This is a genomic window from Sorangium sp. So ce321 (assembly GCF_051530195.1).
Classification (GTDB): Bacteria; Myxococcota_A; Polyangia; order Polyangiales; family Polyangiaceae; genus Sorangium.
In genome coordinates this window covers 8,298,944-8,414,286 of record NZ_CP150329.1, presented here as the reverse complement: position 1 = coordinate 8,414,286, position 115,343 = coordinate 8,298,944, and the positions used below count along the sequence as shown (strand labels likewise).

The window sequence follows — 115,343 nt, the reverse complement described above, 5'->3', positions numbered from 1 at the left end:
GCGTCGTCCAGCGAGAACACCCGGATGTCGCGCGGTGAGCGCCCGTCGGGCGACATCGACAGCGCGATGTGCCGGCCGTCGGGAGACCAGTCGATCGCGAGGGCGAAGTTGCCCAGGGCGTCGCCGAGCCGCCGCTCCTCGCCCGTGGCGAGCGACTTCACCCACGCGCCGAAGCGCCCCTCCCGCATGCCGCTGAACGCGAGCCAGGCGCCGTCGGGCGAGATCGCGGCGGACTCGACCTCGTTGTCGAACACGACGCGATCGAAGATGCCGCGCCCCTCCTCGCGCACATAGGCGGTGTAGGTGTCCTCCTTGAGCACCACCGAGAGCTTCTTGCCGTCCGCGGAGAAGCGCGGCTCGGCGAAGGGGAGGCGGTCGTCGATGAAGGGGGCTGTCCCGCCGCCGTCGGCGAGCCACGCGAGCTGGCTCTCCTCGTGGAAGACGGGGCCGGGCACCCAGACGAGCGTGCCCTCGTCGGAGACGTCGAAGAACGAGGCGTAGTCGGTCCCGTCGGTGAGCACGCCGTCGACGATGGCGTGCTCCGGGCCGGTGATCCGCCGGGCGCCGACGTCGAACCGGGCCGCGTAGATGGTGCCCTTGCGCTCCCAGAGCAGGTGGTCGCCGCGCGGCGTGCTGGCGAAGCGCGGGGTGGAGCCGCTCTGGACCACGGTGGCGCGCGCGCCGGTCGAGAGGTCGAGCGCCTCGATCCGGGTGTCCTTCTTGCCGCCCCAGGAGGTGAACAGGACCGCCTTGTTGTCGGGCAGCACGCACGGGAGCACCTGCGCGTAGTCGCCGAGGTCCGGGCGAACCTCGGAGACGAACTGGACCTCGCCCCCCTGCGCGGGGATGCGCGCCAGCCCCCGGCCCCACTCGGGGAAGAACCACACGAACCCGTCCGTCCCCCACCCGACGCCGGCGGACCACGCGGCGCTGGAGAGCCGCTCGCTGTTGCCGCCGAGCACCCGGCGCTTCCAGAGCTCGCCGCCGCGATAGAAGGCGACCCACTCGCCGTCGGGCGAGAGGGTGGGGTCCCATCCATCCTCGGTGCCCCGGAGCAGGGCGGCGCTGCCGTCCTCCAGGCTCCGGTACCAGAGCCCGAAGACGCCGTCCGCGCCCGCCGCGCCGAAGACGACGCGGCGGCCGTCGTCGGCGAGCGCGAGGCGCAGCCGCGTGAGCGGCGCCTGGGGGGCCGGGAACAGGAGGTCGAACTGCCGCGCCGGCGGCGCGGGCGCGGGGGCCTCGAGCGAGCGCAGGACGCCCGCGGAGGCCGCGGCGCCGGCGAGGGCGGCGAAGGCCGCGGCGAGCGCGAGGCGCCTGCGGCCGGCGGCAGACGCGGCGCGCGGGGAGGCGGGCTGCGGCGGGACGGCCGAGGAGCGGCCGGCGGGCGCGAGGGCGGCGGCGGCGCGGCCGGCGAGGGCGGCGGCGGCGCGGCTGGGCGGGGGAGGCGTGGAGGAGAGACGGCCGGCGGGTGGGGGAGGCGCGGCGGAGGGGCGGCCGGCGGGCGGGGGAGGCGCGGCGGAGGGGCGGCCGGCGGGCGGGGGAGGCGCGGCGGAGGGGCGGCCGGACGGCGCGCGGGCGGCAGCAGCGGCGGCGGCGGGCGCGGCAGCGGCGGCGGGCGCGGCGGCGGGCGCGGGCGCGGCAGCGGCGGATCCGGGCGCGGCGGGGGCGCCGGCGGGCGTGGCGAGGGCGGATCCACGCAGCTCGAGCAGCGCGTCCTCCAGCTCCAGGCAGGCGCCGCCGATGTCCGGCAGCCGCCTGGCCGGATCCTTCGCGAGGCAGCGCCGCAGCAGGTCGACGATGCGCGGGGGCACCTCGGGCGGCACGGCGGCCATGTCGGGCTCGCGCTCGAGCGTGGTGGCGAGCCGATCCGCCACGGTCTCGCCCGGGAAGGCGATCTCGCCGCTCAGGCACTCGTACAGCAGCACCCCGAACGCGAAGATGTCGGCGCGCCGGTCGACGCCGCGGCCCCGGATCTGCTCGGGGCTCATGTACCCCGGCGTCCCGAGGATGATGAACGGCAGCGTGAGCGTCGCGGCCGACAGCGGCGGCGCGCCGTCTTCCGCGTCGGGCTTCACGGCCCGGGCGATCCCGAAGTCGACCAGCTTGACCTTGCCGTCGCGGGTGAGCAGGACGTTGCTCGGCTTGAGGTCCCGGTGGATGAGCGCCGCCTCGTGCGCCGCCTGCACGCCCCGGCCGATCTGGAGCGACAGCGACAGCGCCTCGGCGACAGGGAGCGGCCCGCGCGAGAGCCGCTCCGAGAGCGTGGAGCCGTCGACGAGCTCCATGACGAGGTAATCGGCCTCGTCCTGCTCCAGTCCGTAGACGGTGGCGATGTTGGGGTGGGAGATGGACGCGAGCAGCTTGGCCTCGCGCCGCAGCCGCGCGCGCTGGCCGGGGTCGTCCGTGACCGCCCGCGGGAGCGCCTTGATCGCGACCGGCCGCTGGAGGCGCGTGTCCCGCCCGGAGAAGACGATCCCCATGCCGCCGCGCGCGAGCAGCCCGGTGATCTCGTAGGCGCCGACCCGGCGCCCCACCATGGCCCTGAGATCGGCGTCCTCCAGCGTCGGCTGCTCGAACGCGCGCCGGCGCCCCTCTTCCGCGTTCCGCCCCGCGTCGCCCTCGGCGCCGCCCGGGAGGTGCCGCGCGGGGTCGATCCGGGTGAGGGGCTCCGCCGAGGGAGGCGCGGCGGGGCGGGGCCCTGTCGGCGTGGGCGGCGCGGGCTCCGCCAGGGGCAGCACGCCGCCCGCCCCGGCGCTGTCCGGGCCCGCCGCGCGCGCGCCGGAGCCTTCAGGGGGGTCCAGCGACCGGCCCTCTTCCCTGCTCGGTACGCCGGTGTCGCCGGCGTGCGGGTCGCTGTCCGCCTTCACACCACGTCTCCCTGAAGGCGGCAGGATAACGCGGCCTGCGCGCCGCGCTCCAGAAGACATCGGCGCCTGCGCTCGGATCGAGCCAGGGCGCGCCGAGCCGCGGCGTCAGGGGGCCGCGCTCGCCTGCGCCTCGCCCGGGCTGGCGGCGGTGAGCCGCGACGCCACGCGCGACGCGAGCCGCTCCGCGATCTCGTGGAGCGCCGCGCCCATCGCCGCGGCCACGTTCTCGGGATCGTCGGTGTCCCCGCGCACCTCGACGTCCACGGTCATGCTCTGGGCGTCCAGCACCGTGCGGTCGTCCTGCACGGCGTAGTGGAGCGTGATCCGCGCGGCGCGGCCGTCTTTCCGGTGCACCTCATCGAAGGCGAGCAGCTCGATGTCGAGCGCCGGTCCGCCGCCGGACACCGCCTGTACGAGGGGTCGCTCCTCGAAGAGCGCCCGCGCGAGCGCGCGGCGGACGTACTCCTCCGGCTTCTCTGTCCAGCGTCGATCATCGTACATCGCGACCTCGACGTCGGACGAGCGATACACGATCTGCTGGCGCAGGTGAGAGCTCGACGAGATGCGGCCCAGGCGGAGGCGCGGCCCGTCCGCGCTCGCCCGATCCGGCGCTCGCGGCGCCACTTCCCATTTCGGGGTGAAGTAGCGGACGGACAGCGGCTCGGCCTTGGAGGTGAGCGCGCAGCCCGAGGCTGAGAGGAGCAGCGCGAACAGGAGCGTCTTGGCGATCTTCACGGCGACTTCTTTCCGGCGCGACCCTTGATGAGCATGTCGGGCTCCTTGTCCAGCGACTCGAAGACTTCGCGGACCGCCTCGAGCGTCTCGCGGAACTCGCGCAGCGTCGCGTCGAGCTCGCGCGTCGTCCCGTTGGCGCTGCGGCCGACCTCGCCGAAAGCGTCCGTCGCCCGCGTCGCGCTCGCGACGAACCCCTCGTCTCCGCCGAAGCGCTGGAGCACGCCGTCGAGCCGCGCGACGGCGCCATCCATCCTGGCGAGGGTGCTGGCCGCCTTCTCGGGGATCTTCGCCTGGTTGATGCCCTTCACGGTGCCCTGGATCTCGCCCAGCATCTGGTTCATGTTCTCCAGGGTGGCGACCGTCTTCTCGGCCAGGTTCTCGTCCTGGAGCTGCGCGAGCATGACGTCGATGTGGTTCAGGGCGGACGAGATCTGCGTCCCCATGGCGGGGAGGCTGTCCGCGGCCCGCACGATGCTGTCCTCGAGGTTCTTCATGAGGGACGGCGCGGCAGGGATGTAGTTCGACGGTGTCTCGAAAGGCAGCTTGGGGAGAGGGTTGGTCTCGATCTCGAAGAAGTCGATGGCGAGGAACTTCATGCCCGTGATGCCCTGAGACTGGAGCTGCGTCCGGAGCTCCGGCGGCACCGAGAACCGGATGGGGCCCGCCTCGCCGGGCGGCGATGTCTCCGTGAGCCCGAGCCGCCGGATGCTCTCGAGATCGAGCTCCGCGGCGACCTGCACGTGCCGCCGATCGGGCGCTATCTCGATCGCGGCGACCGTCCCGATGGTCACACCGCGGTACTTCACGGGCGAGCCCGGATCGAGCCCCTGGACTGACTCGTTGAAGTATGTGTAATAGGCGAGCGTCTGCCGCTCGACCTGGTTTGCCCCGAAGGCCACCGCTGTCGCGAAGGCGGCGGCGAGCCCGAGGAGGACGAACAGACCGATCTTGAAGTAGTTCGTGGTGGAGAACATCAGGCGGCCTCGGGGGTGCGGTTGAAGAAGCTGTGGATTCGCGGATCCTCGCTGTTGCGCAGCTCGGAGGGGCGGCCGCGCGCGATGATGCTCCTCGTCGCCTTGTCGAGCATGATGCACTGATCGACGATCGCGAAGATGCTCTGCAGCTCGTGGGTGACCACCACCACGGTGAGGCCGACGACGCGCTTCAGCGTGAGGATGAGCTCATCGAGCCCGGCGGACATCACCGGATCGAGCCCGGCCGACGGCTCGTCGAGGAAGAGGAGCTCGGGCTCGAGCGCCATGGCCCGCGCGATCGCCGCGCGCTTCTTCATGCCGCCGGAGAGCTCGGAGGGGAGCTTGTCCGCCGCGCCCTCCAGGCCGACGAGGCGCAGCTTGGCGCGGGCCATGGCGTGCACCACGTCCGGCGGCAGCTTCGTCCACTCGCGGAGCGGGAGCGCCACGTTCTCCGCGACGGTCATCGAGCCGAACAGCGCGCCGTGCTGGAACATGACGCCGAACGGCGGGCGGCCCTCGCCGAGGCGCGGCGCCCCGATGCCGTCGATATGAATGCTGCCCGAGAGCGGCTGCTCGAGCCCGGTGAGGAAGCGCAGCGTCGTCGACTTGCCGCACCCGCTCCCGCCGAGGATCGCGAACACGTCGCCGCGCTCGACCTGGAACGAGGCGCTCTCCAGGAGCCGCGTGTCGCCCCAGCCGACGGTGAGGTCGACGACATCGATCATGGGGCCGCTCATACGCCGAGCGCCCTGAAGACGACGGTGAAGAAGGTGTCGATGAGGACGATGCAGAAGAGCGAGGCGACGACGGTCGACGTGGCGCGGCGTCCCACCCCTTCGGCGCCGCCCGAAGTCGCGATGCCTTGCTGGCACGCGATGAGCGCGATGGTCATGGCGAACGCCGCGCTCTTGATCAGGCCGGTCCCGACGTCGAGGGGGTGGACCGCGATCAGCGTCTCGTTCAGATAGCCCTGTCGGCTGACGCCGAGAGACGTCGACGCCACGAGCATCCCGCCCACGATGCCCACGATGTCGGCGAGCAGGGTCAGCACCGGGACGACGAGGACGAGCGCCAGCGCGCGCGGCAAGACGAGGTAGCTGACCGTGCCGAAGCCCATGATCCGCAGCGCGTCGATCTCCTCGGAGACCTTCATCGTCCCGAGCTCCGCCGCGATGGCGGCGCCCGAGCGGCCGCAGACGATGATCGCGGTCATGAGCGGGGCGAGCTCGCGTGTCACGGAGATGCCGACGAGGTCGGCGACATAGATGTTGGCGCCGTAGGTCGCGAGCTGCTTGGCGGCCTGGAAGGCCATGACGAAGCCGACGAGCGTGTTGATGAGGAGGACGATCGGCAGCGCGTCGACGCCTGTCTTCTCGACGAACGGGAGCGTGTCGTGCCAGTTGCCCCTGCTCGGCCGCCGCGCGACGTTGACCGCCGCCACGGACATCTGCCCGAGGAAGTCGACGATGAGCCTGGCCTCCTCAAGCACGGAGACGGTGGCGCGGCCGATCTGGTGGATCACGCCTTCCGCCTTCTTCTTCGCCGGGCGCGCGACCCGCTCGTTCCCGCCGTAAAGCTCGATGAGCGCCGCCAGGCGCTCGTTCGCCCCGGAGAGCTCGAGGCGAGCGCCCCGCTCCGCGAGCATCGCGCGGAGGTGCAGCAGGAGCGACAGGATGCCGCCGTCCATGATGCTGACGCGCGCGAGATCGAACGTCACGGTCCCGTCGCGGACGTCCGAGACGGCGGCGGAAAGCTGCGACCAGAGGGCGTCGGCGTCGCGCATGCGCAGCTCGCCCTGCAGCGGGATCAGCCGTGATGTCGAGGATCCCTGGTCAGGGATCAACATCACGCCGGGCGTAGCGAGCTCAGCGGTCGCCATGGGGGTTCACTGGCGGCCAACTCAGCAGGTGCCGTGCCGGGAGTGGAACGGCAGGAAAAACCCCGGCCGCCGACGCCAGCGCGGGACGTTCTGACGCATCTGTGGCGTTAAGACACGAGCGTGGGGATGTGAACGCCCCGGCGCCGATGCGCCAGAAAAGCCTAGGGCAGGGAGGCCCGCCCGCAAGCGCGTGCAGGTCGTGGCGCTACGCGAGCTCGTCCCCGAAGAGCGCGTCCAGCTCCAGCTCCACCTCTCCGAACGGCTCTGCCCTGACCCGCTCTCCGCGCTCGGCGGTCAGGATCAGCAGATAGCCTTCGGACGTCCACCGGTAGACCAGCAGCGTTTGGTCCTCGGGATCCACCATCCAGTAGTGCGGCACCCCGCACCGCTGGTAGACGCGCATCTTCTTCACCCGATCGTTGCGCGCGTTGGAGGGCGACAGCACCTCGCACACCCAGTCCGGCCGCACCAGGATCGGGGTCGTCGCCGGCAGCTCGGGCAATCGCTCGCGCCGCCATCCGAGCACGTCGGGTCGATAGACGTGCTCCTCCTCGAGCAGCACTTCGGTCTCGGTCACGATCCACCACCCGCCCGGGAGCCGCCCGCCCGGCCGCCGGTCGTATGGATCGCCGATGCGGCCTCCGAGGACGCGCTGCGCCCTCCCGTGGGGGCCGCTGGGCATGGCCTTGCGCACGAGCTCACCGTCGAGGATCTCGTGAAAGCGCTGCTCCTCGGGGATGGCCAGCAGATCCGCGAGGGTGGCCCGGGGCCCGAGCTTGACGGCGACCGACATCCCGCGAGCATACCGCGGCCGGCGCTGGCCAGCAGGCCGACCGCGGCCGGCGCTGGTCAGCCGCGGCCGGCGCTGGTCAGCCGCGGCCGGCGCTGGCCAGGGTGGTACGAGCCAACCCTCCGGGGCGCTCCGGCCGTGGCGGGCGAGCTGCCACAAGTTCGCCACAACCTCTCCGCGTCCGTTCCTTGTCGCGGGCGCGGGCGCGCCTCGCGCGGGGGGTACTCCCATCGAGGCCTGCGACGGCAGCGAGTACGCCGGTCATTCTGGACTGATCATTCTAGAATGATCAGTCCAGAATGACCGGCCAAGCACGCCGCGCAGCGCTCACCCCCACGGAGGTCCTGTGCAGGCGCAAGCTCCCTGTCTTCTCGTCCCATCATCGCCGGAATCCGGCATGGAAAACGGCGTTCCCGAGCCCGCGGAGCGTTGCAGCGACGCTCCGGCGGCGCCCGCGGAGCGTCGTGGCGACGCCACGGCGCCCGCGACCAGCGCCTCCGCCGGTCCCACGGCGCCCGCCGGACACGCCGGCTGGACAGCCTCTCTCCTCGCGGAGCGGCCGGCCCCGGACCTCCGCGGCGACCTGTCCAGGTTCGGCGTCGGCCTCGGCCTCGCCTCGCTGTACGGCCTGGCGCTCGGCGTGCGGCAGGGCGGCGTGTCGTTCGCCTACCACGCCGCCGGCGTCCCTGCCGCCCTGGTCGCCGTCGCGTGCCTCGGCGTCCCGGCGCTGACGATCGTCCTGACCCTCTTCGACGCGACGCTCGACGCGCCGCGCGCGCTGTCGGCCACGGCGCGAGCGGCCGCGGCGACGGGCCTCGTGCTCGGCGGCCTCGCGCCGGCCGCCGCGCTCTTCGTGGTCACGAGCGCGTCGAATTTCACCGCGGCGTTCATGGGGCTGCTCGGCCTCGCTGTCGGCGGCGCCGTCGGCGTCTGTGTCCTCCTGCGCGACCTCCGGGCCGCCCTCCAGCGGGACGGCGGTCTCCTCCGCCTGGCCGGGCACGGCGCTGCGCTCCTCGGGTTCGCGGGGTTCGCTGTCGCGCTCGCGCTGCGCGTCTGGTGGGGGACGCTCCCGATCCTGAATGGAGGTTCCCTGTGAGCGCCGCCGTCATGAGCCGCCTCCTCCGCGCGCCCTCCGATATCGCCGCGAGCTGCCGGGAGGACCGGGACATCCGCGCGATCGCGATCGCGTCGCTCGGCGCCATCGCCCTCGGCTCCGCCGTGTTCGGCGGCGTGATCGGGAGCTTCCGCGGCCGGGAGCAGATCCTCTATGCGGCGATCAAGGTGCCGCTCGCGATGCTCGTCACGCTGGCGCTCTGCGCCCCGGCGTTCCACGCGCTCGCGGCCGTCCTCGGCCGGCCGTGGCCGATGCGGTCGATCATCGCCCTCGCCCTCGCGTCGGCGGGCCGCTCCTCGCTCGTGCTGCTCGCGTTCGCGCCCGTGCTCTGGCTGCTCATCGACCTGGGGCTCGGCTACCACGCCTCCTCGGTCGTCGCCTGGCTCGCCTACGCCGTCGCGGGCCTCGCCGCGCTCGGCGTGCTCGTGCGCGGCATCGGCGCGGGCCGGGGCCGCGCGCTCACCGCGCTCGCGTTCATGGCCGTGTTCTTCGCGGTCGGCGGCCAGGCCGCGTGGATCCTCCGGCCCTACCTCGGGCGGCCGAGCGCGAAGGTGGTCCCCTTCCTGCGCGCCCGCGAGGGGAGCTTCCCCGACGCGCTCGCCCGGAGCTGGCGCTCCGCGCTCGGGATCTACGACAACAACGTGCACCAGCCCGATCCGGACGACTACCCGTGCGGCTACCCGTACCCGTATGAGGACCAGGAGTGCCCCGCGGGCGGCGGCGTGACGGAGAGCGAGCGATGAGCCTGCGCGACCTGGCGGTCCTGTACCTGATCGCGGGGCTCGCGTGCGCCGTGGCGGTCTACCGCGCCGCGCGCGCTGTCGGCCACGGCGCGCGCCGCCGCGCCGCCTTCTCCGCGGCGATCTGCGTGCCGCTCTGGCCGCTCTGGGCGCCCGTCGCGCTCACCGCGCGCGCGAGCCGCGTCGAGCCCGGCGGCAGCCCGGGCACCGCCGCCGCGGCCGCGCGCGTGCAGGGCGCGCTGCGCGAGGGGGTCAGCGCGTGCGCCGGCACCTCGTTCGAGGCGCTCCTGTCGCGCGAGGCCGCCTCGCGGATCGAGGCCGAGGTGACGCGCGCCGCCGCCCGCCACGCCGAGCTCGACGCGCTGCTCCGCCAGAGCGGCTTCGACGAGGCGGCCGCCGCCGCGCGCGTCGCCGAGATCGAGCGCGGCGGCGCGCCGGGGCGCGCGCTGGCGACGGCGCACCTGCACCTCGAGAACATCCGGCGCCTGCGGGCGATGCGCGACCGCGACGCCCGCGCCCTCGAGGAGCTCGCGGACCTCGTCCAGGCGCTCCGCACGCAGCTCGTCCTGGCGCGCTTCGCCGGATCCACGGTCGAGGGCGTCGGTGGTATCGTGTCCGAGGTCTGGGCGCGCGTGGAGGGCCTCGGCGCGGCCATCGACGCGCACAGCGGCGCCGGCTACGAGGAACCGATCGAGACGTGAGCAAGCACATCCTGGTCGTCGACGACGAGGCGCGCATCCGTGAGGTCCTGCTCTACGCCCTGCAGAAGGAGGGCTACACCGTGACGGCGGTCGCGGACGGGCGCGCCGCGATCGAGGCGGCGGGGGCGGGGTGGGTCGACCTCGTGGTGCTGGACGTCATGCTCCCCGAGCTCGACGGCCTGGAGGTGTGCCGGCGCCTGCGCGCCGGGAGCCGGACGCCGATCCTGTTCCTGTCGGCGCGCGCGGACGAGGTCGACCGGATCGTCGGCCTGGAGCTCGGCGGCGACGACTACCTCACGAAGCCGTTCTCGCCGCGCGAGCTCGTGGCGCGCGTGCGCGCGCTGCTCCGGCGGGCCGAGGCGCCGCCGCCCGCGCCGCCGCCGGAGGCGCGCGCGGCGGTGCTCCGCCACGGCCCGATCGAAGTCGACACCGACCGCCACGAGGCGCGCTACCTCGGCCAGCCCGTCTCGCTCACCGCGACGGAGCTCGGCGTGCTCGGCGCGCTGCTCGAGCGGCCTGGGGTGGTGCTCTCGCGCGGGCAGCTCATGCAGCGCGCCTACCGCTACGACAACCTCATCACGGAGCGCACCATCGACACCCACGTCCGCCGGATTCGCGCGAAGTTCCGCGCAGTTGGGGGCGATCCGATCGCGACCGTCCACGGCGTCGGCTACAAGGTCAACGGGGCGTAGCCGGGCCGTACGATGATCGAGCGCCTGCGCCGCGAGCTCGGCCGGATCCGCGTCCGGCTGCTCGTGGTCAACCTGGTGGTCCTGCTCGTGCCGGTGGCGGGGCTCGAGTTCGCGCGGCTCTACGAGCGGCAGCTCCTCGGCTCGCTGGAGCGCGACATGGCGAACCAGGCGGTCCTCGTGGCGGCGATGCTCGCGTCGGGTCTCGACCGGGGGCTCGAGTTCGACGCGCCCGAGCACGGCGACGTCTTGACCCAGGCCGCGCGGCACACGCGCACGCGCGTCCGGATCCTCGACAAGGCGGGCGCGGTCGTCGTCGACTCGCACGAGAATGGCCCGCCCGAGGGGCCCGAGCCGGCGGTCCCCGCGCTCATCCCGTCGCGCGGCCATGGCCCGAGCTCGGCGGACTTCCGGGAGCTCGCCGACAACGTGCGGCCGATCGGAAAGGGCGCGCGCGAGGGCTGGTCCGAGATGCCGGAGCGCCCGGAGGTGAACGAGGCGCTCGCCGGGCGCCGCGGGGCGCGGACGCGCGTCCGGGCGCAGCCGCCGGCGGTCTTCCTGTTCCTGGCCGAGCCGATCCGGCGCGGCGGCGAGGTGCTCGGCGCGGTGTACGTGGTCCGCTCGACGCAGCCGGTGCTCGTCGAGCTGCACCGGATCCGCTCGGGGCTCACGCAGGTGCTCGTCGTCGCGAGCCTGTTCACGGGCCTCGTGACGCTGGTGCTCGCGTGGTCGATCTCGAGGCCGCTCGGCAAGCTCTCGCGCGCGGCGAAGCGCATCGCGGCCGGCGAGCGCGACATCGTGGTGCCCGTGTCGGGGAGCGGCGAGATCCGCGAGCTCGGCGGGGCGTTCGCGGCGATGAACGAGCGGCTCGGGGCGCGGCTGCGGTACATCTCGGACTTCGCGGCGGACGTGGCGCACGAGTTCAAGTCGCCGCTCACGTCGATCCGGGGCGCCGCCGAGCTGCTCGACGAGGGGGCGGCGGACGATCTCGAGGCGAGGCGGCGCTTTTTGCGGAACATCGAGCTCGACGTGGCGCGGCTCGACCGGCTCGTGTCGAGGCTGCTGGAGCTCAGCCGGATCGAGGCCTCGAGCGAGGCGATGACGGTGCTCGACCTGGAGGCGCTCGCGGCGCGCGTGGTGGAGCGGTGCGCGAGCCCGGAGAAGCCGGTGGTGCTGCGGTACGAGATGCCGAAGCGGCTGCTGCGGGCGCGGCAGACGGACCTGGAGACGGCGCTCCTGAACCTCGTGGACAACGCGGTGAGGTTCTCGCCGGCCGGCGAGGCGGTGGTGGTGGCCGTCGAGGAGGGGGAGGGCGGGGAAGCTGGGGAGGGGAGAAAGACGGCGAGGATCTCGGTGCGCGACCGGGGGCCGGGGATCCCGGTGCAGCACCAGGCGCGGATCTTCGACAGGTTCTTCACGACCGACGAGAGCCGCAACGGGACGGGGCTGGGGCTCGCGATCGTGAAGAGCGTCGTCGAGGCGCACGGCGGGGTGGTGACCGTGGAGAGCGCGCCGGGGGAGGGGGCGCGGTTCGTGGTGGAGATCCCGGTGCGGCAGTAGAGACGGGGCGGGCTGCTCGTGCTGCTGGACGTGCTGGTCAGGCCGCTCGACGCCTCTCGTTGAGGGTCGCCTGGAGCAGGAGGAGCATCGCTCGATGCTTGGGCCTGGTCAGCTTCGCCTCGAGTCGGGCAGGAGATCGTCATAGGACGTCGCCTCCTCCGTCGTGGCCGACGATGAACTCAACACACGCTGATATGCCAGCGCGCGCAAGATGTCAGCGCGCGCCACCCCGGAGGAGGCTCGCAGCAGCTCGAGAGAGAGCTTATACCATGACGGCAATGACGCCAACGTGAATCCCGCGGCGGGAAGAGGCGCGTCTTCTCGTCGCTGACGCCGCCTGCGACTCGCGGAGCTTCGAGCAACGTACCATTCCGTTGCGGTCTGCGCGTAGAATGGCGGTTTGACGCCCCGCCTGAGATGCCGTAGGCCAGAGCGCATGCGCACGGCACCTGTCCCCAACATCCCTGCGATCCCCGGGATGAATCCCGGCGTTTTCGTCCTAGGCGGCGGAGGCGGCGGAGGGGGCAGCGGCGGCAAGGGCGGCAAGGGCGGCAAGAACAACCAGAAGGCCAAGGGCAAGAACGGCGGCAAGGGCGCGGGCGGCGGCGGCAAGGGTGCGTGCGGCAACGGGACCGGTGATCCTAATGGCGGCTCGTGCCCGAAGCACCACAAAGGTAAGAAGAGCGGCAAGGCCTCGAAGGGCGATCCCGTCGATGTTGTCACGGGAAAGGTCTTCACGAATCCCGTGCTCGACGTCGACCTGCCGGGCCCGCTTCCACTCGAAATCGCGCGCGCCTACCACTCCACGTCGACCGAGCGCGATGTCGGCCTCGGCTTTGGGTGGTGCCACTCGCTGGCGTGGGACGTCGAGATCAGCCGGCGATCCATCACCGTGTGGAGCGACCAGGGCCTCGGCCTGGAATTCGACTTCATCGAGGAAGGCGAAGGCGCGACAGGTCCCGAAGGGATGGTCCTCGTGCGCGGCGCGAAGGGCTTTGTGCTCGACACCGGTGAGGGCACGTGGCTCGTGTTCGAGGAGCGCCACCGAGAGCGATGGCTTCTGTCGGCCATCCGTGATGCCTTCAATCAGACCATCTCGCTCGTTTACGCCGGCGGGTTGCTCGCGGAGGTGCACGACAGCGTCGGACGGGTCGTCAGGGTCCGGCGCGACCGCGATGGGCGCATCGCGGCATGGGAGCTGAAGAACGCGCCGGAACAAGGCCGCTGGGTCGCCCTCGGCCGCTTCGTCTACGACGAGCGCGGCGACCTGATCGAGGCGCGCGACGCGGAAGATCACGCCACCACCTACGCCTACGACGAACACCACCTCTTGCTCGCTCATACCTCACCCGTCGGCCTCACCTTCCGTTTCCGTTACGACGAGCAAAAACGATGTGTTGAGACGTGGGGAGCGTACGAAGGCGCCGAGGACAGAAGCCTATCGGAGCGCGTTCCGGCGCGGCTGGCCGACGGTGAGACCGCTGCGAAGGGCATATATCACTGCAAGTTCATTTACGATGGATATGGCTACTCCGAAGCGATCGACTCCATCACCATCCACCGGTATTTCGGCAACGAGCACGACAAACTCGACAAGGCCGTCTCGGCTGGCGCGGTCGTGGAGCGCCGGTACGACGAGGGAGGGAATCTCCTTGCGTACACCGATTCGCTCGGCGCGACGACCCAGTGGAGCCTAGATGCCCGCGGCCGAGTACTCCAGGAGATCGACCCGCTCGGCCGCTCGACGGTTTACGAGCGCGATGCGGACGGACACATCCGCCGGAGGATCGACGCCGCCGGTGGAGTGACCAGCGTGGACCGCTTCGCTGGAGGTATCGCCTGGACCGATCCGCTCGGAGCCTCGTTCGAAAGCCGCTTTGACAGCCGCGGTCTCGTCGTGGAGGCCATCGGTCCGAACGGGGGCCGTACACAGTATCGCCACGACAGCTACGGCAACCTGGTGGAGAAGGTCGACGCGCTCGGTCACGTCACCCGCTGGGCCTATGATTACTGGGGCCGGTGCACGGCCAAGCAGGACCCGGCTGGCGCTACATCTTATTACACCTACAGTGTGCGAGGTGATCTGCTCTCCGAGCGCAAACCGGACGGCAGCGTTGTCCGGTACGAGTACGATGGCATCCGGCAGCGCACGAGCGTGACGGGCGAGAACGGGCGCATCACACGCTATGTGCACGGCGGGTTTCGCAAGCTCTGCGAAGTGCATGAGGCGGACGGGTCGACGACGCGGATGAAGTACGACCGGGAGGGCCGGCTCGTGGAGGTGATCAACCTGAAGGGAGAGGTCCACTCCATCACGTTGAATGTGGCCGGCATGGTTGTCTCTGAGCGCACGTTTGACGGCCGGCTGCTGTACTACAGGTACGACTCCGAAGGCCGGCTCATCGTGGCCGAGAACGGGCTCGGCCAGAAGACCTGGTATGAGTACGATCTGGCGGGCCAGGTCATCGAGCAACGCTACGACGATGATCGGGTAGAGAGATTCGAATACGACGAGCTCGGGCGGCTTGTGCGGGCGGAGGGGCCGAGCGGCGTATTCGAGTACAAGCGAAACGCGCTTGGGTGGGTCATACGCGAGAGCCAGACGGTGAATGGGCAGACCGTCGTCGTCGAGGTCGAGCGCGATCTCGTCGGGAACGTCATTCGGCGCTCGACGTCGCTCGGCCACTCCGAGATCTGGGATCGGGACATCATGGGTCAATGCACGCGCGCTGTGCTCGACGGCCGCGAGGAGATCGCATCCGGTTCACGACGTGCTCGGCCGCGAGGTCGCGCGCGTTTTGCCGGCGGGCGGCCGGATCGACGCGGCCTATGACGAGCGCGATCGCCTCGTGCAGCGCCGCGTGACTGCGGCGAGCAGACCCACGCCGGGGCAATCTGCGTGGCGCGCCGCTCCGGCCGGAGCGCAGACCGTGGAGCAGGCGTACCGGTACTCTCCCGCTTCCGAGCTCCTGGAGGCGCATGATCGTGCCTCCGGGGTGCGGCGCTTCGAGCACGACGCCGTGGGGCGTCTGGTCGCCGCGGGGACGGACGAGCGGAACATCGAGCGCTTTGCCTACGATGCAACCGGAAATCTGTACGAGCGGTATGGCGTCGAGCGGCAATACGGAGAGGGCAATCGCCTCCTGCAGCGCGGCGGCAAACGTTACACCTGGGACGACGACGCTCGGCTCGTTCTGGCGCGCGCCGCCGGGGAGCACGGCGAGCACACCGTCCGCTATCACTGGGCAGCGAACGGGCTGCTCGAGGCGGCGGAGCGCTCGGACGGCGTGCGCGTCACCTTCGCCTATGATCCCTTCGCCCGGCGGGTTCAGAAGACGGTGCTCCGCGTCTCGCCCGGCGTCGCGCCCTCCGTCGAGTCGACCACGCGGTACGTATGGGACGGCGATGCGCTCGTGCACGAGATCACGCAACGTATGTCCGGCCACGGTGCCCCGAGCGTGGAAGAGCGGACGTACTGCTACGACGACCGGGGTTTCCCGTGGGCGCACAAGGATGTCCGCGTCGAGCGTGGGCAACGGGTCGCGAGCGGCTATTACCATTACCTGACCGACGACATCGGCACGCCGGAGAAGTTGCTGTCGTCCGATGGATCGGTTGCGTGCGAGATACGGCGGAACGCGTGGGGGAGGTTCGCGATCTCGCCCGGCGCCGTCACGACGACGCCGATCGGGTATCAAGGCCAGTACTTCGATGAAGAGACCGGCCTGTTTTACAATCGGCACCGGTACTACGACCCCGAGGCTGGGCGGTACGTCAGCGCTGATCCCGTGGGTTTGATCTCAGGATTCAACGCCTTCGCTTACGCCGAGAACCAGCCCACGCGGTTCGTCGATCCGCTGGGGCTGATGGCTAAGGCCAGGATCTGGGATCAACCCGGGGCTGGCAAGAAGGAGACGTGGGGTTACTCCGAAGGCCAGCCTCGACCGCCACATGAACCCGACAAACCCCGCGATGCGCAGGGAAACCCCAGGTACGATCCCGCCGTCCAGGAGGCGGTCGACAACGCGAAGGGCAAGTTCTCCGAGGAGGATCCGAAGACCGGGAAGGCTAAGGATCCCAGCAAGGAGAGGCTCCCGAACACGGCGGGCAAGTGCGCCGAGATCGAGGCGCTCGACCGGCAAGCGAAGGAGATCCGCGGGGAGCTTCAGAAGAAACCTGGGTGGGACAAGCTCTCGAAAGAGGAACAAAACGTGCAGGTTCGCAACGAGCTCCGCGAGCAGTACCGGAAGGGAGCGAAGATCCAGGCGTACGACAAGAATGGAAATCCGATCCCGCCGTGCAAGTTCTGCGCGCAGGTGTTCCGTGAGCTTGGCATTCACCCGGACAACATCAACGCGGATCCCAACAGGGACGTCAAGAAGGGTAAGGAGCAGCCAAAGGCCACCGGTGGCGTGTACCACGACAATGCGGCGTGGGACGGCAAGAAGGTGCATGGCCAGGGGAGCCCCAGGACCGAGCCGTCGACGACCGCCGTCGTGCCTCGCACTGACGGAGAAGGCAAGCAGGTCACGCAGAGAGATCCGAGGACCGGAAAGAATCAGGGAGTGTATTACCCGCCGGAGAACCCGCCCCCGGGCGGCTATCCGCCGGAAGGCCCGAAAGGTGCCTGGCCGGAACCTGGAAATGGCGGTGGCGGAGGAGGGGGCTCCGGCGGCAATCCCTACTACGATGAGCAGGGCAACTACATCGGCCCGCGTGACAAGCACAAGCCGAAGAGGTAAGCGCGCGGGAGGCAAGAGCTGATGGAGACCTCGGCAGGCAAAGATATGCTGGCACGCTCGCTCCACGAGTGGCGCCTCGCGGACGGGTCGTTCGAAGAGGCCGAGACCGAGCAGGCGCGCGCCGAAGCGATGATGCGGCAGCTCCGCGCGCGGGAGATCGCGGAGCGGGTGTCCTGGGCCGAGAGGGCGATCCCCTTCGGCCTGCGGGCGGAAGCGCTGGAGTCCGAGCTGTGGAGCGCGGACGAATCGATCGAGCGGCTCCGGCGCGTGGACTTCGCGAGCCGGCACGCGTTCGTCCTCCACCACCTCGGGGTATTTCCCGACGCCGCGCTCCCCGCCGTGCTCGCGCTTGTTGGGCGGCCTCAGCCCGGCGATGGATCGGGATGGTTCGCGGACGAGGCGGCGGTGGCCGCGGTTGCTGTGCGCCTCGCGCGTGCAGGACAGCACGATGCCGTGCTCGACGCGCTCCGCGTGCTGAGGGCGCGCCGTGCGGAGGCGCTGCGATCGTGTGCGCCCTATCTCCCCGATGCAGTGGTCGCATGTGCCCTATCGGAGGTCGAGGCATGGATTCGCAGCACAGCGCCGATCGTGGCGTTCCTCTCGTGGTCCGATCTTCTACCACTGCTCCCGACCGGAAATCGCGAGAAGGCGCGTGCGGAGATGCTGCGGCTGCGAGCGTCGATCGAGGGCGGCGAGGGGGTGTCAGCCGGCGGGTTCTCCGCGCGAAAGCGCGCCGCGGAATCCTTTGCTGACGCAGGGATGCTCGACGCATCGGAGGCCGAGTGTGCGGGACTGGAGGAGGTGGACGACCTCCTGTCCGTGGCGCGCAGATATCCGGGCGAATCACGCGCGCGGATCGCACGCCTCGCGCTGGTGCGGGCGCGGGCAAGCGGGCATTTGCCGGCGGCGCTCGCGGACATCGTCGCAGTGTGCCCCGCGATCGCGCCGGAAGCGATCGCGCGCGCTCGCGGGGAGGCAGATCCCATCACAGCGGCGGACGCGCTTCTGCGCATCGCGGCGCAGCTCGCAGAACCGTGCTCGTCGGAGCTGTTCCACGAGGCATTCCACATGGTGCAGAAGCTCGGCGAGGACACCTCGGGCGCGCTCGGGTGGGTCGCAGACTGGGTGGAGGATCATCGACCGTCGCTCACGGACGACGAACGCGCACTGCTGAGCGAGCGCGCGACCCGCCCGGCAACGCAGGCCGAAGCGCATGCGCCTCCGCTGCACGCCGAGACCGCGGATGCGCGGCTCGGGCGGCTGCTGTTCGGCCCGAAGAACGCAGGGGGCATCCTCACGGACAGGGGCTTCGACCGGGTGCTGGACTTCGCCGAGCATCACGCCACCGGCGACGACCTCGCGCTCGTGATGGAGGTCGCGCGCGCGCTTGCGGGCGAGCGGCGCGCCCGGCTTGCCCGGGCCTTGCTGCAGAGCGGGGAGGGGCTCTACGACCTCCCAGGATTCGACGAGCTGTTCTCCCCCGAGGAGCAACGCGAGCACCTGCGAGCGGCGCTCGCGCGCTACGAGCGGCCGGTCAGCGTGGAGATTCTTTACACGCTCGAGCGCGCTGCCCGACTCGCCGCTGGCGCGCCTCGTAGCATCCTCGTCTCGCTCTATCTCGACGAGGTGCGCGAGCGCGGCGGGCGCGTGCGGCTCCGAGGGCTCTTCACCGCGGCACCCCTTGCCGAAAGCGATCAGCGCGCGGCGCTCCTCCAAGAGACGCTGGCCTGGATGGACGAGGGAGACGATCTGGACGAGGAGGATCGCGTCGAGGCGATCGCGGCAGTGTTGCCGCTCGTGCCGGCCGAGAGCGCCGTGGCGCTCGCCGGGAGGGTGCTCGACGCGGTCGCGGACGGGCAGATCGGCAGGACGCAGGCGGGCGATCGATTGATGGCCATTCCGGACCCGGCGTGGGCGGCGCTGCCCGCGTCGCAGTGGGAGCCGGCGTTGCGCTGGGCGCTGGACGAAGGAGAAGAGTTCTTCGACTGGGCGTCCTGGAACCAAAAATCCTTGCCGCGCGAGGTGCGCGCGGTGCTTGAAGCGCGAGCCGAGGCGGCTCCTTCGTCGGATGCGCGCGTCGATGTGGCGTCGCCGAGCGCCGTCCCGGTGGACGCCAGCGGACAGAGTGCGGAGCTGTCGCCCGAGGAGCGGCTACGCCGGCGGGCCAGCGGTCCTGCCTCGCAGTCGGGGGCCGACCGCGAGGCGCGCGCGCCGGAGATCGAGGCCGCCGTGCGCGCGGTCCTGGCGCAGCCGGACACGGAGGACGGCGTGCTCTGGGACGCGCTGGCGAGCCTGTCCGACGCCGCGCTCCGCGCGATCTGGGCGGCGCGCGCGCGCGCCGACGCGTGGCGACGCACCGTGGACATCAGCGATCCCGCCATCTTTGCCTACCTGCCGTCGGAGCACTACCTCCATGCCGACGCCGTCCTCCAGCTCATCCTGCGGCTCGGTGGCGCTTCGGCGCTCTGCGACTTCGCGCGTATGCTGGTTCGCCTTCAACACGAGGTCGCCGCCTGACGGCGCGAAGCGCTCGTCATCCTGATGAGTTTGCAGGGCCAGCCAGCACCTTCCGGATCTGCGGCTCGAACACCGTCCAGAAGAACCGCAACGATTCGACTATCTGCGCGCGGTAGGGCCCGAGGTCGTTCCAGTATTCCCCTGTCGCGTGCTCGTAGCGGTATGCGGGCCACCAGGCGGTGGTGGTGGCGAGCTTGTGCGGCTTGATGAGGTTGGCCTCTCCGAACGCCGCACGAAGCCTCCTCGACAGCTCCTTGCCGTCGTCGAGATCGTAATGTGTCCACACCCCTGTGTAGGCGCAGCTAGGAGACATCGTGAAATTGAGATGTCTCGATCTGTGCCACTCCAGGCCGATCCCGACCTTCGGCTCGAGCTCGCCTTCGCGCGATTCGAGCCATTCTGGCAAGATCAAGAAGATCTTCGGCCAGTCATCTTCCAGATCTTTGTAAACCTGGATGTCCGGAGACAGCTCGGCGGCGAGCCCGGCGATGTCATCTGCGCAAGAGCACAGAAAGGCGTGCGCGAGCTCGGCGGCGGGCTCGCCGAGGGCGGCCCACTCCTCGATGAGCTCCTGATGCCGGAGATAGAATACGGCACGCGGATCGTCGATGCGGTTCATTGGAACTCCCTCTCCAGTGTGGCAAGATAGTTGGACGCCACCTCGCGTCCGTGCGCCGTCGCGCCCTTCCCCGGCGCGCGAGCCAGCGCGTCGCGGAGCATCACGGCGATATCGGCGTAGCTCATCGTCTTGAACGCCTCCCGCGCGTCCCCCGTCGCCGTCACGGGCGCTCGTCCCGATGGGGACAGGAAGACGAACAGCGCACCTGGCTCTGGACCGAAGCTCTCGTAAAGCTGGTCGCATTGCTGCGGCTGTTCACGTGCATCGACCTTGTTCGCGATCACGAGGTAGAGCCCAGGTCCAGCGACGACGACATCGGCGCGGGCCTTGCCCTTGCTCACATCGAGGGCGGGCCGGGCGCGGTTCAGCTCGGCTGTCGGCGGATCGGACGTGCAGCGGCGGAGCAGCGCCTCGAGGAAGCCAGAACCGAAGCCGTGTCGACCCTGAGGATCGAGCAGCCACGCCAGCAGCGCAGAATGATGCAGCTCCTGTCGGCTTTGCCCGAGGATGCTCAGGAGATCGTCCGGTCCGGCCACCCAGTGGCCCTCTCTCAGCAGCGCCTCTTGCTCGGCGCGGAGCTCGGCGAGCTGTGTCTCCCACGCGGCGACCTGTGTCACGCGGGTCTCCTGCTCCCTCGCCACGAGGGCGCGCCACTCGGTTGCGAGGTCGGCGATCCGGGACTCGTCCGCTTCAGGCCCTGACGCGAAGAATGCCATGTGTCTCCTTCACCCTGTCCTCTCTGCGGACCTATGGACCGCCTCGCATATACGTGCCATGGCCGGCGGCCGCCGCTCACCGAGCCCGTCGCTCACGCCGCCCACTCCAGCGCGAGCAGCTCGGCCTGCTTCAGCAGTCTCTCCTTGCCGTGGTCGTCGAGGCCGAGCCTACGGCAGAGCTCCTTCGGCCGGTCGCGGGGGTGGCCGAGGAGGACCTCGGACAGATCGGCGCTGCGCGCCTGGACGATGGCGTCGATGAGCTGATCGCGGGTGCGGCGATCGCTCACGTGGAGCTCGAAGCGGCTCACCTCGGTGAGCAGCTCGTCCCGGGTGAGATGGGTCAGAAGGTCTCGCTTGTTCGGCATGCGGGTCACAAGGTTACGCCCGCGACGAACGGGCGATCAACCCGCACAGCATCGCGTAAGCCCAACGTCTCGCCGAGGGGTAGGCGATGGAGCGGCCGCGCCGACCTCGTCCATGGCGCCGGGGTGGACGCGAAGTGGTTCACGGTGCGGGCAGCGGGCTCGTACATCAATGTGCCAGCGATTGGCGCCGATGTCACGACGGGTACGACCTCACCGGGGGTATACTCGGCACGATGAACGAGACCCTCTTTGCACATCTTGCCACCAGGTTCGGTCCTCCCCCGGAAAACCTTGCGACGGAGGCGCTTGGTTACATCCTCCGACGCTCGGCTCTTGCTCGTGACGCTGTGCGGGACCTCCTGCGCGGGGTAGGGGTCGTCGTCCCCTCCTCGCTGATCTACCGGAACCAGGTTGCTGGAGGTGACGAGGCGCAACCGGATCTTGTGGGCTTCGATGACCAGGGAAACCAGCGTCTCATCATAGAAGCGAAGTTCTGGGCGGGGCTGACATCGCACCAGCCGGTCACCTACCTGGACCGCCTCCCGCACGACGGAGGCGCCCTCGTCTTCGTCGTGCCCGCCGCGCGTATCACGCTGATCTGGGGAGAGCTCCTGCGACGGTGCCTAGACGCCAAGCTCAGCGTGCAGGAGAGCCAGACGAGCATCCCCGACGTCCGGCAGGGGGCGCTCGGGGACGGCAGGAAGCTCGCGCTGGTGAGCTGGCGCGCGCTGCTCGATCCGATTGGCTTCCGGCTGGAGGCGGCCGACGACCGACGGACGCGCGAGGACCTTGTGCAGCTACGCGGCCTCTGCGAACGCATGGATGCCGAAGCCTTCCTCCCGGTCACGTCCGAGGAGCTCACCACGCAGATCTACCGGCGCGTCATCGAGTTCGGACGCCTTGTCGACGAGGTCTGCACGGCGCTCGCGCATCGAGGCATCGCAAACATGAAGGGACTTCGCGCCACCGCGGGCAACGGGTACTCCGGCCGCTACCTCCGGCTGAGGGGCGTGGGCTGCTTTCTCGTTTGCGACATCCGCAAGTGGATGAAGTTCGCCCCGACGCCTCTCTGGCTCTCCGTCTATGGAGTGAAGTGGGACGCCAGTGATCTCGCGGCGACGCGACGCGCGCTCGCACCGCTGGAGTCCGCGACTCCCCCGCGCGTGTTCATGGCGGGCGATGGCTTCCCAACCGTGGCGCTCCAGGTGCCGGTCGGAGCCGAACGCGATATCGTGGTGAAGAGCCTCCTCGACCAGGTTATCGTGGTCGCCGATTTCTTGGGGTCGCTGGGTGCCGTCGAGCAACCCGCCGGAGGCGAGAAAGACACGCCGCCCGACGATGCCTCACCGGAGGCGTGAGGGCAGGGTCGTGATGCCCGGCGGAGCACGTCGAGCCCTGTCCATCTGGCCGATACCGTGACACCACCTATACGCTGTTTTATTGCGGCACGTCCGAACCTACGACGTCCGCATGCGCCGCACGCTCCCCGATCCGCCTGCCGGACGCTTCGTTTCAGTGTTCCGGGCTGGCTCATCCCGCTAGACCGTCGGAATCCTGTCGACCACCCGCCACCCCACCGCAAGATCCCAGCGTCGAGCAGACGCGAGCACCACGGCGGGAATGTCGTCCCCGCCGTAAGCAACCTTTCGACGCGGCCCTCTTCGGGCTGTACAGGGTGCCTCTGGTTTCCCTCCTGGCCAGATCGGTGCCACCTCAGCCATCTCCGCAACATCCCTCATTCTTCTCGCGAAGCTTCCATCGCGCCTCCCCCCGCGACACGGCAGGATTCCGACACCCTCGCTTCTTCTATAAATCATCTTCCCACCCACTTCTCTCTGGACACCTCTCTCGGCATCATGAATAGAGCACGCTTGCCCGTCTGGCATTCCGGCGCAATCCCGCGCTCCTGCCACGGACGAGGGTGATCTCATGAGCAAATACACCGCTGCTGAAGTGATCCAGCTCCCCCGCTTCACGGCCGTCGGCGCGATGGCGCTCGGCGAGCAGCTGCTCTCGGCGGCGAAGCCCGTGAAGAAGCAGCTCGCGAAGGGCATCGCGCGGGTGCTCGCGGCGCTGTCGTCGCGCCACGGCGAGCTCGCGTCGGCGCTGCGCGATCAGGTGTCGCTCTCAGGAGGAGGGGAGGAGAGCGAGGATGCCGTCCAGTGCGACCGCGTCCTCGACAATTGCTGGAGCGCGCTCAACGACTTCCTGACCGCGTTCACCAAGCTGCCGCCCGGCGCGCCCGAGGTCGGGGAGGCGAGCGCGCTCAAGGCGGCCCTCTTCACCGGAGGGCTCAAGTTCCTCCAGCTCACGTACGTCCTGCAATGGTCCGAGAGCGAGCTGCGGATCCAGCGGATCCGCAAGAACGGCTTCGACGCGCGCATCGAGGCGCTCGGCGGCAAGCGGTTCCTCGCCGCCCTGGAGGCCGCGCACGCCGCGTACGGCAAGGCGCTCGGCGTCACCGCGCCGGCCGCCACCGCCGCGGGAGCGCCGCCGAGCGTGCGCGAGGCGCTCGACGCCTTCACCGAGGCGCTGCGCGCGTACGTGATCAAGGTGATGGGCGCGGTCGAGCCCGACGAGCCCGAGACGCAGGAGCTCGCCGACAGGCTGCTCGCGCCGCTCGCGAGCTGGAGCGTCGGGCCGAGCGGCCGGGGCGTAGCCCGGAAGAACGGCAAGCCCGAGGGCGAGCCCGCGGCGCCCCCTGCGCCCGGCGTGCCGCTCCCGCCTGAAGCGCAAGGCACCGAGCCGGCGCCGGCCGACCTCTGAGCCCCCTCGCGTGATGCACGCCCGCTGCTGACGCGGCGATGCCCTCCGCGCATTCCCCTCGTCACTCCGCCTCAGGAGCACGCTTCCGTCGCCCACCGAGCTGTCCACGGCGCCATCGGCGTCCGGGCGTCCCGTCCGGTCCCGTTCTGCCTGCCACCTGCCGTGCAGCAAGCGGCGCCCGCGGCCTGTGCCAGGTCACCTCGTTCTGTGCCAGAGGAGGGGGATCGAACACTGGCTCAAACGCAATGCATTGCGACACACCGGGGTCCGGACCCCTCGAGAGCGTTCCCGATCGCGTCTTCGAGAGCAAAAATGTGCCAGAACTCGCGCTTCAACGCGGAATTCTGTGCCAAGGACCCCGCGAATGCGCTCGATCTTGTGCCAGATGGGGGGTCCAGACCCCTCTGGACCGCAAAGCAGAGCGCTCGCGAGGGGTCCGGACCCCCTCCGGACCGCAAAGCAGAGCGCCTGCCGAGGCTCCGGAACGCCCCTCGGCGGATCGCGGAGCACACTCGAGCGCTCGCTGCGTCCGCGTACCCGCCGGATCGCCCATGACGAGCGCGGCGCTCACGGGAACCACGCCGCGACCTGCACCACCTCGCGCGCCGCGCCGGCCAGGCCGTCGTCGCCCGCGAGCGCCGCGATGAGCGGCGCCAGCCGATCGAGGCTGACGCCGTCGCCCGCGAGCGCCGCATGGCGGTGGTCTCCGGCGAGCGCATCGAGCAGGATGCCGAGCGCCGCGGCGGCGCCCTCGGGCGGGAGGTGGCGGGCCAGCGGGACCAGGTCGAGCAGGCGGTCCGGCTCGTCGGCGCCGAGGCGCAGGGCCAGCGGTAGGGCCCGGCGCGCCAGCTCGGGCGCGTGCACGGGATCGTGGCGTGCCAGGAAGCTGAAGGCGCTCAGGCGGCCACCGTCGCTGAGCGGCCCGAGCGCGGCGAGCAGCGCGTCGCTGTCGCCCTTCGCCGCGAACCAGGGCCCCACGTCGAACAACAGCAGCCCGTAGCGGTCGCGCGGCTCGGCCTTCTGAATGGCCTCGTCGATCCGCGCCAGCAACCGCGTCGGCTCCGCGGCGAAGGGGAGGCTGCGGGCCAGCGCTCGCGCGCGCGACGCGGCTGGCAGCGCCTCGATCAGGTCCTCAGCGGGATCGTCCAGCGCCCGGAGGCGCGGGATCAGGCCCTCGAGGAGCTCGGCGGCGCGCTCGCCGAACCGGGGCGCGAGCGCGGCGGCGCGGCGGGCCTCCGGGGCGGCGAGGTGCGGCACGAGCCGCGCGAGCGTCCAGTGCTCGTTCAGGTCGTACGGCTCGAGGTGCTGCTCCACCGCGGCGAACGCGGCGCGTACGCGCTCGGGATTGCCGAGGACCCGCGCGAGCGCGGCGAGCGCTCGCGCCCGCGCCGGCCCAGGCAGCGCCTCCGCGTCGGGCCAGAGCGCCTCGGCGACGGGGCGCGGGAAATGGCTGGCGAAGACCTCTATATCGCCAGGATCTCCGGCGCCATCGCGGAGGCTGGCGAGCGCTTCTCGCGCGACCGCGACGCCTTCCTCCGGAGACAGTCCCCCCGTCGAGACGAGCATCTGGTGTGCTCGATCCTCCGCGTTCTCCACGGTCCGGAACGCGGCGAGCGCTTCTCGCGCGACCGTGTGCCCCGCCTCGCCCTCGAGGACTTCGGCGAGGCTCAGGAGGACATCCCCGCGGAACTCGACGTCCGGGATGCGCCGTGCGGCGTCCTTGGCCCACTCGAGCACCTCGGCGCGCGCCGGGCCGGCCGCCATCACCGCGCCGAGCGCGATGAGCGCCCTGGCCTGCCGCCGCTCATCCGCGATCGGCGTTTCCCGAGTCATGGGCTCGACGCCCACAGGAGCATCGTCGTCCTCGCGGCAGGCGCACGAGTTCACGCTCGCCTCGACAAGGGCCGCGCGCACTGCGAGGGCCGTCGCCTCTTGACCCATTGGAAGCGCCTCGACGGCGCGCCGGCGCACGCGCTCGAGGTCGGCGACGAAACCGAGATAGCCCTCGGGCCGAGCCATCCAGCGGGCGAGGTGCTCCTTGGTGGCCAGCGCGGCGAATGCCTGGAGCGGCGCGGTGGCCTGCTCGAGGTGCGCCCGCCTGTAGGCGCAGGGATAGCCGTCCGGCGCGAGCGACAGGAGCCGGCGCATCGATGTCTCCCGCGCGCTGCGGTCGAGGCGCTCCTCCACCTCGCGGCGGGCCGCGTTCCAGCGGAACGCGTACGTGCCCTCGACGGCCGTGACGAGCGGTTCGATCCCGGCGAGGGCGCCCTCGATGGGCGCCCCGAGGGCGGTCCTGATCTCGTCCTCGCGAAGCCGGCCGTAGGCGACCGAGAGCAGGCTGAGGAGCCGGGCCGGCATCGTGCCGGCGGCCGTGAGGAACGCCGCCGGACCGCCCGGCGCGGGCCAGGGGCGCGCCGGCAGCGGATGGATCCGCGTGCGTGCCGGATCGAAGCCGAGGCGCGGGATCCACGCGCGGGCCTCGGCGTCGTCGCCCTCGACGGTGGCGAGCACCTTGACGCGGGGACCCACGGCCGAGAACAGCGCCGGCCAGGAGACGAGCGGCTCCGCCTCCTCGACGTCGGTGATCGCGAGCAGCAGCGATGGCGCGCCCTCGGTCGGCCCCACGCGCAGGTGCTCTTTCGCGATACGCATGCGCAACCACCGAGGAGAACCGCCCCCGTAGCCGACGCGCAGCCGCGAGGTGAGCAGCGCGACCAGGTCGCGTTCGAGCCTGAGATCAGGCCCGATCGGCACGAGCTGCGCAGCGTAATCGGTGCCTTCCTGCTGCGCACGGACGAGGTGGGCGGCCACGACCGCGCGTCGACTCGGGCGTGGGCCGTGCAAGATCGCATAGGGCCGGTCTGGCTCCTCGATCCATCGGCCGAGCGCGGCGAGCGCGGCTTGCTCTGCGGGGTCGAGCGTGGCGCGCGATGCCTCGTCCCTGGCGCAGCGGCAGGCGCGCTCGACAGGCTCGGGGGCGGGGATTCGGGGCCGGGGTGTCGTCATCGCGTGCGTCAGGTGGTGAACGGGGGGGTTGTGGAACGCGTCGTCCGGATGTTCCGTTGCCGAGAGCGCTTCCGTTCGCTGCTCTGCGTGATGTTCCCATCCCACCGTCCCATCTTGTTCACCTTGGTTTCCGTCTCGTCGTTCGGGCCGATCACACCGCCCTTTGCATCGTCCCCGATGTTGGCCGGGTGGAGGCCGAGCTCCCGGAAGATCTGCGCGCACATGGGGCAGGGCGCCATGCTCTCGCCATCCTCGTTCGTGGTCTCGATCGTCGCGCCGTTCCTGAAGCGCTTCTGAAGCTCGGCGCGCACCTCCTCATTGGTCATCTCAGCCTTCCCCTTCGCCGTTCGCTGGGCGTTTCCTTCGGCGCGGATCTGGCGCGCCATCTTGTGCAGCGCGTCCACCTCTGCGCACGTTGTGTCCCCCGTAGCGGTCTGATTCGGATTGCGCGCTTTCTGTGCGTTCTTGACGGCCTCGGTGATCGCGTCGTCCTTGCCGAACCGCTCGCGCTGGGCCTCTGCCTTTGCCCCGCCGCGCTCTCCCTGGCTCTTGCCCTCGATATCGCCCGGCACCCCGCGGCGATTCCTGGGATCGGTGAAGTCCTTGCCCTCGGGGTTGTTCCCTGCCGCGTTCCGGACGGTCGAGAACGGCATCAGGCCGCTCGGATCGACGAAGCGCGTCGGCGCGTTGCCTGCGTAGTCGAAGCCGTTGAAGCCGCCGTCCAGGCCGGCCGGGTCCGCGCTCAGGTACCGGCCGAGCGCAGGATCGAAGTAGCGGTAGCGGTTGTAGACGAGCCCCGTCTCCTCGTCCTCGTACTGGCCCGGGAAGCGGAGCGGCGTCGTGGTCCGCCCACCCTCCTTCACCTTCGCGCTGAACGCGGATCGATCGAGCTCGCACACCACCTCGCCCGCCGGACCGACCAGGCGCTCGGGCGCGCCCACGTCGTCGTTGAGGTAGTGGAACCACGGGCTCTCCTCGCGGCGGCCGCCCGCCATGCGCGCGTCGCGGTGAGCCCAGGGGGCGTACCGGACCTCCTCGAAGCAGTACGTGCGCTCCTCCACGATGGGATCGCCCGACGCCTGTGCCACGCGCTTGATCTCGTGGACGAGCACGCCGCCGTCCCACACGAAGCGCACGCTCGAAACCTCGCGCCGCTGCCCGTCGGGGCCGCGCTCGAACGTGCGTTTCCCGATGCGCCGCGCGAACGGATCATAGCTTAGCTCGGCCACCCTTCCATCGGGCCTCTCGACTCCGGCGAGCAGCCCGAGGCCGTTCCATGTGTAGCGGGTCAGCCGGCCCCCCGCGTCTCGCGCGCTCGTGAGCCTGCCCGCCTCGTCCCACGCATACGTGGTGTCGCCCTTCTGCGCCAGGCGGTTCCCCGCGCCGTAAGCGCGCTGCTCGCCGTCCGGCTCGTGGAGGTTGCCCGCGGCGTCGTACGCGAAGCGCTCGCCCTGGCCCCGCTCGTTGCGGACAACCAGGATCTGCCCTGCGGCGTCGTGTTCGAACAGCTTCCGGCCGAGCGCGTCGTCCCACGCCTCGACGAGCTCCGAGCACGGCCCGTAACGGAACGCCTGGTACACCGTCGTCCCCGGCGGGCGAGGGCCGACCCAGTCGGGCCGGCCGGCACCCACGCTGGCCTGCCCAGGGTGGCGCACCCAGCGCTGCGCCATGCGGCCGAGCGCGTCGTAGACGACCTGGATGCGCCCGCCGTCCGGCAGCGCGCGGGCGATCTCGCGCCCGAGCGCGTCGTGCGCGACGCCGACCGTGACGCGCCCGTCCAGCACGACCTGCGTTGCCCGGCCGCAGGCGTCCCGCGCGAAGGCGGCCGAGTGGCCGAGCGATGTCGTCCGTTGCACGACGTTGCCCATGAGATCGTACGTCCGTCGCACGACGGACAGGTCTCCCGAGGCGCGCTGCCGCTCCTCCACCACCCAGCCCACGGCGTTGCGCGTGTATGTGAGCTCCACGGCGGGCGTGACGGCGGCGATGAGGTTGCCGCAATGGTCGTACTCGAACGACTCCGTGGTGCCGTCCGGCAGGGAGCGCTGAACCAGCTGTCCGGCCGCGTCGTAGGCGAACTCGGTGGTCTCGCCTGCGCTGGTCTGCTCGAGGATGAGCTGTCCGGCCATGTCGTGCCGATAGTGCTTCTCCAGCCCAACGAACGTCCGCTCGTACACCATGCGACCCGCTGTGTCGTAGCGCATGAGGTACACGTCTCCGCGCGCGTTCTCGGCCCGCACGAGGCGACCCTCACGATCGTAGCCGAGGCGGTTCACCTCGCCGTTCGGGCGGCGGATCGCGCAGACCTTGTGCAGACCTCCCCGATCGAAGCGCGTCGAGGTGCCGTCTGGATGGTCGATGCGCACGACGTCCCCGTTGCGGTCGTGGGCATAGCGGGTCACGCCCCCGTCGGGGTGGCGCTCGGCGACGCGATCGCCCCGATCGTTGTAGGCGTACGATGTGACGTTCCCGAGCGCGTCGCGCACCGACAGGCAGCGTCCCCAGTAATCGTGAACATACTCGGTGACGGCGCCTGTCCCGTCGACCTTCTGGACCACGTTGCCGTACGCGTCATGGGCGAAGCGCGTGCGCGCGCCGTTCGGCGCGACCGTCTCCGTGATGAGCCCGCGCGCCTCGATGCGGACCTCGAAGGTCGCGCCGATCGGATCGGTCCAGTACAGGGCACCCGCGGTGCGCGTCACCTCCGTGACGCCGCCGGCCGGATCGGTGACGCGGCGAATATGCCCGTCAGGCTCGCGATCGATGATGATGGTGCGGCCCAGCGGATCGGTCATGCGGAGCGTACGGCCGCGGGCGTCACGGACCCAGCTCGTGGTCGCGCCCAGTGGGTCGGTGAACGAGAGGAGATTGCCGTTCTCATCGTATGTGCGGCCGTAGACGGCCCCGCCGGACACGGCCCTGTCGAGCTTACCGAAATCATTGGCGAAGTAGCGATGCACGGTGATGGAATCCGCCACCTCCGAGTAGCCGTCGTCGCCGTAGATGAGCTTGCAGTGATAGATCCCTCGGGCCTTCGTGCCATCGGCGAGGGTATCGGGCACCCCTTCGGCGAGGCCGAGGCGCCACGTCTCAGGGTGATCGCCCCATGTCTCGACGCAGCGGCCTTGCTTGTCATACAGGAAATGGAAGGTGAGTCCTTCGGGATCCATGCGCGACGTCAACCGGTGATCCTCGTATGTATAGCGCGAGACGCAACCCTCTGCGTCCGTGTCGGCGACGAGGTCCCCGCGTTCATCGTACGTGTACGTTCGCAGGGCAACCCACCTCCCTTGCTCGGGCGCATTCTTGATTTCGAGCGCGCCGATGCGGCCGTCCGGTGTGCGCCGCACGCGCACGACGCGGCCGGCAGCATCGGTGATCGATTCGATGCGCCCGTCACGGTAGCCGATGCGCGTCGTGTTGCCATGGGCATCGCGCACGGCAGAGAGGCGGTACGTCGAGCCGGTGTGCTCGGAGAACAGATAGAACGTGCCGGCGGCGTCGTCGAGGACGAAGCCACTGGCGTCTCGGGTCAGAATCCAGCCGTCGGGGCCGATTCCTGCGTCTCCTTATGCGATGGCATCGAACGAGAGCTCCGCGCCAGTGTCGGTCCATAACACGGTGGTTCGACGCCGTACCTCGACGGCCCACGCGAATGAGTGCGTCCAGCCATAGCCGAGGCCCACGTCACGCTCATGGGCGCTCGTGCTGTAGCGGCGCACGAACTGCAAACCAAGTGGACCAAGCAGCTCCAGATCGACGACCGGATCGGTGAACACACGGCCGGTGGCGACGTCGACGGGATCCCCCTTCGACACCTTCCCGCTCCTCTTCGACCCATGGTGGTTCGGGCAGCCAGACCCGTCGCCGCCCGTGCCTCCGCAGGCCGATTTGCCTCCACCCTCGGCGCCATTGCCCCCGCCGGATCCATCGGCACCCTGATCCTTGCCGCTCCCCTTGCCGCCCTTGCCCCCGCCGCCGCCGCTTCCGCCGCCACCGCCCATGATGAAGACGCCCGGATTCATGCCAGGTATCGCGGGGATATTCGGAACGGGAGCCGTGCGCGCCATGATCCGAGGATAACAGGGGGACCGGCGCGGACACAGGCTGATCGGAATCGCCGGCCGCCGAACAGAAAAATCCAGGCGCCGGCTGCGTGCGGCTGTGGCACTGGGTGTCTGCAAGCAGATACCGCAGCCTCGGCACCGGAGGGGGCTACGCCATCCCGAGCCGCTGGAGGGGTCGAGCGTCGTGTGTTGCCGGGAAGAGCTTCGGCTCCATGCCGGGGTCGGCGGTAGCGCGCCCGATCGCTCCCGCACGCCCCCGGCTTCCCTCTCCCTTCCTCACGTGCGACCATCCCGCCACCATGGGCAAGGTCACCGCGCTCCACATGGACACGATCACCGAGAAATCCGGCCACCAGATGACCGGAATGGCGGTGAGCGTGTGCCTCACCCCTGCCGCCCCGAGCCCCTTGCCGATCCCCTATCCCACGATGGGCACCGTGGCCGAGGGGGTCATCGACCCGTGCATGCGCACGAAGATCGAGGGCGCGAAGATCCTCACCGTGGGCGGCTGCATGAAGGCGTGCCACGGCAACGAGCCCGGCACGCTCAAGGAGGTCGTCAGCCTCAACACGGGCGGCCCCTGCTTCCCCTGGCTCGGCGCGCCCAACGTGCTCATCGAGCTCGGCATGGCCGGCATCACCGGCAGCATGGGCCAGATGAACAAGTCGATCACCGTCGGCGCCGGCGCGACGGCGAGCAGCGCCGGAGGCAACGCCGGCGGCGGTGGCGGCGGCGGAGGCGGCGCCGGCGGGCCGGGCGGCGGCGGGCCGCAGGGCGGCGGCAACGGCGGCGGCGGCGGCGGCGGGAGCAACCAGGGCGCAGGGCCGCCCAGCCCGCCCGCAGCGCCAGGCGCCGACGGCCAGGCCGACGCGGGGCACCCCGTCGACATCGTCACCGGCACGATGTTCACGCCGCCGGAGACCGACTTCCTCCTGCCGGGGCCCCTGCCGGTCAGCTGGATCCGCACGTACCGCACCTCCTCGGTCCAGCGGGAGTGCGGCATCGGCCGCGGCTGGTCCCACGCCCTGTGCTGGCAGGCCGAGCTCCACGGGGACCGGCTCACCCTGATCGACGAGACCCTCCGCGCCACGACCCTCACCGCGCCAGCCGGCGACGTGCAGGCGCTGCTCCCCTTCGGCCGGCGCGTGTACTGGGAGGGAGACGCGCTCGTCGTCGATCTCGACGACGGCATCCTCCGGGTCCTCGCGCGCGGCCAGGCGCCAGGCACCTTCCGGCTCGCGCAGCTGCGCGATCGCGCCGGCAACCTCGCCGACATCACCTGGGATGAGCGCGAGGTCGTCCAGATCGTGGACTCGGTCGGCCGCCGCGCATGGCTCGTCCGAGAAGGCCAGTTCAGGAGCTGGTGGGTCGCCGCGACCGGAGCGGACGGCGTGGAGCACACGAAGCGCCTCGTGACCTACGAGCTCGACGCGAGGGGCGACCTCGCCCGCGCCATCGACGCCGGCGGCGTCGAGACGCGGTATGCGTACGACGACGAGCACTACCTCCTCCTGGAGCAGCAACCGGGCGGCCTCCGGTACAACTTCGTGTATGCCGACGTCGCGGGGGAGCGGCGCTGCGTGGAGACCTGGGGAGATCTCGAGGGCGCCGACATCCTCCAGGAGATCGGCGCGCCGGAGGCCTCGATGGCGCCGGCAGCGCGGCCCAGAGGCCTCTTCCACATGCGCTTCCAGTACGGGCCCGGTCCCCACGAGACCACCGTCATCGACGGCCTCGGGTACAGGTTCCACTACAAGGGGAACGCGCTCGGGCTGGTGGAGCGGTACCAGGATCCGGCGGGCCAGCAAAAGCACCTCTCCTACAACGCTGTTGGCCAGGTCGTCTCCTCCACCACGCCGGACGGGACCGAGCGGAGCACCTACGACGCGATGGGCCGACTCGCGTCCCTCACCGACGCGATGGGCCGGTCGTTCAGCCTGAAGCGCCGCGAGGACGGCGCCATCCTCGAGGTGCGCGATCCGGCGGGCGCCCGGTATACCTTCGATGTGGGCGCCGACGGGCAGATGCTCGAGCGCACCGACCCGCTCGGGGCGAAGACTCGGTATGAGTACGACAAGCGCGGGAGGGTGGTCGCCATCGTCGCGCCCGACGGCTCCACCGAGACCTTCGAGCATGACGCCCACGGGAACCTCGCCGCGCGCACGCTGCCGCGCGGCGGGACGGCGCGGTACACATACGACCTCTTCGGCCAGCTCGTCCGCGTCGAGCTGCCCGGAGGCGCCGCGGTCGAGATCAACTACGACAGCCGGGGCCTCCCGGTGCGGGTCCGGGCGCCGGGCGGCGTCGTCGTCGAGCGGACGTTCAACGACGCGCGCCGCCCCGTGTCGGCGCGCCACCCGGGCGGCGGCGTCTCGTCGGCGCGCTATGTAGGGCACCTCGTCGTCGAAGAGACGCAGTCGGACGGCAGCCGGTACCGGCTCGGCTACGACGCGCGCGGGCGGCTCGCCTGGGTCAAGAACCCGGCGGGCGAGCCGCTCACCATCGAGCGGGACGCCTGCGGCCGCGTGGTCCGGACGAGGACGTTCTCGGGCGTGGAGACGACCTACGAGCACGACGTGCGCGGCCGCATCGTGCGCGCCGAGGTGGCCGGAACCACCGTCCGGAAGCTCGCCTATGACGCCTGCGGCGACGTGATCCGGCGGGAGGACGGCGACGTCGTGACGACCCTCGAGTACGACGACCGCGGCTTCGTCCGCCGCGGCACGCGCGGGGCGACCGAGGTGCTCCTCGAGCGCGACGCCGCGGGGCGCATCGTGAGCGAGGAGCAGCGGGTCGGGGGGTGGCGGTACCGGGTGGATCGGGCGTTCGACGCGAAGGGCTGGGCCACCGCGAAGCGCTACTCGACGGGGTGGCAGGTCCAGATGGGCCGCGGGCCGAGCAGCGGTATCGAGTCGATCACGCTCGAGTCGGCGGTCGGCGTGGAGCGGATCCTGCGCGAGGTCGACGCCTACGGCCGGGAGACGGCGCGCGTCCGGGAGAACGGGTATGCCATCCGCACGGAGCGCGACTCCATGGGTCGCCCGATCGTCACGGCGCTGGAGGACGCCGCGGGGCAGCCGGTCCGCGCGCGCCGCTACGCCTGGAGCAAGACAGGTCCGCTAGAGCAGATCGTCGACAGCGCCTCGGGCAAGCGCACGTACGAGCTCGACGTCTTCGGGCGGCCGCTCGCGGTGAGCGGGCTCGGGGCCCAGGAGCAGATCCGCTACGACGCGAACGGGACGCCGCTGCGCTCCGCCGAGGACCGCGTGGGGCCAGGCGGGCGCGTGCTCGGCACGGCCGCCGCTGCCTTCACGTGGGACGCGCAGGGCCGGCTCGCGTCGCGCGCGGCCGAGGGCGGCGCCTCGAGCTGGACCTACGCCTACGACGGGCTCGACGCGCTGGTGCGCGCGGCGCGGAGCGACGGGCTCGTCGTCCAGTACCACGTCGACGCGTTCAACCGGCGGCTCGGCGAGGTGCGGAGCGACGGGGCGAGCACGTGGTTCGGCTGGGACGATCAGGCCCAGGTCGAGGAGGTGAGCAGCAGCGGCGCCTCGGTGCGGCGGGTGTTCGCCGACGACGAGATCACCCCGCTGCTCGAGGGCAGCGACGCGGGCGTGTGGAGGAGCGTCGTCACCGACGCGACGGCGACGCCGTGGCTGATGGTCGACCCGACCGGCGCCGCGACGGGCCAGGAGCTGGGCGCGTTCGGCGCGGTCACCCGGCGGGAGGGGCCGTTCACCGCGCTCCGGTTCGCCGGGCAGCGCCACGACGAGCTCACGGGGCTCAGCTACCACCGCGCCAGGTACTACTCCCCGGAGCTCGGCACGTTCACCACGCCCGATCCGCTCTGGATCGACGCCTCCATGTTCGATCTGGCGTTCGTGCCCAACGTCACGCTCTGGGTCGACCCGCTCGGTCTCGTCATCCTGCTGATGAGCGACGACCCGACCTGCGTGAATGGCGCGAACGCGCGCCGGGCGGCGACGGGGCAGAACATCGTGCACTATAGCCAGCTCGGCAATCCGAACGCGCTCGCCGGCGAGACGGATCTCTACGTCTACGGGCACGGATCGCCCGGCACGATCCACTATGCGGATCCGAGCGGACGGTTCACGGGGTCCACCATGAGCGGCCAGCAGCTGGGGAGCAGTATCCGGGGCGCCGGCTTCACGGGCAACCAGGTCCACATGACGGTCTGCCATGGAGGCACCGACCCGCCAGGCCAGCCGGGGGGATCGATAGCGCAGTCGGTGGCGAACGCGACCGGCGCGACGACGCTCGGCTGCGTCGGCGACAAGATGTACGACCACCCCACGATCCCGGGTGTCACCATCGCCGGCCCGGCCGGCTCGATGCAGCCCTTCACCCGCCGCCCCTGAGGTCTCATGCCGTCTGTCTGCGCGAGCCTGTCCACGCCGCTCTCCTCGTCCCCGGAAGATGTCGTGTTCTGCGCCGCGTTCGCGCTCGCCTGGGAGAGGCTGCGGGCGAGGTTCGGCCCGATCCGCATGGAGCCCCAGCCGGCCCTGGCCGACGCGCTGAACGCGACCACGCTCGGGGCCGACGTGGTGGACCCGGCGTGGAGCGTCTCGGGCGCCGGGTTCGGCGGCGAGGGCATCGTGGAGGCGCTGCGGGCCGAGCTCTTCTCGAAGTTCCCCGACGCGAAGCTGGAGTACCTGCCGGAGGGGGTGCCGGCCGACGCCCTGCTGGCGTACGGGTTCCTGAGCAAGGTCCTGAAGTTCGAGACGCGCTTCGCGGTGCGGGAGGGGGCGTTCCAGAGCTCGCGAGTTCGCGCCTTCGGGCTCGACGGCAACCCGTTCGGCGCGGACCCGGCGCGCAGGGCGCAGGTCGTGGTCCACGACTGGGCGGCGCCGCAGGATTTCGTGATCGAGCTCGTCGCCGACGATCCGGACAGCCGCGTCGTCGTCGCGCAGATCGCGCCGGCGGAGACGCTGGCGGCGACGGTGGCCAGCGCGCAGGGCCGGCTCGATCGGCTTCACGGAGACGCGCGGCAGCTGGCGCCGGACGAGGCGCTCTCGATCCCGCGGCTGAGGCTCGATCTGGAAGCGCGCTTCGGCGAGCTCACAGGGCGGCCCCTGCTCGGCGAGGCGCTGGGAGGGAAGCGCTTCGACGAGGCGAAGCAGCGCGTGCAGTTCCACCTGAACGAGGGCGGCGCCGGGGCGACGTCAGAGGCCGTCATCGGCTCGTACGGGCCGCCGCCGCCGCGGTCTTTCAAGGTGACAGCGCCGTTCCTGGTGCTGCTCCAGCGCCGCGGGGCGAGCGCGCCCTACCTGGCGGCGTGGGTGGAGAGCACGGCCTGGATGGAGGTGCTCGGCCCGGTGGCGCCGCCGGCGCCGCCTCCGCCGGCGCCGCCTCCGCCGGGGTGGGGAGCGCCGCCGGGGTGGGGGACGCCGCCGGGGTGGGGGACGCCGCCGGGGTGAGGACAGCCGGCGGGGTGGGGACCGCCGACGAAGCGAGGACCGCCGCCCTTCCGGCACGACGCGAGGGGGCCGGCCGCCGGAGCTGCGCGCGGTCGCACGACGAGCGTCCGCGAGCCGCGCGCGGCTCCGGATGGACGCACTGAACCGGTTCATCTTCCACCACGAGGGCGGATGATCAAAGCTCCGCGCCGCGGGGAACCCCGGGGTCCCCTCGCGCGGCAACAAGGAGCCATCATGCGAACATCTTCGTTCTTGGGACTTAGCTCATCAGGTATTCTCCTCCTCCTCATGGCGATCGGTTGCGGCGACTCGTCAGACGGCTCGTCTTCGGGCGCGGGCGGCGACGCGGGCGCTGGCGGTCAGGTCGCGACGAGCAGCGGGAGCGGCACGGGCGGCGCAGGCGGCGACGCGGCGGGCACGGGCGGCGACGCGGCCGGTACGGGCGGCGCGGGCGGCGACGCGGCGGGTACGGGCGGCGCGGGCGGCGACGCGGCGGGCACGGGCGGCGCGGGCGGCGGGGCACCGCCGGGGCCGGCCTGGGACTGGAGCGGGATCGTCGGCACGGGACAGAGCCTCTCGGTCGGCGCCGAGGGCACGCCGCCCCGCGGGACGGAGCAGCGCTTTCACAACCTCAAGCTGTCGCTCGGGGCCGCGAGCGTGCCCCCGTGGGATCCGGCGAGCAGCGCCCTCTCCCTGGTGCCGCTCGTCGAGCCCATCCGTGGGTTCGCGACGACCTACCCCAGCGCCTACCCGAAGAACATCTACGGCGAGACCCCGCACACGGCCATGGCCGACCAGATCTCGACCCTGGCGCAGGCGGGCGCGGGCGGCGACCTCGTCACGGTGCACACCGTCGTCGGCGAGAGCGGGCAGCCGATGAGCATCCTCCGCAAGGGCGCCACCGAGGTGATCGACGGCGACAAGACCCAGGCCCGCGCGTACGCGGCGACGCTGTTCGAGGCGGCGGCGATCGCGCGCCTCGCCAGGGAGGCGGGCAAGACGTACGGTATCGGCGCCATCATCATCACGCACGGCGAGTCCGACGCCGGCAGCGCTACCTACGAGGACGACCTCTTCAAGCTGTGGTCCGACTACAACGAGGACCTCCGGCCCCTCACCGGGCAGACGCAGAGCATCCCCCTGCTCGTGTCCCAGCAGCACTCGGTGCACACCGAGGCGGGCACGCGGTCGACGTCGACCCAGGCGCAGTGGCGCGTTGGCGTCGAGCACCCGGGCGATATCGTCTGCTCGGGTCCGAAGTACCAGTATCCGTACGCGACCGACCACATCCACCTGAACGCCGAGGGGTACCAGCAGCTCGGCGAGAAGTACGGCCAGGTCTACTTCGAGAAGGTCGTCCTCGGGCGCGACTGGCAGCCGCTCCAGCCGACGCGCGTCGAGCGCAGCGGCGGCGTCATCACCGTGCACTTCCACGTCCCGGTCCCGCCGCTCGCCTGGGACGACGCGCTGCCGGCTCCCCACCAGAGCGCGAACACCGAGTGGTCGCGAGGCCGCGGCTTCGAGGTCTGGAGAGGCAACACCCGGATCGAGATCAGCAGCGTGGAGATCGCCGGCGACTCGGTGAAGATCACCTGCCCGCCGGATCTCCCCGCCACCGGCGTGACGGTCGGCTACGCGGCGACGACCGACGGGACGGCGATGGCCGGCGGCACGGCGCGCTGGGGCCAGCTGCGCGATTCGGACCCGTTCGTCGGCTCGATCTCGGGCAAGGCCCAGCCGAACTACGGCGTGGCGTTCGAGATGAGCGTCCCCTGAGCCCCCGGCGCGCGCGCCTCGCGCCAGCGCCGAGTTCCGTTGTATAGGATGAATCATCCGTTATAATGGACGAATGACGCCCGCCTCGCTCGTGCAGGCCACCGCCGTCGAGCTCCTCTCGCTCTACCGATCCCGGAGCGCTTCCCCCGTGGAGGCGCTCCGCGCCGTCCTCGCCCATGTGGAGCGTCACGGGGCTCCGCTCAACGCGTTCGCGCTGCTCGACGAGGAGCGGGCCCTCGACGCCGCGCGCGCGTCCGAGGCGCGGTGGGCTCGCGGCGCGCCGGTGGGGCGCCTCGACGGGGTCCCTGTCTCGGTGAAGGACCTGCTGCTCACGCGCGGCTGGCCGACCCTGCGCGGCTCGCGCACGGTGGACGCGAGCGGCCCCTGGACGGAGGACGCGCCCGCGGTCGCCCGGCTGCGGGAGCAAGGGGCGGTGCTCTTCGGGAAGACGACGACGTCCGAGTTCGGCCTCAAGGGCCTCGGCGACAGCCCGCTGACGGGGATCACGCGCAACGCCTGGGATCCCCGGCGCACGCCGGGCGGCAGCAGCGCCGGCGCGGTCACCGCGGTCGCGGCCGGCTTCGGGCCGCTCGCGGTCGGAACGGACGGCGGCGGCTCGATCCGCGTCCCGAGCGCGTTCTCCGGGGTGGTGGGGTGCAAGCCGACCTTCGGCCGGGTGCCAGCGCACCCGGCGAGCGTCGTGGGGGTGCCGCCGCACGTCGGCCCGATCGCGCGCACCGTCGCCGACGCGACGCTGCTCCTCTCGGTCCTCTCCGGCCCCGACGACCGCGATCCGTTCCGGGCCCCTCCGGCGCGCGAGGACGCGCTCGACGCGGGCGACACGCGCGACGCGGGCGACGCGGGCGACGCGAGCTCCCTGCGCGACGTCCGGATCGGCGTGAGCGCCACGCTGGGCTACATCGATTTGCCGGGCGAGACGCGGGCCTGCTTCGGCGCGGCGGTCGCGCTGCTGCAGCAGCTCGGCGCCGAGGTGGAGGAGGTGGCGCCGCCGTTCGCGGACCCGGGGGGCGTGCTGCGGACGCTCTTCGCGGCGCGCGCCGCGCACACGGTGCGGGAGCTCGGGCCGGAGCAGCGCGCGCAGCTCGACCCCGCGGTCCGGAGCGCGGCCGAGCAGGGAGAGGCGCTGAGCGCGGTGGCGTACCTCGAGGCGGAGCGGCAGCGCGCGGAGCTGGCCGTGGCCATGGCCGCGCTCCACCGCCGCTTCGATCTGCTGGTGACGCCGACATCGGCGGGGGCGGCTCCCCTGATCGAGGGCGGCGGCGCGCTCCCCGCCTCCTTCGCCGGGCCCTTCAGCCTGACACGCCAGCCGGCGATCAGCGTGCCGATGGGGCTCACCGGCGCCGGCCTGCCGCTCGGCCTGCAGATCGTCGGGCGCCACTTCGAGGAGCCGCTCTTGCTGCGCGCCGCGCTCGCGTTCGAGCGCGCGAGCGCCCCGCTCGGAGCGCCGCCGCTCCGCGCGAGCTGAGCGGCCACGCGCGGCCCCCGCGCGCCCGGCCACGGCTCACTGCGCGCGCCGGATCTCGTCGGAGAACCTCACCGCCTCACGGAGCACGTGATCCGCCAGCGCGGGGTCGATGATGCTCTTGATCTGCCCCGTCTCGATGCCCTGCTCCGCGGCCGTCTTGAAGTCGATGACATCGTCGGCCATCATCGCGAGCTGCCCGCTGGCGACGAGCTGCGTGTTGGCCTGGTACAGCGTGTCGGCGCGCGCGTTCGCCTGCCCGACGAGCGCGCGCTCCTGCGGGTCGAGCAGGTGCGCGATGAACTCGAGGTGCTCCGCCATGATCCGCGTCCAGAACGTCCTGACCTCGTCGCGCTGGAGCGCGGCGAAGCCGGTCGCGTACAGCTCGAGCCGGGCGGCGAACCGCTCGGCCTCGCGCGCTATGTGATCGAAGAAGAGCGGCCAGACGAGGCTCTTCAGCGTGCCGGCCTCCTGGGCGCGCTGCATGCGGCGCTTGTACTCGATGAACTCGAGGACGCTCGACCGCGTCGACGCGAGGAGCGGATACAGCTCGTCGTCGCGATAGTGGTTGTCGCGCGCCGAGACGAAGTGCTGGGCGAAGAGGACCTGGAACTGCCGCGCTTCGTTCCGGGCCGCGCGGAGGCTGTCGCCCGGCATGAGCAGCGCCATGAACAGCGCATGTTCCATCATGATGTCCGTCCAGAAGAGGACCTCTGCGACGGCGTGCGCCGCGTGGCCGGCGTTCAAGCCGGTCAGGAAGATCGGCTTGCGCGCGCGCTGGTCGGCGACGACGCCGGGGGTGAGGGGGACGCCCTCCGGGAGCGACAGAGGCCCGACGGGCTCGCAGCTCTCAGGGCCCTTGCCGGCCGCGAGCGCGAGGCCCGGCGGGGCGAGCAACGAGACACCGACGGCCGCCGCGGCCCTGCCGGCGAATCGCCTGCGTCCAAGTTTCCCTTGTGAAACATGCTTCTCCATCGACGCTCCTCCAGGTTCGTACAGCGGTGAGAGTTCGAGCGTGATGGTGCATGTCCCGCGCCTGGGCCCATGAGGCGGCTCTGCGGGCGATCCGCCGGTGCGCGCCCCGCAGATCACGGCGACGCGCGACGCCGGGAATCGCGACGCGCGGGCGCCTCATCACGCGAGGCGTCGCGGGGAGCGCGCCGGGCGTCGATCCGAGGAATCCGCCCGTGATGGGCGCTCCGGCGATCGGCGTCTGCGAAGGACGAGCACACGACCCCTCATCATCCCGCCGTCTGCGACCGCCGAGCACATGGCCTCCGGACGACGACCGGAGTCTCGGCCGGGGCTGGACGGTGTCGGTCTGCGCGGGGCAGAGACGTGCCCGGGAGCGGGCTGGGCGGTCTCACCCGTCCGGGCGGGGCTCGCGCTGTCTGCGGTGCGCGTCGACGCCTCGCCTGCTCGGGTCCGCGCTCGCGCGGCGCCGCCCGCGCGCCTTCACGACCAGCTCAGGAGCCGATCCCGACCATGCGGGCGCGCGCGTTCGTCCTCGCGGCGGGCCCGGGGCTCGGCTGCGGACGCACGCTCGGGGTGCTCGCCGGGACCGCTCGAGCGCGGGCAGGGGCAGGGGACAGCCGCGGAGACACCGCTGCCAGCGGGGGCGGCCTCGTCGATGACGCCGCATGCGCCCCGTCGCGCGCGTGCTCCGGCGCGCCGCGGCTTGACAAGACAGACCTGTCTGTCTTAATCAGCCGTCGTGAGCGATGTCCGGCGCCACATCCTCGAGGTCGCGGAGCGGCTCTTCTACGCCGAGGGGTATCGCGCCGTCGGCGTCGATCGTCTGATCGCCGAGGCGGACGTCGCGAAGGCGACCTTCTACCGCCACTTCCGGACCAAGGACGACCTGCTCGTGGCGGTGCTCGACGCGCGCGACGCGCGTTTTCGCGAGTGGCTGGCCGGGCGCGTCGAGGCCCTCGCGGCCGACCCGCGGGACCGGCCGCTCGCGGTCTTCGACGCGCTCGCCGAGCGGTTCGCCACGAACGATTTCCGCGGCTGCGCGTTCCTCAACACGATGGTCGAGGTGGCGAGCCGGAGCCACCCCGGCCACGAGGCCGCGCAGCGCCACAAGCAGCGGCTCATCGATTACCTCGAGGGGCTGTTGCGCGAGGCCGGCGCGCCCGAAGCTGGCGCGCTGGCGCCGCAGTTCATGCTGCTGATCGACGGCGCGACGGTGACCGCCGTGCGCGAAGGGGGACCGGGCGCCGCCGCGCGCGCGCGATCTCTCGCCGAGCTACTCCTCTCCACAGCGCGGCCAGGAAGGCGGCGACGATGAGCGAGATCGCGAGTGTCCCAGGCGGGTTGAACGGACGTGACGAGCAGCTGCCGCAGCTCACCGCGGCGGAGATCGGCCGCGCCGCGCGCGCGCCGCGCCCATCGGGGAGGCGGCCGGCGCGCGTGGGGTCGGTCGCCGCGCCGCTGGTCGCGCTCTTCCTGGCCGGGTGCGCGCCGGCGGGGCGCGCCGAGCCCAGCGCTTCGCCGGCCAGCGCCGGCGCTCCGCCGGCCAGCGCCGGGTCCCCGGCCGGCGCGCCGGCCGACGTCAACCCCGACGCCTCCGGCGGCCGCCTCCAGTGGCGCGGCGGTCCGACGGCGATCCTCGAGCGGGACGGCCTCCGGCTCCTCACCGATCCCGTCCTCGGGCCGCGCGGCCCTGCCGTGTTCGTCCTGCCCCGGCACCCGTCGACAGGCGTCGAGAACGCGCCCATCGCCCGCTACACAGATCCTCCCGCCGAGCCGCTCGGGCGCCTCGACCTCATCCTCCTCAGCCACAACCACGCCGACCATTTCGACGCCGTCGCGAGGGAGACCCTCCCGAAGGACGTCACCTTCATCCTCCCTCCCGACGCTGTCGAGGCGGCGCGCGCCGCGGGCTTCACCCGGCTGACGCCGCTCGACTGGGACGCCGAGACGGTCATCCCGACCCGCTCTGGCCGCCTCCGGATCCTCGCCGTGCCGGCGAACCATTCCCACGACGCGGCGCTCGACGCGACGCTCGGAAAGGGCAACGGGTACGTGCTGCGCTGGGAGGGCGCGGCGCCCTACTCGGTTTACTGGACCGGCGACGCCGTCTTCACCGAGCCCATGCGCGCCGTGGCGGCTCGCTTCGCGCCCATCGACCTCTGGCTACCGCACCTCGGCGCCGTCGGCGTCGACGGCGCGCGCGGGCTCCGCACCATGGACGCGGAGGAAGCGGTCGCCGCCGCGGCGCTCCTCCGCGCCCGCCACGTGATACCGATCCACCACACGACGTTCGGCCATTACCGCGAGCCGGTCACGGCCTTCGTCCAGCGGGCTGGCACGAAGAGCCTGCCCGCGCACGTCCACGTCCCGACGGACGGAGCGTGGATGTCCCTCCCGCGCTGAGCTGCGCTCGGCGCCCTTGCGGCGCTGCGGCGCGAAGCGCCCCGGCACGGCGGGCGGACTCTGCCTCTCAGGCCGCCCGTGCGTGGCGATCGCGCGTGATACGATGGGGCCGTGCGCACGTTGTACCCCCTCGCGCTCCTCACCGCCGCGGCGCTCGCGGCCTGCGCTCCTGTCCCGGCGCCTCCGGCGATGTCCCCGTCGCCCGAGCAAGTCGCCGGCGCGCCCGCGCCCTTCGCCGAGGCCGCGCCCGCCAGCCCCGCCGCGAGCCCGGCGCGGGAGGCCCCGGAGCAGCGGGCCGCGCGGCTGCGCGCGGCCGCCATCCTCGTGGACGGCCACGGCGACGTTCCGTTGCTCGTCGCCGGCGGCGCGCTCGACCTGGTGAGTTCGGGTCGCGAGGTCGCGGGCGCCGATCTCGCCAGGATGAAGGCGGCCGGGATCACCGGTGAGCTCTTCCCGATCCACGTCGGTGCGCTCCCGTGGCAGGGCCAGAGTCTGCACGGCGGTGCGGCGCGCCGCGCGCTCGATCTCATCGACGCGACTCACCGGCAGGTCGAGCGGCACGGCGCGGAGCTCTTGCTCGCCACGAGCGCCGGCGACCTGCGCCGCGCCAAGCGCGAAGGCAGGATCGCCGCGCTCATGGGCATCGAGGGGGGCCACGCCATCGAGAACTCCCTGGCTGCGCTGCGCTCGTTTTACCGCCTCGGCGTCCGCACCATGACGCTCACGTACACGAGCACGAACGACTGGGCGGACTCAGCGGGCGGAGCCCTGGTGCCCGCGGTCGTGCGCCACCGCGGCCTCTCGCCGTTCGGCGAAGAGGTGGTCCGCGAGATGCAGCGGATTGGCATGCTCGTCGACGTCTCGCACGCCTCGGACGCGACGATCCGAGCCGTCCTGAAGGTGGCAAAGGCGCCGATCCTCGCCTCTTCCTCGGTCGCCGCGCTGGCGCACCACCGCCGCCACCTCGCTGACGACGTGCTGCGCGCGCTCGCGGGGAACGGCGCTCTCGTCGTGGTGAACTCGTGGGCGCTGTTCCTGGACGAGGCGTATGCGGAGCAGGCGGGGCGCTTCCTGCAGAAGCACGGGGCGCGCCTCAAGGAGCTCGGCGAGCGGTACTCGAGCGATCCGAGGCGGCTCCGGGAGGAGGTCGAGAAGCTCAAAGCCCAGGAGGCGCCGATAAGGCCGCCGTCGCTCTCCCGGATCGCGGACCACGTCGACGCGCTGGTGAAGGTCGCGGGGATCGACCATGTCGGGCTCGGCGCTGATTTCGACGGGATCGCCGCGCCCCCCGAGGGGCTCGCCGGCATCGACGGGGGCCCGTCGATGGCGCTGGAGCTCGTGCGGCGCGGCTACTCGGACGAGGACATCCTCAAGCTCCTGGGGGGGAACTTCGTGCGGGTCCTGGAGCGAGCCGAGGCCTACGCGGCCTCGACGCAGACGGCGCTCTCCGGGGACGGCAGCGCGCGCCAGCTCACCGCGGCCGAGCTGCCCCCGCAGTCCCCGGAGCCGCCGGCGGTGGACCTGAGGCCCAGGGTGCCCCCGCCTCCCCCGCGGCCATCGGTGCCGGCGCCGGCGCCGCCAAAACCCGCGGCGCCGCCGGACCCTGGAGCCCTGGACCTCATCATGGCGCGATAGCCATCATCTACTTCTCGAGCGCGGCGCTTCCGCCGCCTGGGCAACGCCGGCGGCGTCGACGGCGGCTACGAGGAGCGCCCCCTGGTGCTCGCGTCGTCGCGCGCATGTTCGCGGGAGGTGGCCTCTGTCTCAAGGCGATGGAGGTGCCGCTCCTCGGCGAGGAGGTCCGCGCGCATGGCCGCGAGGTTCCTGGGGAGCTGATCTAGCGGGGCCGGCACTTGATCGGCGGGGCCGAGCTGGCGCAGCTGTTCCTCGGTCGCGTCGAGGAAGGCGCGGGCCTGCCGGTGCGCCGCGCGCGCGGCGGCGAGGAACTGGAAGCGCCAGGGCGACGAGGCGGCGCGCTCGGCGCTGCTGAGCCACGTCTTCATCGCCGTGAGCTGGCTCGCGCCGCCGCGGATCGCCGCGAAGATCGCGTCCAGGTAGCTGGCGCCCCCTGGGTCGGCGCTCACGGCCGAGGTCCCCGCGCGCGGAGGCCGCCCTCTGAGCCCGTCGCGGGCGCGGCGCCGTTCAGACCAGCCATTGGAGCGTGCGATTCTAACGAGTTCTCCCCGGGGGCGCGAGGCCCAAGCCCGCGCCGCTCCAGGCGCGCCTGCGCCGGTAGGCGCGGGGGAGTCCCGGTCGACCGCGCGCTCGCTGGATTGACGCGTACTCCGGCAGGGAGGCGGAGCCTGCGGTCCGCGAGGGCCGAGCGTGGACCGGCGGTGGAGCGCTGCGCGCGAAAAGGGGTTGCCTGGGGTGGGGGATTCGACGAAGGTTCGCCCAGGTGCACCGTGAGCCAGGAACCCGCTGAGTCGCGCCCGCCGCTGCCGCCCTTCACCGCCGAGACCGCCGCCCGGAAAGCGCGGCTGGCGGAGGATGCCTGGAACAGCCGTGAGCCCGCGCGCGTGGCGCAGGCGTATACCGTCGATAGCCGCTGGCGCAACCGGGCGGAGTTCTTCCAGGGCCGCGAGGCGATCGAGGCGTTCCTGCACCGCAAGTGGCAGCGAGAGCTCGACTACCGCCTGATCAAGGAGGTCTGGGCGTTCACGGGGGACCGGATCGCGGTGCGCTTCGCCTATGAGTGGCGCGACGACAGCGGGAGCTGGTACCGGTCCCACGGCAACGAGCAGTGGGAGTTCGACGCGCAGGGGCTGATGCGCCGGCGCGAGGCGAGCATCAATGACGTGCGGATCGCGGAGGCGGACCGGAAGTTCCGCTGGCCGCTCGGGCGGCGGCCGGACGATCATCCGGGGCTGAGCGAGCTCGGGCTGTAGGCGTCGGGGCCCCGGGCCGAGCCCGCGTCCGCGAGGGCGCCCGCAGGCGCGTGACCAACACAGGATCCCTGTTCGAACCATGTCCACCTCTTCGACCAAGCCCGAGATCGCCACGGCCTACGATCGCTGGGCCGAGACGTACGATGTAGATCCCAACCGGACCCGCGAGCTGGCGGCGACCGTCCTCCGGCAACGGGGGCTTTCGCTGGCCGGCCACGACGTGATCGAGATCGGGTGCGGCACCGGGCGCAACACGCCCTGGCTGGCCGAGCACGCGAGGGGCGTCCTCGCGCTGGATTTCTCCGAGGGCATGCTGCGGCAGGCGAGCGCCCGCGTGCGATCTCCCCACGTCCGGTTCGTGCAGCACGACATCCGCTCTCCCTGGCCGGTCGCGGAGGCCTCGTCGGACGTGGTGATTGCGATGCTCGTGCTGGAGCACATCGAGCACCTCGAGCCGATCCTCGCCGAGGCCGCCCGCGCCCTGCGCGGAGGAGGGGAGCTCTTCCTGTGCGAGCTGCACCCGATGCGGCAGCTGCGCGGCGGTCAGGCCAACTTCGTCAACAGGGAGACCGGCGAGCCCGAGCGCGTGACGGCGTTCCTGCACGACGTCTCCGAGTACGTGAACGCGGGCCTGTCGTCCGGCTACGAGCTCGTTCACCTCGGCGAGTGGCGCGACGACGAGGCCCTCAGGAGCGACCTGCCGCGGCTCCTGTCCGTGCAATTCCGGCGCAGGGCAGGGGCTCCGTCCCGACCAAAATCCGATTCTTGACAGAGCCACTGGCGCTTTCACCCTCCTTGTCGCGGCGCGCGCAGGGCGACTGGGGTCAGCGCGACACGCCGAGCGACGCGAGCCGAGGACCTGTCGCTGAGCGTTAGAACGCAGGTTCGTGTTCTGGCATGCTCCGGGCCGTTCCACCCGACCATCGAAGGAGATTGCGATGAAGCTCTATTTCAACCCTCAGAGCCGCGCGGTGATCACCAAGTGGATGCTGGACGAGTGCGGCGCCACGTACGAGCTCGCGCCCATCAGCTTCGAGAAGCAGGAGCACAAGGCGCCGGCGTTCTTGAAGATCAACCCCGCCGGCAAGCTGCCGGCGCTCGTGGACGGCGACGTCAGGGTCTTCGAGAACGCGGCGATCTGTCTTTATCTTGCGGACAAGTTCCCCGCGGCCAGGCTGGCGCCCCCGGTCGGCGCGCCGGAGCGGGGGCGTTATCTGTCGCTGATGGTCTATTCGACCTCGCAGGTCGAGCCGGCGATGGGCGACCGTCTCCTGAAGGTCGAGACGCAGCCCCAGCGGGGCTGGACCGATTTCGACAAGGTCATGGATGTCGTCGAAGGCGAGCTCGGGGACGGGCCTTACCTGTTCGGCGACTGGTTCACCGCGGCCGACGTGATGGTCGGCTCGATGTTCATCTGGATGCGCCTCTGGGGCGGCCCGACGGGTCGGCCCAACCTGGAGGCTTATGTCGACCGCTTGCAGGCGCGTCCGCATGGGCCGAAGCTCGGGAAGTGAGCCGGCCGGCGGGTCGCTGTCGTCGAGTTGACGGCGCTGCCGATCTCGACAGCGCTGCGCCGCTTCAAGCACGGATCACGGCCACCGGGTGACGCGGGCTGCTCCATGCGTCTACCATGCGCGCATGAGGCCCTCGTCCCGTCGCCGCCGCGCGCTCGCGTCCTCGTTCCTCGTCACGGTGGCCGGCGGCGTGGCCGCGTGTGCCTCGCCCCGCCCGCATTCCGATCCGCCCGAGGAGGCGTCCAACCCGCCGCGCCCGGAGCTCGCGCCGCCGATCGGAACGGCCGGCGCGGAAGGCGCGGCTGCGCCCGGGGCGCTCCAGGACGCCGGCGCGACGGCGGCGCCGGGCGCGGCGACCTCGGAGACGCCGCGGGACGCCGGACCGACGGCCCGCGACGCCGGCGCGACGGCGCAGGAAGCGGCTGCGCCCGGGGCGCACCAGGGCGCCAGCGCGACGGCGGCGCTGGATGAGGATGACGACGGGCCGCTCCCGCCGCCCGCGCCCGGCGGGAGCGTGGTCCGGTCGCCAGACGGCACGTGCAGGCAGGTCTTCCCGAACCCCTGTCCGAAGCCCCGTCCTTCCCCCGACGGCGTCATGATCATGTGCAACCCGCCGCCGCCAAGGAGGGTCGCGTGCCCGCCGGAAGGCGGCCAGCGCTGATCGCGGGGCCGCCCTGGGCGCCGGCGTGACGGCTCCTGTCGACCCCGGTCAGAGCGCGCCGCCCGGCGCCGGCCGCGGGGCGAGCATCGGGTGCAGCTCGGCGATCCCGAGCCGCGCGCGGCCCGCGAACTCGTATGCGTCGTCGGTCGCGGCGATGTGCTGCGTCGCCGCGTGCAGGTCGCGGAAACACCCCTGCAGCGGGCTCGTCGCGTACAGGGCGCCCCCGCCGCCGGCGCGGTACGCGAAGGCAGCGACCTCCGCGGCGACGTCGGTCACGTACGTCTGAGCGAGGCGGATCGCGGTCCAGTCCTCGATCGAGAGCGCCTCTCCGGCGCGCGCCCGGTCCCACATCCGCCCGACCGTGTCGAACGCGTAAGCGCGCGCCGCCGCGAGCTTCGCCTCCGCGCGCCCGAGATCCATGTGGAAGGCCGCGTGGCTGCCCAGCGCGAGCTGCGGCCACGCCTTCACCCGGCGCGGAGCGACCGCGGCGATCTCGTCGAGCGCGCGCCGGCCGACGCCGAGCGCGAAGCCGACGTGGCCGGTCGCGACGAGGGCGATCAGCGGGAGCGAGTACAGCGCGCCGCCGCGCCGCTGCCGGGCCGTCGGGAAGGGGCATGTCAGCGCCTCGGGCACGAGCGCGCCCTCGATCCGGTAGTGGTCGCTCCCGGTGCCGCGCAGGCCGGCGACGTCCCACGTGTCCTCGACCGTCACCTGCTCGCGCGGGACGGCGACGCTGATCATCTCGGGCGGCCCCGCCGCGGGGGCCCCGCCCTCCGGCGCGACGATGGCGCAGGTGAACAACCACCGCGCGTGCCGCACGCCGCTGCCGAACGCCCAGCGCCCCTCGAGCGCGTAGCCCCCCGCGACGCGCCGCGCGAGGCCGGTCGGCACCTGGAGCCCCGCGAACGTGGGGAACGGCCCCGCGAACACCTGCCGGGCCCCCTCGTCGGGCAAGGTGCCCCCGGCCAGCGCGGCGAGCAGCGCGCTGATCATCAGCGACCACCCCGCGGAGGCGTCCGCGCGCGCCATCGCCTCGAAGACCTCCAGCTGCGTCAGCGGATCGCTCTCGGCGCCGCCCACCGCCCGCGGCGCGGCCACGGCGAAGAGCCCGCTCGACTGCAGCGCGTCGACGACCGCCGGGGCGAGCGTGCGCAGCCGCTCGGACGCCTCGGCGTGGGCGATGGCGACGCCGCGCACGCGCTCCACGGCGGCGAGGTGGCGTTCGCGGTCGGGGGATCGACGGGGCTCGGACATACGGGGCTCCTTTCCTGGGTGGGTGCGGCGCGCCGGCATCCTCGGGCCTCTCCAGCCCACCTGCGCGCCCGATGATGACAGCAGCAACATCCGGAAAGTTTCCACCGCCTACATTTTCTGCCCGGCCGCCCTCCCGCCCTGCGGGCGGCGGCCTTCGTGGTACCGTGCGCGCCTCTGCCGTGGCTTCCCCCTCGAGGCGCCGCCGCCCGCGCGCGCGCACCCCACCAGCGCCCGCGCCCCGCTCCGTCGAGCGGCCGTACCACCACGGCGACCTCCGGCGCGCGGTGCTGGAGGAGGCGCTCTCGCTCATCGAGGAGCAGGGGAACGCCCGCTTCACGCTGCGCGAGGTCGCGCGGCGCATCGGCGTCTCGCACGCCGCGCCCTATCGCCATTTCCCGGACAAGCGCGCCCTGATGACGGAGCTCGCCGTCCAGGCGAGCACGGCGCTCCGCGCGCAGATCAAGGCCGCGCTCGAGTCGGCCGGGGGCGACCTCCGGGCGCGCTTCCTGGCCGCCGGCTTCGCCTACGTCCGCTTCGCGCTGGAGCACCCGGCGCCCTTCCATGTGATGTACTCCAGCGAGGTCGACGCCGGGGACCCGCGCGTCGCGGCGGCCACGTCGCAGAGCCTGGGGCTCTTGCTCGAGTTCATCGAGGAGGCGCAGCGGGCCGGGGCGTTCCCGCCCGGCGAGCCGGGGGCGCTCGCGGTCCCGATCTGGGCGATGCACCACGGCCTCGCGACCCTCGCGGCGTCGGGGAACCTGTCCAAGGCCGGGCCGGCGGAGCTCCGGCGCGTCGTCGACGACGCCCACGCGCGCCTCCTCGACGGGCTGCTCCACGCCGCGCCGGGGCCGCCGCGCGCCTGACCCGCGTCGCGAGCGTCGTGCGGCCGCCTCACGAAGCCTCACGAACGGCGCGGGCCACCCCGCGGCGCGCGCCGCCGCGGGAGCGGGCCCATCTCCTGCGCTCGCCGCTCGCCGCGCGCCGCTCGCCGCGCGCCGCTCGCCGTGCGCCGCGGATTCCCGCGCGCTGCCGCCTGCGCTACGCTCGCCCTCCTTTGCGCGCCATCGCTGCGATAACGCTGTCCGCGTCCCTCGTCGCCCTCTCGCCCGCCGCCGCCGCGGAGCCGTCCCCCGAGCTCACGTACTGGCCGGAGACCGACCTGCCCATCACCGTCGTCGGCGGCGCCGCCTGGGTCGCCTCCGAGCTCGCCAAGAAGGGCCTCGCGCCCGCGTCGTGCCGCTGGTGCGCGGTCGGCCGGCTCGACGCCTCGGTCCGCGACGCGGTGCTCTGGAGAGGCAACCCCGACACGGCCCATGATCTCAGCAACGTGACGGTCCTCGGCGTCGCGCCCGCCTTCGCGTTGGGCCTCACCGCGCTCGCCGCGTGGCACGACGGTCGGGCCGAGAACATCACCGCCGATCTCCTGATCGTCACCGAGGCGATGGTGGTGGCGATGGACCTGAACCAGCTCACCAAGTACCTCGTCGGCCGCCAGCGGCCCTATGCCCATTTCGACAACGACGACGTGCTTTGCTCGCACGGGGGCTGCTCGCCGCCGGTCCCCCACGACGCCGATCTCTCCTTCTTCTCGGGCCACACCACCGCCGCCTTCTCCCTCGCCGCGGCGAGCGGCACCGTGGCGTCGATGCGCGGCTATCGCGCGGCGCCGTGGGTCTGGGCGCAGGGAATGGCGATCGCCGCGCTCTCCGGATACCTGCGGATGGCCGGAGACCGCCATTACCTCACCGACGTGCTCACGGGCGCCGCCGTCGGCTCCGCGGCCGGGGTGCTGATTCCGTATCTGTTTCATGGCCCGCGCTCCGGTGTTGCCGGCCCGGACACGCGGAGTTTTCGCCTCTCGATCGCCCCGGCGCACGGCGGCGCCGGCATGGGCGTCGCCGGCCATTTCTGAGCCGAGTGGGGCGAGCGCGAGCCTCGACAAGGGAGCTCGCTGCTTTCCGACGGCCTATGTAAGTAGTCTTGACAATCCGGGTTTCACTTTTACACTACCCCTGTCCTCACGGAGTCTCGCGCTCAGCGACCGTTGCTGGAGCGCGAGTCGAATACGTCGATACGCCGTGCCGCCCCGGCGGCGCTGGCGACGGCGAGCTGCGGTCCTGGACGGGCATGCACGCTGTTGCGGGCCCGTTTCGACGGAACTCCGTCAGCTCGACCCATGAAGGAGTCCGGCGACATGAATGTCGTTCACCATTCGTCACGCAATGGATGGATCGCGGGTGGCTTCGCCGCCTCGCTCCTCGTCCTCCTCGCAGGCTGCAGCGATCAGGCGCTCGGGGCGCCGGTGCCGGCGTCAGGCGCCGAGCCGCCGCCTCGGGACGCGACCGCTGCCCGGCCCTCGGCGGGCGCCATCCAGGGCCAGCCTGCGCCTCGTCCGGCGGCCCCGCAGGCCGCGTCGCTCGAGCGCGACGCGCTGCTCCGGGAGGCCGGTCGGCTCGCGGAGATCAGGGCCGTGCTCGCCCGATCGCCGGAGGCGCCGCTCTCGCTGCTCGACGAGCACCGGGCGGAGTTCCCGCAGGGCCGGCTCGCGGCGGAGCGGGAGCTCATCGCGATCGACGCGCTGCTGCGCCGCGGGGACGCCGAGAGCGCGCGCGCCCGCGCCGAGGCGTTCCTTGCGCAGTTCCGGTCGAGCCCCCACGCCGGGCGGGTACGCCGCCTGACCAGCGCCGCGCCGTGAGACGATCGCGGCACCGGCGCGCGGCGCCGCGGGAAGCCTGATGGACGACGAGCAGGGCCCGCTGCGCAAAGGCAGCTGGCCCGGGCAGCCGGGCTTCGGCCTGCGCCCTCGCCCGCGGGCGCCTCAGCTCGCGGGCGTCCGATCCGACTCGGGCGGCGACATCCCGTCGACGACGACCGGATCGCTCTGCTCGGCGAGGTGCGGCTTGCCCCAGGTGTCGATGAAATGCCCTGACCGCTTCGCCTTGGTTTCCAGGTAAAATCGATTGTGCTCGTTCGGCGGGATGACGTGCGGAATGCGCCCGGCCACGGACACCCCGTATTGCTTCAGCTGCTTGACCTTGTTCGGGTTGTTCGTGATGAGCTCGACGGATTTCACGTCGAGGCTGTGCAGCATGTGCGCCGCGACCGCGTAATCGCGCTCGTCGTCCCGGAAGCCGAGCGCCAGGTTCGCCTCGACCGTGTCGAGCCCCTGGTCCTGCAGGGCATACGCGCGGATCTTGTTGATGAGCCCGATCCCGCGGCCCTCCTGGCGCAGGTAGAGCAGGATCCCCCGATCCATGCTCTTGATCTTCTTCAACCCCTCGAGCAGCTGATCGCGGCAGTCGCAGCGCAGCGAGCCCATGACATCGCCGGTCAGGCACTCGGAGTGCAGCCTCGTCGGCACGTTCGAGGCGCCGACGACATCGCCGTGCACCATCGCGATGTGCTCCTTGGCGTCGCGGTTGTTCCAGAACGCGACGATGCGGAAGTGGCCGACGCGGGTCGGCAGCTCGGCGACGCCGACGACCCGCACACAGACGTTCACCTCGCCGTACCCATCGCAGTCGTGCTCCTCGTCGCGCGCGACGAGCTGCAGCAGCGGGTTCATCGAATCGGTCATGGTCCTGTCTCCAGCGAGCGGGCGCATGCGAGCCCGGCAGCGCCCGCGCCGCCGCCGACGACCAGATCCTCTCTACCGGAGCTCGTCATGGGTTCAGGCGCGCACTTCTTACCAGAACACCACCCGCGGGCAACGTTTCGCCGCCAGGCGCCGCCGCCGTCGACCGGAGCGCCCTCAGGGCCGCGCGCTCGATGCGAGCTCCAGCTCGAGCCACAAGGTGCCTGTCTCCGCGCGACGCGCTCCAGCAACGTGGCAGTCGTCGCGGTGGCGCGCAGCGAGGGAGTCGCCGCGATGACGAGCCGCGCGGCCGCGCGCTGAGCGCCTCGCCGGCCCCTCCTCTGGCGGGGCGAGTCGGCGGCGCCGCTGCGCTCGGGGAGCGCGGCGAGCGCAGCGCTCGAAGCCTCGTGCTGGCGGTGGGATCGGGCTCGCGCCCTGGTGGCGTCAGCCTCCATGCTGGCGAGGGCGCTCGCCGCCATCGCGGCCGGCGCGGCCGCGATGGCCGGCCGCTCAGGTGGCCGCGGCCGGCCACCCAGGCCAGCGGCTGGCCGCTCAGGCGTCGGCGGGCTGCCGCGCGTAGACCGGGGCGGTCGCGTTCATCTGGGGCAGCGGCGCCGACGACCACCCCGCGCGCAGCACGCGCAGGAGCAGGCGCGGGCTCATGAGCGCCTCGGGCCCGTCGAGCATGTGCATCGCGCGCACGAAGCGCACGTAGACATCGCGATCGACCTGCGCTGCGCGGTGCAGCATGCCGGTGTACCAGCGCATCAGCGGCTGGAGGAGCGGCCGCTGGCCCTCGGTCTCGGGGTAGGCGAGGTCCTCCGCCGTGGACATCTGCCACGGCAGGTCGACCGCCTTGGCCGCAGCCGCGTGGTAGCGGCGGGCGAGCCCCTCGATTCCGCCCTGGCCCGCGCGGCGGCGCTGCTCGACGAGCGCGGCGTCGAGCGCGAGCGCCTGGAGGCAGGCCGACGTCATCCCCTGCCCGTAGACGGGGTTGAAGCTCGCCAGCGCGTCCCCCAGCACGGCGAACCCCTCGGGCATCCGCTCCATGCGCTCGTAGTGCCGCCGGAGGTGCGCCGGGAACTTGTAGGTGGCGATCCCCGTCACCGGCTCGGCCTCGAGCAACGCCCGGTACATCGCGTCGTTCGGCAGGCCCCGGGCGAACTCGAGGAAGCCCTCCGTGTCGGCGGGCGGGTGATCGCCGAAGAGGCCCGCGAGCCCCGCCATCCAGCGCCCGCCCTCGATCGGAACGATACAGCCGAACCGCCGGCTGTCGGACGGAGAGCCGAGGACGTACAGCGACGTCCACGGGACCTGCGCCGGATCGCGCGGCTGGTACTGCCGGCTGGCGTACCCGACGCGCACCTTGATCGTCGACTCGTCGGGCCGCGCATACCCGAGCTCCTCGAGCCACGCCGGCGCGCGCGAGCCGCGCCCGCTGGCGTCCACCACGAGCTCCGCCGCCAGCTCCTCCACCAGGGCGTGCGCGTCGCGCCGCCGGACCACGACGCCCGTGATCCGGGCGCGATCGGGCGACGCCGCGAGCTCGACCACGTCGCGCCGGTCCAGGCGCCGCACCTGGCTCAGGGCGAAGGTACGGCGGCGCAGGTGCGCCTCGAGCAGCGACCGCGTCATGCACACGGTCTGCACCCCGGTCGCGCAGCGCGGCTTCCACGCGCCGAGGTGGTGCCAGGCGAGGCCGAGCCCGAAGTCGTACGCGATCGCCCCGTCCTGGACCAGATCCTCGGTGAAGCCGGGGAAGAGGTCGTTCAGGATGCGCTCGCCCCGGGCGAGCAGCCCGTGGACCTGGCGCGCCTGCGGCACGCCCTGGCGGGCCTCGCAGAGGTCGTCGGGGATGCCGTCGCGTTCGACGACGATGACCTCGTCGAAGTGATCGGCGAGCACGCGGGCCGCGACCAGGCCCGCGATGCTCCCGCCGATCACCACGGCCCTGCGGCCGCCGAACCGGTGACTGGAGCGGAGGTTCTGCTGGGTGGAACGGTTCATGGTGTCTCGGCGATTGCAATACTCGGGCCGTTCCTGACGAAGGCAAGGCCGACGCATCACGCGCCATCCTGCCAGGGCGGTACCACGCGTCGCGCCGGTCGCAAGCTGCGCGAGGCGGCGCGCCCTCCCGCCGCGCAACTACGCAATCGGACGCTCTCCGTCGCGATGAAAAGGTCATCGCTCCGGTGCGCTTCGTCGTCATTGAACACGATCGAACAGGGGAGTCGACGTCGACAGGATCCGAGCGGCCTTGTCTGGAAATCCCTGCCTGACGGCGGGCGGCGACATCGCGGCGCGCGGGAGAGCAGCTCCCATGATGGATCTGGCCGAGCTCCTCCGAGATGGCCTGAACGATCTCGGGCCATCCGGGAGCTCACGACCAGGAAGACACAGGTCTGCTCCGCTCGCGCGGCGCTGCGCCGCGGACGTCACGGACTGTCAGGCGGCCACTTGCGACTGACACCCGTGCGCGAGCGGAGCCCCTGGTCGAGCCGCTCTACCAGCGGCGCGGGTGCGAGCTCGACGCCCGACCTACATACCCGCCGACGCTACCTGGTGCGGCATCCGCAAGCGGCCGCCGGCGCCTGGGGCGCCGGCCGCCTCTGGCAGGTCGTGACGAGGGTGGCCAGGACGGCCATGAGGATCGCGACGCGCAACCGCATTGGCACCATCCTTTTCGCGGAGCCGGGCGGCGTCAATTCCTCTCCTCCTCCGCTCGCCCTCCGCTCGCACGGCCTGGCGGCCTCAGCCGAGCGGCAGCTCGAGCGACACCTCGTCGAGCCCGACGCCGAGGAAGCGGCGCGGGCGCACCGCGACGGCCACCTGCGCGCCGCCCTCGCCGCGGCCCGCCTTCACCGAGAGCTCGATGCTGGCGGGCGCCGCGTTCTCGAACAGCGTCCACAGCGCCCCCTCGACGACCGGCTGGACCTCCGCCGGGTCGCTGTCCGGCGGCAGCTTCGCGCAGAGCGCGCGCAGGAACTGGACGACGCGCGCGACGAAGAGCTGATCGACCAGCGAGACCCGCTCGAGGCGCTCCTCCGGCTCGGCGGTGGGGCTGTCGTACGTGAGCTTCTCCGGCGGGACGTAGGCCGTCGGCGCGGTGAGGACGTAGACCGCGTCGCTGTTCGGGGCCGACGCGAGCAGGAGCACGCCGCTCTTCGCGAGATCGCGCTGGGTGTCCGTCGACACGAACGCCTCGGTCGGGATCGCGACGCCCTCGTCGCCCTCGTAGGCGCCCTTCACCTCGTGGACCGGCAGGTCCCCGAGCACGCCGCCGCCCTTCGCGCCCGCGATGCGGCAGGGCCACGCCGTCTCGCGGAAGCTCCCCGCGATCAGCGCGCCGACGAGGTACGCCGGCGAGATCCAGACGCGGCCGCCCTCGTCGGCCGGCTGCTCGACGATCGTCGCCTCCCGGATGCGCGAGGTCGACCTGTCGTAGGGCATGCGGCCGAGCGCGCGGTTCATGGCGATCGCGACCCAGCGCATGCAATGCCGCGCCGCGGCGGAGCGCCACGGCGCGCGGTGCGGCGCGCGGAACAGCGCGGACTTGTTGTCGAGCCGCTCGACGCCGCCCAGGTCGTCGACCCCGAGCAGCCCCGCGGCTCCGTTCACCACGGCGGGGAGCGCGTGCGCCTCGGCGACGCGCGCGATCTCCTCGAGCCGCGCGAGCGAGGCGGCGGTGCCGTCGATCGCGACGTCCACGATCGCGACAGACGCCGGCGGCTCGGTGCTCGCCGTCTGCGCGAGCACCCGCGCGAGCGCGCCCGCCGCCTCGTCCGGCCGCGCGCTGACGACCTCGATCCGGATGCCCTCCGCCGCCTTCACGCGGTCCACGAGCAGGCTCAGCCCCCGCCACGCCTCCTCGAGGCGCCGCACCTCCGGGTGCTGCAGGATCGCGCCGAGCTGCGCGCCGATCGCGCGCTCGAGCTGCGCGATCGCCTCGGCGGGGCGGGCGGGCTGCCCCGCGCGCGGGCGCGCGCTCGCCGCCACGGTCGCGATGAGCGCCGAGAACCGCCCGCCCTCCGCGGGCTGCGCGGGCTCCTCGGCGAGGTCGCCCGGCGCCGCCGCGCCGGCGTCCCCGCCGCCCCCGCCAAGGTCGACCATCGAGAGCAGCGCGTCGACGTCGGTGCCCGCCGCGGGCGCCGGCGGAGCGGGGCGCGCTGCCGCGGGCGCCCGCGCGCCGGCGCCCGCGGCGCCCTCGCGCTCCGGGAGCAGCCCGAGGATGTCGCGCACGAGCGCGGCGCCGCCCCAGAGCCGATCGAGCTCGGCGCGCGCCTGATCGAGCGTGGACGAGCCGTCGCGCAGCCGGTCGAGCACCCGCCGGCCGTCGAGCAGCGAGCGCAGGAGCGGGACCTCGGCGCAGAGCGCGTCGGGCCGGAAGCTCTTCAGGCTGGTGGGTGACAGGTCGACGCGCGCCGTCCGGCCGCCCGCGAGCACGCTCGGCACGTCGATCGCGATCCGCGGCCGGAGCATCGTGAAGAGGTTATCGAACCGGCTCGCGTCGACCCGGCTCGAGCCCGCCGGCGGGCTCGCCCCGGCGTTGTGGGGATCGCGGGGGACGAGATCGGCGACGACGAGCACGCGCAGCGGGAGCAGCGGCCCTCGCTCCGCGGCGCCCCCGTCCTCGCCCACGTGGAACCCGAACTGCTCGCCCAGAACCCCCTTGATCGTTTCCGCCATGGCCCGCGCAGCATAGGCGTCACCTCTCGGCGCGAGAAGCGCTAAGCTCCGCGCGCATGAAGACGGAAGGCGGTTCGCCCTTGAACTTGAACCCTGAACCCCACGCCGCCAGCGATCGCAGGCGCCTGCGCGGCGGCGCCCCGATCCAGATCGGGCTCCTCGGCTGCGGAACGGTCGGCGGCGGCGTCCTCCGCCTGCTCGCCGAGAACTCCGGCTACCTCGCGGAGCGCGCCGGCGTGCCCCTCGTGGTCAAGCGCGTGGCCGTGCGTGACATCGAGAAGGAGCGCGTCTCGGCGCTGGATCGCAGCCTGCTCACCACGAGCGCGGAGGAGGTGGTCGACGACCCCACGATCGACCTCGTCGTCGAGGTGATGGGCGGTGAGACGCCCGCCCGCGCCCTGATCGAGCGCGCCATCGACCGCGGCAAGGGCGTGGTCACCGCGAACAAGCTGCTGCTCGCGGCCCACGGCCCCGCGCTCCTCGCGCGGGCCGCGGCGCGCCAGGTCGACCTCGCGTTCGAGGGGGCGGTCGGCGGCGGCATCCCGATCATCCGCACGCTCCGCGACGCCTTCGCGAGCGACTGGGTCGAGCGCGTCACCGCGATCCTGAACGGCACCTGCAACTACATCCTCACGCGCATGCGCGACACGGGCGCTTCGTTCGACGCCGCGCTGCGCGAGGCGCAGGATCTCGGCTACGCCGAGAAGCCCGATCCGTCGCTCGACGTCGACGGCCACGACGCCGCGCACAAGCTCATCGTGCTCGCGATGCTCGCCTTCGGGGCGCAGATCGACAGCAAGGACGTTCACACGTCCGGCATCCGCACCATCGAGGAGGCCGACCACCGCTACGCCGATCGCTTCGGCTACACCATCAAGCACCTCGCGATCGGCCGCGATCTCGGCGGATCCATCGAGCTGCGCGTGCACCCCACGCTGATCCCGAAGCAGAGCGTGCTCGCCAACGTCTCCGGCGTGCTCAACGCCGTGCTCCTCGAGGGGCGCGCCGTCGGTCCGTCGCTCGTCTACGGCCGCGGCGCCGGCGACCTGCCGACCGCGGTCAGCGTCGTCTCCGACATCCTCGACGTCGCGCGCTCCATCGCCTCGGGCGTCGCCGGCATGCAGGGCCGCGGCATGTCGATCAAGCCCCGCCCGGTCCGCCCGCTCAGCGAGACCGTCTCCCGGTACTACCTGCGCTTCGCGGTCGAGGACCGCCCGGGCGTCATGGGCCGCCTGGCCGGCGCGCTGGGCGACGCGGGGGTCAGCATCGAGCAGATCGTGCAGCAGGGCCCGACCAAGGGCGCGGCGCCGGCTGGCGGCTCGGCGGCGCGCGAGCCCGCGATCGACGTGGTGCTCATCACGCACGACGCGCCGGAGGGGCTCGTCCGGAGCGCGCTCGACGCGATCGCGCGCGAGCAGTTCCTGCGCGAGCCGCCGCATCTGTTCCGCATCGAGGAGCCGTGACGTCCCACGGCGACGCGCCGCTCGGCGTGTTCGACTCGGGGCTTGGCGGCCTCACGGTCGTGCGCGCGCTGCGGAGGCGCTGCCCCGCGGAGGACATCGTCTACCTCGGCGACACGGCGCGCGTCCCGTACGGCACCCGGTCTCCCGAGACGGTGGTCCGCTACGCGCTCGGCTGCGCGCGCGTGCTGATCGAGCGCCGGGTCAAGGCGATCGTCGTCGCGTGCAACACGGTGAGCGCCGTCGCGCTCGACATGCTCCGGGTCGAGCTCGACCTGCCCGTCCTCGGGGTCATTCTTCCCGGCGCGCGGGCCGCCGTGGCCGCCTCGCGCGGTGCGACGATCGGCGTGCTCGGGACGGCCGGGACCATCGCGTCCGGCGCCTATCCCCGCGCTGTCGCGTCGCTCAGCACGCGCACCGAGGTCGCCGGCCAGGCGGCCCCGCTGCTCGTCTCGCTGGCGGAGGAGGGCTGGGTCGAGGGCGAGGTCCCTCGCCTGGTCGCGCGGCGGTACCTGGAGCCGCTCATCGGCGCGGGCGCCCGCTCGATCGTGCTCGGTTGCACGCACTTCCCGCTCCTTCGCACCGCGATCGAGGCCGAGACGGCGGCGCTCGCCGGCGGCCCCCTCCCGATCGTCGACAGCGCGTCGGCGACAGCGGACGAGGTGGCGTCGTTCCTGGCCGAGCGCGGGCTCGCCACGTCCCGGAGCGCGCCGGGCAACCTGACGCTGCTCGTCACCGATCTGCCGAAGAGCTTCGCCGCGGTGGCCTCCCGGTTCCTGGGCGAGCAGGTCGTCGGAGCGGACGGCGCGAGCCGATCCGCGACCCACGTCGGAGCGGACGGCGCGAGCCGATCCGCGACCCACGTCGGAGCGGACGGCGCGAGCCGATCCGCGACCCACGTCGGAGCGGACGGCGCGAGCCGATCCGCGACCCACGTCGCGGACGGCGCGGGGAGGCCCCTGATCCAGGCCGAAGCGGACGGCGCTGGCCGATCTCTGGCGCAGGGCGTCGACGTGGAGCAGATCGATCTGTAATACGCAGTGAGCTTGGCCCGGAGCTCCGGGCGCAAAGGAGGTTTTGCAGACGATGACGCAGCTCAGGTGGCTTTCGGCCGGCGAGTCGCACGGGCCGGAGCTCGTGGCGACCGTCGAGGGTATTCCGGCGGGCATGCCGCTCCTCGCGGAGGACATCGACGAGGATCTGGCGCGGCGCCAGCGCGGCTACGGGCGCGGCGGGCGGATGAAGATCGAGACCGATCGCGCCCGCCTCGTCGCCGGCGTGCGCGGCGGCGAGACGCTCGGCGGCCCCATCGCCATGGTGATCGAGAACCGCGATCACGCGAGCTGGGCCGGGCGGATGGGCCCCGAGCCGTTCCCCGAGCCGCCCGAGGCGCTGACCCGCCCGCGGCCTGGCCACGCGGATCTCGCCGGCGGCCTCAAGTACGCCCGGCGGGACCTGCGCGACGTGCTCGAGCGGGCGAGCGCGCGCGAGACAGCGGCGCGGGTCGCCGTGGGCGGCGTCTGCCGCAAGCTCCTCCGGTCGGTCGGCGTCGAGGTCTTCGCCCACGTGCTCTCGATCGGCGCGGTGCAGTCGCCGATCTCCGCGGCCTCGGGCGGGGGCGACCTCCCGCTCACCGAGCTCCGCGAGCGCGCCCGCGCCTCCGACCTCGCGTGCGTGGACGCCACGGCCGCGCAGGCGATGCGCGACGCCATCCGCGAGGCCGCGCACCGGGGCGACACGCTCGGCGGCGTCTTCGAGGTGATCGCCACCGGCCTGCCGCCCGGGCTCGGGAGCCACGTGCAGTGGGACCGCAAGCTCGACGGCCGGCTCGCGCAGGCGCTGATGAGCATCCAGGCGATCAAGGGCGTCGAGATCGGCATCGGCTTCGAGGCCGCGCGCATCTCGGGCTCCGAGGTGCACGATCCCATCGGGTACGATCAGGCGTCGCACGCGTTCACCCGCCCGTCGAACCGCGCCGGCGGCCTCGAGGGCGGCATCACGAACGGCATGCCCCTCATCTGCCGGGCCGCCATGAAGCCGATCGCCACCCTGAAGCGCGCGCTCCCCTCGGTCGACGTGCGCACCAAGGAGCAGTTCGACGCGGCCTTCGAGCGGAGCGACGTCTGCGCCGTCGCGGCCGCCTCGGTCGTCGGCGAGGCCATGGTGTCGATCACGCTCGCCGCGGCCCTGCTCGAGAAGTTCGGCAGCGACAGCCTCACCGAGCTCTCGCGCAACGTCGACACCTACCTCCAGCAGGTCCGCTCGTACTGAACGCCATGGAATTCCCCTCCGACGCACCTCCGCTCCTGCTCACCGGCTTCATGGGGGCCGGAAAGACGACCGCCGGCCGCATTGCGGCAGCGCGCGCAGGTCTCCCGTTCCTCGACCTCGACAGCGTCATCACGGCAGAGGCCGGCGAGAGCGTCCCGTCGCTCTTCGCCTCGCGCGGCGAGGCCGGCTTCCGCGCGCTGGAGGCGGCGACCCTGCGCCGGCTCCTCGCCACGCGCGGCCCGCGCATCATCGCCCTCGGCGGCGGCGCCCTGGTCGACCCCGCGCTGCGCAGCGAGGCGCTCGAGCGCGGCTGCGTCGTCGCGCTCAGCGCGACCCCGCGCACGATCGCCGCGCGCACGCCGAGCGGCACGCGCCCGCTCCTCGACGGCGCGCCGGATCGGGAGGCGCGCATCCGCGAGCTCCTGGCGGCGCGCGCGACCGTGTACGCGGAGGCGCACGCCCGCGTCGTGACGGACGGCGTCGCGCCCGAGGAGGTCGCCGCGCGGGTCCTCCGCGCCTACGCAGATCGCCCGCTCTTCGTGCCGCTCGGCGACAAGAGCTACGCCGTGCGCATCGCCTTCGACGCGGCGGCGTCCGTCGCGGATGCCGTCTCGGCGCTCGCGCCGTCATCCGTCTTCGTTGTCACGGACGAGAACGTGAGCCGCCTCTGGGGCGCGCCGCTGCTCGACGCCCTCGCGGCGCAGGGCAAGCCGGCCGCGGCGGTCACGGTCCTCCAGCCCGGCGAGGAGCACAAGCGGCTCTCGGCCGTCGAGGCGGCGCTCACGGCGATGCTCGACGCGGGCGCCGACCGCGACGCGGTGGTGCTCGCGCACGGCGGGGGCGTGGTGACCGACATCGGCGGCTTCGCTGCCTCCACGCTCCTCCGCGGCGTCCGCTGGGTCGCCGCGCCGACGACGCTCCTCTCGATGGTCGACGCCTCGGTCGGCGGCAAGACCGGGGTCGACCTCGGCCCCGCGAAGAACGCCGTCGGCACCTTCCACCAGCCGTCCGCCGTCGTCGCGAGCCCGGCGGCGCTCGCGACCGAGACCGACCGCGCCTTCCGCAGCGGGCTCGCCGAGGTGGTGAAGACGGCCTGCATCGGCGACCCGGAGCTGCACACGCTGCTGGAGCGCGAGGCCGACCGCGTCCTCGCGCGCGACCCCGGCCTGCTCGCCGAGATCATCCGCCGCTCGATCGCGGTGAAGGCGGCCATCGTCGTCCGCGACGAGCGCGAGGCGGGCGACCGCGCCCTCCTCAACTTCGGCCACACGCTCGGGCACGCCCTCGAGGCGGAGGGCGGGTTCGTCCGGCTGGCCCACGGCGAGGCGGTCGCGCTCGGTATGGTGGCGATGCTCCGCGTCGGCTGCTCGCTCGGCGTGACCGACCACGCGGCGGCCGACCGGGTCATCCGCCTGCTCGCCCGGCTCGAGCTGCCCACCCGCATCGAGGACGAGCCGGTCTCCGCCGCGCTGCGCTTCCTGTCGCTCGACAAGAAGCGCCGGGGCTCCACGGTCCGGACGGTGCTGATGCGCGAACTAGGCAGCACGTTCGTGGAGCCCATGCAGCTCGACCGCCTCGCGTCGCTGCTCGAGCGCGCGGCCGCCGGCGCGGCCTGAGCCCTCGGCCCGGCCCCCTCCAGCAAAGTGAGCTGATCCAAGCCCGGGCGCTCCCGACGCGGCGGGCGTGCTGGGAGCGCCCGTCGGGCGGCGTCCGGTCGCGGGCCGAGTCGGCCTCTGCGTCATCCACCCGGGTCCGGGAGCGGCTCGGGAAGACATCGAATGGCGCCCGCGCGGCCGGCTCTCATGACATCGCGCGTGTGCCCGAGACAGCCCTGCTCGGTGCAGGAGCCGTGCGTTGCGCGCGCCGCGCGCTCTCGTTGCCGCCGGCCTCCCCGGACGCCGCGGTTGCGATGACGGTGAAGAAAATTGATGGGGCTCCAATGTTCCTGGAAAAATTGACCCATCAACGGCCCCCGTCGGTTGCTTCGCGCTATCCTTTGCCGGCGCATGGTGACCGCGACAAAAAAGAGAGTTCTGGTGGTGGAGGACGAGGAGGACACGGCGGCGATGATCGCCCGGTTCCTCGGCGACGAGTTCGACACCGTTGTCGCGACGAACGGGGTCGACGGTCTGGCGCTCGCGCAGCAGGAGCCGCGGCCGGATCTCGTGATCGTGGACATCATGATGCCGAAGCTCGACGGGGTGAGCATGACGAAGCGACTCCGCGAGAACGAGCCGACGCGTCGGGTGCCGGTCATCTTCCTTACCGCCAAGTCGGATCCGATGGACGTCATCGCCGGCATCCAGGCTGGCGCGCGCCACTACATCACGAAGCCCTTCGTGCTCGACGACCTGAGAAAGAAGGTCCGCAAAGCCGTCTACGGCCGCTAGAGCGGGGCTCACCCGCTAGAGCGGGGCTCACCCGCTAGAGCGGGGCTCACCCGCTTCGGATACGGGCCCACCTCGACGTTTTCGGTGCTCGGCGTACAGGAGTACGCCTGCGCGCCGAAAACGCCGATCTGGGCCCGTCTCCTGTGCGGGTGAGCCCCGCTCTGGTCGGCGGGCGCAGGGGCGGAGAGAGCGCTGCTGGAGCTCAGGAAACTCTGCAGGAGCGCGGCCTCGCAGCGGGAGGTACGAGGCCTGTTTCGGCGAGGTTTCGACCTGAATTGGGCGGCGAACGTGCGCTGATGAATGAGCAAACCTCGAAGAGATCGAGGTTGCTTGAGGAGGGGAAGAGGCGCCCTCGGCGCTCCCGGGCGTATTCGAGGTGCTCGTTCTGCGACGGGAGAGCTCGATGCGTCGAGTCGAGGCAGGCGGACGCGGCTGACTCGCTAGCTTGGCCGCGCCGGAAGGCGGGGGCGGGTCAGCTGCCGCGGCTCGGGACGCTGCAGGCCTTGAGCGCGCGCTCGAACAGCTCGAGCGAGCGGCCGACGCTCGAGTGCACCCGGCGGATCTCCTCGGCAGAGGTGGTCGCGAGCTTCACGATCTCGAGCGCCTCGCGCGGGTGAGCGTCATCGTAGTTCGCGTGCGCGGCCAGCCACGTCAGCGACTTGCTCCCCTCACCGTAGAGCTTGGTGAAGGCCGGTAGCACCACGCGGGACCACTCGCCGGTGATCCCCTCGATCGCGTAGTTGACCGCGCCCACCGCCTCCGCGAGCGAGCCGCGGTAGGACACCGACCAGAGCCACTCGAACAGCGAGGCGACCTCCGTGCTCGGACGGTGGCTCGTGATCTCCGACGCGCTGATGCCGTGCCCCGCCGCCCAGTCGAGGTACCAGCGCACGTGCAGCGCCTCGACCCGGATGTTGCCGATGAGCCAGTCGCGCACCAGAAAGTCGCGCGGCGTCTGGCCATACGTCGTCTTGGCCAGGCTGAGCCCCATGTACTTCGGGAACGCCTCGACGACGCAGAAGAACTCCCGGATGAGCAAGCTCCAGGTCTCGTGGTCGACCGGCTCCGTCATCGTCCGCGCGATCGGCGGCGTGTAAACCGCGGCCTTCCACTGGTCGGCCAGGGACTCGATCATGTCCTCGACCCAGACCGGATGCGGCGTCGCCTTGAGGCTGTCCTTGACTTCCTTGTGCCGCTGCGAGCGAGGTGACAGCATGAATTTACCTGGAAGGTTGCTGAATCAGTCTCCCTCGTGCCTGCCCGCCGGTCTATGCTCCACCGAAACCCCCTCAGGCTGACCGGCCAGCGTCCGTCAGGAGACAAGGCGCGGCGCGGGCACGATGTTGACCCTCAGACGCTGAGGACGAAAGAGCCAGCACGATGACCTCGCGTTAAGAGGTTTCGTGTACATGTGTCCCGCCTGCACCCAGTTTGGCTCAGAGCGCAGGAAAAAGTCAATAGCCAAACGAGGGCGCCGCCGGGTCGTCAGGCGTCTGGCTACCAGGCGGGGCCTGATGCCGCTCAGGTAATTCCCGAGTTGTTCACCCGCTCACCAGACGACTTCGGAGAGGCACTCGGTCGCGCCCCGGAACCGGCACCGCTGGTGGGTCACCTTGGGGGTCGACGCGCCGCACAGGAGCAGCGCCTGCTCCACCCAGCCGCAGACGCCATCTCCGCAGTTCATCGCCGAGGGGCCCTCGTCGTCCCCCGTCGGCCCCGTGATGGTCAGCACCCACTCCCGCGGCTTCACCATCCGCGGGAAGACCTTCCCGGCGTCGAAATAGCGCGACCAGAACATCCCGGTGCGGGCGACGATCGTGTCGGGCATCGCGATCGACAGCGCGAATTTCAATACCGTATTGAGATCGCGGTCCGCGACGTAGCGGGCAAATCGCTTGATCTCGGCGGCCTGGTCGCTCGCGGTCCGCACGTGGGTTCGCAACGCCCGGTTCCAGACGCCGATCGGATACCAGCTGCTCGCAAGAATCGGCTGATAGAGTACGTCCCGGTCTGACTTGGGCAGCGAGGTCACCAGCCGCTCCCAGGCCCCGGCGTCGCGGTTCGTCGTGACGAACGACCGGAGGTTGACCAGCAACGTTCCTTTGCACTTGCCGGCGGGGATCGAGGATTTGCTCTTCGTGTCGTGCGTCTTCATCGCGGCGAACCTACGGCGGGAAGGCCCTGACGAAGCCGGGCCCGATCGCGGGCGCGGCGCGTGCGGTCTCGGACGGGAAGCCCTGCCCGGGAGCACATCGTCGAGGCGACTCCAGGAGTCGTGGTTGTACCTTGCAGGGGAGCGTGAGTTCGCCTGGATGGCAAGAGATGATTACGCCGGAGCAGGCGCGCGACACGGGGCGCCGCAGCCTTCGACAAGGCCTCCCTGGTCGTCCAGCGTTGTCCAGCTCTCGTTCTGACCCCACGGTCACATGCCAGGATGCGGGCACCGGCGCGGGCAGCCGTGCAGGTGTAACCCGTATCACGCACATCCGCGCCGAGACGGGCGCTCTGCCCGCCCGACCGCGCCGGGTACGGCGCCCGCGGCGCTTGCCGGCGGCCCCGCGCCTCGCAGTTGCCGCCCTGCGCGAACCTCGGTACCCCTACGCCATGAGCGAATCCACCACGGGCCGGCCCGCCGCCGGCCACGCGGAGCCCGAGCTGCCGCACATCGACGTTGCCGAGCGTGGGGCGCCGCGCGACGGGCGACCGCAGGTCCTCGACCGCCGGTTGTTCATGCAGCTGCTCGTCTTCCGCTGCCCCAGCGCCAGCGACCCCGCCGAGCTGACCCGCGCCGTCGGCCAGGCCCTCGAGGCCCAGCGCGTCGGCGCGGTCGTCTACGAGGACCTCGGCGACCCGCGGGGGATCGCGGTGCTCACCTGGGCGGAGGATCCAGCCGTCTTCGTCCAGACCGTCCGGCCGGCGCTCAACCGCGGCGACCTCCGGGCGCTGGAGCTCCGCCCCGATTTCACGATGCTGGGGCGCACCTACTCGACCGGCTACGAGCAGGACCTGGAGTACTGGATGCTCCGGCGCCCGGCCGAGACCGTCCTCAACCCCGCCTGGCCGTGGGCGGTGTGGTACCCGCTCCGCCGCAGCGGCGCGTTCTCCAAGCTCGAGGGGCGCGAGCAGGGGAGCATCCTGCGCGAGCACGGCACCATCGGCCGGGCGTACGGCGCGCAGGATCTCGCCCACGACATCCGCCTCGCGTGCCACGGGCTCGACGCCCGCGACAACGAGTTCGTGATCGGGCTCGTCGGCAGGGAGCTCCACCCGCTCTCGCACATCGTGCAGGCGATGCGGAAGACCCGCCAGACCTCGGAGTTCATCAGCCAGATGGGCCCGTTCTTCGTCGGCCGGGCCGCCTTCCGCACCTCCGGCGGCTGAAGGGGCCCTTCAGCCGATCCCGGCGAGGCCCGAGAACGCCCTGGCGAGCGCGTCGAGCCGCGCCGCCGCGCGGGCCTCGACGTCGCCCAGCGGCTCGTCCGGGGCGACCTCCTCGCGCACGTCGAAGTAGAACTTGATCTTCGGCTCGGTGCCGCTCGGGCGCGCGATGATCCGGCTGCCGCCGTCGAGCTCGTACACGAGCACGTTGCTCGGGGGCAGGACGAGCGACTCGGTCCTGCCGTCGCTCGAGGTGCGCGTGCGCGCCTCGAAGTCGCGCCACGCCGCCACGGGGACGCCGCCGATCTCGGCCGGCGGGCTCTTCCTCAGCGCGGCCATGATGGCCGTGATCTTCTCGACGCCGTCGACCCCGCGCAGGGTGTAGGAGCGCTGCCCGCTCATGTAGAGGCCGTACCTGCGGGTGAGCGCCTCGAGCTCGTCTAGCAGGGTCTTGCCCTCGGCCTTGCGCACCGCCGCGAGCTCGGCGAGCACCGCCGCGGCGCTGATGCCGTCCTTGTCGCGCACGACCGGGCCGATGGTGTAGCCGAGCGCCTCCTCGAAGCCGAACACGAAGCGGGCGCCGGTCGACCGCTCGATGTCCATCGCCCGGTTGGCGATCCACTTGAACCCCGTCAGCGTCTCCTCGTAGTGCACCCCGAGCGCCGCGGCGATGGCGCCGAGCATCGGGGTCGAGACGCACGAGGCGAGCACGAGGCGGCGCTCGTGCGCCCCGCCGCCGCCCTGGGGCGGGCCCTCGGTGAGCAGGTAGTGGCCGAGGAGCACGCCGACCTGGTTGCCCGTGAGCTGCGCGTACTCGCCGTCCGGGCGCCGCACCGCCACGGCGAGCCGGTCGACGTCCGGATCGTTGGCGAGGACGAGGTCGGCGCCCTCCTTCTTCGCCAGGGCGAACGCCAGGTCCATGGCGCCCTTCTCCTCGGGGTTCGGGAACGCGACCGTGGGGAACGCGCCGTCCGGCTCGGCCTGCTCGGGCACGCTCGTCACGCGCGTGAAGCCGGCCTGCGCGAGCGCCGTGCGGACGAGGCGGTTGCCCACGCCGTGCAGCGGCGTGTACACGATGCGCAGGCCGCGATCGCCGTCGCCCCGCACCCCGAGGCCGCGGATCGCGCGGAGGTAGCTCTGCTCGAGCTCCTCGGGGAAGTCGCGCACGAGGCCCCGCTGCCTCGCCTCGTCGAGGGGCACGCGGGGGACCTGGTCCGCCGGCGGCGAGGCGTCGATCGCCGTCGCGATGCCTGTGTCGTGCGGCGGGATGATCTGTGCGGCGTTGTCCCAGTAGACCTTGTAGCCGTTGTACTCGGGCGGGTTGTGGCTCGCCGTCACCATCACGCCCGCGGCCGCGCCGAGGTGGGCGACCGCGAACGCGGCGACCGGGGTGGGGCAGGGGGCGGGCGCGAGGTGGCTCGGGATGCCCGCGGCGGCGAGCGCGCAGGCGACGTCCTCCGCGAACTCGCGGCTCATCCGGCGACCGTCGTAGCCGACGACGACGCCGGCGCTCCGCGCCTTGTCGCCGAGCGCGCCGAGGAGGTAGCGGGCGAGGCCGGCCGTCGTGCGGAGGATGACCGCGCGGTTCATCCGGCTCTCGCCGGCGCCGAGCACGCCGCGGATGCCGGCCGTGCCGAACTCGAGGGGACCGGCGAAGCGCTCGGCGAGCTCGGCGCGGACGCCCTCCTCGCCCGCCCTGGCCGCTTCGATGAGCTGGCGCAGCTCGCTCTGGGTCTCCGGATCGGGGTCGTGGGCAAGCCAGCGTTCGGCGGGCTCGAGGACGAAGTCGTGGCTCACGACCTCCTTTTTAGTTCAACCCGGCCGCCGTGTGCAGCGGGCGCACGCGCGATTCAGCGCGGCGCGGAGGCGGCGCCGAGCGCGACGCCCGCGCCGTCGGTCAACGCCCCGCGCGCCCCGCGGCTGCGCTCGGGCGGCCCCTGACGCCGCGGGCGGGCGGCCGCGGAGCGGACGCCGGGGTGCGGAGCGGGGCGGAGCCCCGAGGAAACAACGCCAGGGCCGCCCGCACGAAGCCACCGCGAAGCGGCGCAGAAGTCCGGCCATCCATGGCCGGACTGCTGGCGGGCGGAACTAGCTGGCCTTCTTGCCGGCGGCGAGCGCCTCGGCGAAGCGCGTGTCGTACTGCCCGCTCCGGAAGTCGCCGTCCGCCAGGATCTGGCGGAGGAACGCGAGGTTCGTCGCGGCGGGCCCGGCCGGGCCGGTCAGCTCGATGGTCGTCTCGGCGAGCGCCCGGTCGAGGCGGGCGATCGCCGCGTCGCGCGTCGGCCCGTGGGCGACGATCTTGGCGAGCAGCGGGTCGTAGAACGGCGTCACCTCCAGCCCCTCGGCGACGCCGGTCTCGATCCGCAGGTCGTCGCCCGCGGCGGGCCAGCGGAGCGCGGTGATGCGGCCCGGCTGCGGGGCGAACTTCTTCGCCGGATCCTCCGCGTAGAGGCGCGCCTCGATGGAGTGGCCGCGGTACGTGTGGTCGCGGACCTCCGGCGCGAGCGGCTCGCCCGACGCGATGCGGATCTGGTGCTCGACGAGGTCGAGCCCGGTGCACATCTCGGTGACGCAGTGCTCGACCTGGAGCCGCGCGTTGACCTCGAGGAAGAAGAGCTCGCCGCTCTCCGCCGCGACGAACTCGACGGTGCCCGCGCCGACGTAGCCGGCGCCCGTCACGACGCGCAGGGCGCTCTCGTGCAGCGTCTTCCGGCGAGCGTCGCCCGCTTCCCCCTGGAAGAACGCGGCGGGCGACGGGGTCTCCTCGACGATCTTCTGGTGCCGGCGCTGCGCGCTGCACTCGCGCTCGCCGAGCGCGACGGCGCCGCCCTGGCCGTCGCAGAGCACCTGCACCTCGATGTGGCGCGGGCGCTCGATGTACCGCTCCATGTAGACGCGCGGGTCGCCGAACGCGGAGCGGCCGCGGTCGGAGCACGCGGTGAGGGCGCGCGAGAGCTTGACCGGGTCGGTCACGACCTGCATGCCGATGCCGCCGCCGCCGCCCGCGGCCTTGACGAGCAGCGGGAAGCCGATGCTCTCGGCCGCGCGCTGGGCGGCCTCCAAGTCGGTGGGGTCGACCGGGCCGCCCGTGCCTGGCGGCGGGAAGACATCGGCCCCGCGCGCGTGGTCGCGCGCGCGGATCTTGTCGCCGAAGGTGTGGAGCGCCGCCGGCGGGGGGCCGATGAACGTGATGCCCGCGTCGCTGACGGCCTCGGCGAAGGCCTGGTTCTCGCTGAGCAGCCCGTACCCCGGGTGGATGCCGTCCGCGCCCGTCGCGCGGGCCGCCTCGACGATCGCGTGGATGACGAGGTAGCTGTCCCGGACCGGCGGCGGTCCGATGCGCACGGCCTCGTCGGCCATCGCGACGTGCGGCGCGCTCGCGTCCGCGTCGGAGTACACGGCGACCGTGGCGATCCCGAGCCGTTTGCAGGTCCGGAGGACGCGGCAGGCGATCTCTCCACGGTTGGCGACGAGGATCTTTTTCAACACGGCCGACAGCTACGCCCCCGCGCGGCGAGGCGTCAAGGCGCTCGCGGCGGCGGCGCGCCCCCGCGTTCGCCGGGACGCCCCGCCGCGCGGCCTCGCGCCAGCGCCCGCTCGCCCAGCCCGCCGAGCCGCGCGCCAGCGCCCGCTCGCCCAGCCTGCTGAGCCTGGTGCCGCGCGATCAGCCCAGCGCGCGCCGCACCTTCGGCGTGGCCCCGAGCAGCACGAGCTGCCCGCACGCCGCCGAGACGTCGTCGCCGCGCCGGCGCCGCACGAAGCACGAGTACCCCGCCTGGGTGAGCACCTCCTGGAACGCCGCCACGCGCTCGTGGCCGGGCGGGCCCAGCGACGACGCCTCGATCGGGTTCATCGGGATGAGGTTGATCTTCACCGGGAGCCCGCGCAGGAGCTTCGCCAGCCGGCGCGCCTCGGCCGGATCGTCGTTCTGCCCGGCGACGAGCGTGTACTCGATGGTGATCCGCCGGCGACGCGGCAGCGGGTACGCGCGCAGCGCCGCGAGCAGCTCGTCGAGCGGGTACTTGCGGTTGATGGGCATCAGCGCCGAGCGCGTCTCGTCGTCCGCGGCGTGCAGCGAGATCGCCAGCGCGATCTGCCCGCCGAAATCGGCGCCGAGCCGCGCGATCTCCGGGACGAGGCCCGACGTGGACACCGTGACCCGTCGCGTCGACAGGTTGATCCCCTCCGGGTGCGTGAGCAGCCGCAGGGAGCGCGCGGTCGCCTCGTAGTTGTGGAGCGGCTCGCCCATGCCCATGTAGACGACGTTGCGGAGCTCCTCGCCCTCCTCGAGCATCGCCCGCCCGAGGAGCACCTGGCCCGCGATCTCCTCGGCCCCGAGGTGGCGCTTGAGCCCCGCCACGCCGCTCGCGCAGAAGCCGCACCCCATGGCGCAGCCGACCTGCGTGGAGATGCACTGGGTGACGCGGACGCGCGGCGCCGCGCCCGCGTCGGCCGCGTCGTCGTCCTCGTCGTCGTCGCTCGCCGCCGCGTCGGCGTCGAGCTGCGCCTGCGAGCCGGGGCCCGACACCGAGGGCAGCAGGACGGTCTCGATGGTCGCGCCGTCGCGGAGGCGCAGGAGCAGCTTGCGCGTGCCGTCCTCGGAGCGATGGACCCGCTCGGGCGTCAGCACCTCGCCGAGCCCCTCCGCGGCGAGGTGCTCGCGCAGCCGCGCCGGGAGGTTCGTCATGGCCGCCGGATCGAGGATGCCGCGGCGGTGGATCCAGTGGAACACCTGCTTCGCCGTGAACGCCCGCTCTCCGCGGGAAGCCAGCGAGGCCGACCATTCTTCAGGCAGGCGGGCGACAGGGTGAAGCGGGGTGGAGCGCACCTCCGTCGTGGTAATGCGCGCCGACCCGAGCGGCAAGGGAGCAGGAGCGCGGCGCGGGCAGGCCGCGCGCGCGCCGGGTCCGAAGGCGAGGCCCAGGCCGACGCCGAGGCGTCAGCCGCTCTGGGTCTCCACGTGCGCCGTCGCGATCTGCCCGTCGCGCTCGCGGCGCGCCCGCGCCCGGCTCGCGGCGTCGAGCACCTCGCGGGTGTAGCGCTCGAACGCCTCGGCCCGGTGCATCGCCGTGTGCTCGGCGAAGACGCGCTGCCGCGCCCGCTGGCCGATCGTGAGGCGCTTGTCCTCCTTCATTTCCCGCAGCTTCCGGAGCACGTCCTCGGGCGAGCGGACGAGGAGGATCTCCTCGTTGGGCTGGAAGAACGTCTCGATCCCGGGCCATGTGTCGCTCAGGACCGGGGTCCCGCACGCGGCCGCCTCGAACAGGCGCGCGCTCGGCGACCACCCGGACTCGACCATCGCCCGGCGGGTCAGGTTCAGCGTGAAGCGCTGGGCGTTGTAGAAGATGCGGTGCTCGTCCGGCGGCAGGTGCTCCGTCCGCGAGACGTTCTCGGGCCAGGCGAGCGACGACGGGTACTGCGCGCCCGCCACCGCGAAGCGCCCGCGGCGCATGCGCCGCGCCGGCTCGAGCAGGAGCCGCTCGACCGACGCCTGCCGGTCGTCGCTGTACGTGCCGAGATAGCCGAGGTCCCAGCGCATCGGCGCCGGCTGGGGATGGTAGACGTCGGTGTCGGCCGCGCAGTAGAGCGCCCGCGCCCGCACGGCGCCGTGGCCGCGCTCCAGCCGCTCCAGCGTCGGGCCCCCCGTCGCCGACAGGTAGAGGTCGTACCGCGGGATCAGCGCCGGCGTGAGGTACGCGTGATCCCCGTGCGCCAGCCGCCCCAGCGTGACCGGCGTGTCGAGATCGTAGAACGCGGCCTTGCCGCGGGCCTCCTCCGTGATCCACGCTCCGACGGTCGCCCCTTCAGGGACGAAGGAGCCGACGATCACGAGATCTGCTTCGCGCACCGCGCGTGAGAACCGATCGCGCAGCTCGGCAATGCTCGAGTACTGCTCGGTCTTGCCATAAGGCGGGTTGGGCAGGTCGCGGTGCTGGTCATAGATGGAGAGGCTCCGCTCCAGGAAGAGCACGTGGTGGCCGCGCGACGCGAGCGCCCGCAGGAGCGCCCTGTACGTCGTGGCGTGGCCGTTGCCCCACGAAGACGTGATGGAGAGTCCCAGGAAGACATAGCGGTAGGTAGGTGTCGTCATAACGTGGTGGCGGCAAGGGGTGAGAGATCCCGGAAGACGTGCCGGCCCGGAATGAGCCGGTCCCGAGGTACACCGCAACGTCGCTCGGAGGCCGAGAGAGGCCTCGCGTCGTGCGAGAGGCGCGCGGGTAGGCAGGGGAGCAGCACGTCGCTCCGGTTGCCCTGGCGCCGCGCAAGAGGGCGCGACGACGAGCCAACGAACCCGGATTAACATGCGTGCTCACGCTCTGCAATCCTGTGAGATGCGGTTTCTGGACTGAAGATGCGTGTTCCTCGTCAGGACACCAGTCGATAAGGCCCGGACTGATCTCGTGATGACGAGGGACGCAGAATCGTAACGTGATCTGGGACAGGGCGGCTCGATCGGGCAAAGCACCCCTGGGCGCCCGCGCCCGCGCGGCAGAGCAAACGGCCTGTGCTGTGTCGAATGATGGAACGTGGACGAGAAAAATAGGGTCGCTGTCGCAATGGCTCACCGTGGCTGCCGGTAGAACGGAGTCGATGCGGGGGAGCCCGCCCCGTAACGCCGGGGCAACGCCCGTGAAACATCGCCGGAGCCGGGCTCGTCAGGCGCGCGGGAGCGGGTGGCGGCACGCAAGCGCGTGCGCCCGCGGCCCCTCGCGAGGCGGTGGGGCGCGCGGGACCAGGAGCGATTCCGGCGTCTCTATCAGGCCCGCCGACAGCGCGGCGGTCTCAGGCGGAGCGGCGGTGGCCCGGTTCGAGCAGGAGGACGGGGAAGCGGGGGCAAAAGCCCAGCGGTCTCCCCGCCTTCACCAGCGGATCTGCCGGTGAGGGTGGCTCTCGACGGGGCCATGTCCGGTCTGACGGAGAATCCGAGCGAGCAAGGCGGAAGGCGGCGAGAGGGAGAGCCGGCGGCGCCTTCGCGCTGCATTCCTTTTAGTGCCAGCCGATTGCCACGGATTGGGCGCCTCGAGGTGCCCAGGCTTCAGCGGCGGTGCGCCGTGCAGGAGCTGCCGCGGCGTTCAGGAGGCGGGGCGCAGCGCCCGCCAGCCGTCGATCACCTCGGCGATGTTCGCGAAGCGGCGGTCCGGGCTGTGGGCCAGACCCCGGTTCACGAACACCTCGACCTGTCGATCGACCGGCGGGGGCATCAGGTTGCCGAGGCGGCGCGGCGCCGTCCTCGTCTTGAGGTCGGCGAGCATCATCAGGTTGCGGGCGGCGTAGGGGAGCTCACCGGTGAGCGCCTGAAAGACCACCGTCATGGCCGCATAGATGTCGGCCCGGTGATCCACCGCCTTACCCTTCATGAGCTGCTCCGGCGGCGCGTACCGCGGGTCGCCGAGACAGCGGCCCGCCACGGTCAGCTCCTCGTCGCAGAGCGCGGGCGGGAGCTTGCACGAGCCGAGGTCGAGCAGCGTCAGCCGCTCGCCGTCAGGGGCCCGGTCGATGAGCGCGTTCGCGGCGCTGATGTCGCGGTGGATGAGGCCAATCTCGTGGAGCTCCGCGATCGCCAGCCAGAGCTGCTCGACCAGCGGGTGCAGGTCGCCGAACGGGATCGCCCCTTGCCGGGCGATGCGGTCGCCGAGGAGCTCGCCCTCGCGCAGCTCGAACACGATGAAGGGGCCGTGCTTCGGGTCCGCGCCGCCGCCGATCGACGGCAGCGTGTGCGGGCCTTGCAGCCGATCGCACGCCGCGGCCTCGCGCCGGAAGCGCGCCGCGGCCTCCGCGGTGGTCATGCGCTCGGGCGCGCCGAGCACGCTCCCCGTGTCCACGCGCGCCGGAGGCTCGCCGAGCACCTTCACCGCGACGCGGCGGCCGGTGCTCGCGTCCTCGGCGCTGAACACTTCGCCGAGGCCTTCGCGGCGGAGATGACGCACCACGCGGTAGCGCTGGAGCAGGACGGTTCCGGGCACGATTGACAAGAGCGGCCTCCTTCGCTTGACAAAAAGGGGTCCAGCGCGTTCCGGTCGCCTCCCCCCAGTCCCCAGACAAGCTCATTTATCACGCGGGCGCGACAGCGGAAGCGCCGCGCACCGGGCGACGCGAAGAAGAGGCCTGCGCCTACACCTGCCACTTCGCATCGCCCGCCTGCTCCACGCTCGAGGCCGTCTGGACGAAATGCGGCGCAGCGACCCGCGTCGAGCCGGGCGAGGCGAGCGCTGCCGGCTCGGCGAGGCCCGCCGCGGCAGGCGGCGCCGAGCGCTGCGGGAGGCCGCCGCCGCGGCCGCTCGCGTATGCCGCGTGCGGGGCCGATCGAGCCCGCGGAGGAGCCGCCGGCGCGCTCCGAGGGACAGCCGGCGAATGCCGGCGCGTCGCCGCGGCCGGCGCGGGCGCCGCGGCCGGCCGCGTGGATCGAGCTTTGGCGAGCCCTTCGACGCTCTGGAGTTGCCCAGGGACGCACTCTTTGGTGACGATGCAAACTGAAGCGCGGTAATCGGCGGTGATTGCATGAGGGACGCGGAGGCCTCGCCGCGCCCGCTCCGGTGACACGCCTGCTACCCCGAACCGCTGGCCATCCACATGAACTTCGCGTAGCTCCCACACAGGACGGACGGCGGTCTGCGGGGAGCAGCGGCAGGGGCAATGCGCGCGGGAAACGTCATCGACGGCCGGTTCGAGATCGTGGAGCTCGCGGGCGCCGGCGGGATGGGCCACGTCTTCCGCGCCTACGACCTCAGGACCGGTGATACCGTCGCCCTCAAGGTCCTCCAGAACGCCGCCTCCCAGGACTCGAGCCGCCTCGCGCGCGAGGCGCAGGCGCTCGCCAGCCTGCGGGTGCCGGGGGTGGTGCGTTACATCGCGCACGGCTCCACGGACACTGGCCACCCCTACCTCGCCATGGAGTGGCTCACCGGCGAGACCCTCTCCCAGCGCCTCGCCCGGCAGGCGTTCACGCTCGATGAGAGCATCAAGCTCGCCCGGCGCGTCGCGACCACCCTCGGGTCCGTGCACCGGCTCGGCGTCGTCCACCGCGACCTGAAGCCGAGCAACCTGCTGCTCGTCGACGGCACCATCGACCGCATCACGCTCATCGACTTCGGCGTGGTCCGGATGTCCGGCCTCGACCAGCAGCTCACCATGCCGGGCGCCATCCTCGGCACCCCCGGCTACATGGCCCCGGAGCAGGCCCGCGGCGAGGCGCAGGTCGACGCGCGCGCCGACGTCTTCGCGCTCGGCTGCCTGCTCTACAAGTGCGTGTCCGGGCGCGCGCCCTTCCGCGGCGCGCGCGGGCTCGCCGTGCTCGTCAAGGTGCTGATCGAGGAGCCGCCGTCGCTCCGGTGGCTCCGCGACGACGTGTCCGAGGCGCTCGACGACCTCGTCACGCGGATGCTGTCGAAGTCGCCCGAGGGGCGGCCCAGCGACGGCAACGCGGTCGCGGCCGAGCTCGCCGCGCTCATGGACCCCGCGGCGCTCTCCGTCCGCCCGCCGGCCCCGTCCATCCGCCCGCCGGAGCTCACGACCGGCGAGCGCAAGGTGATGTGCCTCGTCCTCGCGCGCAACGGGCTCGCCCTCGCCGCGGCCGAGCCGGCCCTCCCCGAGGTCGACGAGCAGGAGCGCGCGCAGGCGCTCGCGGCCACGGCGGCGCGCTACAGGGGCCAGCTAGAGCTCGTCGAGGCGCGGCTGCCGCTGGTCGTGCTCTCCGGCGCCGGCGCGACGACCGACCTCGCGGCCCGGGCGGCCCGCTGCGCGCTCGCCGTGCAGGCGCTCCTCGGCGGCGCGCCGGTCGCGGTCGTCACGGGCAGGGCGGAGATCGCCTCGCGCATGCCGATCGGCGACCTGATCGACCGCGTGGTCCAGCTGCTCCCCGAGAGCCGCTCCCCGTCCCGCGCGGCGGCGATCCGCATCGACGAGGTGACGGCGGGGCTGCTCGGGCCGCGGTTCGAGATCACCGCCGACGAGACAGGCCGCTGGCTCCTCGGCGCGCGCGAGGAGCCGGAGTCGGCGCCCCAGCTGCTCGGCAAGGCGACGTCGTGCGTCGGGCGCGAGCGCGAGCTGTCGCTCATCCGCGACGAGCTCGCCCGCTGCGTCGAGGAGTCGACCCCGAGCGTCGTGCTCGTGACGGGCCCGGCGGGCATCGGCAAGTCGCGGCTCCGCCACGAGCTCATCCGCGGCGTCCGGGAGGAGGGCGCGCCGGTCGAGGTGTGGCTCGGGCAGGTGGATCCGATGAGCGCCGGCTCGGCGTTCGGGCTGCTCGCGCACGCGCTCCGGCGGGCGATCGGCCTCTCGGACGCCGATTCGATCGAGGAGCGGCGGCGCAAGGTGCGGGCGCGGGTCGAGCGGCACGCGGCGCTCGACGCGGCGCGCGTGGCGACGTTCCTCGGCGAGCTCGTCGGCGCGCCGTTCCCGGACGACGACGTCCAGCTCCGGGCGGCGCGGCGGAACCCGATGCTCATGGGCGATCAGCTGCGCCTTGCCTGGGAGGACTTCCTGCGCGCCGAGTGCGCGGTGCAGCCGGTCCTGCTCGTGCTCGAGGACCTGCACTGGGGCGACCTGCCCACGGTCACGATGGTCGACGGCGCGCTCCGGAACCTGAAGGACCGGCCGTTCATGGTGATGGCGCTCGGGCGCCCCGAGGTGCACGAGCTCTTCCCGAAGCTGTGGGACGAGCGGCGCGGCCACAAGCTCCGCCTCGCCGGGCTCTCGCGCCGGTCGAGCGAGCGGCTCGTGCGCCAGGTGCTCGGCGACCGCGAGAGCCCGGAGCTCGTGGCGACGCTCGTGGAGCGCGCGGACGGCAACGCCTTCTACCTGGAGGAGCAGATCCGCGCGGCGGCGGCCGGCAAGGGCGCGGACCTGCCGGAGACGGTGCTGGCGATGGTGCAGGCGGAGCTCGACGCGCTCGACGGCGGGGCGCGCCGGGTCCTGCGCGCCGGGGCGGTCTTCGGCGAGACCTTCTCGCGGAGCGGGGTCGCCGCGCTGGTCGGCCGGGCGGAGGTCGAGCCGCTGCTCGCCGAGCTCGAGGCGCGGGAGCTCATCGTGCGGCGCGCCGCGGAGGGCGCCTCGGACGCGGTCGAGTACCGGTTCCGGCACGCGCTCGTGCGCGAGGCGGCGTACGGGATGCTGACCGACCACGACCGCCGGCTCGGCCACCGGCTCGCGGGCGAGTGGCTCGAGCGGATGGGCGCGGCGGACCCGATGGCGCTCGCCGAGCACTTCGAGCGCGGCGGCGAGCCGGCGCGGGCGGCGACGTGGACGCTGCGCGCGGCCGAGCAGGCGCTGCTCGGGAGCGACCTCGGCGCGGCGATCGAGCGGGTGGAGCGCGGCATCGCGCGCGGCGCCCCGAAGGCCACGGCGGGGGCGCTGCGGCTCTGCCAGGCGGAGGCGCACCTCTGGCGCGGCGAGTTCGCGCTGGCGGAGCGGCGGGGGATGGAGGCCCTGGAGCGGCTCTCGCCCGGGTCGGCGCCGTGGTTCTCGGCGCTCACGCACATGATCCTCGCGGCCTCGAAGCGCAACAACCACGATCAGGTCGAGCGCCTGCTGCGCGTCGCGCAGAGCACCGAGGCGCGGCGGTCGGCGCGCCCCGCGCGCAGCGTGTGCCTGTGCGCGGGCGCCGGGCGCCTCGTCTTCGGCGGGCGCTACCAGCTCGCGGATGAGCTGCTCGACGCGATCGAGCAGGACGCCGAGGAGACCGAGCAGGAGGTCGAGGTGCTGGCGCGGCTCCACGAGGCGCGCGCGTACCGGGCGATAGCGGCCGGCGATCCCGGCGCCTGCCTTGCGGGCTTCGAGGCCGCGCTCGCGGCGTTCGAGCAGGCCGGCGACCGGCGCAACGCCTGCTGGACGCGGAACAACCTGGGGTCGTGCTACGCGGAGCTCGGCGACTTCGAGGGCGCCGAGGCGGCGCTGCGCGCGTCGCTCGCGGACGCGGAGCGGATGGGGCTGTCGGACGCGCGGCTCGGGGCGCTGCTCAACCTGGGTCCGGTGCTCGCGCAGCGGGGCCTCGTCGAGGAGGCGCGGCAGACGGAGGAGGAGGCGATCGCGACGTCCCAGGGCCTGGGCGACGCGCGCCGGGAGGGCGCGGCGCGGACGTGCCTCGCGAGGATCCTGCTCCTGTCGGGCGACCTCGGGGGCGCCGAGCGCGAGGCCCGCGAGGCGGTCGCGATCCTGTACGGCGCGCCGCCGCTCCGCGCCTTCGCGTACGCCGTCCTCGGGCGGGCGCTGCTCGACGCGGGGCAGGCGGTGGACGCGCTGGCGGCCACGACGGAGGCGTACTGCCTGCTCGACTCGGTGGGCGCCGAGGCGGGCGAGTCGCTGGTGCGCCTCACGCACGCCGAGGCGCTCTCCGCGTGCGGCCACCGGCGGGAGGCTACGCTGGCGATCGCCTCGGCGCGGGAGAGCCTGCTCGACCGGGCGAGGAGGATCAGCGATCCGGTGTGGCGCGGGAAATTCCTCGGCAACGTGCCGGACAACGTGGCGACGCTCGAGCTGGAGCGAAGGTGGCTGGCGGGATAGGCCAGCGCGCGGAGCAGCCGCCCGGGCGACAGGGGGGAAGACAGAGGCAAGAGAGAGCCAGAAGAGAATAGAACTAGAGTGGCTCACTTTCTCTTGCTCGGCGCGCGTGGCGGTCCATCTCGTTCTCGTCTGACCACCGCTCCGGAAGCCAGAGAGGTAACCAGGACATGCCTGACATCCGGGCCGCCATCTTCGACGCTTACGGCACGTTGCTCGACGTGCACGCCCCCGTGCTGGCGCGGTCCGAGCGCATCGGCCCGCACTGGCGCCGGTTCTCTGCCGACTGGCGGGCGAAGCAGCTCGAGTACACCTGGGTGCGCAGCCTGACCGGGCCCGCTCATCACCGCGACTTCTGGCGGTGTACGGAGGACGCGCTCGACTGGGTCTTGGCGAGGCACGGCCTCTCCGATCCCGGCCTGCGCGCGGCGCTGCTCGACGCTTACCGGGCCTGCCCCGCATACCCCGAGGTGCCGGCCGTGCTGGGCGCGCTCCGCGGCCGCGGCCTCGCGACAGCGATCCTCTCCAACGGGGAGCCGGGCATGCTGGGGGCCGCGGTCGCCGCGGCGGGCATCGCCGATCTGCTCGACGACGTGCTGAGCGTGGAGGCGATCGGCGTCTTCAAGCCGCACCCGCTGGTCTACCGCTTGCCCGAGCGTCGCTTCGGCCACCCCGCTGCGGCGATGGCCTTCATCTCCGCGAATGCGTGGGATACGCAGGGAGCGCTCGCCTGCGGATATCGCGCCTTCCGCGTGAACCGCGCCGGCGATCCGGATGAGTACGGTCTCCGCGGCCGCGCGCCGGAGCTCGACGACCTCGCGAGGCTGCCCGCGCTGTTGTGATGGTGTGACGCTGGCCGCCTGGAGCCGTCAGGGCCCGAGGCGGCTGGAGGGGAGGGCCGCCGCGGACGGCGGACAGGAGCGCTGAGGGAGGTGCGAGGCGCCTGCGCTCGTCTGGGCGCTCAGAGGTGCGCGCTCAGAGGAACTCGCAGAAGTACCCGGCCGGCTGCGAGGCCTTGACGTCGAAGCCGCTCTTGGCCGGCACCTCGAACGATGTCCCCGCCGGGTACACGCGCCACTCCGGCGAGCCGTCGAAGCGGATCGCGAGCTCGCCCGCGACGACGGTCATGCGCTCCGGCGACTCGGTCGAGAAATGAAACTCGCCGATGTCGATGACGCCCATCGTCTGCCGGCGCCCGTGGCGCTCGAAGCCGAGGCTCTGGACGTCGCCGTTGAAGTAGCTGTTGTGCTTGAGCATGGCGCCCTCCTACCGCGTCTCGCGCCGAGAGGCCAGGACGGTGAGCCCCGGGGGCGATCGCGCGTCACGGCCCTGGCGAGGTGGTCGTGACACCGGTCGACCTCGTTGCTCTTGCCGATGAGCGCGCGCATCTTCGACGACGCGCCGCCTCTGCTCGGCTGCACCGCGAGCACCGCCTCGTGCGCCTCCACGACCCTCGGGTGGAGCGCCGCGATCTCGGGGATCGACAGGCACACCTTGCGCTGCTTCGGGTCGTCGACCCACGGGGAGAGGAGCGCGACCATCTCGTCGAGATTCAGATGCTTCAGCATGAAAGACACCTCCTGAGTGGGGTGAAGCGGGCAATGCCGGAACTGGCATTGCGCGTGAGCGGGTAAGGGAAGTCCTGTTGCGTTGTGCGTCAAGACGGGCGCTGCGTGGGTTTCGTGCGTCCTGATGCCATGAGCTGCACTCTTGCAGGCATGGCGGAGTGTCCACGATCGGCGGAGTGCCCATCGAACGTGCGTGTGGAGAGGTCGCGACGTGCCGAAACGGCCTCGAGAGGAGGGCGGGTCGATCCGGGATCGAGAGGGGCGGCCTTGGAGGCCGGCCTGGGGAGGTCGCGACGTGGCGGAGCGGGCTCCGGAGGGGGCCGGGCGGACGCGCGACCGAAGCGGGCGGCCCTCGAAGCCTGCGCGGAGAGGTCGCGACGTGGCGGCGCCTCCTCGGGAGGCGGGCACGGGCCGGTACGGGACCGGAAGGCGCGGCCTGGAAGCGCACGCCGAGAGGTCACGACGCGGCGGAGGCGCTTCGGGACGGGGCGGGTCGATCCGGGATCACGACGGCCAGCCTCGGGAGGAGCGCGGGTCGATCCGGGATCGAGCCGGCCGGCTCCGGCGCTCCTGAAGCCCCTCAGTCCTCCGCGACCGCCGGCAGGCGCAGCGCGACGACGAGGCCGCCGCCGTCCGCGTTGCTGGCCTCGACCTCGCCGCCGTGCAGCAGCACCGCCCGCTGGGTGATCGCCAGCCCGATCCCCGTGCCGCCCGCGCCGCGCGCCCGGTGGTCGTCGACCCGGTAGAACGGCTTGAAGATGTCCACGAGCGCCCCCTCTGGCACGCCCGGCCCGCGGTCGCGGACGCGCACCTCGGCGAGGCCGCCGGCGCACTCGAGATCGACGCGGACCGCGGTGCCAGGCTCGGTGAAGCGCACCGCGTTGCGCACGACGTTCTCGATGGCCCGCCGGAGCAGCTCCCCATTGCCGTCCAGCGAGCACGCGTCGCGCGCCCCCAGCTCGACCGAGCAGCCCTGCTGCTCGGCCTCGAACGCGGCGTCCTCGACCAGCTGCTCCACCAGCGCCGTCAGATCCACCCGCTCGGTGCGCTCCATGCCCCGACCCGACTCGAGACGGCTCAGCGTGAGCAGCTCGCCGATCATCCCGTTGAGCCGCTCCGTCTCCCGCTCGATCCGGTCGAACGCCGGCTCCACGTCCGGCGGCGAGCGACGGCGGACGAGCTCCAGCGCGATGTTGAGCCGCGCGAGCGGCGACCGGAGCTCGTGCGAGACGTCGCGGAGCAGCCGGCGCTGCGTCTCGAGCAGCTCCTGGATGCGCTCGGCCATCCGGTCCATGTCGCGCCCGAGCGCCAGCGTCTCGCCGTCGGCGCCCGCGAGCTGCTGCGCGACGCGGACCGAGAGGTCGCCCGAGGCCATCCGCTGCGTGGCGCCGCGCAGGACGCGGATCGGACGGGACAGGTAGCGCGCGAGGAGCACCGCCACGAGCCCGGTCACGCCGACGATCGCGAGCAGCCGCTGCGGCAAGGTCTCCGGCATGAGGAAGAACACCCACGGCGACCGGACCGGGCCCGTCGCGACCGCGGCGAAGGAGGGGTCGCGGCGCAGGACGACGGCGACGAGCTCCCGCTCGCCGACATCGACGGCGATGCCGTCGCCCATGCGCCTCGCCCTGTCCTCGATGCCGGCCGCGCCCTCGATGGGCTCGCCGCTCACGAGCGCGCCGGAGCGGTAGACGGCGACGCGCTGGTCGCGCGGGTCGAGCGGCGCGAGGCTCCGCTCGCAGCCGGCGAGCCCGTCCCGCGAGCAGGCGAGCGCGCTCTCGGCCCGGAGCTCGACGGAGCGCGTGCTCAGGCGGCGGCGCAGCGCGCTTGGCTCCGCGGAGAACGCCCAGCCGTGGATCACCGCGAACAGGCCGACCAGGAGCGCCATCGCGAGCCACAGCGAGACCAGGAGGCGCAGGAAGAGGCTCTTCACGGGCGCCCTCCGAGCAAGCGGCGGTTCGCGGGCGCCCTCCGCGCTCCAGGGGCGCCCTCCGCGCCAGCAGCGGTCCGCGAGCGCCGCGAGCGCCCTCCCAGCAGAAGGCGCCTCACGGGCGCTCCCGGGCCAGGATGTAGCCGGCGTTGCGGACCGTCTTGATGCGCTCGCCGCCGCCCGGCCCGGGCCCGAGCTTGCGGCGGAGGTTCGAGACGTGCATGTCGATGCCGCGGTCGTACGCCGCGAGCCGGCGGCCGAGGACGCGCCGCGCGAGGTCCTCGCGCGAGACGACCGTCCCCGCCTGCCGGACCAGGACCTCGAGCAGGTCGTACTCGGCCGTCGTGAGCTTGATGTCCTCGCCGCGGACGCGGACGCGCCGCGCCGCCGGCGCCACCTCGAGGTCGTCGACCGTGAGCACCTGCGGCGCCTCCGCGGCGCGCATCGACGGCGCCGCCGCGCCCGCGTGCGCGGCGCGGCGGTGGAGCGCGCGCACGCGGGCGACGAGCTCGCGCGGGTTGAACGGCTTCGGCAGGTAGTCGTCGGCCCCCATCTCGAGGCCGACGATGCGGTCGACGTCCTCGCCCCGCGCGGTGAGCATCAGGACAGGGACCCGCGAGCTCTGCCGGAGCCGCGTGAGGACCTCGAAGCCGTTGAGCCCGGGCAACATCACGTCGAGCACCACGAGCGTGAACTGCTTCTCCTGAGCGCGCGCGAGGCCAGAGATCGCCTCGCGCGCGCTCTCGACCGCATAGCCCTCCTGACCGAGGAGCTCGGCCAGGAGCTCGCAGAGCTCGGCGTCGTCGTCGATGACCAGGATCTGGGGCGGATCGGCCATGAAGGGGACTGTAGCGCGGCCGGCGCGGCGCCGTGTAAGGCCTGGTCAAAAGGCTCTTGACGAATCTTTACACGAACCGGACACCTCTTGAGACACTGCCCTCTAGCTTGCGGTGCATGACGCTCACTCGCTCCGTTCCCCTGCCGTGGCTGGCGTCCCTCGCGGTCATCGCCACGTGCACGCTGAGCAGCGCGGCGCGCGCCGAGACGCTCACCGCCGAGGAGGCGGTCGGCCGCGCAGCCTCCCAGAACCCGACCCTCCGCGCGGCCCTGCTCGAGGCCACCGCCGCGCGGCAGGCCGTGGCCGCCGAGCAAGGCGCCCGCAGGCCCACGCTCTCGGCCTCGGTGACCGGAAAGTACACGGAGGCCTTCGCTGACGGGGAGACTGGGCTCTCCCGCTCGGGCAGCACGACCGTCGCGTCCAACGCGGCGCTCCGGTACACGACCGATATAGGGACGGGCCTCGAGGTCGGCGCGTCGGCGGACACGTCGTGGCGCTCGCTCACGGACCGGACCACCGGGCCGAGCTACAAGGCCGAGGCGTACGTCTCCGCGCGGCAGCCGCTGCTCCGCGGGGCCGGGACCGACGCGGTCCTCGCGCCGATCGCGCAGGCCCAGGCGTCGGCGGTCGCCGCCGAGCTGGACCGCGAGCTCGCGGCGAGCCAGACGGCGCTCGACGTGCTCGGGGCGTACTGGGAGCTCTGGTACGCGGAGCAGGCGATCGGCGTGCAGGAGCAGGCGCTCGCGGCCGCGCAGCGGCTGCTCGCCGACGCGAAGGCGCGCGCCGAGACCCTCGGCACCGGCACGCGGGTGGACGTGCTGCAGTTCTCGACCGCGGCCGCGTCGATCGCGGACGCGCTCTCGCAGGCCCGCGCGACGCGCGCGTCCCGGGCCATCGCGCTCGGGCGCGCGCTCGGCATGGACCCGGCGCGCGCGGCGTCGCTCGCCGCGACCGGCGCGCCGCCGTCGCTCGGGGCCCTGCCGGCGGCCGCCGTGCTCGTGCGCGCGGCCAGCGAGCGGTCGCGGGAGCTCGCGGCCCTGCGCGCCGACCTCGACGCGACGCGCGCGCGGGTGGGCGCCGCGGAGGACGCGGACCAGGTCCGGCTCGACGTGTTCGCGACCGCCTCCGTGGGCACGCTGTGGGAGAACGACGCCCTGTCGGGGCTCGCGCTGCCGGGCGGGCGGCCCGCGTTCAGCGTGCTGGGCGGGGTCGATGTCGAGCTGCCGTTCGGCGGCGGCCGGGCGTCCGCCGACGCGGCCCGCGCGCGCACGCAGCTCGCGGCCGCGGAGGCCCGGTACCAGGCGCGCGCCGAGGCGATCGCGGCCGAGATCAGCGCGCTGCGGGTGAGCCTCGAGGCCGCCGCCGATCAGGTCGCGCTCGCCGCGGAGACGGCGCGCACGGCCGGCGAGCTCGCGGAGGCGGAGCGGCAGCGGCTCCAGCTCGGGATCGCGACGTCCTCGGACGTGGTGCAGGCGGAGCAGACGCTTCGCGAGGCGGAGCTCCGCAGGCTGCGCGCCGCGGTGACAGAGCTCACGTCGCGCTTCCAGCTCGAGCACGCCACGGGCGCGCTGCTCGAACGCTTCGCTTCGGTGCTCTCCAGGAGGTCGTCATGAACAGGAACAAGAAACGCTACCTGATGTCCGGCGTGGCCGCGGCGGCCGTGGCGAGCTTCGCGATCGGCGGGTACGCCTGGTACAAGGAGCCCGCGAAGACCCCGGCCGGCCCCACCGTCGAGATCCGGCGCGGGAGCCTGACCGAGACCGCCGCGGCGTCCGGGAAGATCGAGCCCGACGTCCAGGTCGAGGTGAAGTCGCGCGCCCCGGGGCAGGTCATCGAGGTGCTCGTGAAGGAGGGCGACACGGTCGACGCGGGCCAGCTGCTCGTCCGCCTCGACCCGACGGACGCGGAGCGCGACCTCGCCGAGGCGCGCGTGGCGCGCGACCGGGTGAAGGCCGAGCTCGCCGCGGCGCAGGCGTCGGTCGCGGTCGCCGAGCTCGAGCGCAATAACAGCCAGACGACCCAGGAGGTCGCCGAGAAGAGCGCCGAGATGGGCCTCGGGTCGACCGACGCCGCCCGCACGGCGGCGCACTCGACGAAGGTCGCGGGCGCGAACATCACGCTGCGGCGGGCGCAGCTGAGCTCGTCCCAGGCGCAGCTCAAGGCGGCCGAGCTCGCGGTGCAGGACGCGGAGACGCGCCTGAAGGAGACGCAGATCTACGCGCCGATCGCCGGCACGGTGCTCGACGTGGCGGTGGAGAAGGGGACGCTCGTCTCGTCGGCGCTCACCAACGTGAGCGGCGGCAGCGCCGTGATGACGCTCGCCGACCTGTCGAACCTGCGCATCGTCGGCGCGATCGACGAGGCGCAGATCGGCCGCGTCGCCCCGGGGCAGCGGGTCGAGATCCGCGTCGACGCCTACGGGGACCGGGTGTTCCAGGGCGTCGTCGACCGCGTGAGCCCGCTCGGCAAGGAGACCTCGAGCGTCGTGACCTTCGACGTCGAGATCGTCGTCAACGACAAGGAGGCGTCGCTGCTCCGGTCGGGGATGAGCGCGGACGTGGAGATCGTGACCGCGGAGCAGAAGGACGTGCTGCTCGTGCCGCTCCTCGCCGTGCAGTCGGCGGGCAAGCGGCGGTTCGTGCGGCTCGCGAACGGCGAGGAGCGGCCGATCCAGACCGGGGCCACGGACGGCTCGCAGATGGTCGTGACCGAGGGCCTGAGCGAGGGCGACGACGTCCTCGCGAGCGCGCCCGTCGTGAGCGCGCCGGGCGGCCCGCAGGGGCAAGGGCAGCGCCAGGGCGGCGGCCAGAACCCGATGCGCGGGATGGGCATGGGCATGGGCGCTCGGCCGGCGGGAGGGCGCTGAGATGGACGTCCCCGTCTTCGTCAGCGGCCTGTCCAAGGTCTACCACGCCGATCGCGAGGACCTCGCGGTGCGGGCGGTCGACCGGATCGGCTTCGAGGTGCGCCGCGGCGAGTCGGTCGCGATCATCGGGCCGTCGGGGTGCGGGAAGTCGAGCCTGCTGAACATCCTCGGGTGCCTCGACCGGCCGACGGAGGGCACGTACCGGCTCGGGGGGCGCGACGTGGCGGAGCTCGACGACGACGAGCTCGCGGCGCTCAGGAACCGCCACATCGGGTTCGTGTTCCAGAGCTTCAACCTGCTGCCGCGGATGACGGCGGCGGAGAACGTGGAGCTGCCGCTGCTCTACGGGGCGGTCAAGGACAGCCGCGCCCTCGCGGAGAGCGCGCTCGCGCGCGTGGGGCTCGCCGCGCGCGCGAAGCACCTGCCGACCGAGCTCTCCGGCGGGCAGCGGCAGCGCGTCGCGATCGCGCGGGCGATCGTGACGCGGCCGTCGATGCTGCTGTGCGACGAGCCGACGGGCGCGCTCGACAGCCGGACGGGGCGCGACGTGCTGGAGCTCCTGCTGTCGCTGAACGCGGACGGGACGACGCTCGTCATGGTGACCCACGACCTCGGCGTGGCGCGGTCGCTCGCGCGCGCCATCCACATGAAGGACGGCCGCATCGTGGCCGACGGCCCGGCGAGCGCCGTGGTGGCGGCGTTCCACGCGAGCGAGATGGAGGCGACATGCTGATCAAGGAGACCGCGAAGAGCGCGTGGCGCTCGCTCGCCTCGAACCGCCTGCGCACGCTCCTCACGATGCTGGGCATGATCATCGGGACGGCCGCGGTCGTCGCGGTGCTCGGCATCGGGGAGGGCGCGCGCAGCAGCGTCGAGGGGCGGATCCGGTCGCTCGGCGCCAACCTGCTCATGGTGCGCCCGGGGTCGGCGTCGACGAGCGGGGTCCGCTCCGGCACGGTCAAGACGCTGACCGAGGACGACGCCGACGCGCTGAAGGCGCTCGACGGCGTGGCGGCGGTCGCGCCGGAGCGGAGCGGCAGCGCGCAGCTCCGGTACATGGCGAGCAACCTGAACGCGTCCGTGACCGGGATCACGCCGGCGTACCTGGAGGTCCGCTCGCTGTCGATGGGGAGCGGCGTCCCGTTCTCCGACCTCGACGAGCAGCAGCGCGCGCGCGTGGTCATCCTCGGGGCGAACGTCGCCCGGCAGCTCTACGGGGTCCACGTGAGCGCGTCGCCGCTCGGCACGCGGCTCCAGATCAACGGGAGCGCGTTCCGGGTGGTCGGGGTGCTCGCGGAGAAGGGCTCTGGCATGGGCTCGCCGGACGACGGGGTGTTCGTGCCGATGTCGACGCACCGGTCGGTGCTGTTCGGGCAGGACCACCTGTCGACGATCTCGCTGCAGCTCGCGAGCGAGGACCGATCGGACACGGTGATCGCGCAGCTCGAGCAGCTGCTCCGCCTGCGCCACCGGCTGCGCGCGGATCAGCCGAGCGATTTCGAGGTGCGATCGCAGGCGGAGATGCTGGCGACGATGGGGCAGATCACGGGCACCTTCACGACGCTGCTCGGCAGCGTGGCGGCGGTGTCGCTGATCGTCGGCGGCATCGGGATCATGAACATCATGCTGGTCTCCGTCCGGGAGCGCACCCGCGAGATCGGCGTGCGCATGGCGGTGGGGGCGCGCCGCCGGGACATCATGCGGCAGTTCCTCGTGGAGGCCGTGGTGGTGTCGCTCGCGGGCGGCGTGGCCGGCGTGGGCCTCGGGTACGGGGCGGCGGTGGCGCTGTCGCGCTTCGGGGAGTGGGCGACCATCGTGCCGCCGTATGCCGTCGGGCTGGCGCTCGGGGTGTCGATCCTCATCGGGATCACGTTCGGCGTGGGGCCGGCGCGTCGCGCGGCGCGGCTCGACCCGGTGGAGGCGCTGCGGTTCGAGTGAGCGGCCGCGCCGTCGATTGCCTCTCAGGGCTCAATGGGTGATCGCAGCGTGTCATTCGAGCGCTCGACATGACCGTTCCGGTCAGAGACCGTGAGGCAATGATGAGCTCGCATGGCTCGACGTTGCCGTGCGGTGGACCTCGACGCGCTGCAGCTTGACCACGGTGTGGTAGGCTGGTGCTCCCCACCGCCAGTAGGCAACGTGAACGGCTCGTCTGCGGCCATCCACCCCCTGTGCGGACGCTCGGCACCTGCGCGTTCTGGACTGCTCGTTCCAGAATGCGCGGATGCGCGGCCAGAGCGCGCGAGCCCGCGGCACCTGCGCGTTCTGGACTGCTCGTTCCAGAATGCGCGGATGCGCGGCCAGAGCGCGCGAGCCCGCGGCACCTGCGCGTTCTGGACTGCTCGTTCCAGAATGCGCGCCGGATCACCAGCTGGCAGCAGCGCTCCGGTTCTTCCCTACGGACATTAGGACTTACCCCAGCGCGGCCCTGAGATCGCCAGAGCTTTTCAGTGCGAGGTCGCCGCCGGCTCGCTATCCTGTCCTGGGCATGGCGGTCCTGCTGCAGAACGAGCACCTGACGGTCACGTACGAGCAGGAGCTCTCGATGGTCCGCAGCACCCGTTCCGAGCTCCCGTATCCGTCGCCCGACGAGTTCATCCGGGTCCACACCGAGGCGCTCCAGGTCTACGAGTCGCTCGATCGCGGGCGGCTCGGTCACCTCATCGACCTCCGCCGGCCTCTCATGAACAACGACCCGTCGTTCGAGGCCGCGACGATGCGCACCCGCAGCATGCTCGTCCAGGAGTTCGCCGCCGTCGCCATCGTGGTGCGGACCGCCGTCGGCGCCTTGCAGGTGAACCGGCTCCTGCGTGAGGAGAACAACGACAACGTCCTGGTGTTCCACGACGAGGATGTCGCGGTGGGATATCTCCACGAGGAGCTCGGGAAGCGGTTGAGCCGCCCCAGCCCAGTGCCGGGCGCCGGCTCCAGGAGCTCCCGTCCCATGATCCGACACGCCAGGCTGCGCTGAGCCGACGTACCGTGACGACATGCAGGACCACGCCGGCTCCCGCGCGAGGGGGCCTGCCACACAGCTTCTCGCGGGTGTGAGCTTCCTCTAGATTCAGGGGATGCGCGACGGTGGCACCCCGTGCCCGCTCTGCGGCCTCGCTATCGACGATCAGGGGCGCTGTTACCCCGGTTGCCCGGGGCCGCTCGCCACCGTGCGCTGCGGCGGCTGCTATCAGCTGAACCCGCACGACGCGGAGCGGTGCGCCGGCTGCGAGCACGAGCTCGGCCTGGAGCCGATCGCGGAGCCCGACGCGCTCCGCTGCCTCGAGTGCGACGAGCCCATGTCGGCGTTCCGCGCCCCGACAGGCCTGCTGCGCGACTGCGGCCGATGCGGCGGCCAGCTCGTCGAGCACGCGTTGCTGCGCGACCTCCTGGAGCGCCGCGAGAGCTACGGCAAGAGCGCGCCGAGGCCGCCGCGGCGCCCCGAGCACGTCGACGTCCGCGTGCGCTACGTCCGCTGCCCGGCCTGCGGCCAGCGGATGAACCGCAAGAACTTCGCCGGAAGGAGCGGCATCATCGTCGACATCTGCAGGGAACACGGCACCTGGCTCGACCGGGGCGAGCTCCCGCAGCTCCTCCTGTTCGCCGAGTCCGGCGGCGCCGCGAGCGCGCGGCTGCGACAGGCCGAGGACGCGGAGCGCGCGCGGCGGCAGGCGGAGCTCGCCAGGGACGCGGCGAGGCGGACGAGCGCCGTCGTGGTCGCCTCGCCCTGGGAAGCCCGGCGGGTCGCGGTGGAAGACCTGCTGGAGCTGCTGTGGGAGATCACCCGCTGAGCTGTACCCGCTGAGCTGCTGACCGCGCGCCCGGCGACGGGCGACAGGCAACGGGCGACAGGCAACGGACAGTGGATGAGATGACCGCGGGCGCGGCGCTCGCCGCCGGATTACAACTCTTCTCCGGTTCGTGACACTACTTCACAATCCAGCGCGCGTGTCGCTCGGTGCGCTGCAAAAAAGGAAGCGATCTCGCGATGTTGCACAAGACACGCTGTTGAGGTTAATGCGTGCAGCGTGGCTGCAGAAGGCGTGAAATTCGATGAAAGTCTTGCCCTTCGATTCATGTGTGCTTTCTCTACTCCCATGATGACTTCTCGGACCCGCTTTGCCTTGTTCAGTAAACGACTCCTCCTGTCCGCCGCGCCCGTCCTCGTCGCCGCTTGCGGCTCGGAAGATCTCGCCGGCTCCGAACGCCCGGATCAGCAAGCGTCCCCCGTCGCGGCGGCGGTGAGCCTTCTGCCGACGAGCGACGTCGCGCTGACCAAGATCTGGGGTGGCGGCGGCACGGCGCCCATCTACGCGCTGGTCGACGACGGCACCTCGTTCGCCGCGAGCGACGGCGGCAGCACGTTCGCGCGGAGCGCGCCCGGGGCCGCGACAGCGTCGCTGACGCTCGGCTACTCGGGCGCCCCGGCGGGCGGCGCGAGCCAGGTCGTCGTCAACTACCAGGCCTGGGCCATCAACAGCGGCGCCGGGACCGTCCGTGTCGCGCTCTACGACGGCGATACCCTGATCGGCACCGGCCCGGCGCGCGCTCTGTCCGCGAGCCAGCAGAACCTGAGCGATACGTTCAGCGGCCTGTCGGTGGCGAACGGCGACCGGCTCCGGACCGAGCTCGTCTTCCAGAACACCGCAGGGCAAGGCTCGCTCGTCGCCTCGATCGTCTGGATCGACGTCGCGTCCGCGGACGACGGCACGCCCACCGGAGGCGAGCCCGTCGTGTCGGACAAGCTCGTTCCGAGGGAGGGCGCCTGGTGGGGCGCTTACACCCCGGCGGGGTCCGCGGGCTGGAACTGGAAGCTCGCGATGGAGAGATTCGAGGAGAAGGTCGGCCGCAAGGTCGACATCGTGTACCGCTACCACGACTGGGGCACCACCGATAACGGTGTCTTCCCCGACGTGCACGAGACAGCCCAGATGAACGAGGGGCGCATCCTCCACCTGTCGTGGGAGACGCGCCGCTACTCCGCGGGCCAGAACGTCACGTGGACGGCGATCGCGAACGGCTCGCAGGACGCCGTCATCGACGCCGCCGCGCAGCGCGCGAAGAACGCGCCAGGCAAGCTCATGATCTCCTTCGATCACGAGATGGACAACACCGCGGTTCACGCCGAGGACGGCCCGGACGCCGACTACGTCGCTGCGTACCGGCGCATCATCGACCGGTTCCGCGCGGCGGGCGTGACCAACGTCGTGTGGGTCTGGACCCCGATGGGCTGGAGCGGCACGCGCAGCCGGCTCCCCGGCCTCTACCCGGGAGACAGCTACATCGACTGGCTCGGGTACGATCCGTACAACTTCTACGTGTGCAACAACGGGGCATGGAAGGACCCCGCGACGACGTTCGCGAGCCACTACGACTGGATGCACGAGCCGGCGCAGATGGCCTGGCACGGCTCGAAGCCGTACATCCTCAGCGAGTTCTCCAGCCACGAGGACCCGGCCGACCCGAACCGCAAGGGCGCGTGGATGCGCGGCGTCGTCGACGCCCTGAAGCGGTTCCCCGACATCAAGGCGGTGCAGGTGTTCAACTCGAACGCGACCCTCAAGAGCCCCTGCAACCTCGTCGTCGACTCGAGCAGCCAGTCCGTGGCGGGCTACGCGGCGGCGGGGAGCGACCCGTACGTGAACCAGCCGCACGACTGAAGCCGCGTGCAGGAGGGCCCGGGCCGTCGTATGACGTGCGGCCACGAATGACGTCCCTCGACCAGCGCCTGTCGGCCCTCGAGCTCTCCATCCTGCCGACCTGGGTCTACGACCACGATCTCTACCGCTTCCCGTGGGCCAACGCGAAGGCGCTCCAGTTCTGGCGCGCGACGGACCGCGCCGAGCTGCTCTCCCGCGACCTCTCGGACCTGTCGCCGGCCGTCCGGGCGCGGCTCGACGGCTACTTCCGCGTCCTCGCGGAGGGCGGCACGGTCGTGGAGGACTGGACGCTCTACCCGCGCGGGAAGCCGGCCACCGTGACGCTCCACGGCCAGGCGATCCGCCTCGATGACGGGCGGCTCGCCGTCCTGTTCCAGGCGCTCCCGAAGGGGGCCGGCGTCGACGCCTCCATGGTCCGCGGCGTGGAGGCGGTCCGCCACTCGTCGGTGCTGGTCAGCCTCGTCGACCGGGAGGGAGCGGTGCTCTTCCACAACCCCGCGGCCCTGCGCGCCTTCGGCGACGCGCCGCGGATCGACGCGGCGTTCCCGGACGAGGGCGTGGGCGCGGCGGTCCGCGGCGCGATCGACGCCGACGCGCCCTGGTCAGGGGAGGTGCAGGTCCTCACGGCGGACGGCGAGCGGTGGCACCAGGTCGAGGCGCGCCGCACGACCGATCCCGTGACCGGCGCGCCCGCGGTGCTCGTCCAGCAGCTCGACGTCACGGCGCAGCGGCGCGCCGAGGGGCAGATCGAGGAGCAGGGCCGGCTCATCGACGAGCTGAACCGCTCGCTCGCCCTCGTCGAGGAGCAGAGGCAGCAGATCCTCAAGCTCTCGGCGCCGATCCTCGATGTCGGCCGGGGCACGCTCGCCGTGCCGCTGATCGGCCGCCTCGACGCGGAGCGCGGCGGCGAGCTCGGCGAGCGGCTCCTGCCCGCCATCGTCGCGCAGCGGGCGTCGCACGTGGTGCTCGACGTGACCGGCGCGGACGCGCTCGATCCGGACGGCGCCGCCGCCCTGGAGCAGCTCGCGCGCGCGATCCAGCTCCTCGGCTCCCGACCCATCCTCACCGGCGTCCGCCCGGAGGTCGCCCGCGCGCTCGTCGACGTCGACCTCGGCGAGGACCTGGTCGTCCTGCGCAGCCTGGGCCGCGGCCTGGAGGTCAGCCGGCGTCGCGCCGCGGCGCGGCGGCGGGCGTAGGGGCCGGCTGCTCGGCCCGACCCAGATCGACATCCCCGCGCTGGTGCGCATCAAGCCCGGGGCGCTCGCGCGCAGCGGCATCTACCTGGGGCGGGCGGCGCGCCGTCACGTCCTCTTGCTCTCCAGCGGGCCGGAGGTCGAGTCGATCCTCCGGACCGATGCGCGCCTTCGGGGCTGCTTCGCCTGAAGCAGCGGGCGGCCGGGGCCATACGCGGCGCCGGCCCGGGGGGACGCACGCCGGACGAGCGCCGCCCCGCCGCCGCGCCGCCCCGGCACAGCCCGCGCCGGCCGCGGCCGCCGGACCGCTCCCAGGCGGGGCCATTCTGAAAATGCATTCATCCGTTATGACGGATGAATGCGATACGAAGTAATCGCACAGCGCCCTAAAAATTGTCTTGATGGGTCGGTCTTGGTGAGACACAATCCGTTATAACGGATGTGAAACGTGGGCGGCCCAACGTTCGCGCCGCTCAGGAGTGCCTGACGCGCGCATGGCGGTCGCGTGGGGCAATGGCACCGGTCGAGCGCGGGCCCGCGGAGGCGGCCAGCGCGCGTCGACGGCTCCATGGCGCACGCGCCCTGGAGCTGCGGCCCGACGACCGGCCAGCGCCCCCTCGGCGAAGGCCCGCGCCAGCGCAGGAAGGCACCACCGACACCTCACGTTGGAGTCCGAGCCATGCGACGTCTGTTTCGTCGAAAAGTCACGACGGCTGTGGTTGCGTTGCTGGCGTTCTTCGGAACGCTGGTTGTATGGGACCAGTATTTCAACTTCCTCAAGGCGGACGAGCTCCCTGACTCGGCGTCTGTGACCGACCTCGAGGTGATGGCGCAGCGCTACAGGGAGCAGATCCAGCCCATCGTGAAGGCCAAGTGCTTCGCCTGCCACAGCGCGACCGAGGAGCGGCCCTTCTTCTATCACATCCCCCTCGTGAGCCACGTCGCGCAGCCCTACGTCGACGAGAAGATCCAGCGGGCGCGGGTGAACTTCGACGTGGCGAACGATTTCCCTTACCGCCGCCGCAGCTCGGCGCTGGAGTTCATCTTCAAGATCCAGCACGCGGTCGAGGCCAACGCCATGCCGCCGCTCCCGTACAAGACGCTTCACCTCGGCCACGCGCTCAGCGGCGCCGAGCGGGAGCTCATCCTGCGCTGGGCGGCCGAGAGCTCGGTCGCCCTCGAGCGCTCGGGGACACAGGAGGTCCGCCCCACCATCGCGAACATCCCGTCGGAGGAGCTGCCGCACGTCATCGCCAAGGGGATCATCGCCGCCTGCCCGACGGCGGCGCCGGACGACGAGAAGGCGCGCGACCTCTGCGCCGAGCGGCTGAAGGGCTTCGACGTCCTGCGGGACGCGATGAAGGAGCCGTTCCTCTGGTCCCGGCAGAAATACGAGGGAGACTTCGGCTTCGAGCACACGAGCGCGACCTTCATGAACCCGCTCGTCTGGCGCACGGTCTACCTGTCGATCTTCTCGTTCGAGAGCAACTACCGGGTCGAGAAGATCGGCGGGCTCACGGTCATCCACCTCCCTTACCACTTCCGCAACAAGCTCGACCCCGGCGCGTTCCCCTATCCGTTCTGGCACCAGCCGAAGAAGTGGGACGCGTACCAGACGACGGTGGAGCTCTTGCTGGTCATGAAGCAAGACCGGGTGATCGGCGCGCTGCGGTCGGCCGAGAGCGACGAGAGCCGGCCGCGGGTCCACAGGGACTGGGACCACCAGTTCATGTGGCGCGGCGAGGACGGCCGGGAGGAGCCGCGCTACACGCTCTACGAGAACCTCTTCTCGAAGGAGAACCCGCACGTGAAGGACCTCGACCGGTCCTACAGGAAGATGTCGGAGGCGTTCCGGAAGCACAACTGCCTCGCCTGCCATGATCCCGAGAACTCCGCCGGGATGCGCATCCTCGAGCTCTTCAGCTTCCCGAACCAGGCGCTCGCGGGGCGCAACCGGATCCTGCGGATCTTGCAGGCGAACGAGATGCCGCCGCTCGGCGGCATCAAGGACGAGGCCCACCGGGCGGAGCTCCTCGCGCTGGCCAAGGACTTTCAGCAGCACGCGAACGACGCGCTGCGCTTCGAGAACGAGAACTACGTCATCCAGGACGAGGTCGAGGTGAAATAGGCGGGCGTCGTGCCAGAGCTTGTTCCTGGCTCGCCCTCACTCGGCGCCGGCGCCGGCCAGGAGGGGTGACGTCACGGGCGGCGGGAAGGTCGCGCGCGAGGGGGGGCGCGTCGACGGGCCGTCGCCCGACGCGAAGATCGCCTCGAGCAGCGCGCCGGTGAGGCGACCGACCTCCGGGACCTCTCTCGCGCGCGGCCGCGGCAGGTCCACCGCGACGCTCTCCACGATGCGCCCCTCGTCGAACACGAGCACGCGGTCCCCGAGCAGGACCGCCTCCTGGACGTCGTGCGTCACCAGGATGGCCGTGAAGCCGTGCTGGGCCCACAGCGACTCGACGAGGCGCTGCGCGCCGATGCGCGTGAGGGCGTCGAGCGCGCCGAACGGCTCGTCGAGGAGGAGGACCTTGGGGTCGTGCACGAGCGCGCGCGCGAGCGCGACCCGCTGGCGCTGGCCGCCCGAGAGCACGCCGGGGTAGTCGTCCTGACGGTCGAGCAGGCCGACCCGGGCGAGGACGTCGCGGGCGCGCTCGCGGCGCTCCTTCGGCAGGCCGATGCAGACGTTCTGGAGGACGGTGCGCCACGGCATCAGCCGGGGCTCCTGGAAGACGACGCGCACGGCCGCGCCGCCCGCGATGCCCTCCGGCGTCAGGATGCGCGCCGCGCCGCCCGTGGGCTGCTCGAGGCCGCACAGGATGCGGAGCAGGGTGCTCTTGCCGGACCCGCTCCGCCCGACGATGGTCAGGAGCTCGCCAGGGCGGACGTCGAGCTCGATGCCCGAGAGGACGGGCTTGTCGTCGAAGCGCTTCTCGAGCCGCTCGAGAAGGACCCGCGCGCCATTGCGGCGCCTGTCCGGCACGCTCATGTTCACCTCGCATCCATTCGCTGCAGTCGAGGTTGCCAGGGCAGCAGCTGGCGCTCTGCCCACCGCGCCAGGGAGTCGGCCAGCTTGCCGAGGATCGCCCAGAGCACGATCGTGAGCACGAGCAGGTCCATCTGCATGAACTCCCGCGCGTTCATCGCGACGTAGCCGAGGCCCCGGGACGCGCCGATCGTCTCGGCGACGATCAGCACGAGCCACGCGAGCCCGAGCGCGAAGCGGAGGCCCACGAGGATCGACGGGAGCGCGCCGGGGAGGATGACCTCGCGGTAGAGCGCGAACCCCCGGACGTCGTAGACGCGCGCCATCTCGATGATGTGCGGGTCCACGCTGCGCACGCCGTGGAAGGTGTTCAGGTAGACGGGGAAGAGCACCGTCACCGCGACGATGAAGAGCTTGGCCGTCTCGCCCAGCCCGAACCACAGGATGACGAGCGGCACGAGCGCCAGCGCGGGGATGGCGCGGAGCATCTGGATGGGCCCGTCGACGACGAGCTGGAGCGCGCGCGACAGCCCGGTGGCCAGGCCCAGCACGAGCCCGATCCCGGCGCCGATCACGAGCCCGCCGAGCGCGCGCAGGGCGCTGACGCCGAGGTGCGCCGGCAGGTCGCCGCTCCTCGTGGCGTGGACCGCGGCCAGCGCCACCTCCGAGGGCGAGGGGAGCAGGCTCTTCGGGATGATCTGCAGCCGGGCCAGGGTCTCCCAGAGGACCACGAGCGCGATCGGGGCGACCCAGGGGGCGAGGCTTCGGCCGACCGCGCCGACCGCGCCGGACGCGCTCCGGGCGATCGCGCCTGGCGCGCTGCTGGCCGTCATCGGACGCCTCCGTACACGGCCGCCGACAGGAACGCGTCCTCCACGCGGACGTCGCGCGGGATGATCGCGAGCCGGTGGAGCGTGTCGGCGATGTCCTGCTGCTTCTTCAGGATCTCGGGGGTGATCGGCAGCAGGCCGAAGGAGCGCCGGCGCTCGGAGGTGAGGAACGCCTCGTAGGGGACGCCCGACGACTTCGCGAGGATCTGCGAGGCCTCCTCCGTGTGCTCGCGCTCCCACTGGCTCAGGGTCTGGTACTCCTCGAGCACCGTCCGCAGGAGCTCCGGCTGCTTCTCGGCGAACTCCCGCCGGACGACGTAGAAGAGGTGGTTGTCGACGAGCCCCTCGCCGCTCTGGAGGACGCGCGCGCCGGCGAGCTCCGCCGCGGCGAGGAACGGGTCCCAGATCACCCAGGCGTCGACCTTGCCGCTCTCGAAAGCGCTCCGCGCGTCCGCGGGCGCGAGGAACGAGACCTGGATGTCGTCCAGCGTGAGCCTGGCGCCCTCGATGGCCCGGATCAGCAGGTAGTGCACGTTGGAGCCACGGTTGACGGCGACGCGCTTGCCCTTCAGGCCCGCGACGCTGGTGATCGTCGAGCCCTTCGGCACGATGATCGCCTCGGCCTTCGGGGCCGGAGGGTCGGTGGCGACGTAGACGAACGGCACGCCGCCCGCCTGCGCGAAGACAGGGGGCGTCTCGCCGACATGGCCGATGTCCACGGCGCCGGCGCGCATGGCCTCGAGCAGCGGCGGCCCGGCGTGGAACTCGATCCACTCGGCGCCGGCGCCCCTGGCCTCGAGCGCCTTCTTCAGGTTGTCGGCGCGGTCCTTGAGGAGATAGGGGGTGCCGATCTTCTGGTAGCCGAGCCGGACGACCCCCGCCTCGCGCCTGTCCGGCGCCTGCGCCTGCGCCGCAGCGCCCGCGTCGCCCGCTGTCACGGCGCCTGGCTCACCGCCGGGGCGATCGCAGCCGAACAGGACGCACGCCAGCGCAGCGCACCCCAGCAGCCCGGAGCGGATCGTCGTGAAGGGGGTGTGCCTGATCATGGGGGGTCTTCCGAGGCCTTCCGGCTCGCCAGGGACGGGTTGGGTCGATTCCAGGTACACAGGATTCGGCGAGAAAATCGCACCTGGATGTAATTGCAACGTCAAGGCAGCCGCCATGCCAGGCAGGAGCCCTGCGTTTTCGCGCGGTTGCAGCGATCTTTCGCTGGTCGAGCCCGGGGAGCGGTGCTGCTCCATCAGCACCCGATCAGCAATGGGTGCTGCTGGAGCAGCAGTGTTGCGCTCTGGGTGAATTTGTTGACCCAGGGAGCACGCCGCGTCGAGGCCGTGCGGCGTCGCACCGGCGAGGCCATGGGGGCGGTGGGCGGCGGCGCTCCGGGCCTCGCCGGCGCGCGCGGGCACGCTCCGGGGGCCGCTCGCTTTTCTGGTGCCAGGCAGGACGGCCTCTGCGATAAGGCGCCGCCATGACGGTAGAGATTCGAGGGAAATGGGCGCTGGTCACCGGCGCGAGCCGGGGGATCGGGAAGCAGGTCGCGCGCGGCCTCGCGGAGCTCGGCTGCAACGTCGTCCTGCACAGCCGCGACGCGGCGCACACGCGGGAGCTCGAAGGGGAGCTCGCCGGCAAGGGCGTCCGGGTGAGCGCCGTCTCGGGCGAGCTGTCGGATCAGGCGGCGGTCGATCGCATGCTGGACGCCGCCCTCGCCGCGTCGGGCGGGATCGACATCCTGTACAACAACGCCGCGATCATGACCCCGTTCCGCGCTTCGTACGTCGAGACGCCGGCGGAGGACTACCGGCTGAGCTTCGAGGTGAACGTGATCAGCCCGATCCGGATCACCTACCGGCTGCTCCCGATCATGCTGAAGCGCGGCTGGGGGCGCATCGTCCAGGTGACCTCCGGGATCCAGGACCAGCCCGAGCTGATGGCGTACGCCGCGTCCAAGGCCGCGCTCGACAAGTTCGTGCGCGACACGGTCCCCTCGCTGCGCGGCACCGGCGTGCTGATGAACCTCCTCGACCCGGGCTGGCTGCGGACCGATCTCGGCGGGCCGAAGGCGCCGAACGACGTCGAGTCCGTCCTGCCGGGCGCGCTCGTGCCGGCCCTCATCGACGGCGAGGTCCACGGGGTGTTCTTCCGCGCGCAGGACCACGCGCGCCCCGCCGCGCGCTGAAGCGCTCCCGACGCGAGGCGCGGCGCCGCCGGGGCGCCGCTCGGGCGGCGATTTCCGAGCGGAATGCGGAGGAGCCGTGTCGACCTATTGTGTCGCGCCGGTGGTCCGCGTGTTGCTATCATGTGGGAGTGAACGAGAGCTCGGAACCTGGTGCGGAGACGGGGCGTCGCGCGGCAGGCGGCGCAGAGCGGGCCTCACCTGCGTGCACCACGGGGGGCCCAGCGCGCCCGCCGCGCTGGGGGCGCTGGGGGGCGCTGCTGCCCGTCGTGGCGTGCGCCGCCTGCTCGCTCGAGGGGCTGTCCGAAGCGTGGGACGCGGCGGGAGGTACGGGCGCGTCCAGCGGCGGAGGCGGGGGTGAGGTGCTCGAGCTCGAGGCCGAGAAGTGCGAGCTTTACGGCAATTTCGAGGAGATGACCCACCCGGAGGCGAGCGGCATGAGCTACGTGGTCGTCCCCGAGGAGGTGAATTGTAGCGAGGACCGGGTCGACTGCTGGTTCGAGATCAGCGAGGCCGGCACGTACCAGATCAAGGCCACGGTCGCCGAGGGGCCCGACCAGGGCAAGGACAGCTCGTTCCTGGTGCGCATGGACAACAAGCCGGTGCTTGGATACTACTACGAATTCACCGGCGCCGAGTTCCACGACGACATCGTCAGCGACGCCGACGCTACAGACACGGCGCTGCTCACCTTCGCGCTCGATCCCGGGAAGCACCTCGTCTCGTTCGAGTGTCGCGAGGACGGGGCAATGCTCGACCGGGTCGGGCTCCTGTGGATCGGCCCTTAGGGCAACGATCGCGCTGAGATCCCGTCAGCAGATGGGAAGAGGGCCGCAAGGGCGCAAGGGGCGCAAGGGAACGGAGATGACATCTGTTCCCCTCTTTCCCTTGCGCCCTTGCGGTCTCTCTCGTTTCCGCACTCCAGCTGGGCGCGGGGGCACCGGGGCTGCGAACATCGCAGGAGGCTGAGCGGGCGAGGGCCGAGGCGCGGTGACTGCGCGTGTCCACCGTGTCAACCGCGGGTTGACGCCGCCTCGGCCCCGGGCGCCGCGCGCGCCGCGGCCGTCACCGCGGGAGATGCCGTGCGCCATGCGCGAATCGGGGCGACCCCGGTGCGCTGGGAGCTGCTGGCATGTGGGTTGCTGATTCAAGGGCGCGTGCGTCGCCATGGAGTTGGCGGGAACGGCCCGCGCGCTGTCCGGCCCCGCTCTCTGCGCCGCGCGATCCGCTTGGCTCATCACGGAAAGGTCGCTTGCTCATGAAGTGCGAATCTCAGGTTGTCCTGGCTGCGCTGTTCGCGATCGGTTTGTCGGCGGTCGGCTGCGGCACGGAAGCGTCAGGGCCGTCAGACGACGACGAGGGACAGCCGACCGGCAGCGCGAGCGTCAGCGCCAGCAGCAGCGCTGGCACGGGCGGGAGCATCGCGGGGAGCGGCGGCTCTGGCAGCGCGACCGCCGGCACCGGCGGCAGCGGTGCGGGCGGCGGCAGCTCCACCAGCGGCACCGGCGGCAGCGGTGAGGGCGGCGGCGCCAGCGGCACCGGCGGCAGCGGTGCGGGCGGCGGCGCCAGCGGCACCGGCGGCAGCAGCCCCGGCACCGTCGACTTCGGGCTCTACGGCTATGCCACGACCGGCGACGGCACCACCGGCGGCAAGGGGGGAGAGGTCGTCTCCGTGAGCTCGCTCGACGCCCTGAAGACGGAGGCGGCGAAGTCCGGCGCCCTGATCATCCAGGTCACCGGCAAGCTCAGCGGCAGCGGCGACGACGTGGACGTCGCCTCCGACAAGACCATCGTGGGCGTCGGGTCGAGCGGGGAGATCGAGGGCGTCGGGCTCAACCTGCGGAGGTCGTCCAACGTCATCATCCGCAACCTGAAGATCCACCACGTGCTGGCCAGCAGCGGCAACGGCGACGGCATCCACATGGACGAGAGCCACAACGTGTGGATCGACCACTGCGAGCTCTGGGCCGACTCTCCCGCCGTGAACTCCAACAAGGACAAGTACGACGGCCTCATCGACGCGACCCACGAGTCCTCGGACATCACGATCTCGTGGACCTACCTGCACGACCACTGGAAGGGCATGCTGGTCGGCTCGTCGGACAGCGACGACAGCGATCGCCGCATCACCTTCCATCACAACCACTTCAACAACGTGAACTCCCGCCTGCCGAGCTACCGCGGCGGCAACGGCCACGTCTTCAACAACTACTTCGAGAACGTCCCCACGTCGGGGGTGAACTCGCGGGTCGGCGCCTGCCTGCGGGTCGAGGGCAACCACTTCTTCAAGGTCCAGAACCCCATCACCACGCTCGACAGCGCGGCCGGCGGCACGGATCGCAAGGACAACGTGTTCGAGGAGACCACGGGGACGCAGGCCTCCGGCGAGGACTGCGCCTGGAGCGCGCCGTACGACTACCCGCTCGACAGCTCGGCCGCGGTCAAGGCCCTCGTCCTGGAGCACGCCGGCGTCGGCAAGACCGATCCTCTAGAGAACCTGCCCTGAGCGAGCGCCCGCTCGCCTGCCGCGCGCCGGCGCGAGCGCCCGGAGCCCGTCGCTGACGAACACCTCGGACAACCCTCACCTGGCGGTGATCCCATGCTGATATCGAACGCGTACAGCCTGTCGCTCCTCTTCGTGGAAGAGCTGCGCGCCGAGAGCGCACGGATCACGGAAGGGCCCCGCCGCCGCCAGCACGAGGAGGCGGCGGGCAGCGCCAGAGATCAGGACTCGGGCTCGTTCCCCCAGGGATTGAAGTCGTGCACCCGCCCGGGGGTGGGCTTCTCGCCCTTCGTGAACGCGTCGATCAGGACGTCCTGAAGGGGCTCTTCGTCGGCGCGCCGGTAGGTCCCGGCGCGCTCCGACCAGGCGATCTGGCGGCGGAAGGTCTCGACCAGCGGGACGGTGGTCCGGAAGCCTAGGTCGCGCGCGGCCTTGCTGTTGTCGAAGGTCGACCCGTACTGGTAGATGAACTTGACGCCGACCATGCGGCGAGGGGCGACGTCATAGAGCCAGTCGGTCGGGATCGAGACGACGGGGGACTTGCCGCCGGCGGCCTCCTGCAGCGCGGCGAAGATGCCGCCCCACGTGGTGTGCTCGTCGCTCGTGAGGTGGTAGGCCTGCCCGTAGGCCTTCTCGTTGCCGAGGGCGTTGACGAACCCCCGGGCGACATCGGAGACGTGCGCGATGGCCCACGGCGTCGCGCCGTCGTCGTGGACGACGAGCGGGAGGCCGCGCCGGGCGCGGTCGGCCATCGAGTCGTCGAAGTAGAGCGCGCCGAGCGCCGTGTGCCCCTCGCCCGTCGTGAACGACGGCCGCAGGATCGTCGTCTTCAGCCCGTTCTGTCCGTTCGCCGCGAGCAGCGCCGACTCGATGCGCGACTTGTTCTGGCCGTACTTCGTCACGGGGCGGTGCGGCTCGTCGTCGCGCGCCGGCGAGCGCGTGAGGGGACCGCCGTAGACGCACACCGTCGAGCAGACGACGAGGTGGTCCGCCCGACCCGAGAACGCCCTGAGCAGCGAGCCCGCGTTCTCCGGGGCGAAGGCGACCATGTCGATCACGGCGTCGAACGTGCGCTGCTGCATCTCGCGCTCGAACTCGTCGTACTTCCAGCGATCACCGACGATGACGTCGACGTCTCCCTCGAAGCGCCGCGCCGTCACCCCCCGGTTGAAGAGCGTGACGCGATCGCCCCGCGCGAGGAGCTGCTCCACGATGGCAGTCGAGATGAGCCCGGTCCCGCCGATGATCAGAACTCTCATGAAAGCACCTCGATCGATGGCCCTTGTCCAGGGCAGGCCCCCGCAGGGAAGAGCGGACGGCTTCATGTCCGGAGGGGCTCCGGGGTGTCAAGGTGGAACGGGCGCGCGCCGCCGGGGACGCCGCGGCGGCGCGCTGCAGGCGCACCCCGATCGGGGCGCGCGGCGGGCGTGGCAGGTGGGGAGGTGGACGAGGGGCGGCGGCGCGGGCGCGCCGGGGGACGATGGCGCGCGCTAGCGGCTCGACGACCTCTGCCCCGCGGGGGCCTCGTCGAGCCAGAGGATGGCGGTCACGCCGCGGGGGTAATAGCGGCTGCCGACGGGCACGCCGCGCTGCATCTGGTCGGAGTAGGCCCAGTAGCCGGAGCCCTCGATCTGCCAGCGGACGTGGGCCTCCTCGTGGCGATCGGGGTCGGGGAGATCGACCTTCAGGATCGCGCGCGCGACGTGCTGGCAGAGCGCGATCTTGCTCGCCCAGGAGTTGTCGCTGCTGCTCGAGAGCTTCCAGCCCCCCTCGGGGAACAGGCACAGCCCGGGCTTGAGCACCGCGTTGAGGTGGCGGCGGAGCACCCGGATGAGCTCGCCGTGCTCGCCCTCCGCGGCGTTGCCGTCGAGCAAGCCCATCACGTGCGGGTACAGGAGCCCCTCGATCGCGGGGACGATCGCGCTCTTCGAGCCGCTGCCGTCGAGCAGGGCGGGGATGTAGCCCAGCTGCTCGTCGAAGGCCGCGGCGATGGCGCGCGCGCTCTTGTGGCTCGCCGCCCTGGACTCCGCGGCGCGCGGGGCGTCGCCGCAGCGCTCGAGGAGGTGGGCGAGCACCACGTACGACGCCCAGGTCTTGCCGACCAGGTAGAGGTTGCCGCGCGCGCGCCCGAGGGAGTGGTCGAGCGAGTCGTAGGTCGTGATCTCGGCGCCGGTCCCGCAGCGGCTGCTGTCGAGCGCCATCACGCCGGTGCGCGCGCCGGGCTCGGGCGCGTCGCGGCGGAGCAGGCTCTCGAGCAGCTCGGGGAACAGGGCCTTGTGGCGCTCGAGGAAGGCCTTGTCGCCGGTGCGCGCGACGTACACGCCGGCGCAGCAGACCCAGTTCGTGAGCTGCTCGTACGTCATGTGGCTGAAGCAGCTGGCGTCGAGGTTCGGGCGCTCGTAGCTGGAGACGCCGGCGGGCGAGAAGTGGTTGCCGACGCCCATGTCGTGGGTGAACGCCACGCCGCCGGGCAGGAGCTCGCCGGGCGCGCCGGGGCGCTTCACCTTGTCGCGGTAGCTGTAGCGGTCGACGTAGAGGTCGAGGACGTCGCGCACGGCCCAGGCCGCGTACCGCAGCTCGAAGAACAGGTGATCGATCGTGAGATCGAAGGTGTTCATCATCTCGTACTCGCCCTCGTTCACGACCCACAGCGGCGCGGGCGGCGCGGCGTCCTCGAGCGCGGTGTCCAGCCACTCGGTCGACCCGAAATAGCCGTGCGTCGCCTGCGCGAGCAGCCACTTCTGGTCGCTGGTGAGCGCGGAGCGCGAGAGCTCCTCGTCCCGCTGCGCCGCCTCGCGGACGAGCGCCTCGCGGTGCTCGAGCGCGTAGGCGAGGACGTCCTCGAGCTTGTTGAAGTAGCGCGTGTAGGCGTAGCGCGCCTCGATGCCGGTCGTGATCGCGCCGGCGTCGTGGAACCCGAGCGCGATCCAGAGCTCGCGCTTCTCGCCCGCGGGGACCTCGATGACCAGGCCGCCGGTCTTGCCGAGGCGGTTCAGCCGATCGGCGCTGCCGTCGAACGCGTTCTCGGGCCCGAAGGCCTGGAAGGCGCGGACGCCGGGCTCGGGGCGGGCGGCGAGGCCCCACCGCCGGGCGTGGGCGACGCCGGCGAGGCGGCCGTCGGTCGTCGACTCGAGGTCGCGCAGGCTCGACGCGTCGAGCGCGAAGAGGCCCTTGATGGGCTCGGTGCCGCCGGTGTTGTCGAGCTCGAGGCGCGCGATGAGCGCCGGGCAGGACCGCTGCGCGACCTCGGCGGGCTTGGCCGTGCGCGGGTCGGGGATCGGGCCGAAGGGCGAGAAGATGGCGAGCGTGAGCTTGCCGGCGCGGATCGTGTCGCTCGCCCAGCCGAGCTCGCGGCGGATGTCCTGCTCGCCGAAGACGCGGCGCATGCTCGTGTCGCGCGTCAAGGTGACGCCGAACGGGACCTCCGGGCCGACCGCTGACTCGAAGTAGGGGAGGAGGCAGAGCACCCCGTCGCCCTCGCGGTAGCCGATGTAGAGGTTCGAGTTCCCCGGGCGGCCCACCTGCGAGGCGAATCCGCCCCGGCGGTCGAAGCTGCCGAGCGTGAAGGAGGCAAAGGCGCCCACCGGCGCGTGCTGGACATTGTAGTTGGAGGAGGAGCTCACGGCGGCAACATACCGTAATCGCGGCGCGAAGCGCTCCTGAGGACGGCGTGGGGCGCCAACAAAAGCGGGCGTCTGCGCGACGAGGCGCCGCGGGGCCGACGGCGTCCAGCGGCGGCGGTGGCGGACGGCGACGGCGGAGGGGGGAGGCCGGCGGGGGAGGGGGACCAGCGGCAGCGGCTGCCGGGGTGAGGGGGCACTACGGTAGCGGACGCCGGGGAGAGCGCGGCCCGGCGGCAGCGGACGCCGGGGCGAGAGGAGGGTGAGGGAGGGAGGGGTCAGTACGGCGTGTAGCAGACCTCGAGCCGGGGGCGCTGGCTCGCGGCGTGGTGCTCGCTGGAGCGGAACGCGGTGCGCGCGCCGCCGTCCTCCTCCAGGAGCACGCCGTGGTTGGGATGGGCGCCGTCGACCCAGGCCTGGACGAGGGCGGTCAGGTCCATGGCGCTGCTGCCGTACGGGACGCCGGTCGCCGTCCCCTCGACCTCCGGGGCGTAGCCCGAGGCGAAGCTCCTCCAGGTGACGGTCGCCTCGTCCCACGGAGCTGTCACGCGGTGCGCGCGGATGAGCTGCGTGCCGGAGCTCACCGCGGCGGTCACGAAGGTGGCGGACCTGACCGTCGCGCCGAGCGGGATGGAGCCGAGCTCGAACCGGAAGAGCGCGTGCTTGGTGAAGCCCTGGCTGAGGCCCGAGTGGACGTAGGGCGCGTCCCCTTCGTTGTAGTCCGGGTACGCGGCCCAGACGCTCGTGTCGGCGACGTCGCCGGCGAGGCCGCGCTGGAGGGTGACGCACACCGGATCGCAAGCGTCGCCGTCGCCGTCGCCGTCGCTGTCTTCCTGGGCGGGGTTCTGGTCGTCGGGGCAGTTGTCGGCGTCGTCGCAGGCGCCGTCTGCGTCGGTGTCCGCGCACGACACGCACGTCGCGGTGCAGCCGTCGCCGTCGGCGAGGTTGCCGTCGTCGCACGCCTCACCGGGGTCGAGCGCGCCGTCGCCGCAGGCGGGGGCGGTCGCGCCGCGCGCGTAAGCGAAGACGAAGGTGTTGGGCGCGCCCGGCTCCTCGCCTCCGGGCTCGGCCGGCCGGGCGAGGGAGTACGCCTCGGCGCCCACGGCGTCGAGCGCCGCGAGCGCGTCGGCCCGGGTGCCGGCGGCGCCGTAGAAGAGCCGGAAGACGTGGGAGTCGCCGGGGGCGAGCCAGCCGAAGTCGAAGTCGAACAGCGCGCCGAGGTTGTCCGGGCCGGCGTCGGTCGCCGGGCCCGGGTTCCAGCTCGTGAAGCCGAACGGGTTCCCGCTGTTGAAGCTGCTGAGGTCGGTCCGGAAGATCTCCGCGGCGCTGCCCGGATCGAGGGTGACGAGCTCTCGGTACAGGTCGGGGGAGATGCCCCAGTCCATCACGCGGCGATACCGCAGGTCGACGGCGTCCTCGCTGATGTTGTCGATGGTCACGACGACCTCGTACAGCGAGGGAGTCGCGCTGGACGGGCGGTACTCGTGGGTGACGCGGAACACCTCGGCGATCTGGACCGTGGAGACCGCGCTGTCCGGCGTCGCCGAGAAGCTGAGGGGGTGGACCGTGAAGGGGGAGCCGTCGGCGCCGAGGTTCGCGAAGCCGGAGATCAGGGTCGCGGCGTCGCCAGCGCCCCAGCCCTCGAACCACGACGAGGCGCCGATGCCCTGGTTGCCCGTGGGCAGGTAGCGGAGGCCCCTGGCGCCGAACCCGGCCGGATCGTCATCGAGCGGCAGGTTGAGGTTACCCTCGCAGTTCACTCCGAGCTGCACCGTGCCGTTGTCGATCATCGTGCCGCAGCTGCCATCGCACACGTCGCCGGTGCCGTCAGCGTCGATGTCCGCCTGGTCGGGGTTGTAGTCGTAGGGGCAGTTGTCGTCTGGATCGCAGACGGCATCCCAGTCGGAGTTCCCCGTTCCTGCGAGCAAGCAGGGATCGCAGACGTCGCCGACGCCGTTGCTGTCGATGTCGCTCTGGTCGGCGTTGGGCGCGGCCGGGCAGTTGTCGCAGGCGTCGCCCGTCCCGTCGCCGTCGCCGTCCTCCTGCCCCGGGTTCTCGCGGGTGACGCAGTTGTCGTCGCCGTCGCATCGGCCATCGCTGTCATAGTCCCAGGCGCCGGCGCCCGAGCAGTAATCGCAGGCGTCGCCGGCGCTGTCGGCGTCGCTGTCCTCCTGCCCCGGGTTGTAGGACCAGGAGCAGTTGTCGCGCTCGTCGCAGAGGCCGTCGCTGTCGTAGTCCGAGGTGCCGTCGCCCGAGCAGTAATCGCAGGCGTCGCCGGCGCTGTCGGCGTCGCTGTCCTCCTGCCCCGGGTTGTAGGACCAGGAGCAGTTGTCGATCTCGTCGCAGGTGCCGTCGCGGTCGTCGTCCCAGCCGCCCGCCGCCCAGCAGGCGTCGCAGGCGTCGCCGACGTCGTTGTCGTTGCTGTCGCTCTGGTCCGGGTTGGCCGCGCCCGGGCAGTTGTCGCAGGCGTCGCCGAGGCCGTCGCCGTCGCCGTCTTCCTGCCCCGGGTTGTAGCTGGAAGCGCAGTTGTCCACGGAGGCGCAGAGCGCGTCCCCGTCCTGGTCCCAGTCCCCCGCTGCCCAGCAGTCGTCGCAGGCGTCGCCCCTGCCGTTGTAGTCGCTGTCGCTCTGGTCCGGGTTGGCGGCGTCCCGGCAGTTGTCGCAGGCGTCGCCGAGGCCGTCGCCGTCGCTGTCTTCCTGCCCCGGGTTCAGGCTGTCGTGGCAGTTGTCGACACCGTCGCAGCTGCCGTCACCGTCGGTGTCCCATTCGCCGACGCCAAAGCAGTAATCGCAGGCGTCGCCGAGGCCGTCGCCGTCGCTGTCCTCCTGTCCCGGGTTGTAGGCCCAGAGGCAGTTGTCGCGCCCTTCGCAGAGGCCGTCGCCGTCGCCGTCCCAGGTGCCTGCGCCCGCGCATGCGTCGCAAGCGTCGCCGGCGCCGTCGGCGTCGCTGTCCTCCTGTCCCGGGTTGTGGCCGTAGTCGCAGTTGTCAGCGAGGTCGCAGACGCCGTCCCCGTCGGTGTCCCAGGTGCCTGCGCCCTGGCAGTGGTCGCAGGGGTCCCCGATGCCGTCGGCGTCGCTGTCCTCCTGACCCGGGTTGGACACGTAGTCGCAGTTGTCAGCGAGGTCGCAGAGGCCGTCGTGGTCGCGATCCCAGTTCTCGTCGCCCACGCAAGGGTCGCAGGCGTCGCCGAGGCCGTCGGCGTCGCCGTCCTCCTGACCCGGGTTGTGCGCGTAGGTGCAGTTGTCGTTGCCGTCGCAGACCCTGTCGCTGTCGCTGTCCCAGGTGCCTGTTCCCGAGCAGGGGTCGCAGGCGTCGCCGAGGCCGTCGGCGTCGATGTCCTCCTGACCCGGGTTGTGCGCGTAGGTGCAGTTGTCGCTGCTATCACAGGCGCCGTCGCCGTCGCTGTCCCAGGCGCCAGCGGCCCAGCAGGGGTCGCAAGCATCGCCGAGGCCGTTGTAGTCGCTGTCGAGCTGGTCCGGGTTGGCGGCGTCCCGGCAGTTGTCGCAGGCGTCACCGGCGCCGTCGTCATCGCCGTCTTCCTGCCCCGGGTTCTCGCTGCCGTCGCAGTTGTCGGCGCTGTCGCAGGCGCCGTCGCGATCGGAGTCGCGGTCGCCTGCTGCCCAGCAGGGATCGCAGGCGTCGCCGAGGCCGTTGTAGTCGCTGTCGCGCTGGTCCGGGTTGGCGGCGTCCCGGCAGCTGTCGCAGGCGTCGCCGGCGCCGTCGGCGTCGCCGTCTTCCTGCCCCGGGTTGTAGGTGTAGTAGCAGTTGTCGGCGCCGTCGCAGGTCCCGTCGCCGTCGTAGTCCCAGGTGCCGGCGCCAGAGCAGCGGTCGCAGGCGTCGCCGATGCCGTCGGCGTCGCCGTCCTCCTGCCCCGGGTTGTAGGTGTAGTAGCAGTTGTCGCCTTCGTCGCAGATCCCGTCGCCGTCGTCGTCCCACGTGCCGGCGCCCGCGCATGCGTCGCAAGCGTCGCCGGCGCCGTCGGCGTCGCTGTCTTCCTGCCCCGGGTTCTGGTCGTAGACGCAGTTGTCGACGCCGTCGCAGGCGCCGTCGCCGTCGGTGTCCCAGCTGCCCGCCGCCCAGCAGGTGTCGCAGGCGTCGCCGATGCCGTTGTGATCGCTATCGCTCTGGTCAGGATTGATCGTTCCCGGGCAGGTGTCGCAGGCGTCGCCGATGCCGTCGGTGTCGCCGTCCTCCTGCCCGGGGTTCGCGGTGCCGTCGCAGTTGTCGCAGCCGTTGCCGACCCCACCCGAGATCCCGTCACGGTCGCTGTCGTCCTGGCTGACCGAGGGCAGGAAGCTGAACGCGTCGCACAGGTCGCGCTCGGCGCAGCGGCGGCTCGGCTCGCGCGGCCATGCGTCGTAGATACAGGCCGTCTCCACGCCCTCCGCCGACTCGATCGCCACCTCGACGAACCCCCACGCGACCTCCGCCCCGTCGACCGCCTCGACGCGGACGTCGTTGCACTGCGGCGCGTCGAGCAGCGCGAGCACCGCGGGATCCGTGTACGTCGCGACGAGCGGCGTCCAGTTGCAGAAACACGCGTTGGTGCTCTGCAGCGTGTCGATGTGCATCCCGCCCACGAACAGCGCGAATCCGCCGTCGTCACCGCAGTTCGCGTGGCTTATCGTGAACGTGACTGCGCTCGGCGCTCCATACGCCGGCTTCCAGCACAGCAGAGCTGCGAGCAGGACGAAGAGCGGCGCGAGGCCAACCTTGCCGCGACCGAACATGGTTCCTCCTGGGGTCTTGTCCCGTGGAAGACCTCATCCGGAAAGCTCGCGACCCCGAGCCCAGTTTGAGAATCTCCCCGAGTGTAATCACTTGGTGTGCATGTGCTCCAGGACGGCGTCAACAGGAAAGGCTGTGAGCTATCGTATGTGTTGGATTTCCATTGACCTTCTTGTGTCTCGCTTCGTGTCACGCTTGCCTCGCTTGCCTCGCTTGCCTCGCTTGTCTCGCTTCGCCCGCGCCGCGCGCTGTTCGACGCGGCGCGCCTGACCGCGTCCCCCGCGGGCCGGGTCCTTCGTCGACGCGCCCTTCGTCGACGCCGCGCCGCCTTCGCGCCGTAGGTGCGCCGCATGTGCCGCGCGTGAGCCGCATGTGAGTCCCGCGTGAGCCGGGTATGTCGAGCGCTGACGTTGTGGTCTGCGCGGCGCCGCTGCGCTCGCTCACAGCGCACACCATGGCGCCCAGCGATCCCGTCGTGGACTGATGTATAAGGTCTTAACAGGCCCTGCCGGCCCGACGATGTCCCTCCCGGCTGGGCGCCGCTCGCTCGATCAGCACGAAACCCGGGGAAGAACTTGTCATGTTGACCTTCGCGACCCTTTGTGCTCAGAGCCGCGCGCTCTCACGGATGGCCTTCGATCGAAGGTACCCTCACGCCTGGCTGCTCCGGGAGCTCGGTCCCGACGACCAGCCCCCCCCGTCGTTCAAGACCATCTTCGCCGGCACCTCGCCCGGCGCGAGCAACCAGCCGGCGCTGTGCCGTCACCGGATCTCATCGGGGATGACCGTCGCGTCCCACGGCTGCGAGCTCCTGGCGGTGACGAAGCGCCCGGAGAGCCCGTGGCAGGATCGCATCCTCATCGGGCGCGCGCTGAACAGCGATATCGTGCTACGCGATCAGTCCGTCTCGAAGGTCCACGCGCACATCTCGGTCCTTGTCGCGGACACCCCGATGCTCCACGCGAGGAAGAGCACCAACGGCACGTTCCTGAACGACCGGCTCCTCTCGCCGGCCGGGGACGGCGTGCCCCTCCGCAGCGGCGACATCCTCCAGTTCGGCAATGTCGTCTGCGAGTTCATCCTCAACGCCGATCTGTACCGGCTCGTCAACCGCTGACGCGGGCGCTCCCCGCGGGCTAGCTCGGCACCCCGCGGGCTAGCTCGGCACCCCGCGGGCTAGCTCGCCGTACGCCGCGAGCTCGCTCGCCGCGGCCGGCCGCCGTCCGCCGCGATCAGCTCCGCGCCGGGTGGGGCGCGCGGAACAGCACCTCCACCGGGCCCGCGTGCGTCTCCACCACGTAGCTCGCCTCGACCGGCGCGCCGCCGCGGAACGCCCTCGCGATCTCCTTGCGCCGCTTCATCAGCTCGACGAGGCCGAGCGCGAGCGCCTCGGAGGCGGTGAGCTCCTTCGGCGTCGGCTTGCGGCCGATGAGGTCCTCGTCGACCATCGCGAGCATGGGATACGCGTCCGGCCCGGCCAGCTCCCAGCGCTGCTCGTCGACCTCGGCGCGCAGCGCGGGGTGCAGGTCGCCCGCGCGGTCGAAGCTCAGCGAGAAGAAGCTCGCCGGCAGCGAGGCGGGCGGCGCGTCCGGGAGCTTGGCTGTCTCGGCGAGGTAGAGCTCGAACCCCTGCGCGCTCTCGAAGAGGAGCACGCCGTGGCTCTGGCCGGCCTGCCCGACGACGCACAGCGCGAGGTCGCGCGCGCCGAGCGACGGGATCGACATCGCCATGATGTCCGCGTCGCTGGGCACCGCCTTCCATGGCGTCGCGCGGTAGAGCGCGGCCGCCGCGCGGAAGAACGACGCCATCGCGGGCGCCTCGATGCCACCCCCGAGGAAGCTCGGCGTCAGCCGGCCGTCCCGCGCGCCGAGGTGCTCCTCCAGGTCCTCGGCCACGACGTCGATCTCCGGCGTCGGCGCGACGCGGACGTCGATCTCCGGGCCGAGCCGCGCGCGCAGGGCGTCCGCGAGCGCGGGCGAGGCCACGCGCACGCGCGCGGGCAGGCGCGGCTCGCCCTCCAGCGGGTCGCTGGCGGCGGCCTCGAAGCTGTCGACGGCGCCCGCCACGACGTCGTCGGGGCGCAGCGCGGCGCAGCTCAGGACGAAGCCGCGCTCGGTCATCCAGACGACCGCCTCGGGGCGGTACGCCTCGTCGCCCTCGTGCACGAACGCGCGCAGCGAGAAGAAGCCGCCGATCCACGCCTCGTCCCGGCGGGGCAGGGAGGGTGCGCCCTTCTTCGCGCTCTTCTTGGCGGTCTTCTTCGCGCTGATCTTGGATCGCTTCTTCTTCGGGGCTGGTACGGAGGACATCAGGGCACCTGTTCGCGGGAGCGCTCCAGCCGGTACGCGCGATGGCCCGGGAGCGAGGGGGCGAGACCGGAAGCGGGAAGCGGAAGCGCAACGCTAGCGCAAAGGCCGCGTGGGTCGAAGCCGAACGCCGGTCGCGGCGGCGCCGCGCGGCGCGCGCCGCGCGCGTGGCCGCCGCGGAGGAGCGGTGTCCCTGGCGGCCGGGCGTGTCAGGCGGGCCGGGCGTGCTCCGCGGGGCCCGGCTGCGGGGCGGTGAGCGTGTCCGCGGGCGGCTCGTCGGACGCCTTCACGAAGGGCAGGGGCGGGGGGGCGGCGCTCGGCGTGCGGGCGCTCCGCTCCCGCCGCTGGAGCGACGGCGCGATGAGCTCGGCGTCGCCCTCGTCCCAGCGCAGGTAGGTCACCGCGCGCCGCGTCTGCTCGTACGCGCGCACGAACAGCGCGACGGCGCGCGCGCGGCGGTCGGCCGCGTCGGAGACCGCGGCCTCCGGGCCGAGCTCGCGCACGCCGAGCGCCGCGAGGAGCTTCGGCCCGAGCTCGCCGGCGCGCCGCACCTCGTCCTCGGTGGCCTCCGTCCTGCCCGCGATCTCCGGCCAGTTGTGGTTGAACAGCGCCGACAGCGCGACGAGGTCGTTCGCGCTGTCGACGTGGCCCTCGCCGGCGCGGATGTCGTCGACAGCGTCGGGGTCGAGCAGCCCGCGCCGGGCGAGATCGTCGGCGTCCGCGAGGAGCTTCGCGCGCAGCGCGAGCGCCTCGTCGAGCAGGGGCTTCACCGCGTGCCCCGCGCCCGACTCGGGCAGGGCGATGAGGTGCGCGTACCAGGCCGCGAGCGCGTACAGCTCCAGCTTGTCGAGCAGCGCGATCTTGTGCTCGGGCAGCTGCTTGACGATGGCCGGGCGCAGCGCCGCGAGGCCCGGCAGCGCGCCGAGCACGAGCGCGACGGCGCGCGGGAGGTCGATGTTGATCGGCGCGAGCGCGGCCGCGCTCAGCTCGCTCAGCTCCGGCGCGATCCGGTTGAACGCGGCGGCCGCCCGGGGGGGCGCCGCGGGCTTCCTGGGCGAGGTCTTCCTGGGTGGGGCGATGGACTTGAGCATGAGGGCACGACCTCTCTTCCCGGTTCCCCCGCGGCCGCGGCGAGCGACGCGCGCCGAGGATAAATGGGAGTCGCCGGACAGCAAACCGTCCTCGCGCGCGCGACGTGAGGCGCTGATGTGGGTGGGCGCGGCCCGCGCTCCGCCGCCCTCGGCCCGCCCGCGCGGCGCGCCGCGCGTGGAGGACGGGCGAGGCGACGCGCGCCCGGCGCGGGGGAGCCCGGAGCGCCTTTCGCCTGGCGCTCGCGGGGGAGCCCGGAGCGCCTTTCGCCTGGCGCTCGCGGGGGAGCCCGGAGCGCCTTTCGCCTGGCGCTCGCGGGGGAGCCCGGAGCGCCTTTCGCCTGGCGCTCCTCGCGGTGCCCTGTTAATCGGTCGTCGCGGTCCAGCGCAGGGACCTCGCTCAGGTGCTGCTCGCCGACCGTCCAGGGGACTCGATGCCTGAAGAGATCAGCAGAAGGTCCCGCCGCTCCTCGGGCAGCGCGGGGCGCGCGGCGCGGAGGGGCCCCGGCCGCGCCGCGCTCGGGCTCGTCCTGGCGCTTGCCGCGTCGGCGCCGGCGATGACGGCCTGGGCCGAGCCGACGATCGCGGAGCGCGCGCGGGGCGACGCGCTGCGCCGCGAGGCGCAGGAGCTCCTGGCGGCCGGCCGACCCGAGGCGGCCTGTCCCAAGCTCGAGGAGAGCGACCGGCTGAGCCCGTCGGCCGCGACGAAGCTCGAGCTCGCGAGGTGCCGCGAGGGCACGGGGCGCCTCGCGAGCGCGTGGGCGCTCTACAGCGAGGTCGGCGCCGCGGAAGGGGCGGGCATCGACGCGAAGCAGGGGGCGGAGGCGCGCGAGCGCGCGGCGGCGCTGGAGCAGCGGCTCCCGCGGCTCGCGATCGTCCTGTCCGGCGAGGTGAAGGCGCTGCCGGGGCTCGAGGTGAGGCTCGACGGCGTGGAGGCGCGGAGCCTCGGCGAGGCCCGCCCCATCGAGCCGGGGAAGCACAAGGTGACCGCGACCGCGCCCGGCAGGCAGGCGTTCACGCGCGAGGTGGAGGTGAGCCAGCCACGGCAGCTCGCCGAGGTCCACGTCACGGCGCTCGAGCCCACCGCGACGGAGCCGGTCGCCGCGCCTGCCGCCGGCGACGTCGCGTGGCGCAGGCCGGACCCTCCTGGCGTGAGGCCCGATCCGATCCACCGGAAACTGATGTGGGTGACGGGCGGGCTCACGCTGGCGGGCATCGCGCTCGGCAGCACGTTCGGGGGCCTCGCGCTCTCCACGTGGAGCAAGGTCGACGACGCCGCCAGGACGGCGTGCAGCGACCCGTCGCGTTACCGGGACTGCGCGCAGCCGGTGCCCGACCTGTCCCGCAGGGCGGCTTCGTACGCGACAGTGTCCGATTTCTGCTTCATCGCCGCGGGCGCGGCGCTCGCCGGCACGGCCGTCCTCTGGTGGACGCTGCCCCCGGACGGCCCGCGCGCGGGCGCTCGCGTGCAGATCGTGCCCGGCGTCCTCGGCGGCGCCGTCGTCGGGGTGTTCTGATGACGATGAGCCTCGAACGGCGCGGCCAGCGCTGGCTGGCGAGCGCGCTT

Annotated in this window: 84 protein-coding genes (2 of these 84 running past the window's edge); 48 read left to right on the top strand and 36 right to left on the bottom strand. The window is 72.3% G+C overall.

The window, feature by feature from the left end:
- The 6 genes from WME89_RS31015 to WME89_RS30990 form a co-directional block, all read right to left on the bottom strand.
- Positions 1-2,867 carry the 5' portion of a protein kinase domain-containing protein gene (locus WME89_RS31015; RefSeq protein WP_438003287.1) on the bottom strand. 436 nt of this gene lie to the left of the window's left edge, so only the first 2,867 of its 3,303 coding nucleotides appear in the window; its start codon is at positions 2,865-2,867; its stop codon lies beyond the left edge, outside the window.
- A 105-nt stretch (positions 2,868-2,972) separates the two neighbouring features.
- Positions 2,973-3,602: an ABC-type transport auxiliary lipoprotein family protein gene (locus tag WME89_RS31010; protein ID WP_437618173.1), complete on the bottom strand. Its 630-nt coding sequence runs from the start codon at positions 3,600-3,602 to the stop codon at positions 2,973-2,975.
- Positions 3,599-4,576, bottom strand: coding sequence for an MlaD family protein (locus tag WME89_RS31005; protein WP_437618172.1), 978 nt, complete (start codon positions 4,574-4,576; stop codon positions 3,599-3,601). Before WME89_RS31005 ends, WME89_RS31010 begins: the two co-directional genes overlap by 4 nt.
- Positions 4,576-5,301: an ABC transporter ATP-binding protein gene (locus WME89_RS31000; protein ID WP_437618171.1), complete on the bottom strand. Its 726-nt coding sequence runs from the start codon at positions 5,299-5,301 to the stop codon at positions 4,576-4,578. Before WME89_RS31000 ends, WME89_RS31005 begins: the two co-directional genes overlap by 1 nt.
- Before the next feature lie 8 nt (positions 5,302-5,309).
- Positions 5,310-6,455 (bottom strand): ABC transporter permease, encoded by a 1,146-nt coding sequence (locus WME89_RS30995; protein WP_438003286.1) that lies wholly within the window; start codon positions 6,453-6,455, stop codon positions 5,310-5,312.
- Between the two features lie 205 nt (positions 6,456-6,660).
- On the bottom strand, positions 6,661-7,248 hold the full coding sequence (locus WME89_RS30990; protein ID WP_438003285.1) for a Uma2 family endonuclease: 588 nt from the start codon (positions 7,246-7,248) through the stop codon (positions 6,661-6,663).
- Between the two features lie 394 nt (positions 7,249-7,642).
- Here WME89_RS30990 and WME89_RS30985 point away from each other — a divergent pair, with 394 nt between their 5' ends.
- The 8 genes from WME89_RS30985 to WME89_RS30950 all read left to right on the top strand — a co-directional run bounded on the left by WME89_RS30985 (position 7,643) and on the right by WME89_RS30950 (position 19,308).
- Positions 7,643-8,341 carry a hypothetical protein gene (locus WME89_RS30985; RefSeq protein ID WP_438003284.1) on the top strand — a complete coding sequence of 233 codons (699 nt, stop codon included), beginning with the start codon at positions 7,643-7,645 and terminating at the stop codon, positions 8,339-8,341.
- Positions 8,338-9,102 (top strand): hypothetical protein, encoded by a 765-nt coding sequence (locus WME89_RS30980; RefSeq protein WP_438003283.1) that lies wholly within the window; start codon positions 8,338-8,340, stop codon positions 9,100-9,102. Before WME89_RS30985 ends, WME89_RS30980 begins: the two co-directional genes overlap by 4 nt.
- Positions 9,099-9,800, top strand: coding sequence for a hypothetical protein (locus WME89_RS30975; protein ID WP_438003282.1), 702 nt, complete (start codon positions 9,099-9,101; stop codon positions 9,798-9,800). Before WME89_RS30980 ends, WME89_RS30975 begins: the two co-directional genes overlap by 4 nt.
- On the top strand, positions 9,797-10,492 hold the full coding sequence (locus WME89_RS30970; protein ID WP_438003281.1) for a response regulator: 696 nt from the start codon (positions 9,797-9,799) through the stop codon (positions 10,490-10,492). The genes WME89_RS30975 and WME89_RS30970 overlap by 4 nt, the downstream gene beginning before the upstream one ends.
- Positions 10,493-10,504: 12 nt before the next feature.
- Positions 10,505-12,049, top strand: a complete 1,545-nt coding sequence (locus WME89_RS30965) for a sensor histidine kinase (RefSeq protein ID WP_438003280.1) — start codon at positions 10,505-10,507, stop codon at positions 12,047-12,049.
- 478 nt (positions 12,050-12,527) lie between these two features.
- Positions 12,528-14,882: a DUF6531 domain-containing protein gene (locus WME89_RS30960; protein ID WP_438003279.1), complete on the top strand. Its 2,355-nt coding sequence runs from the start codon at positions 12,528-12,530 to the stop codon at positions 14,880-14,882.
- Between the two features lie 97 nt (positions 14,883-14,979).
- On the top strand, positions 14,980-16,791 hold the full coding sequence (locus WME89_RS30955) for an RHS repeat domain-containing protein (RefSeq protein ID WP_438003278.1): 1,812 nt from the start codon (positions 14,980-14,982) through the stop codon (positions 16,789-16,791).
- Between the two features lie 453 nt (positions 16,792-17,244).
- A complete protein-coding gene (locus WME89_RS30950; protein WP_438003277.1) occupies positions 17,245-19,308 on the top strand; it encodes a hypothetical protein in 2,064 nt (687 codons plus the stop codon).
- 16 nt (positions 19,309-19,324) lie between these two features.
- Here the strand turns inward: WME89_RS30950 and WME89_RS30945 are convergent, their stop codons facing one another.
- The 3 genes from WME89_RS30945 to WME89_RS30935 all read right to left on the bottom strand — a co-directional run bounded on the left by WME89_RS30945 (position 19,325) and on the right by WME89_RS30935 (position 21,008).
- Positions 19,325-19,927 carry a hypothetical protein gene (locus tag WME89_RS30945; RefSeq protein ID WP_438003276.1) on the bottom strand — a complete coding sequence of 201 codons (603 nt, stop codon included), beginning with the start codon at positions 19,925-19,927 and terminating at the stop codon, positions 19,325-19,327.
- Positions 19,924-20,643 carry a PD-(D/E)XK nuclease family protein gene (locus WME89_RS30940; protein WP_438003275.1) on the bottom strand — a complete coding sequence of 240 codons (720 nt, stop codon included), beginning with the start codon at positions 20,641-20,643 and terminating at the stop codon, positions 19,924-19,926. Before WME89_RS30940 ends, WME89_RS30945 begins: the two co-directional genes overlap by 4 nt.
- A 92-nt stretch (positions 20,644-20,735) precedes the next feature.
- Positions 20,736-21,008, bottom strand: coding sequence for a hypothetical protein (locus WME89_RS30935; RefSeq protein ID WP_438003274.1), 273 nt, complete (start codon positions 21,006-21,008; stop codon positions 20,736-20,738).
- Between the two features lie 233 nt (positions 21,009-21,241).
- Between WME89_RS30935 and WME89_RS30930 the strand changes: the two genes are divergently transcribed.
- On the top strand, positions 21,242-22,366 hold the full coding sequence (locus tag WME89_RS30930) for a hypothetical protein (RefSeq protein ID WP_438003273.1): 1,125 nt from the start codon (positions 21,242-21,244) through the stop codon (positions 22,364-22,366).
- Positions 22,367-22,937: 571 nt separating this feature from the next.
- Positions 22,938-23,774, top strand: coding sequence for a hypothetical protein (locus WME89_RS30925; protein WP_438003272.1), 837 nt, complete (start codon positions 22,938-22,940; stop codon positions 23,772-23,774).
- A gap of 567 nt (positions 23,775-24,341) precedes the next feature.
- Here the strand turns inward: WME89_RS30925 and WME89_RS30920 are convergent.
- The 3 genes from WME89_RS30920 to WME89_RS30910 form a co-directional block, all read right to left on the bottom strand.
- Positions 24,342-26,780 (bottom strand): hypothetical protein, encoded by a 2,439-nt coding sequence (locus tag WME89_RS30920; RefSeq protein ID WP_438003271.1) that lies wholly within the window; start codon positions 26,778-26,780, stop codon positions 24,342-24,344.
- A gap of 8 nt (positions 26,781-26,788) precedes the next feature.
- Positions 26,789-30,220, bottom strand: a complete 3,432-nt coding sequence (locus WME89_RS30915; RefSeq protein ID WP_438003270.1) for an RHS repeat-associated core domain-containing protein — start codon at positions 30,218-30,220, stop codon at positions 26,789-26,791.
- Between the two features lie 129 nt (positions 30,221-30,349).
- Positions 30,350-30,805, bottom strand: a complete 456-nt coding sequence (locus WME89_RS30910; RefSeq protein ID WP_438003269.1) for a DUF6531 domain-containing protein — start codon at positions 30,803-30,805, stop codon at positions 30,350-30,352.
- Between the two features lie 341 nt (positions 30,806-31,146).
- Here WME89_RS30910 and WME89_RS30905 point away from each other — a divergent pair, with 341 nt between their 5' ends.
- The 4 genes from WME89_RS30905 to WME89_RS30890 all read left to right on the top strand — a co-directional run bounded on the left by WME89_RS30905 (position 31,147) and on the right by WME89_RS30890 (position 39,547).
- Positions 31,147-35,226 carry a PAAR-like domain-containing protein gene (locus tag WME89_RS30905; protein ID WP_438003268.1) on the top strand — a complete coding sequence of 1,360 codons (4,080 nt, stop codon included), beginning with the start codon at positions 31,147-31,149 and terminating at the stop codon, positions 35,224-35,226.
- Positions 35,227-35,232: 6 nt separating this feature from the next.
- Positions 35,233-36,285, top strand: coding sequence for a hypothetical protein (locus WME89_RS30900; protein WP_438003267.1), 1,053 nt, complete (start codon positions 35,233-35,235; stop codon positions 36,283-36,285).
- Between the two features lie 288 nt (positions 36,286-36,573).
- Positions 36,574-38,061: a dockerin gene (locus tag WME89_RS30895; RefSeq protein ID WP_438003266.1), complete on the top strand. Its 1,488-nt coding sequence runs from the start codon at positions 36,574-36,576 to the stop codon at positions 38,059-38,061.
- A 73-nt stretch (positions 38,062-38,134) separates the two neighbouring features.
- Positions 38,135-39,547, top strand: a complete 1,413-nt coding sequence (locus WME89_RS30890; protein WP_438003265.1) for an amidase — start codon at positions 38,135-38,137, stop codon at positions 39,545-39,547.
- A gap of 36 nt (positions 39,548-39,583) precedes the next feature.
- On the opposite strand, the gene WME89_RS30885 is transcribed toward WME89_RS30890, so the two are convergent.
- Positions 39,584-40,519, bottom strand: coding sequence for a DUF2935 domain-containing protein (locus WME89_RS30885; protein ID WP_438003264.1), 936 nt, complete (start codon positions 40,517-40,519; stop codon positions 39,584-39,586).
- Positions 40,520-41,258: 739 nt separating this feature from the next.
- Here WME89_RS30885 and WME89_RS30880 point away from each other — a divergent pair.
- The 3 genes from WME89_RS30880 to WME89_RS30870 all read left to right on the top strand — a co-directional run bounded on the left by WME89_RS30880 (position 41,259) and on the right by WME89_RS30870 (position 44,557).
- A complete protein-coding gene (locus WME89_RS30880) occupies positions 41,259-41,834 on the top strand; it encodes a TetR/AcrR family transcriptional regulator (RefSeq protein WP_438003263.1) in 576 nt (191 codons plus the stop codon).
- Complete coding sequence (locus WME89_RS30875) at positions 41,831-42,922, top strand: MBL fold metallo-hydrolase (RefSeq protein WP_438003262.1); 1,092 nt, start codon at positions 41,831-41,833, stop codon at positions 42,920-42,922. Before WME89_RS30880 ends, WME89_RS30875 begins: the two co-directional genes overlap by 4 nt.
- A 111-nt stretch (positions 42,923-43,033) precedes the next feature.
- Positions 43,034-44,557, top strand: coding sequence for a dipeptidase (locus tag WME89_RS30870; RefSeq protein ID WP_438003261.1), 1,524 nt, complete (start codon positions 43,034-43,036; stop codon positions 44,555-44,557).
- A gap of 65 nt (positions 44,558-44,622) precedes the next feature.
- Here the strand turns inward: WME89_RS30870 and WME89_RS30865 are convergent, their stop codons facing one another.
- Positions 44,623-45,006: a hypothetical protein gene (locus WME89_RS30865; protein ID WP_438003260.1), complete on the bottom strand. Its 384-nt coding sequence runs from the start codon at positions 45,004-45,006 to the stop codon at positions 44,623-44,625.
- Positions 45,007-45,327: 321 nt separating this feature from the next.
- Between WME89_RS30865 and WME89_RS30860 the strand changes: the two genes are divergently transcribed.
- The 4 genes from WME89_RS30860 to WME89_RS30845 all read left to right on the top strand — a co-directional run bounded on the left by WME89_RS30860 (position 45,328) and on the right by WME89_RS30845 (position 47,985).
- Positions 45,328-45,810 carry a DUF1348 family protein gene (locus tag WME89_RS30860; protein ID WP_436623071.1) on the top strand — a complete coding sequence of 161 codons (483 nt, stop codon included), beginning with the start codon at positions 45,328-45,330 and terminating at the stop codon, positions 45,808-45,810.
- 79 nt (positions 45,811-45,889) lie between these two features.
- Entirely contained in the window at positions 45,890-46,579 is a 690-nt protein-coding gene (locus tag WME89_RS30855; RefSeq protein ID WP_438003259.1) for a class I SAM-dependent methyltransferase, read from the top strand.
- Between the two features lie 169 nt (positions 46,580-46,748).
- Positions 46,749-47,324, top strand: a complete 576-nt coding sequence (locus WME89_RS30850) for a glutathione S-transferase family protein (protein WP_438003258.1) — start codon at positions 46,749-46,751, stop codon at positions 47,322-47,324.
- A gap of 124 nt (positions 47,325-47,448) precedes the next feature.
- Positions 47,449-47,985 carry a hypothetical protein gene (locus WME89_RS30845; RefSeq protein ID WP_438003257.1) on the top strand — a complete coding sequence of 179 codons (537 nt, stop codon included), beginning with the start codon at positions 47,449-47,451 and terminating at the stop codon, positions 47,983-47,985.
- Positions 47,986-48,033: 48 nt separating this feature from the next.
- On the opposite strand, the gene WME89_RS30840 is transcribed toward WME89_RS30845, so the two are convergent.
- Entirely contained in the window at positions 48,034-49,239 is a 1,206-nt protein-coding gene (locus WME89_RS30840) for an acyl-CoA dehydrogenase family protein (RefSeq protein ID WP_438003256.1), read from the bottom strand.
- A 179-nt stretch (positions 49,240-49,418) separates the two neighbouring features.
- Here WME89_RS30840 and WME89_RS30835 point away from each other — a divergent pair, with 179 nt between their 5' ends.
- From WME89_RS30835 to WME89_RS30825, 3 genes are all read left to right on the top strand, one after another.
- Positions 49,419-50,102, top strand: a complete 684-nt coding sequence (locus tag WME89_RS30835; protein ID WP_438003255.1) for a TetR/AcrR family transcriptional regulator — start codon at positions 49,419-49,421, stop codon at positions 50,100-50,102.
- A gap of 191 nt (positions 50,103-50,293) precedes the next feature.
- Complete coding sequence (locus tag WME89_RS30830; protein ID WP_438003254.1) at positions 50,294-51,151, top strand: phosphatase PAP2 family protein; 858 nt, start codon at positions 50,294-50,296, stop codon at positions 51,149-51,151.
- 282 nt (positions 51,152-51,433) lie between these two features.
- Positions 51,434-51,934 (top strand): hypothetical protein, encoded by a 501-nt coding sequence (locus WME89_RS30825; protein ID WP_438003253.1) that lies wholly within the window; start codon positions 51,434-51,436, stop codon positions 51,932-51,934.
- Positions 51,935-52,057: 123 nt separating this feature from the next.
- Here the strand turns inward: WME89_RS30825 and ribA are convergent, their stop codons facing one another.
- From ribA to WME89_RS30810, 3 genes are all read right to left on the bottom strand, one after another.
- Positions 52,058-52,816, bottom strand: coding sequence for a GTP cyclohydrolase II (gene ribA, locus WME89_RS30820; protein WP_438003252.1), 759 nt, complete (start codon positions 52,814-52,816; stop codon positions 52,058-52,060).
- 549 nt (positions 52,817-53,365) lie between these two features.
- Positions 53,366-54,820 (bottom strand): FAD-dependent oxidoreductase, encoded by a 1,455-nt coding sequence (locus WME89_RS30815; RefSeq protein WP_438003251.1) that lies wholly within the window; start codon positions 54,818-54,820, stop codon positions 53,366-53,368.
- A gap of 744 nt (positions 54,821-55,564) precedes the next feature.
- Entirely contained in the window at positions 55,565-57,499 is a 1,935-nt protein-coding gene (locus tag WME89_RS30810; protein ID WP_438003250.1) for a type VI secretion system contractile sheath domain-containing protein, read from the bottom strand.
- Between the two features lie 86 nt (positions 57,500-57,585).
- On the opposite strand from WME89_RS30810, the gene WME89_RS30805 reads away from it, so the two are divergent.
- From WME89_RS30805 to WME89_RS30785, 5 genes are all read left to right on the top strand, one after another.
- A complete protein-coding gene (locus WME89_RS30805; RefSeq protein WP_438003249.1) occupies positions 57,586-58,962 on the top strand; it encodes a homoserine dehydrogenase in 1,377 nt (458 codons plus the stop codon).
- The gene (murI, locus tag WME89_RS30800) at positions 58,959-59,993 is read left to right on the top strand and encodes a glutamate racemase (protein ID WP_438003248.1); all 1,035 of its coding nucleotides are present in this window, start codon (positions 58,959-58,961) and stop codon (positions 59,991-59,993) included. Before WME89_RS30805 ends, murI begins: the two co-directional genes overlap by 4 nt.
- 52 nt (positions 59,994-60,045) lie before the next feature.
- A complete protein-coding gene (aroC, locus tag WME89_RS30795) occupies positions 60,046-61,230 on the top strand; it encodes a chorismate synthase (RefSeq protein WP_437662099.1) in 1,185 nt (394 codons plus the stop codon).
- A gap of 5 nt (positions 61,231-61,235) precedes the next feature.
- Positions 61,236-62,846, top strand: a complete 1,611-nt coding sequence (aroB, locus tag WME89_RS30790) for a 3-dehydroquinate synthase (protein WP_438003247.1) — start codon at positions 61,236-61,238, stop codon at positions 62,844-62,846.
- A 420-nt stretch (positions 62,847-63,266) separates the two neighbouring features.
- The gene (locus WME89_RS30785) at positions 63,267-63,620 is read left to right on the top strand and encodes a response regulator transcription factor (protein ID WP_437923244.1); all 354 of its coding nucleotides are present in this window, start codon (positions 63,267-63,269) and stop codon (positions 63,618-63,620) included.
- 472 nt (positions 63,621-64,092) lie between these two features.
- Here the strand turns inward: WME89_RS30785 and WME89_RS30780 are convergent, their stop codons facing one another.
- Together WME89_RS30780 and WME89_RS30775 are read right to left on the bottom strand one after the other, a co-directional pair.
- A complete protein-coding gene (locus tag WME89_RS30780; RefSeq protein ID WP_436623099.1) occupies positions 64,093-64,836 on the bottom strand; it encodes a TenA family transcriptional regulator in 744 nt (247 codons plus the stop codon).
- 333 nt (positions 64,837-65,169) lie between these two features.
- On the bottom strand, positions 65,170-65,775 hold the full coding sequence (locus WME89_RS30775) for a hypothetical protein (protein ID WP_436623100.1): 606 nt from the start codon (positions 65,773-65,775) through the stop codon (positions 65,170-65,172).
- Positions 65,776-66,224: 449 nt separating this feature from the next.
- On the opposite strand from WME89_RS30775, the gene WME89_RS30770 reads away from it, so the two are divergent.
- Positions 66,225-67,001 carry a chlorite dismutase family protein gene (locus WME89_RS30770; protein WP_437618125.1) on the top strand — a complete coding sequence of 259 codons (777 nt, stop codon included), beginning with the start codon at positions 66,225-66,227 and terminating at the stop codon, positions 66,999-67,001.
- 9 nt (positions 67,002-67,010) lie between these two features.
- Here the strand turns inward: WME89_RS30770 and WME89_RS30765 are convergent, their stop codons facing one another.
- The 5 genes from WME89_RS30765 to WME89_RS30745 form a co-directional block, all read right to left on the bottom strand.
- Positions 67,011-68,795, bottom strand: a complete 1,785-nt coding sequence (locus WME89_RS30765) for a phospho-sugar mutase (protein WP_438003246.1) — start codon at positions 68,793-68,795, stop codon at positions 67,011-67,013.
- Between the two features lie 291 nt (positions 68,796-69,086).
- Entirely contained in the window at positions 69,087-70,487 is a 1,401-nt protein-coding gene (locus tag WME89_RS30760; RefSeq protein ID WP_438003245.1) for an acetyl-CoA carboxylase biotin carboxylase subunit, read from the bottom strand.
- Positions 70,488-70,662: 175 nt separating this feature from the next.
- Positions 70,663-71,826, bottom strand: a complete 1,164-nt coding sequence (gene rlmN, locus WME89_RS30755; RefSeq protein ID WP_438003244.1) for a 23S rRNA (adenine(2503)-C(2))-methyltransferase RlmN — start codon at positions 71,824-71,826, stop codon at positions 70,663-70,665.
- A gap of 111 nt (positions 71,827-71,937) precedes the next feature.
- On the bottom strand, positions 71,938-73,089 hold the full coding sequence (locus tag WME89_RS30750) for a CgeB family protein (protein ID WP_438003243.1): 1,152 nt from the start codon (positions 73,087-73,089) through the stop codon (positions 71,938-71,940).
- A 982-nt stretch (positions 73,090-74,071) separates the two neighbouring features.
- Positions 74,072-74,962, bottom strand: a complete 891-nt coding sequence (locus WME89_RS30745) for a serine/threonine-protein kinase (protein ID WP_438011993.1) — start codon at positions 74,960-74,962, stop codon at positions 74,072-74,074.
- A gap of 670 nt (positions 74,963-75,632) precedes the next feature.
- On the opposite strand from WME89_RS30745, the gene WME89_RS30740 reads away from it, so the two are divergent.
- Both WME89_RS30740 and WME89_RS30735 read left to right on the top strand, forming a co-directional pair.
- Positions 75,633-79,496: a serine/threonine-protein kinase gene (locus WME89_RS30740; RefSeq protein ID WP_438003242.1), complete on the top strand. Its 3,864-nt coding sequence runs from the start codon at positions 75,633-75,635 to the stop codon at positions 79,494-79,496.
- 167 nt (positions 79,497-79,663) lie between these two features.
- A complete protein-coding gene (locus WME89_RS30735) occupies positions 79,664-80,335 on the top strand; it encodes a haloacid dehalogenase type II (RefSeq protein ID WP_438003241.1) in 672 nt (223 codons plus the stop codon).
- A 133-nt stretch (positions 80,336-80,468) separates the two neighbouring features.
- Here the strand turns inward: WME89_RS30735 and WME89_RS30730 are convergent, their stop codons facing one another.
- The 3 genes from WME89_RS30730 to WME89_RS30720 form a co-directional block, all read right to left on the bottom strand.
- Complete coding sequence (locus WME89_RS30730) at positions 80,469-80,750, bottom strand: pyrimidine/purine nucleoside phosphorylase (protein WP_438003240.1); 282 nt, start codon at positions 80,748-80,750, stop codon at positions 80,469-80,471.
- 891 nt (positions 80,751-81,641) lie between these two features.
- Positions 81,642-82,994, bottom strand: a complete 1,353-nt coding sequence (locus tag WME89_RS30725; RefSeq protein ID WP_438003239.1) for an ATP-binding protein — start codon at positions 82,992-82,994, stop codon at positions 81,642-81,644.
- Positions 82,995-83,106: 112 nt separating this feature from the next.
- The gene (locus tag WME89_RS30720) at positions 83,107-83,829 is read right to left on the bottom strand and encodes a response regulator transcription factor (protein WP_438003238.1); all 723 of its coding nucleotides are present in this window, start codon (positions 83,827-83,829) and stop codon (positions 83,107-83,109) included.
- 116 nt (positions 83,830-83,945) lie between these two features.
- On the opposite strand from WME89_RS30720, the gene WME89_RS30715 reads away from it, so the two are divergent.
- The 10 genes from WME89_RS30715 to WME89_RS30670 all read left to right on the top strand — a co-directional run bounded on the left by WME89_RS30715 (position 83,946) and on the right by WME89_RS30670 (position 95,670).
- Entirely contained in the window at positions 83,946-85,442 is a 1,497-nt protein-coding gene (locus tag WME89_RS30715; protein ID WP_438003237.1) for a TolC family protein, read from the top strand.
- Positions 85,439-86,695: an efflux RND transporter periplasmic adaptor subunit gene (locus WME89_RS30710; protein WP_438003236.1), complete on the top strand. Its 1,257-nt coding sequence runs from the start codon at positions 85,439-85,441 to the stop codon at positions 86,693-86,695. Before WME89_RS30715 ends, WME89_RS30710 begins: the two co-directional genes overlap by 4 nt.
- A 1-nt stretch (position 86,696) precedes the next feature.
- Positions 86,697-87,428: an ABC transporter ATP-binding protein gene (locus tag WME89_RS30705; protein WP_438003235.1), complete on the top strand. Its 732-nt coding sequence runs from the start codon at positions 86,697-86,699 to the stop codon at positions 87,426-87,428.
- Positions 87,422-88,633 (top strand): ABC transporter permease, encoded by a 1,212-nt coding sequence (locus WME89_RS30700; RefSeq protein ID WP_438003234.1) that lies wholly within the window; start codon positions 87,422-87,424, stop codon positions 88,631-88,633. Before WME89_RS30705 ends, WME89_RS30700 begins: the two co-directional genes overlap by 7 nt.
- A gap of 550 nt (positions 88,634-89,183) precedes the next feature.
- Positions 89,184-89,666, top strand: a complete 483-nt coding sequence (locus WME89_RS30695) for a hypothetical protein (protein ID WP_438003233.1) — start codon at positions 89,184-89,186, stop codon at positions 89,664-89,666.
- Between the two features lie 100 nt (positions 89,667-89,766).
- Entirely contained in the window at positions 89,767-90,480 is a 714-nt protein-coding gene (locus tag WME89_RS30690) for a zf-TFIIB domain-containing protein (RefSeq protein WP_438003232.1), read from the top strand.
- 333 nt (positions 90,481-90,813) lie between these two features.
- Complete coding sequence (locus tag WME89_RS30685) at positions 90,814-92,349, top strand: glycoside hydrolase family 26 protein (protein ID WP_438003231.1); 1,536 nt, start codon at positions 90,814-90,816, stop codon at positions 92,347-92,349.
- Between the two features lie 47 nt (positions 92,350-92,396).
- A complete protein-coding gene (locus WME89_RS30680; RefSeq protein WP_438003230.1) occupies positions 92,397-93,545 on the top strand; it encodes an STAS domain-containing protein in 1,149 nt (382 codons plus the stop codon).
- 43 nt (positions 93,546-93,588) lie between these two features.
- Complete coding sequence (locus WME89_RS30675) at positions 93,589-93,732, top strand: hypothetical protein (protein WP_438003229.1); 144 nt, start codon at positions 93,589-93,591, stop codon at positions 93,730-93,732.
- A gap of 525 nt (positions 93,733-94,257) precedes the next feature.
- Positions 94,258-95,670 (top strand): heme-binding domain-containing protein, encoded by a 1,413-nt coding sequence (locus WME89_RS30670; RefSeq protein ID WP_438003228.1) that lies wholly within the window; start codon positions 94,258-94,260, stop codon positions 95,668-95,670.
- A 36-nt stretch (positions 95,671-95,706) separates the two neighbouring features.
- On the opposite strand, the gene WME89_RS30665 is transcribed toward WME89_RS30670, so the two are convergent.
- The 3 genes from WME89_RS30665 to WME89_RS30655 are packed head-to-tail and all read right to left on the bottom strand — an operon-like array spanning position 95,707 to position 98,404.
- A complete protein-coding gene (locus WME89_RS30665) occupies positions 95,707-96,531 on the bottom strand; it encodes an ABC transporter ATP-binding protein (protein ID WP_438011992.1) in 825 nt (274 codons plus the stop codon).
- Positions 96,532-96,533: 2 nt separating this feature from the next.
- Positions 96,534-97,361, bottom strand: a complete 828-nt coding sequence (locus WME89_RS30660; protein ID WP_438003227.1) for an ABC transporter permease subunit — start codon at positions 97,359-97,361, stop codon at positions 96,534-96,536.
- A complete protein-coding gene (locus tag WME89_RS30655) occupies positions 97,358-98,404 on the bottom strand; it encodes a sulfonate ABC transporter substrate-binding protein (protein WP_438003226.1) in 1,047 nt (348 codons plus the stop codon). Before WME89_RS30655 ends, WME89_RS30660 begins: the two co-directional genes overlap by 4 nt.
- Before the next feature lie 422 nt (positions 98,405-98,826).
- Between WME89_RS30655 and WME89_RS30650 the strand changes: the two genes are divergently transcribed.
- The 3 genes from WME89_RS30650 (at position 98,827) to WME89_RS30640 (ending at position 102,037) form a co-directional block, all read left to right on the top strand.
- The gene (locus tag WME89_RS30650; RefSeq protein ID WP_437662146.1) at positions 98,827-99,534 is read left to right on the top strand and encodes an SDR family NAD(P)-dependent oxidoreductase; all 708 of its coding nucleotides are present in this window, start codon (positions 98,827-98,829) and stop codon (positions 99,532-99,534) included.
- A gap of 128 nt (positions 99,535-99,662) precedes the next feature.
- Positions 99,663-100,319 (top strand): hypothetical protein, encoded by a 657-nt coding sequence (locus WME89_RS30645; RefSeq protein WP_438003225.1) that lies wholly within the window; start codon positions 99,663-99,665, stop codon positions 100,317-100,319.
- Positions 100,320-100,789: 470 nt separating this feature from the next.
- The gene (locus WME89_RS30640; protein WP_438003224.1) at positions 100,790-102,037 is read left to right on the top strand and encodes a pectate lyase family protein; all 1,248 of its coding nucleotides are present in this window, start codon (positions 100,790-100,792) and stop codon (positions 102,035-102,037) included.
- A 218-nt stretch (positions 102,038-102,255) separates the two neighbouring features.
- Here WME89_RS30640 and WME89_RS30635 read toward each other — a convergent pair whose 3' ends face one another.
- From WME89_RS30635 to WME89_RS30625, 3 genes are all read right to left on the bottom strand, one after another.
- On the bottom strand, positions 102,256-103,293 hold the full coding sequence (locus WME89_RS30635; protein WP_438003223.1) for an NAD-dependent epimerase/dehydratase family protein: 1,038 nt from the start codon (positions 103,291-103,293) through the stop codon (positions 102,256-102,258).
- A 231-nt stretch (positions 103,294-103,524) separates the two neighbouring features.
- Positions 103,525-105,657: a glycoside hydrolase family 52 protein gene (locus WME89_RS30630; protein ID WP_438003222.1), complete on the bottom strand. Its 2,133-nt coding sequence runs from the start codon at positions 105,655-105,657 to the stop codon at positions 103,525-103,527.
- A 275-nt stretch (positions 105,658-105,932) separates the two neighbouring features.
- The gene (locus tag WME89_RS30625; protein WP_438003221.1) at positions 105,933-110,384 is read right to left on the bottom strand and encodes a thrombospondin type 3 repeat-containing protein; all 4,452 of its coding nucleotides are present in this window, start codon (positions 110,382-110,384) and stop codon (positions 105,933-105,935) included.
- A gap of 578 nt (positions 110,385-110,962) precedes the next feature.
- On the opposite strand from WME89_RS30625, the gene WME89_RS30620 reads away from it, so the two are divergent.
- A complete protein-coding gene (locus WME89_RS30620) occupies positions 110,963-111,499 on the top strand; it encodes an FHA domain-containing protein (RefSeq protein WP_438003220.1) in 537 nt (178 codons plus the stop codon).
- Between the two features lie 115 nt (positions 111,500-111,614).
- On the opposite strand, the gene WME89_RS30615 is transcribed toward WME89_RS30620, so the two are convergent.
- Positions 111,615-112,691, bottom strand: a complete 1,077-nt coding sequence (locus WME89_RS30615) for a hypothetical protein (protein WP_438003219.1) — start codon at positions 112,689-112,691, stop codon at positions 111,615-111,617.
- A gap of 206 nt (positions 112,692-112,897) precedes the next feature.
- The gene (locus WME89_RS30610) at positions 112,898-113,779 is read right to left on the bottom strand and encodes a hypothetical protein (protein ID WP_438003218.1); all 882 of its coding nucleotides are present in this window, start codon (positions 113,777-113,779) and stop codon (positions 112,898-112,900) included.
- Positions 113,780-114,210: 431 nt separating this feature from the next.
- Between WME89_RS30610 and WME89_RS30605 the strand changes: the two genes are divergently transcribed.
- Entirely contained in the window at positions 114,211-115,293 is a 1,083-nt protein-coding gene (locus WME89_RS30605) for a hypothetical protein (protein ID WP_438003217.1), read from the top strand.
- Between the two features lie 5 nt (positions 115,294-115,298).
- Positions 115,299-115,343: the beginning of a hypothetical protein gene (locus WME89_RS30600; RefSeq protein ID WP_438003216.1), read on the top strand. Its footprint extends 1,449 nt past the window's final position; only the first 45 of its 1,494 coding nucleotides appear in the window; its start codon is at positions 115,299-115,301; its stop codon lies off the right edge, out of view.

What these genes read in the sequence shown, in the direction of transcription:
- WME89_RS31005 (WP_437618172.1), bottom strand. Translation starts at nt 4,576, where the DNA reads ATGTTCTCCACCACGAACTACTTCAAGATCGGTCTGTTCGTCCTCCTC.
- WME89_RS31000 (WP_437618171.1), bottom strand. Translation starts at nt 5,301, where the DNA reads ATGATCGATGTCGTCGACCTCACCGTCGGCTGGGGCGACACGCGGCTC.
- WME89_RS30995 (WP_438003286.1), bottom strand. Translation starts at nt 6,455, where the DNA reads ATGGCGACCGCTGAGCTCGCTACGCCCGGCGTGATGTTGATCCCTGAC.
- WME89_RS30990 (WP_438003285.1), bottom strand. Translation starts at nt 7,248, where the DNA reads ATGTCGGTCGCCGTCAAGCTCGGGCCCCGGGCCACCCTCGCGGATCTG.
- WME89_RS30985 (WP_438003284.1), top strand. Translation starts at nt 7,643, where the DNA reads ATGGAAAACGGCGTTCCCGAGCCCGCGGAGCGTTGCAGCGACGCTCCG.
- WME89_RS30975 (WP_438003282.1), top strand. Translation starts at nt 9,099, where the DNA reads ATGAGCCTGCGCGACCTGGCGGTCCTGTACCTGATCGCGGGGCTCGCG.
- WME89_RS30965 (WP_438003280.1), top strand. Translation starts at nt 10,505, where the DNA reads ATGATCGAGCGCCTGCGCCGCGAGCTCGGCCGGATCCGCGTCCGGCTG.
- WME89_RS30960 (WP_438003279.1), top strand. Translation starts at nt 12,528, where the DNA reads ATGAATCCCGGCGTTTTCGTCCTAGGCGGCGGAGGCGGCGGAGGGGGC.
- WME89_RS30945 (WP_438003276.1), bottom strand. Translation starts at nt 19,927, where the DNA reads ATGAACCGCATCGACGATCCGCGTGCCGTATTCTATCTCCGGCATCAG.
- WME89_RS30940 (WP_438003275.1), bottom strand. Translation starts at nt 20,643, where the DNA reads ATGGCATTCTTCGCGTCAGGGCCTGAAGCGGACGAGTCCCGGATCGCC.
- WME89_RS30935 (WP_438003274.1), bottom strand. Translation starts at nt 21,008, where the DNA reads ATGCCGAACAAGCGAGACCTTCTGACCCATCTCACCCGGGACGAGCTG.
- WME89_RS30930 (WP_438003273.1), top strand. Translation starts at nt 21,242, where the DNA reads ATGAACGAGACCCTCTTTGCACATCTTGCCACCAGGTTCGGTCCTCCC.
- WME89_RS30925 (WP_438003272.1), top strand. Translation starts at nt 22,938, where the DNA reads ATGAGCAAATACACCGCTGCTGAAGTGATCCAGCTCCCCCGCTTCACG.
- WME89_RS30920 (WP_438003271.1), bottom strand. Translation starts at nt 26,780, where the DNA reads ATGACGACACCCCGGCCCCGAATCCCCGCCCCCGAGCCTGTCGAGCGC.
- WME89_RS30910 (WP_438003269.1), bottom strand. Translation starts at nt 30,805, where the DNA reads ATGAATCCGGGCGTCTTCATCATGGGCGGTGGCGGCGGAAGCGGCGGC.
- WME89_RS30905 (WP_438003268.1), top strand. Translation starts at nt 31,147, where the DNA reads ATGGGCAAGGTCACCGCGCTCCACATGGACACGATCACCGAGAAATCC.
- WME89_RS30900 (WP_438003267.1), top strand. Translation starts at nt 35,233, where the DNA reads ATGCCGTCTGTCTGCGCGAGCCTGTCCACGCCGCTCTCCTCGTCCCCG.
- WME89_RS30895 (WP_438003266.1), top strand. Translation starts at nt 36,574, where the DNA reads ATGGCGATCGGTTGCGGCGACTCGTCAGACGGCTCGTCTTCGGGCGCG.
- WME89_RS30890 (WP_438003265.1), top strand. Translation starts at nt 38,135, where the DNA reads ATGACGCCCGCCTCGCTCGTGCAGGCCACCGCCGTCGAGCTCCTCTCG.
- WME89_RS30885 (WP_438003264.1), bottom strand. Translation starts at nt 40,519, where the DNA reads ATGGAGAAGCATGTTTCACAAGGGAAACTTGGACGCAGGCGATTCGCC.
- WME89_RS30875 (WP_438003262.1), top strand. Translation starts at nt 41,831, where the DNA reads ATGAGCGAGATCGCGAGTGTCCCAGGCGGGTTGAACGGACGTGACGAG.
- WME89_RS30855 (WP_438003259.1), top strand. Translation starts at nt 45,890, where the DNA reads ATGTCCACCTCTTCGACCAAGCCCGAGATCGCCACGGCCTACGATCGC.
- WME89_RS30850 (WP_438003258.1), top strand. Translation starts at nt 46,749, where the DNA reads ATGAAGCTCTATTTCAACCCTCAGAGCCGCGCGGTGATCACCAAGTGG.
- WME89_RS30845 (WP_438003257.1), top strand. Translation starts at nt 47,449, where the DNA reads ATGAGGCCCTCGTCCCGTCGCCGCCGCGCGCTCGCGTCCTCGTTCCTC.
- WME89_RS30840 (WP_438003256.1), bottom strand. Translation starts at nt 49,239, where the DNA reads ATGTCCGAGCCCCGTCGATCCCCCGACCGCGAACGCCACCTCGCCGCC.
- WME89_RS30825 (WP_438003253.1), top strand. Translation starts at nt 51,434, where the DNA reads ATGAATGTCGTTCACCATTCGTCACGCAATGGATGGATCGCGGGTGGC.
- ribA (WP_438003252.1), bottom strand. Translation starts at nt 52,816, where the DNA reads ATGACCGATTCGATGAACCCGCTGCTGCAGCTCGTCGCGCGCGACGAG.
- WME89_RS30815 (WP_438003251.1), bottom strand. Translation starts at nt 54,820, where the DNA reads ATGAACCGTTCCACCCAGCAGAACCTCCGCTCCAGTCACCGGTTCGGC.
- WME89_RS30810 (WP_438003250.1), bottom strand. Translation starts at nt 57,499, where the DNA reads ATGGCGGAAACGATCAAGGGGGTTCTGGGCGAGCAGTTCGGGTTCCAC.
- aroC (WP_437662099.1), top strand. Translation starts at nt 60,046, where the DNA reads ATGACGCAGCTCAGGTGGCTTTCGGCCGGCGAGTCGCACGGGCCGGAG.
- aroB (WP_438003247.1), top strand. Translation starts at nt 61,236, where the DNA reads ATGGAATTCCCCTCCGACGCACCTCCGCTCCTGCTCACCGGCTTCATG.
- WME89_RS30780 (WP_436623099.1), bottom strand. Translation starts at nt 64,836, where the DNA reads ATGCTGTCACCTCGCTCGCAGCGGCACAAGGAAGTCAAGGACAGCCTC.
- WME89_RS30775 (WP_436623100.1), bottom strand. Translation starts at nt 65,775, where the DNA reads ATGAAGACGCACGACACGAAGAGCAAATCCTCGATCCCCGCCGGCAAG.
- WME89_RS30770 (WP_437618125.1), top strand. Translation starts at nt 66,225, where the DNA reads ATGAGCGAATCCACCACGGGCCGGCCCGCCGCCGGCCACGCGGAGCCC.
- WME89_RS30750 (WP_438003243.1), bottom strand. Translation starts at nt 73,089, where the DNA reads ATGACGACACCTACCTACCGCTATGTCTTCCTGGGACTCTCCATCACG.
- WME89_RS30740 (WP_438003242.1), top strand. Translation starts at nt 75,633, where the DNA reads ATGCGCGCGGGAAACGTCATCGACGGCCGGTTCGAGATCGTGGAGCTC.
- WME89_RS30735 (WP_438003241.1), top strand. Translation starts at nt 79,664, where the DNA reads ATGCCTGACATCCGGGCCGCCATCTTCGACGCTTACGGCACGTTGCTC.
- WME89_RS30730 (WP_438003240.1), bottom strand. Translation starts at nt 80,750, where the DNA reads ATGCTCAAGCACAACAGCTACTTCAACGGCGACGTCCAGAGCCTCGGC.
- WME89_RS30720 (WP_438003238.1), bottom strand. Translation starts at nt 83,829, where the DNA reads ATGGCCGATCCGCCCCAGATCCTGGTCATCGACGACGACGCCGAGCTC.
- WME89_RS30715 (WP_438003237.1), top strand. Translation starts at nt 83,946, where the DNA reads ATGACGCTCACTCGCTCCGTTCCCCTGCCGTGGCTGGCGTCCCTCGCG.
- WME89_RS30710 (WP_438003236.1), top strand. Translation starts at nt 85,439, where the DNA reads ATGAACAGGAACAAGAAACGCTACCTGATGTCCGGCGTGGCCGCGGCG.
- WME89_RS30705 (WP_438003235.1), top strand. Translation starts at nt 86,697, where the DNA reads ATGGACGTCCCCGTCTTCGTCAGCGGCCTGTCCAAGGTCTACCACGCC.
- WME89_RS30700 (WP_438003234.1), top strand. Translation starts at nt 87,422, where the DNA reads ATGCTGATCAAGGAGACCGCGAAGAGCGCGTGGCGCTCGCTCGCCTCG.
- WME89_RS30695 (WP_438003233.1), top strand. Translation starts at nt 89,184, where the DNA reads ATGGCGGTCCTGCTGCAGAACGAGCACCTGACGGTCACGTACGAGCAG.
- WME89_RS30690 (WP_438003232.1), top strand. Translation starts at nt 89,767, where the DNA reads ATGCGCGACGGTGGCACCCCGTGCCCGCTCTGCGGCCTCGCTATCGAC.
- WME89_RS30680 (WP_438003230.1), top strand. Translation starts at nt 92,397, where the DNA reads ATGACGTCCCTCGACCAGCGCCTGTCGGCCCTCGAGCTCTCCATCCTG.
- WME89_RS30665 (WP_438011992.1), bottom strand. Translation starts at nt 96,531, where the DNA reads ATGAGCGTGCCGGACAGGCGCCGCAATGGCGCGCGGGTCCTTCTCGAG.
- WME89_RS30660 (WP_438003227.1), bottom strand. Translation starts at nt 97,361, where the DNA reads ATGACGGCCAGCAGCGCGCCAGGCGCGATCGCCCGGAGCGCGTCCGGC.
- WME89_RS30655 (WP_438003226.1), bottom strand. Translation starts at nt 98,404, where the DNA reads ATGATCAGGCACACCCCCTTCACGACGATCCGCTCCGGGCTGCTGGGG.
- WME89_RS30650 (WP_437662146.1), top strand. Translation starts at nt 98,827, where the DNA reads ATGACGGTAGAGATTCGAGGGAAATGGGCGCTGGTCACCGGCGCGAGC.
- WME89_RS30640 (WP_438003224.1), top strand. Translation starts at nt 100,790, where the DNA reads ATGAAGTGCGAATCTCAGGTTGTCCTGGCTGCGCTGTTCGCGATCGGT.
- WME89_RS30635 (WP_438003223.1), bottom strand. Translation starts at nt 103,293, where the DNA reads ATGAGAGTTCTGATCATCGGCGGGACCGGGCTCATCTCGACTGCCATC.
- WME89_RS30625 (WP_438003221.1), bottom strand. Translation starts at nt 110,384, where the DNA reads ATGTTCGGTCGCGGCAAGGTTGGCCTCGCGCCGCTCTTCGTCCTGCTC.
- WME89_RS30620 (WP_438003220.1), top strand. Translation starts at nt 110,963, where the DNA reads ATGTTGACCTTCGCGACCCTTTGTGCTCAGAGCCGCGCGCTCTCACGG.
- WME89_RS30615 (WP_438003219.1), bottom strand. Translation starts at nt 112,691, where the DNA reads ATGTCCTCCGTACCAGCCCCGAAGAAGAAGCGATCCAAGATCAGCGCG.
- WME89_RS30610 (WP_438003218.1), bottom strand. Translation starts at nt 113,779, where the DNA reads ATGCTCAAGTCCATCGCCCCACCCAGGAAGACCTCGCCCAGGAAGCCC.
- WME89_RS30605 (WP_438003217.1), top strand. Translation starts at nt 114,211, where the DNA reads ATGCCTGAAGAGATCAGCAGAAGGTCCCGCCGCTCCTCGGGCAGCGCG.